Annotated in this window: 90 protein-coding genes and 12 pseudogenes; 40 read left to right on the top strand and 62 right to left on the bottom strand. The window is 69.4% G+C overall.

Annotated features, from left to right (window positions below; translation table 11 throughout):
* Positions 1-180 precede the first annotated feature (180 nt).
* The 3 genes from G3I71_RS50205 to G3I71_RS05125 all read left to right on the top strand — a co-directional run bounded on the left by G3I71_RS50205 (position 181) and on the right by G3I71_RS05125 (position 4,201).
* Positions 181-1,410, top strand: coding sequence for a GNAT family N-acetyltransferase (locus G3I71_RS50205; RefSeq protein WP_203729432.1), 1,230 nt, complete (start codon positions 181-183; stop codon positions 1,408-1,410).
* Between the two features lie 60 nt (positions 1,411-1,470).
* The gene (gene fxlM / locus G3I71_RS05120; RefSeq protein WP_343242853.1) at positions 1,471-3,813 is read left to right on the top strand and encodes a methyltransferase, FxLD system; all 2,343 of its coding nucleotides are present in this window, start codon (positions 1,471-1,473) and stop codon (positions 3,811-3,813) included.
* A gap of 106 nt (positions 3,814-3,919) precedes the next feature.
* Entirely contained in the window at positions 3,920-4,201 is a 282-nt protein-coding gene (locus G3I71_RS05125; protein WP_164312728.1) for a MazG-like family protein, read from the top strand.
* A 25-nt stretch (positions 4,202-4,226) separates the two neighbouring features.
* Here G3I71_RS05125 and G3I71_RS52590 read toward each other — a convergent pair whose 3' ends face one another.
* From G3I71_RS52590 to G3I71_RS05140, 4 genes are all read right to left on the bottom strand, one after another.
* Complete coding sequence (locus tag G3I71_RS52590) at positions 4,227-4,388, bottom strand: hypothetical protein (RefSeq protein ID WP_343242854.1); 162 nt, start codon at positions 4,386-4,388, stop codon at positions 4,227-4,229.
* A gap of 330 nt (positions 4,389-4,718) precedes the next feature.
* The gene (locus tag G3I71_RS52595) at positions 4,719-4,925 is read right to left on the bottom strand and encodes a hypothetical protein (RefSeq protein ID WP_343242855.1); all 207 of its coding nucleotides are present in this window, start codon (positions 4,923-4,925) and stop codon (positions 4,719-4,721) included.
* Between the two features lie 29 nt (positions 4,926-4,954).
* Positions 4,955-5,344, bottom strand: coding sequence for a nuclear transport factor 2 family protein (locus G3I71_RS05135; protein WP_164312729.1), 390 nt, complete (start codon positions 5,342-5,344; stop codon positions 4,955-4,957).
* A 44-nt stretch (positions 5,345-5,388) separates the two neighbouring features.
* A complete protein-coding gene (locus G3I71_RS05140) occupies positions 5,389-5,994 on the bottom strand; it encodes a flavodoxin family protein (protein WP_164312730.1) in 606 nt (201 codons plus the stop codon).
* A 149-nt stretch (positions 5,995-6,143) separates the two neighbouring features.
* Here G3I71_RS05140 and G3I71_RS05145 point away from each other — a divergent pair, with 149 nt between their 5' ends.
* From G3I71_RS05145 to G3I71_RS05155, 3 genes are all read left to right on the top strand, one after another.
* Positions 6,144-6,317 carry a hypothetical protein gene (locus G3I71_RS05145; RefSeq protein WP_164312731.1) on the top strand — a complete coding sequence of 58 codons (174 nt, stop codon included), beginning with the start codon at positions 6,144-6,146 and terminating at the stop codon, positions 6,315-6,317.
* A 266-nt stretch (positions 6,318-6,583) separates the two neighbouring features.
* Positions 6,584-7,363: a DUF429 domain-containing protein gene (locus tag G3I71_RS05150; protein WP_164312732.1), complete on the top strand. Its 780-nt coding sequence runs from the start codon at positions 6,584-6,586 to the stop codon at positions 7,361-7,363.
* A 263-nt stretch (positions 7,364-7,626) separates the two neighbouring features.
* Entirely contained in the window at positions 7,627-8,379 is a 753-nt protein-coding gene (locus G3I71_RS05155) for a sulfite exporter TauE/SafE family protein (RefSeq protein ID WP_164312976.1), read from the top strand.
* Between the two features lie 22 nt (positions 8,380-8,401).
* Here the strand turns inward: G3I71_RS05155 and G3I71_RS05160 are convergent, their stop codons facing one another.
* Positions 8,402-11,614, bottom strand: a complete 3,213-nt coding sequence (locus tag G3I71_RS05160; RefSeq protein ID WP_164312733.1) for an alpha-L-rhamnosidase — start codon at positions 11,612-11,614, stop codon at positions 8,402-8,404.
* A gap of 658 nt (positions 11,615-12,272) precedes the next feature.
* On the opposite strand from G3I71_RS05160, the gene G3I71_RS05165 reads away from it, so the two are divergent.
* On the top strand, positions 12,273-13,430 hold the full coding sequence (locus G3I71_RS05165; protein ID WP_164312734.1) for a S1 family peptidase: 1,158 nt from the start codon (positions 12,273-12,275) through the stop codon (positions 13,428-13,430).
* A 309-nt stretch (positions 13,431-13,739) separates the two neighbouring features.
* On the opposite strand, the gene G3I71_RS05170 is transcribed toward G3I71_RS05165, so the two are convergent.
* From G3I71_RS05170 to G3I71_RS05235, 14 genes are all read right to left on the bottom strand, one after another.
* Positions 13,740-14,366, bottom strand: coding sequence for a bifunctional 2-polyprenyl-6-hydroxyphenol methylase/3-demethylubiquinol 3-O-methyltransferase UbiG (locus G3I71_RS05170; RefSeq protein ID WP_164312735.1), 627 nt, complete (start codon positions 14,364-14,366; stop codon positions 13,740-13,742).
* Between the two features lie 162 nt (positions 14,367-14,528).
* Positions 14,529-14,699: a hypothetical protein gene (locus G3I71_RS05175; RefSeq protein WP_164312736.1), complete on the bottom strand. Its 171-nt coding sequence runs from the start codon at positions 14,697-14,699 to the stop codon at positions 14,529-14,531.
* Between the two features lie 428 nt (positions 14,700-15,127).
* On the bottom strand, positions 15,128-15,928 hold the full coding sequence (locus G3I71_RS05180; protein WP_164312737.1) for an ABC transporter ATP-binding protein: 801 nt from the start codon (positions 15,926-15,928) through the stop codon (positions 15,128-15,130).
* Positions 15,925-16,899, bottom strand: coding sequence for an iron ABC transporter permease (locus G3I71_RS05185; RefSeq protein WP_164312977.1), 975 nt, complete (start codon positions 16,897-16,899; stop codon positions 15,925-15,927). Before G3I71_RS05185 ends, G3I71_RS05180 begins: the two co-directional genes overlap by 4 nt.
* A 56-nt stretch (positions 16,900-16,955) precedes the next feature.
* The gene (locus G3I71_RS05190; protein ID WP_164312738.1) at positions 16,956-17,999 is read right to left on the bottom strand and encodes an ABC transporter substrate-binding protein; all 1,044 of its coding nucleotides are present in this window, start codon (positions 17,997-17,999) and stop codon (positions 16,956-16,958) included.
* Between the two features lie 90 nt (positions 18,000-18,089).
* Positions 18,090-22,346: a non-ribosomal peptide synthetase gene (locus G3I71_RS05195; protein ID WP_164312739.1), complete on the bottom strand. Its 4,257-nt coding sequence runs from the start codon at positions 22,344-22,346 to the stop codon at positions 18,090-18,092.
* Positions 22,343-22,588: a phosphopantetheine-binding protein gene (locus G3I71_RS05200; RefSeq protein ID WP_164312740.1), complete on the bottom strand. Its 246-nt coding sequence runs from the start codon at positions 22,586-22,588 to the stop codon at positions 22,343-22,345. The genes G3I71_RS05195 and G3I71_RS05200 overlap by 4 nt, the downstream gene beginning before the upstream one ends.
* A 23-nt stretch (positions 22,589-22,611) precedes the next feature.
* Complete coding sequence (locus G3I71_RS05205) at positions 22,612-24,174, bottom strand: long-chain-fatty-acid--CoA ligase (RefSeq protein ID WP_164312741.1); 1,563 nt, start codon at positions 24,172-24,174, stop codon at positions 22,612-22,614.
* A 35-nt stretch (positions 24,175-24,209) separates the two neighbouring features.
* Positions 24,210-24,707 (bottom strand): FcoT family thioesterase, encoded by a 498-nt coding sequence (locus tag G3I71_RS05210; RefSeq protein WP_164312742.1) that lies wholly within the window; start codon positions 24,705-24,707, stop codon positions 24,210-24,212.
* Complete coding sequence (locus G3I71_RS05215; RefSeq protein WP_164312743.1) at positions 24,704-25,594, bottom strand: TauD/TfdA family dioxygenase; 891 nt, start codon at positions 25,592-25,594, stop codon at positions 24,704-24,706. Before G3I71_RS05215 ends, G3I71_RS05210 begins: the two co-directional genes overlap by 4 nt.
* Positions 25,595-25,602: 8 nt before the next feature.
* Positions 25,603-25,857: an acyl carrier protein gene (locus G3I71_RS05220; RefSeq protein WP_164312744.1), complete on the bottom strand. Its 255-nt coding sequence runs from the start codon at positions 25,855-25,857 to the stop codon at positions 25,603-25,605.
* Positions 25,854-26,897 carry a beta-ketoacyl-ACP synthase III gene (locus G3I71_RS05225; RefSeq protein ID WP_164312745.1) on the bottom strand — a complete coding sequence of 348 codons (1,044 nt, stop codon included), beginning with the start codon at positions 26,895-26,897 and terminating at the stop codon, positions 25,854-25,856. Before G3I71_RS05225 ends, G3I71_RS05220 begins: the two co-directional genes overlap by 4 nt.
* 70 nt (positions 26,898-26,967) lie before the next feature.
* Positions 26,968-28,326, bottom strand: coding sequence for an MFS transporter (locus tag G3I71_RS05230; RefSeq protein WP_164312746.1), 1,359 nt, complete (start codon positions 28,324-28,326; stop codon positions 26,968-26,970).
* A 274-nt stretch (positions 28,327-28,600) separates the two neighbouring features.
* On the bottom strand, positions 28,601-29,356 hold the full coding sequence (locus G3I71_RS05235; protein ID WP_164312747.1) for an aspartyl/asparaginyl beta-hydroxylase domain-containing protein: 756 nt from the start codon (positions 29,354-29,356) through the stop codon (positions 28,601-28,603).
* An 829-nt stretch (positions 29,357-30,185) separates the two neighbouring features.
* Between G3I71_RS05235 and G3I71_RS05240 the strand changes: the two genes are divergently transcribed.
* Together G3I71_RS05240 and G3I71_RS05245 are read left to right on the top strand one after the other, a co-directional pair.
* On the top strand, positions 30,186-30,572 hold the full coding sequence (locus tag G3I71_RS05240; RefSeq protein ID WP_239148928.1) for a copper chaperone PCu(A)C: 387 nt from the start codon (positions 30,186-30,188) through the stop codon (positions 30,570-30,572).
* Positions 30,573-30,603: 31 nt separating this feature from the next.
* A complete protein-coding gene (locus tag G3I71_RS05245; RefSeq protein ID WP_203729434.1) occupies positions 30,604-31,398 on the top strand; it encodes a hypothetical protein in 795 nt (264 codons plus the stop codon).
* Between the two features lie 498 nt (positions 31,399-31,896).
* Here G3I71_RS05245 and G3I71_RS05250 read toward each other — a convergent pair whose 3' ends face one another.
* The 6 genes from G3I71_RS05250 to G3I71_RS05275 form a co-directional block, all read right to left on the bottom strand.
* A complete protein-coding gene (locus G3I71_RS05250; protein WP_164312748.1) occupies positions 31,897-32,550 on the bottom strand; it encodes a sigma-70 family RNA polymerase sigma factor in 654 nt (217 codons plus the stop codon).
* 219 nt (positions 32,551-32,769) lie between these two features.
* A complete protein-coding gene (locus G3I71_RS05255) occupies positions 32,770-33,459 on the bottom strand; it encodes a hypothetical protein (protein WP_164312749.1) in 690 nt (229 codons plus the stop codon).
* A gap of 150 nt (positions 33,460-33,609) precedes the next feature.
* On the bottom strand, positions 33,610-34,134 hold the full coding sequence (locus G3I71_RS05260; RefSeq protein WP_164312750.1) for a copper chaperone PCu(A)C: 525 nt from the start codon (positions 34,132-34,134) through the stop codon (positions 33,610-33,612).
* Entirely contained in the window at positions 34,131-36,410 is a 2,280-nt protein-coding gene (locus G3I71_RS05265; protein WP_164312751.1) for a cation-translocating P-type ATPase, read from the bottom strand. Before G3I71_RS05265 ends, G3I71_RS05260 begins: the two co-directional genes overlap by 4 nt.
* Entirely contained in the window at positions 36,410-36,694 is a 285-nt protein-coding gene (locus G3I71_RS05270) for a hypothetical protein (protein WP_164312979.1), read from the bottom strand. The genes G3I71_RS05265 and G3I71_RS05270 overlap by 1 nt, the downstream gene beginning before the upstream one ends.
* A gap of 446 nt (positions 36,695-37,140) precedes the next feature.
* Entirely contained in the window at positions 37,141-37,932 is a 792-nt protein-coding gene (locus tag G3I71_RS05275; protein WP_239148930.1) for an NlpC/P60 family protein, read from the bottom strand.
* A 350-nt stretch (positions 37,933-38,282) separates the two neighbouring features.
* Here G3I71_RS05275 and G3I71_RS05280 point away from each other — a divergent pair, with 350 nt between their 5' ends.
* Positions 38,283-39,296, top strand: coding sequence for a carbon-nitrogen hydrolase family protein (locus G3I71_RS05280; protein ID WP_164312753.1), 1,014 nt, complete (start codon positions 38,283-38,285; stop codon positions 39,294-39,296).
* Between the two features lie 338 nt (positions 39,297-39,634).
* Here G3I71_RS05280 and G3I71_RS05285 read toward each other — a convergent pair whose 3' ends face one another.
* The 3 genes and pseudogenes from G3I71_RS05285 to G3I71_RS05295 all read right to left on the bottom strand — a co-directional run bounded on the left by G3I71_RS05285 (position 39,635) and on the right by G3I71_RS05295 (position 43,111).
* Complete coding sequence (locus tag G3I71_RS05285; protein ID WP_164312754.1) at positions 39,635-40,864, bottom strand: GNAT family N-acetyltransferase; 1,230 nt, start codon at positions 40,862-40,864, stop codon at positions 39,635-39,637.
* Positions 40,865-41,052: 188 nt separating this feature from the next.
* Positions 41,053-41,377 (bottom strand): annotated as a pseudogene (locus G3I71_RS52600) (hypothetical protein); the annotation flags it as partial.
* 150 nt (positions 41,378-41,527) lie between these two features.
* The gene (locus G3I71_RS05295; RefSeq protein ID WP_164312755.1) at positions 41,528-43,111 is read right to left on the bottom strand and encodes a hypothetical protein; all 1,584 of its coding nucleotides are present in this window, start codon (positions 43,109-43,111) and stop codon (positions 41,528-41,530) included.
* 274 nt (positions 43,112-43,385) lie between these two features.
* Between G3I71_RS05295 and G3I71_RS05300 the strand changes: the two genes are divergently transcribed.
* Both G3I71_RS05300 and G3I71_RS05305 read left to right on the top strand, forming a co-directional pair.
* A complete protein-coding gene (locus G3I71_RS05300; protein ID WP_037696304.1) occupies positions 43,386-43,760 on the top strand; it encodes a PadR family transcriptional regulator in 375 nt (124 codons plus the stop codon).
* A complete protein-coding gene (locus G3I71_RS05305; protein ID WP_164312756.1) occupies positions 43,757-44,353 on the top strand; it encodes a hypothetical protein in 597 nt (198 codons plus the stop codon). Before G3I71_RS05300 ends, G3I71_RS05305 begins: the two co-directional genes overlap by 4 nt.
* Before the next feature lie 228 nt (positions 44,354-44,581).
* Here G3I71_RS05305 and G3I71_RS05310 read toward each other — a convergent pair whose 3' ends face one another.
* A complete protein-coding gene (locus tag G3I71_RS05310) occupies positions 44,582-44,839 on the bottom strand; it encodes a hypothetical protein (protein WP_203729436.1) in 258 nt (85 codons plus the stop codon).
* Positions 44,840-44,860: 21 nt separating this feature from the next.
* Here G3I71_RS05310 and G3I71_RS05315 point away from each other — a divergent pair, with 21 nt between their 5' ends.
* Positions 44,861-46,585: a DapH/DapD/GlmU-related protein gene (locus G3I71_RS05315; RefSeq protein ID WP_164312757.1), complete on the top strand. Its 1,725-nt coding sequence runs from the start codon at positions 44,861-44,863 to the stop codon at positions 46,583-46,585.
* Positions 46,586-46,913: 328 nt separating this feature from the next.
* Here G3I71_RS05315 and G3I71_RS05320 read toward each other — a convergent pair.
* Positions 46,914-47,273 (bottom strand): annotated as a pseudogene (locus G3I71_RS05320) (metallophosphoesterase); the annotation flags it as partial.
* 121 nt (positions 47,274-47,394) lie between these two features.
* Between G3I71_RS05320 and G3I71_RS50865 the strand changes: the two are divergent.
* Positions 47,395-47,613 (top strand): hypothetical protein, encoded by a 219-nt coding sequence (locus G3I71_RS50865; RefSeq protein ID WP_239148931.1) that lies wholly within the window; start codon positions 47,395-47,397, stop codon positions 47,611-47,613.
* A gap of 151 nt (positions 47,614-47,764) precedes the next feature.
* Positions 47,765-49,024, top strand: coding sequence for a GNAT family N-acetyltransferase (locus tag G3I71_RS05330; RefSeq protein ID WP_164312758.1), 1,260 nt, complete (start codon positions 47,765-47,767; stop codon positions 49,022-49,024).
* Positions 49,025-49,663: 639 nt separating this feature from the next.
* On the opposite strand, the pseudogene G3I71_RS50870 reads toward G3I71_RS05330, so the two are convergent.
* Positions 49,664-49,771 (bottom strand): annotated as a pseudogene (locus G3I71_RS50870) (M56 family peptidase); the annotation flags it as partial.
* Positions 49,772-49,777: 6 nt separating this feature from the next.
* Positions 49,778-50,179, bottom strand: coding sequence for a BlaI/MecI/CopY family transcriptional regulator (locus tag G3I71_RS05340; RefSeq protein ID WP_164312759.1), 402 nt, complete (start codon positions 50,177-50,179; stop codon positions 49,778-49,780).
* 167 nt (positions 50,180-50,346) lie between these two features.
* On the opposite strand from G3I71_RS05340, the gene G3I71_RS05345 reads away from it, so the two are divergent.
* Positions 50,347-50,922: a TerD family protein gene (locus G3I71_RS05345; protein ID WP_164312760.1), complete on the top strand. Its 576-nt coding sequence runs from the start codon at positions 50,347-50,349 to the stop codon at positions 50,920-50,922.
* 610 nt (positions 50,923-51,532) lie between these two features.
* Here the strand turns inward: G3I71_RS05345 and G3I71_RS05350 are convergent.
* On the bottom strand, positions 51,533-51,811 hold the full coding sequence (locus G3I71_RS05350; protein ID WP_164312761.1) for a GlsB/YeaQ/YmgE family stress response membrane protein: 279 nt from the start codon (positions 51,809-51,811) through the stop codon (positions 51,533-51,535).
* A 917-nt stretch (positions 51,812-52,728) separates the two neighbouring features.
* On the opposite strand from G3I71_RS05350, the gene G3I71_RS05355 reads away from it, so the two are divergent.
* On the top strand, positions 52,729-53,145 hold the full coding sequence (locus G3I71_RS05355; protein WP_164312762.1) for a DUF6003 family protein: 417 nt from the start codon (positions 52,729-52,731) through the stop codon (positions 53,143-53,145).
* Positions 53,146-53,669: 524 nt separating this feature from the next.
* Here G3I71_RS05355 and G3I71_RS05360 read toward each other — a convergent pair.
* From G3I71_RS05360 to G3I71_RS05370, 3 genes are all read right to left on the bottom strand, one after another.
* Positions 53,670-54,689, bottom strand: a complete 1,020-nt coding sequence (locus G3I71_RS05360) for a pectinesterase family protein (protein WP_164312763.1) — start codon at positions 54,687-54,689, stop codon at positions 53,670-53,672.
* Between the two features lie 67 nt (positions 54,690-54,756).
* Entirely contained in the window at positions 54,757-55,524 is a 768-nt protein-coding gene (locus tag G3I71_RS05365) for a rhamnogalacturonan acetylesterase (RefSeq protein WP_239148934.1), read from the bottom strand.
* Between the two features lie 825 nt (positions 55,525-56,349).
* Entirely contained in the window at positions 56,350-57,183 is an 834-nt protein-coding gene (locus tag G3I71_RS05370) for a DUF1206 domain-containing protein (RefSeq protein WP_164312765.1), read from the bottom strand.
* 328 nt (positions 57,184-57,511) lie between these two features.
* On the opposite strand from G3I71_RS05370, the gene G3I71_RS05375 reads away from it, so the two are divergent.
* The 9 genes and pseudogenes from G3I71_RS05375 (at position 57,512) to G3I71_RS52605 (ending at position 74,144) form a co-directional block, all read left to right on the top strand.
* Complete coding sequence (locus G3I71_RS05375) at positions 57,512-58,300, top strand: DeoR/GlpR family DNA-binding transcription regulator (RefSeq protein ID WP_164312766.1); 789 nt, start codon at positions 57,512-57,514, stop codon at positions 58,298-58,300.
* Positions 58,301-59,388: 1,088 nt separating this feature from the next.
* Entirely contained in the window at positions 59,389-62,361 is a 2,973-nt protein-coding gene (locus tag G3I71_RS05380; RefSeq protein ID WP_164312980.1) for a TIM-barrel domain-containing protein, read from the top strand.
* A gap of 47 nt (positions 62,362-62,408) precedes the next feature.
* A complete protein-coding gene (locus G3I71_RS05385) occupies positions 62,409-64,277 on the top strand; it encodes a DUF4091 domain-containing protein (protein ID WP_164312767.1) in 1,869 nt (622 codons plus the stop codon).
* A gap of 135 nt (positions 64,278-64,412) precedes the next feature.
* Positions 64,413-66,617, top strand: a complete 2,205-nt coding sequence (locus tag G3I71_RS50875; RefSeq protein ID WP_343242856.1) for a beta-galactosidase — start codon at positions 64,413-64,415, stop codon at positions 66,615-66,617.
* Between the two features lie 96 nt (positions 66,618-66,713).
* Entirely contained in the window at positions 66,714-67,928 is a 1,215-nt protein-coding gene (locus tag G3I71_RS50880; protein ID WP_239148962.1) for an NPCBM/NEW2 domain-containing protein, read from the top strand.
* Positions 67,928-70,057 carry a GDSL-type esterase/lipase family protein gene (locus G3I71_RS05395; RefSeq protein WP_164312768.1) on the top strand — a complete coding sequence of 710 codons (2,130 nt, stop codon included), beginning with the start codon at positions 67,928-67,930 and terminating at the stop codon, positions 70,055-70,057. The genes G3I71_RS50880 and G3I71_RS05395 overlap by 1 nt, the downstream gene beginning before the upstream one ends.
* Positions 70,054-71,004: a beta-glucosidase gene (locus G3I71_RS05400; protein ID WP_164312769.1), complete on the top strand. Its 951-nt coding sequence runs from the start codon at positions 70,054-70,056 to the stop codon at positions 71,002-71,004. The genes G3I71_RS05395 and G3I71_RS05400 overlap by 4 nt, the downstream gene beginning before the upstream one ends.
* Before the next feature lie 20 nt (positions 71,005-71,024).
* Positions 71,025-73,223: pseudogene (locus tag G3I71_RS05405) on the top strand (alpha-N-acetylglucosaminidase); the annotation flags it as partial.
* A gap of 18 nt (positions 73,224-73,241) precedes the next feature.
* Positions 73,242-74,144: an NEW3 domain-containing protein gene (locus G3I71_RS52605; RefSeq protein ID WP_343242869.1), complete on the top strand. Its 903-nt coding sequence runs from the start codon at positions 73,242-73,244 to the stop codon at positions 74,142-74,144.
* Here G3I71_RS52605 and G3I71_RS52225 read toward each other — a convergent pair.
* Positions 74,131-74,265, bottom strand: a complete 135-nt coding sequence (locus G3I71_RS52225; RefSeq protein WP_275409167.1) for a hypothetical protein — start codon at positions 74,263-74,265, stop codon at positions 74,131-74,133. The two genes, G3I71_RS52605 and G3I71_RS52225, sit on opposite strands and share 14 nt — an antisense overlap.
* Positions 74,266-74,629: 364 nt before the next feature.
* On the opposite strand from G3I71_RS52225, the gene G3I71_RS05410 reads away from it, so the two are divergent.
* Positions 74,630-76,024 carry an MFS transporter gene (locus tag G3I71_RS05410; RefSeq protein ID WP_343242857.1) on the top strand — a complete coding sequence of 465 codons (1,395 nt, stop codon included), beginning with the start codon at positions 74,630-74,632 and terminating at the stop codon, positions 76,022-76,024.
* Positions 76,025-76,741: 717 nt separating this feature from the next.
* Here the strand turns inward: G3I71_RS05410 and G3I71_RS05415 are convergent.
* Genes G3I71_RS05415 through G3I71_RS05425 form a run of 3 tightly spaced genes read right to left on the bottom strand, consistent with a single transcriptional unit; the run spans position 76,742 to position 79,909 of the window.
* Complete coding sequence (locus G3I71_RS05415; RefSeq protein WP_164312981.1) at positions 76,742-77,566, bottom strand: carbohydrate ABC transporter permease; 825 nt, start codon at positions 77,564-77,566, stop codon at positions 76,742-76,744.
* 5 nt (positions 77,567-77,571) lie between these two features.
* On the bottom strand, positions 77,572-78,630 hold the full coding sequence (locus G3I71_RS05420) for a carbohydrate ABC transporter permease (RefSeq protein ID WP_164312771.1): 1,059 nt from the start codon (positions 78,628-78,630) through the stop codon (positions 77,572-77,574).
* A 1-nt stretch (position 78,631) separates the two neighbouring features.
* Positions 78,632-79,909: an extracellular solute-binding protein gene (locus G3I71_RS05425; RefSeq protein WP_164312772.1), complete on the bottom strand. Its 1,278-nt coding sequence runs from the start codon at positions 79,907-79,909 to the stop codon at positions 78,632-78,634.
* Positions 79,910-80,269: 360 nt separating this feature from the next.
* On the opposite strand from G3I71_RS05425, the gene G3I71_RS05430 reads away from it, so the two are divergent.
* On the top strand, positions 80,270-81,022 hold the full coding sequence (locus G3I71_RS05430) for a DeoR/GlpR family DNA-binding transcription regulator (protein ID WP_164312773.1): 753 nt from the start codon (positions 80,270-80,272) through the stop codon (positions 81,020-81,022).
* 344 nt (positions 81,023-81,366) lie between these two features.
* Complete coding sequence (pepN, locus tag G3I71_RS05435) at positions 81,367-83,805, top strand: aminopeptidase N (protein WP_164312774.1); 2,439 nt, start codon at positions 81,367-81,369, stop codon at positions 83,803-83,805.
* Between the two features lie 25 nt (positions 83,806-83,830).
* Here pepN and G3I71_RS05440 read toward each other — a convergent pair whose 3' ends face one another.
* From G3I71_RS05440 to G3I71_RS05455, 4 genes are all read right to left on the bottom strand, one after another.
* Positions 83,831-84,025: a hypothetical protein gene (locus G3I71_RS05440; RefSeq protein ID WP_164312775.1), complete on the bottom strand. Its 195-nt coding sequence runs from the start codon at positions 84,023-84,025 to the stop codon at positions 83,831-83,833.
* A 17-nt stretch (positions 84,026-84,042) separates the two neighbouring features.
* Positions 84,043-84,459, bottom strand: coding sequence for an ATP-binding protein (locus G3I71_RS05445; protein ID WP_343242858.1), 417 nt, complete (start codon positions 84,457-84,459; stop codon positions 84,043-84,045).
* Positions 84,460-84,708: 249 nt separating this feature from the next.
* On the bottom strand, positions 84,709-87,105 hold the full coding sequence (locus tag G3I71_RS05450; RefSeq protein ID WP_203729494.1) for a SpoIIE family protein phosphatase: 2,397 nt from the start codon (positions 87,103-87,105) through the stop codon (positions 84,709-84,711).
* A gap of 166 nt (positions 87,106-87,271) precedes the next feature.
* Positions 87,272-91,534, bottom strand: a complete 4,263-nt coding sequence (locus G3I71_RS05455) for a HAMP domain-containing protein (protein WP_164312777.1) — start codon at positions 91,532-91,534, stop codon at positions 87,272-87,274.
* Between the two features lie 734 nt (positions 91,535-92,268).
* Between G3I71_RS05455 and G3I71_RS05460 the strand changes: the two genes are divergently transcribed.
* The 3 genes from G3I71_RS05460 to G3I71_RS05470 all read left to right on the top strand — a co-directional run bounded on the left by G3I71_RS05460 (position 92,269) and on the right by G3I71_RS05470 (position 94,176).
* A complete protein-coding gene (locus G3I71_RS05460; RefSeq protein ID WP_164312778.1) occupies positions 92,269-92,931 on the top strand; it encodes a DUF4328 domain-containing protein in 663 nt (220 codons plus the stop codon).
* 5 nt (positions 92,932-92,936) lie between these two features.
* Positions 92,937-93,410 carry a hypothetical protein gene (locus G3I71_RS05465; RefSeq protein WP_239148935.1) on the top strand — a complete coding sequence of 158 codons (474 nt, stop codon included), beginning with the start codon at positions 92,937-92,939 and terminating at the stop codon, positions 93,408-93,410.
* Positions 93,411-93,708: 298 nt separating this feature from the next.
* Entirely contained in the window at positions 93,709-94,176 is a 468-nt protein-coding gene (locus G3I71_RS05470) for a hypothetical protein (protein WP_164312780.1), read from the top strand.
* Between the two features lie 172 nt (positions 94,177-94,348).
* On the opposite strand, the gene G3I71_RS05475 is transcribed toward G3I71_RS05470, so the two are convergent.
* Entirely contained in the window at positions 94,349-94,498 is a 150-nt protein-coding gene (locus G3I71_RS05475; protein WP_164312781.1) for a hypothetical protein, read from the bottom strand.
* A 27-nt stretch (positions 94,499-94,525) separates the two neighbouring features.
* Here G3I71_RS05475 and G3I71_RS05480 point away from each other — a divergent pair, with 27 nt between their 5' ends.
* The gene (locus G3I71_RS05480; RefSeq protein WP_164312782.1) at positions 94,526-94,858 is read left to right on the top strand and encodes a hypothetical protein; all 333 of its coding nucleotides are present in this window, start codon (positions 94,526-94,528) and stop codon (positions 94,856-94,858) included.
* Between the two features lie 294 nt (positions 94,859-95,152).
* On the opposite strand, the gene G3I71_RS05485 is transcribed toward G3I71_RS05480, so the two are convergent.
* Together G3I71_RS05485 and G3I71_RS05490 are read right to left on the bottom strand one after the other, a co-directional pair.
* Entirely contained in the window at positions 95,153-95,398 is a 246-nt protein-coding gene (locus tag G3I71_RS05485) for a hypothetical protein (protein WP_164312783.1), read from the bottom strand.
* Positions 95,399-95,482: 84 nt separating this feature from the next.
* Complete coding sequence (locus tag G3I71_RS05490) at positions 95,483-95,902, bottom strand: ATP-binding protein (RefSeq protein WP_203729438.1); 420 nt, start codon at positions 95,900-95,902, stop codon at positions 95,483-95,485.
* Positions 95,903-96,126: 224 nt separating this feature from the next.
* Here G3I71_RS05490 and G3I71_RS05495 point away from each other — a divergent pair, with 224 nt between their 5' ends.
* The gene (locus G3I71_RS05495; RefSeq protein ID WP_164312785.1) at positions 96,127-96,495 is read left to right on the top strand and encodes an STAS domain-containing protein; all 369 of its coding nucleotides are present in this window, start codon (positions 96,127-96,129) and stop codon (positions 96,493-96,495) included.
* Positions 96,496-96,716: 221 nt separating this feature from the next.
* Positions 96,717-96,890, top strand: a complete 174-nt coding sequence (locus tag G3I71_RS05500; RefSeq protein WP_164312786.1) for a hypothetical protein — start codon at positions 96,717-96,719, stop codon at positions 96,888-96,890.
* A gap of 250 nt (positions 96,891-97,140) precedes the next feature.
* Here G3I71_RS05500 and G3I71_RS05505 read toward each other — a convergent pair.
* From G3I71_RS05505 to G3I71_RS05530, 5 genes and pseudogenes are all read right to left on the bottom strand, one after another.
* A pseudogene (locus G3I71_RS05505) lies at positions 97,141-98,111 on the bottom strand (hypothetical protein).
* Positions 98,112-98,239: 128 nt separating this feature from the next.
* Positions 98,240-99,139, bottom strand: a pseudogene (locus G3I71_RS05510) (helix-turn-helix domain-containing protein).
* A gap of 462 nt (positions 99,140-99,601) precedes the next feature.
* Complete coding sequence (locus G3I71_RS05515; RefSeq protein ID WP_164312787.1) at positions 99,602-100,246, bottom strand: dihydrofolate reductase family protein; 645 nt, start codon at positions 100,244-100,246, stop codon at positions 99,602-99,604.
* A gap of 394 nt (positions 100,247-100,640) precedes the next feature.
* Complete coding sequence (locus G3I71_RS05525; RefSeq protein WP_164312788.1) at positions 100,641-101,843, bottom strand: cytochrome P450; 1,203 nt, start codon at positions 101,841-101,843, stop codon at positions 100,641-100,643.
* Positions 101,844-102,081: 238 nt separating this feature from the next.
* Positions 102,082-102,897 (bottom strand): acyl carrier protein, encoded by an 816-nt coding sequence (locus G3I71_RS05530; protein ID WP_164312789.1) that lies wholly within the window; start codon positions 102,895-102,897, stop codon positions 102,082-102,084.
* Positions 102,898-103,298: 401 nt separating this feature from the next.
* Between G3I71_RS05530 and G3I71_RS05535 the strand changes: the two genes are divergently transcribed.
* Complete coding sequence (locus tag G3I71_RS05535; RefSeq protein ID WP_164312790.1) at positions 103,299-103,799, top strand: type II toxin-antitoxin system Phd/YefM family antitoxin; 501 nt, start codon at positions 103,299-103,301, stop codon at positions 103,797-103,799.
* A 202-nt stretch (positions 103,800-104,001) separates the two neighbouring features.
* Here the strand turns inward: G3I71_RS05535 and G3I71_RS05540 are convergent, their stop codons facing one another.
* From G3I71_RS05540 to G3I71_RS05555, 4 genes and pseudogenes are all read right to left on the bottom strand, one after another.
* On the bottom strand, positions 104,002-105,192 hold the full coding sequence (locus G3I71_RS05540) for a PP2C family protein-serine/threonine phosphatase (RefSeq protein ID WP_164312791.1): 1,191 nt from the start codon (positions 105,190-105,192) through the stop codon (positions 104,002-104,004).
* A 316-nt stretch (positions 105,193-105,508) separates the two neighbouring features.
* Positions 105,509-105,745: pseudogene (locus G3I71_RS50885) on the bottom strand ((2Fe-2S) ferredoxin domain-containing protein); the annotation flags it as partial.
* Positions 105,742-106,122, bottom strand: a pseudogene (locus G3I71_RS05550) (ABC transporter ATP-binding protein); the annotation flags it as partial. The pseudogenes G3I71_RS05550 and G3I71_RS50885, both read right to left, overlap by 4 nt.
* Positions 106,119-106,312, bottom strand: a pseudogene (locus G3I71_RS05555) (hypothetical protein); the annotation flags it as partial. The pseudogenes G3I71_RS05555 and G3I71_RS05550, both read right to left, overlap by 4 nt.
* A 126-nt stretch (positions 106,313-106,438) precedes the next feature.
* On the opposite strand from G3I71_RS05555, the pseudogene G3I71_RS50215 reads away from it, so the two are divergent.
* A pseudogene (locus G3I71_RS50215) lies at positions 106,439-106,842 on the top strand (ABC transporter ATP-binding protein); the annotation flags it as partial.
* A gap of 6 nt (positions 106,843-106,848) precedes the next feature.
* A pseudogene (locus G3I71_RS05570) lies at positions 106,849-107,814 on the top strand (hypothetical protein); the annotation flags it as partial.
* A 103-nt stretch (positions 107,815-107,917) separates the two neighbouring features.
* On the opposite strand, the gene G3I71_RS50220 reads toward G3I71_RS05570, so the two are convergent.
* Positions 107,918-108,088 (bottom strand): hypothetical protein, encoded by a 171-nt coding sequence (locus G3I71_RS50220; RefSeq protein ID WP_203689731.1) that lies wholly within the window; start codon positions 108,086-108,088, stop codon positions 107,918-107,920.
* 298 nt (positions 108,089-108,386) lie between these two features.
* Here G3I71_RS50220 and G3I71_RS05575 point away from each other — a divergent pair, with 298 nt between their 5' ends.
* Positions 108,387-108,761, top strand: a complete 375-nt coding sequence (locus G3I71_RS05575; RefSeq protein ID WP_164312983.1) for a hypothetical protein — start codon at positions 108,387-108,389, stop codon at positions 108,759-108,761.
* A 199-nt stretch (positions 108,762-108,960) separates the two neighbouring features.
* On the top strand, positions 108,961-109,332 hold the full coding sequence (locus tag G3I71_RS05580) for a helix-turn-helix transcriptional regulator (RefSeq protein ID WP_164312792.1): 372 nt from the start codon (positions 108,961-108,963) through the stop codon (positions 109,330-109,332).
* 88 nt (positions 109,333-109,420) lie between these two features.
* On the opposite strand, the gene G3I71_RS05585 is transcribed toward G3I71_RS05580, so the two are convergent.
* The 5 genes and pseudogenes from G3I71_RS05585 to G3I71_RS05605 all read right to left on the bottom strand — a co-directional run bounded on the left by G3I71_RS05585 (position 109,421) and on the right by G3I71_RS05605 (position 115,225).
* Positions 109,421-111,055 carry an alpha/beta hydrolase gene (locus G3I71_RS05585; RefSeq protein ID WP_164312793.1) on the bottom strand — a complete coding sequence of 545 codons (1,635 nt, stop codon included), beginning with the start codon at positions 111,053-111,055 and terminating at the stop codon, positions 109,421-109,423.
* A 651-nt stretch (positions 111,056-111,706) separates the two neighbouring features.
* Entirely contained in the window at positions 111,707-112,663 is a 957-nt protein-coding gene (gene ppk2, locus G3I71_RS05590; protein ID WP_164312794.1) for a polyphosphate kinase 2, read from the bottom strand.
* Positions 112,664-112,799: 136 nt separating this feature from the next.
* Positions 112,800-113,042, bottom strand: a complete 243-nt coding sequence (locus G3I71_RS05595; RefSeq protein WP_164312795.1) for a DUF6411 family protein — start codon at positions 113,040-113,042, stop codon at positions 112,800-112,802.
* A 677-nt stretch (positions 113,043-113,719) separates the two neighbouring features.
* A pseudogene (locus G3I71_RS05600) lies at positions 113,720-114,029 on the bottom strand (DNA-binding response regulator); the annotation flags it as partial.
* Positions 114,030-114,244: 215 nt separating this feature from the next.
* Positions 114,245-115,225: a threonine/serine dehydratase gene (locus G3I71_RS05605; protein ID WP_164312796.1), complete on the bottom strand. Its 981-nt coding sequence runs from the start codon at positions 115,223-115,225 to the stop codon at positions 114,245-114,247.
* Between the last annotated feature and the right edge of the window lie 118 nt (positions 115,226-115,343).

A 115,343-nucleotide genomic window follows, 5' to 3' on the forward strand; every position in this document is an offset into this window, starting at 1 on the left:
CTTGGCGATCTGACCGACCGAACGGTCACCGCGCCGGCACAGCTCGACGATCTCAGCCTTGAACTCCGGCGTGAACGAACGGCGAGGCCGAGGCTTCTTCTTCCCCATGCTCTCCATGATGGACATCTTCCCGGGGCAGAACCCCTGATCTCGAATGTCCGTCAAAGCGGATCAAGCCCAGTGCCGATCGACATCGACCATCACGACATCGACGCCCGCCCGGACAAGGGGGAGCCGGCACACCGGCACTACGACCTCAGGTTCGCGTTCTACCTGGCCGAGGAGCATCCCGATCTCGTCCTGCAGGAAGAGAAGGTCGCTGGAGCCGAGTGGCGCTCCTTCGACGAGGTCAGCTTCCCGGCACTGCGCGCCAAACTGCTCGGGTCGGGGCTCGACGGGCGGCCGGAGCCGGTGAACGCCTCGGCGCTGATCTGCGACGACGCGGGCCGGTATCTGCTGCACCTGCGTGACAACTACGCGCATATTTGGGAGCCCGGGTCATTTGCCTTGCCTGGCGGCGGCAGCGAGCCGGAGGACGAGACGCTCGAGGACACGCTGCGGCGCGAACTCGGCGAGGAGGTACCCGATCTCCTCGTCCCGGTCCTGAAGTCCTTCGCCGTGGAGAAGGCCACCGGCACCGACGGACTGAGCGTACTGATCGAGGTCTTCGCGGGCCGCTGGAACGGCGACCCCGACCGCCTGCGCCTCACCGAAGGCGTCCTTCTGCGCTGGTTTCCGCCCGAGATGCTGCACCGACTGCGGCTGAGCCCGTCAACCCGCGACCTGGTGCTCCGGCACGCGGCGCAACGCACCGCCTTCTTCGGCGACAAGCACCCGGATGAGCAACGGGACGCCGTGGCGCAGGGCGTTCGTCCGGCCGCCGATCACGCCCGGACCGGGACCATGGTGCCGGGGCCCTGTGCGGGAGGGGTGCCGCGTCTCGCGGTTCCCGGCGATGCGAGCGAGATCGCCCGTCTGAGGTCCGAACTCATTCTGTCCGAGCCGCTGAACGAGGACTGGCTGGCCGTCTGCCGCGACCACCTCGCCGCGCGCCTCGTTACGGGCGGGGACGCCCGGGCCTACGTGGTCGACGCGCCGGAGGGCGGGCTGGCGGCCTGTGCTCTCGCCCTGGTCGACGCCGTGCTCCCCGCCCCCAGGTACCCCAAGGGTCTGGCCGCACGGATCCAGGCCGTCGCCACCGATCCCGCCTACCGCCGGCGCGGCTATGCCAAGGCCGCCATGACCGCGCTGCTCGCGCACCTGGAAGGGGACGGCGTGACGCTCTACGAGTTGCACGCGTCCGACGACTCCGTCCCGTTGTACGCCGCGCTCGGTTTCCAGAGCGATCCCGCTCTCATGCGGTTGACCCGGATCCCGTCCCAGGTTCACTCAACCGCGCCCGAGAGGTGACCGGCTCCGAACCCGAGCAGTACAGCCGAGGCGAAACACCACACGATGAGGAGCAGCTACGTGGCTTACGTCCGTCGGGTTGAGTGGGACCGGCACTATGCGGACGGCCGGGGCTTCCGCCTGGTCGGCCGGAGCGAGAAGTCTCTGCTTGCCGAGCACGTTCCCGCCCCGGCCAATGGGCGGGCGTTGGACGTGGGTTGCGGCACGGGAGAGCTGGCCGCCTACCTGGGTGAACTCGGCTATCTGGTCGATGCCGTCGACTACGCGGACAGCGCTCTCGCCCGTGCTCGGGCCGAACAGGCGGACGCGGTGGGCGTTCGCTGGTTGTGCCTGGACATCGCCCAGGACGAACACGCCGAGCTGAGCGACGACGGGTACGACCTGATCAGCTTGCGCCTGGTGTATCCCTTCCTCGGCGACCGGCAGCGGGTCCTGTACACGCTCGCAGGGCGGTTGCGCCCGGGCGGCGCGATCGTGGTGATCACTCCTCCGGCCGCCGGCACCCCGGCCGAACGGCGCGACATCGCTCTGGACGAGGACGAGATCCGGCTGCTGACCGAGGGGTGGAGGACCGCTCAGCGGTTCGACGCCGACGGCCTGGCGGTCCTCGTCCTGCGTGACGCGCTCCAGGAGTTCACCGCGGCAGAGAAGGAGGGGCTGCCGCCCGCCCGAGCGGTTGCCGGCGCGTGCATGGTGGTCACCGACGCCTTCGGGCGGGTGCTGCTCGGGCGTTCCCGGGACGCCATGTGGGAATTGCCCGGAGGCGGCGTCGAGCCGGGCGAGGACTTCCCGAAGGCGGCCGTGCGTGAACTGGCCGAAGAAACCGGCTTGACCTGCCGTGCCGAGGACGCCCATCTGGTGACGATCCTTCATGACGACCGCGGTCCGCTGCGGCGCCTGTCCGGTGTAGTGCGCGCCGTCGCCTGGTCCGGTGAACTCGCTCCACCTGAGCAAGGGTTCGAGCGGTGGGAGTGGCACGATCTGTACTCGTTGGCCGCCCTTGGCCGGATCTTCGCGCCGTCCGCTGCCGCCCTGGACGCCGTGTGGCCGGGAGTTCTGCCCGGCTTGCCACCCGTGCACGACTACCTGGTGGCCGGTCAGCGACCACCGGTCGGTGGTGAACCGCCGCAAGCAGCGCGGCTGCGGCGGCAGATGACCGAGAACATCCTCCGGCGCGGGTACGCCCTGTCGTCGCCGGTACGCGAAGCTCTGCAGCACGTGGCCCGCCACCGGTATGTCCCCGAGGTCACGCTGGAGACGGCGTACGACGACGACCTCGCCGTCGTCACCTCCAAGGACGCGGCGGGGCGGGCGGTCAGCAGCGTCTCCGCCTCGTGGTTGCAGGGCGTCATGATCGACAGCCTGCGCCCGGAGCAGGGAATGACGGTGCTCGAGGTGGGGTCGGGCGGTTTCAACGCTGAGCTCGTCGCATACGTGGTCGGCTCGCGCGGCCGGGTCGTCACGGTCGACCTCGACCCGTACGTCGTACGCCGCACCCAGCGGTTGACGGCAGAGGCTGGCAGCGGCCGTGTCACCGCGATCCTGGGCGACGGTGCCCTCGGCGCACCGGACCACGTGCCTGCCGGCGGCTTCGACGGAATCGTGATCACCCACAACGTCTGGGACATCGCCCCGGCCTGGCGCACCCAGCTCGCCGAGGACCGTCACCTCGTCCTGCCGCTGGAGTTGCACGGCTGCACCCGGGCGATCGTCCTGCACAAGCGCGGGAACGTACTCGAGGCCGGACCGGGCGACTGGACGTTCTGCGGCTTCGTCCGCGACCGGGGATCCGCAGCCCGCACCACCCCCACCGTTGACCTGCCCGGCGGGCTCCACCTCCGCTTCGAGGACGGGATCCCCACGGACACCGCGGGTCTGGAGCAGGCGCTGCGAGGGCCTCGCTACGAGCTCGCCACGGGCGTGTGTGTGGCCGCCGACGAGTCCTTCGAGACCCTGCAACTGCTGCTGGCCACCACCTTGGACGGCTTCTGCCGCCTCGCGCTGGACCACGAGCGGGACGGCGGCCTGGCGGCCGTGCCGCGTGGGACGGCTACGGCCGCCATGCTGGGTGAGGGATCTCTGGCGTACCTGACCCATGTCAGGGTCAAGGACGGGGACACCCCTGCCGAGCAGCGCAGGGAGTTCACGGTCCATGCCGTCGGCCCGGCCCGCGAAAGCCTCGCCCAGCAGATGGCCACTCGGGTCCGCGCCTGGGACAACACGGTCCGCGCCACGGGCTACCCCCGCCTGAGCGTGCACCCCACAGACACGGCGGACCGTGACCTGCCTGATGGCCATGTGCTGGAGAAGACACATTCCCGGTTGGTCTTCCACTGGCCCGCCCTGGACGGGGACGGGGGAACCAGGGCGCCGGACCTGACGACCGCGGGAGACACTAGATGACCGTGCGGATCAACGGGCCGTTCGGCATCGGCACGACGACGCTCACCACCGGTTTCCGTCTTGACCTCCCGCCCCGCACCAGCACCGCTGAAGGAGACACCACGCCGTGCACGGCAACACCTGGGACACCATCCATCAGCTCGCCCGCCGCTTCGACGCGCACGACGCCGAACTCGGTTTGGATCCAGAGGAGCGGTGGACCCTGCAGGTCCTCAAGATCTCCGAAGAAACCGGGGAAGCAGCCCAGGCGGTCATCGGGGCCCGCGGGACCAACCCCCGCAAAGAGTCCTCGACATGGGCGAACGTGCATGCGGAAGTAGCGGACGTCGTTATCACGGCTATGGTCGCCCTGGCCCGCATGCGCACTACCTCTTTCTGCTTTCTGTGACGTTCTTCTGTGACAGCGCTGGGCGTCAGCTCAGCGCCTTGACGACCTCCTGGGCGCGCGGGACCGCCGAGGCGTGGTTCTGGCCGATGATGAGGTCGCGGTCCACCTCCAGGTAGGGCGCGAAGTTCTCCTCGCCCTTGCAGTAGTCCGCGCCCGTTCCGAGACGAGACGGTCCTGGAACAGCCACTTCGCCCGGTCGGCGAGACCGTTGTGTATCTCCTCGGAGTTGGACGGTCCGGTCAGGCGGTAACCGGCGAACGGCGACTTGCCGACGGCGTCCACGGTGAACAGCAGCGCGGCCGGGCCATGGCACACCAGCGACACCATCTCGCCGGAGGCGAGCCAGCGCCCAGCAGCTTGACGGCCGTGGGATCGTCGGAGAGATCCTCCCGTCGGACCCCGGCAACCGGGCGCGAAGACGGCGTCGCAGTCGTCGATCCGGGCGTCCTCGATGCGGATGGGGTTCGCCAGCTCGGTCGCGTCGCGCAGGGCGGTCTTCATCCGCTCGGCGCCCTCCTCACCGCCGTTGAAGTCGGGGCAGGCTGAGCGCGTCGGCGGTGGGCGGTACGCCGCCCGGGGTGGCCGCGCCGATCTCGTACCCGGCCGCCTCGAAGACGCCGTACGGAGCGATGGCCTCCTCGGCCCAGAAGCCGGACGGCTGCCCGGCCCCGTCGGCCCGGGTCCAGTGGTCGGCGGCGGTGACGAGGAAGAGGTCCTTCGCCATCGGAGCGCTCCCTGGGATGGGTGCGGGCGTCAGTTGTTCGCGGCCTGCTGGACGACGTGGCTGTCGGCGGCCTGGATCAGGCGGGTGAGCTTGCCGTCGGTGACCGTCCACAGGTGGATGAACCGCGCGTCCGACTCCTGGCCGGACTTGGACACGGCGTGGTAGTGGCCGTGCACGAAGACGTGCTCACCGGCGCCGTAGAAGTCCTCGGCCACCGCGCCGAAAGAGGTGAAGCGGGGCGTGAGCCGGCCGAAGAAGTCGCCGCCGACGCTCGCCCAGGTCTTGTAGACCCCGCCGTAGGGGAAGCCGGGGGTGATGTCCCAGACGATGCCGGGGTCGATGACCTCGGCGACCACATCCGGAGCCATGCCGGAGTCGTACAGACGGCGGACGAGAGTGAGGTTCGGGGAATCGGGCATGGGGGTGCTCCTCGATGATCTGACGATGCGGGAGAAGGGCTTTGTCAGGCGGCCGCGAGGGCGGCACGGCCGGCGCTGAAGAACGCGGTCTGCTGCGCGACGCGGGCACCGAGACCCTCGGCGGTGGCGATGTCCGACTTGTGGACCGCCTCCGGGCCGGCATCGACCGGGGTCTGCGCGCCCGCACCGACGAAGTAGCCCAGACGGTTGACGTCGTCCTCGCTGCCCTCCGTGGAGGCCCAGCCCGGCTGCACGCCAAGGCTGACCCAGTGCATGCCGTGCTGGGCGGCCATGGTGAAGAAGTAGCCCAGAGTCGAGGACTTGTCGCCGTTCTTGGCACCGGAGTTGGTGAACCCGGCGGCGATCTTGTCCGCCCAGGCCTGGGTGTACCAGCGCTTGCTGCTGGCCTCGGCGAAGGTGTGGAAGGCGGCGGACGCAGTACCCATGTAGGTGGGGGCACCGAAGATGATCGCGTCCGCGGCGTCCAGCTGTGCCCACTGCTCCTCGGTGATCGCGTCCACGGAGATGGAGATCACCTCGGCCCCGACTGCCGCAGCACCGCGCGCCACCGCCTCGGCGATGACAGCGGTGTGACCGTATCCGGAGTGGAACGCGACGGCGACCGTGGGGCGGGTGGAAGTGGAAGGCATGGCGGGAATTTCTCCTCAAAAAGAATTGGGTGAATCGTGCTCCGGAAGCGTGGCACGGAATTCAGCGGCGAAGGTAGGAAGGATTTGTCCCTGGTCGGGATTGGTTCCTGGCTGAGGAAAGCGCAGGAGGGCATGCCGGAAATCACGAGGTGGAAATCTCACCGGGCGGGCCGGGCGGGCCGGGCGACAAGGTCGCGACGTACATCGACACCGGCGGCGATCTGCAGTGCACCGGGCGCAGCAAGCTCGTCTCCGCCGACGCCGACACACTGGTCGTCGGCAGGGGCCAGGTGACTGCGGAGGTGCCGCGTCCTGCTCGATGATGTCGTCGATGAAGTGGTCCTCGAACTCGTCCAGGAGGCCGTTGAGGGCGGCGCCCAGGGACCCTCCGTGGCCGGTGGGGCCGGCCATCCGTCGCCACCTTCGGAGATCATCTGCCCGCGCTCGATGGCTGGGCTTTGACCTCGCCGAAGCCGGTCCCGATCCGGTAAGTGTCCGGGGGCGTGCTGGGCGGCGTCCAGAAGACGGTCGCCTCGACATTGTTTTCGCCGCGGCGTGTGCGCACGCTGGACCTGTCACCATGGGCGGCATGCGCACGGTGGGGATCGATCTGTCAGCCGACCGTTCGAAGACGGCGATGTCGGTGTTGGAGTGGACGGACGGGATGGCAGCGGTCGGGCTCCCCGCGCTCAAGTGCACTGACGAGGTGCTGATCAACGAACTCTCGGGTCTGCGTCCCGGTGACCAGGCCGGTGTCGACACACCGTTCGGGTGGCCGGCCGAGTTCGTGCGTGCGGTGGGAGCGCACCACGCCGAGGACCCGTGGCCGGGCCGCGGCCAGGACAGTGAGCGCTACCGGAAGGACTACCTTCGGTACCGGCTGACGGACCGGATCGTGCGCGACCAGATCTACCCGCTCAAGCCCCCGCTTCCGGCTCCTTTCGACCGGATCGGCGCCATGGTCGCGCGGTGGGCTCATCTGGAGGACGAGCTCAACCGTCGTGGTGTTCGCGTCGACCGGACGGGACGTGGGCCGATCGCCGAGGTGTACCCGAAGGCGTCCCGGCACCGCTGGGAGCTTCTCGGCGGACCCCGGGACATGGATGCCCTTCTTGCCGCCGCGCCCTGGCTGCGGTGCGATGCGCCGACGGCGCGCACCTACGACGCGAGTGAGCATGCCTTCGACGCGCTGGTGTGCGCGTTGACGGCGCGTGCGGTGGCATGTGGCCTGACCGCGTGCCCGGAGGCGGCGGAGCTCGACGACGCCCGAATCGAAGGCTGGATCCACCTGCCCGTGCCGGGGTCGTTGGCGCTGTTGCCGCACCACGAAGACCTGACTCCCATGAGGCCTTCGACCTACGCCGGATGATACGAGGGCGGGGAACGGTGCCCGCCGTACAGGCGTTCCGGCGGCTGCTCAAGGAGCAAGCCGCGCGCCTACGATCGGGTGGCGGCCTCCTCCCTGCGCACCAGCCTGCGGCCGCCGTCCTGGACGCCTCCCGGCACCTCTCGGATCGCAGTGACAGGTAGCGTCGGCCTGATGAACATCTTGTGGGACACCGGCTGGCGGACGGCTCGGTCGGCGCCGGTCCTGGCAGCCTCGACGGAGTTCGCCACGTGACGCCGGAGGGCATGGCCGCCGTGTTCGCGGCCGGTGTGAGTGCGGGTGTGGTCAACGCCGTTGTCGGCTCCGGAACACTCATCACCTTCCCCGTTCTGCTCGCCACCGGCCTGACGCCTGTCACCGCCACGGTCTCCAACGCGCTCGGACTGATCCCCGGCTCCATCAGCGGAGCCATCGGCTACCGGAAGGAGCTCAAGGGGCAGGGCCGGCGCCTCCTGAAACTGAGCGTCGGCGCCCTGCTGGGCGGCCTCACGGGCGCCACGCTCCTGCTCGCCCTGCCTGCCTCCGCGTTCGAGATGATCGTGCCGGCCCTGGTGGGCCTGGCCCTCGTCCTGGTCGCGCTGCAGCCCCTGATCAGCAGGAGCGTACGGCGCCGCCGCAGCCGCACCGGCCACTCCGGCCGCCGCGACGGTGGCCCGCTGCTGTTCACGGGCCTGACCCTCGCGAGCGTCTACGGCGGCTACTTCGCCGCCGCTCAGGGAATCATCTACATGTCCCTGATGGGCATGCTCCTCGACGAGACGCTGCAACGCCTCAACGCCGCGAAGAACGTCCTCGCCGCCGTGGTCAACACCGTCGCCGCGGTCTTCTTCCTCTTCGTGGCGGACTTCGACTGGACGGCCGTGTCGCTGATCGCGGTGAGTTCCGCGATCGGCGGCCAGATCGGAGCCACCGTGGGCCGCCGCTTCAGCCCCGCGGTGCTGCGGACCCTCATCGTGACGATCGGTACCGTGGCCATCGTTCAATTGGTGCTGAAGTGAGCGGTTGGACCAGGCGTGCGAGTCACGTGGTGAAGCGGTGGCTGCCGGACCCGACCCGGTACACCACGCAGCCGTCCTCCTGCCGCAGCAACGTCGCGCGGGTGTGGGTGACCTCCCCCGGAGCAGCCGCCGGGATCCATACCTCGGCGGTCGTGTTGGGCGGCACGGCGCACGTCAGGGCGAAGCCGTCGGCCCGCTGTTGCCAGCGTGTGGAGACCGGGCCGTAGACCGAGGCGAACGTGGCACGGGCGGTGGTGACTTCGCCGCCCGGACGTGGACGGACGACGATCTCGCGGTAGCCGGGACGGCCCGCCGAGATCCCGGCGATGTTCGTGTACATCCACTCCCCCACCGATCCGTAGGCGTAGTGGTTGAAGGAGTTCATGCCCGCGTCCTGGAAGCTGCCGTCGGGCCGGATGGAGTCCCAGCGTTCCCACATGGTGGTGGCGCCCTTGTCGATCTGATAGCCCCAGCTGGGGAAGGAGCGTTGCTGGAGAAGCCGGTAGGCGACGTCGGTGTGGCCGGTGTCGGTGAGGACGGGCAGCAGTCGGGGCGTGCCGAGGAATCCCGTCGACAGGTGCCAGTCCTTGGCCTCGATGAGCGCGACGAGCCGGGCGGCTGCCGCACTTCGCAGCGCGTCCGGCAGCAGGTTCATCGACAGGGCGAGGACATAGGCCGTCTGCGTGTCGCCCCTCACTCTGCCGTCGGCGGTGACATAGGCGTTCTGGAACGCTGCCCGTATGCGCGTGAAGAGGTCGAGGTAGGGGGTGGCGTCCTTGCCCAGCTCGTGGGCCATCCGGGCCGCGAGGTCGGCGCTGTGGGCGAAGTAGGCGGTGGCGACGACGTCCTTGGGCGTCTCGTCGGAGACGTTCAGCCAGTCGCCGTATCCCGCGTCCGGCCGCAGCAGGCCTGTGCTGTTTCTCTCCAGGTACGCCAGCCATGCCTGGATGGACGGCCAGGCATCCTCCAGGACCTGCCGGTCCCCGTACGCCTGGTACAGGGACCAGGGAACCGTGACGCCCGCGTCGCCCCATCCGGCGACGCCGTTGCCGACTGTGCCCACCATCGGCGCCACGTCGGTGAAGGCGCCCTGCGCGGTCTGGGCGTCGCGCAGGTCCACGAGCCACTTGGTGAGGAAGCGCGCCGATTCCATGGTGTAGGCGGCCGTGGGTGCGAAGACGTTGATGTCACCCGTCCACCCGAGGCGCTCGTCGCGCGCGGGGGTGTCCGTCGGTACGGAGAGGAAGTTGCCGCGCTGCCCCCAAGTGATGTTGCTGTGCAGCTTGTTGAGCATCGGGACGTCGGTCTCGAACTCGAAGGTGAAGGGTGCGGAGGTGTGCATGACGCGACCGGTCACGGCAGTCGCCGAGGGGGCGCTGGACAACCCGGTCACCTCGACATAGCGGAAGCCGTGGAAGGTGAAGCGCGGCTCGTACGTCTCCTCGCCACCGCCCTTGAGGGTGTACGTGTCGGTGGCCGTGGCGGTGCGCAGGTTCGCGGTGTAGAGGGTGCCGTCCGGGTTGAGGACCTCGGCGTGCCTCAGCCGTACGGTCACTCCCGCGTCACCCGAGACGCGCAGCCGTACCGACCCGACCATGTTCTGGCCGAGATCGAAGACGAAGACGCCCGGCCTGGGTTCGGTCACCGTCTTGGCCGGGAGTTCCTTTGCCACCCGCACCGGCCCGTCCACCTGCGCGACGATCAGGTCGGGAGCCGCGTCGCCGGCCGTACGGACGTCGAGCCAGGTCCGGTCGTCGAAGCCGGGTGAGGTCCAGCCGGAGGTCTCCTTGCGTGCGTCGTACGTCTCGCCGCTCAGCAGGTCGGCGGAGACGATCGGCCCGGAGGTGGCCCGCCAGTCCGTGCCCGAGGTGATGCGCTCGCTCGTTCCGTCGGCGTACTCGACCTCCAACTGCGCGAGCAGTGCCGGGCGTTCGCCGTACTGGTGAGGTCCGAACATGCCGACGTTGCCCGCGTACCAGCCCGGCGCCACCCATGCGCCGATGGCGTTGGCGCCGGACCGCAGGAGCTTGGTGACGTCGTACGTCTGGTACTGAACGCGCTCGCGGTAGTCGGTCCAGCCCGGAGCGAGCTGGTCGCGGCTCACGCGGCGGCCGTTGAGATGGGCTTCGTACAGGCCGAGAGCCGTGGCGTACAGGCGGGCGCGCGCCACCTTCTTGCGAGGGAGCCTGAACTCGTGCCGCAACTGGTTGGCGGCGAACGACGCCGCGACGACCCTCCCCCAGGGCCCTGCTCCCCAGGCGGCCGCCACCTTCGCCGCGGGCCAGCCGCTGTCGTCGAAGTCCGCCCCACGCCAGTCGGCGGCGGGTTCCTGGTTCGTCGATTTCCAGGAGGCGTCGGTGACGATCCGCTGCTCGCCTGAGGCCGTGTGGACCGTGAGGACGGCGATCAGCCCAGCGGGTCCCACGCTCGCGTTGGCCGCTGAGACCGCGAGGACGTTCTTCCCCGAACGCAGTTGGGCGAGGACGTCGAGGACGGTCGGCCGGCGCCAGTTCTCGAACTCCGTCGCCAGGTCGGTGCGGGCCACCTCGGCACCGTTCACGGAGATGGAGAAAACGTTGTCAGCGCTTATAGCGAGCGTCGCGGCCGTGATCCCGTCCGGGAGATCGACGGTGCGACGGAACCAACGGGTGCCCGCGGGCGCGCTGTTGGCCGGCTCACCCTCGGGGAACCAGATCCACGCGGAGCCTGCCAGCGAGGGCGCGTCGGTGAGGGCCGCAGGAGCGGAGACCCATTGGGCGGACCACTGCGCGGCGTCCATGAGGCCGGTCTCCCACCACGCCGGCGCGCTCCAGCCGGAGGCGCCGCCGTCGGCGTCCCATACCTGCACGGACCAGAAGTAGCGCGTACGCGGCTTGAGTTGGGGCCCCGCGTACGGGACGAGGACGGACTCGCCGGAGGTGATCCTTCCGCTGTCCCAGACATCCGGGTGGGACAGGCGCGACGCGCTGGAGGCGACGCGGATCCGGTAGGCGCTCTGGCTCACGCCCGGCTTGTCCGAGGCCAACGGCCAGCTCAGTCGAGGGCGTTGGGCGTCGAGTCCCAGGGGGTGCGGGACGTACTCGACGGTGGGCGTGGTGACGCGCAGGGTGCCACGGTGCGCGCCCCCCTGGGCCGGCGTGGACGCCTGTGCGGCCCCCGCTGATCCGGCGTCGATGGCCGCGGCGGCGGCCACTGTGGCGGTCGCGGCCGCCAGGATGTTCCTCCTGCTGATCATTACGGCCCCTCACATAGAAACGATGAATCGATTCATGGCGGTGAACGTAGGGGCGCATGAGGCAGGGGTCAATGGAACGCACAGGAATTTCCTGACGAGCCGTCGGGCGAACACAATTGGCCGACGGCGCCCCACGCGTCCCCGGCATCGACGATTGAACGGTTTCAATCGCAACAGTCGGAGGCCGACGCACCCGAGGGTCGGAGCCTTGGCGATGACGGGGCGAGTGGCGAAGTACCTACCGGCGATCAACCAGACGGCCACCAGGGCAAGGAAGTCGATCGCATAGACGGTTCTTCCACCCGCGCCGGTAGTGGCGAGGACAGGAACGTGCGCGTCTATGCCGTCACCGCCGTGACGAACGCGACGGCGGCGACCTCCCCCGAGGCTGGGGCCGCCTCGGCGGGTTTCAGCATCGTGGGCGGCATCGCCGTTGCCGTGGTTGCGCCATGTCTGTCAGGCAGCCCGCGGCACGCCTGTTGCGTCCGGACGTGACGGGCGCTGCCTGCCATCACCTATCGGGTAACACTCGGACAACGCATTGGTATGGACCTGCCCATGATCAGGCGCTACGCTCTGCCGAGCCATACGTGTGAGAGCGCTCTCATTGCACCTCCGTTCCATCCCCACCTTGCTGGAACAACGAAGGGCAACTCCCTTGAGACGCACGACGATTCCGCGCGCCAGTCTGGCCGCACTGCTCATGTTCGGCACGTTCGCGACGGCAGGCTCACTGCCCGCCTCCGCCAGCGACTCCCCCTCCACCACGGAAGCACCCGCCTCCGCAGGGCTCCTCTCCGCCATGCAGCGCGACCTGGGCCTGTCAGAAACCCAGGCCGTGGCGCGCATCGCCGCGGAGAAGGCGGCGACGGCCGCCGAACCGAAGGCCCGCCGGGCCGCTGGAGCCTCGTACGGCGGCTCCTGGTTCGACGCCCCGAGCGGAAAACTGACCGTCGGTGTCACACGTGACGCCTCCCCCACAACCCTCCACGCCGTACGGGCCACCGGCGCGACCGTCCGTACCGTCACACACAGTGCACGACAACTCGCCGCGACCCAGGCGCGCTTGGAGAAGCTGTCCGCTCCCGCAGGAGTCAGCAGTTGGCACGCCGATCCGAGAGCCGGCTCGGTCGTCGTGAGTGTTGTCACTGGTCAGCGCGACGACAACGATGTCGAGCGATTCCTCGCCCGTGCTCATGAAGCCGGGCCCGTCACCGTAGAGGAGACGTCGAGCGCACCCACGACCTTCGCCGCCGGAACCGTCGGCGGCGACCCGTACTACACGGGCAACGTCCGCTGTTCCATAGGGTTTTCGGTGTACGGCGGATTCGTGACCGCCGGACACTGCGGACAGGCGGGTGCCGGAGTCAGCGGCTGGGACCGCTCCTACATCGGCAACTTCCAGGGCTCCTCGTTCCCCGACAACGACTACGCCTGGGTCAACGTGGGCAGCGGCTGGTGGACCGTACCGGTCGTGCTCGGCTGGGGCACCGTCTCCGACCAGTTGGTGCGCGGCTCGGCCGTGGCGCCCGTCGGCGCGTCCATCTGCCGTTCGGGGTCGACCACTCACTGGCACTGCGGGACGGTCCAGGCCCACAACGAGACCGTCAACTACAGCCAGGGCTCGGTGTATCAGATGGCCAAGACCAGCGTCTGCGCCGAACCCGGCGACTCCGGTGGCTCGTTCATCAGCGGTGACCAGGCACAGGGCGTGACCTCCGGTGGCTGGGGCAACTGCGGCACCGGCGGCCAGACCTGGTTCCAGCCCGTCAACGAGATCCTCAGCCGGTACGGGCTGACGCTGCACACGGCCTGACGAACCATCCGTACGAGGGCGGGCTTCGCTGGTTGCCAGGCGGAGCCCGCCTGGCATTTCGGCAGCCCCTCCCGATCCCTGGCCCACGTGGTGTCCGGCTGCTCGCCCAGCACGCGGGACACCACGGGCACGTGCCGGGGCGTACACCATCGCGCGCCGACGTGGTCGGCGATCGCCGACCGCCCGACATCGTCGCGGAGGGTGCCTGACACACTGACGTCAGGCTCTTCGTCCGAAGCTTTCGGCTCCGCCGGTGGCCCACGCGTTGGTCTTCCACGTGAGGAGGACGGTCTCAGACGGGGCGCGGACTCATGTGGTGGGGCGGGAGTGCACGCTGACGGCATAGCCGCAGCCTTGGTAGTAGCGCTCGCCGCTCCAGGTGGCGTAGCGCTGCCGCAGGGTCAGTCCGGCCTGGGTACACCAGTGGTCGAACTCCGTAAGGGTCACCGGCGGTTCCGGCAGCGGCAGGTGTGCCGCGTCCAGCCCCATCCCCGTGACCAGCAGCCCGCCAGGACGCAGCGCGGTGGCCAGCTGCCGGACGACCGATGCTTCGGTACCGGGGGCCAGCAGCGGAATGACATTTCCGGCGGCGAGCGCCAGGTCGAAGCCCGGATTCAGGCCGAGTGTGTCCAGACGGGCCAGGTCACCGAGAAGCCACTCTTGTGTGGGGGCGTCGCGGCGGGCGACGGCGAGCATCGATGGGTCGACGTCCACGCCGGTGCAGTGATGGCCCAGTTCGGCGAGCCGGATCGCGATCCGGCCGGTGCCGCAGCCGGCGTCGAGTACCCGGGCGGCGGGCTTCAGCAGCGCGGCGCAGAAGGTGGCCTCGCCATGGATGTCTTGGCCGGACTCGGCGAGCCGCGCGAAACGCCGAGCGTACTCCTCTCCGGCCTGTCCACCGGTCAGTTCCGTCCAACGGTCGCCTTGCCCGGTCATGTTCAGCGTGCCTTCCGGTCAGCCTCGCCCAGCAGGGGCGCGGACGGTGCCATCGCACTTCTACGCTCGTAGGTGTGGACCTCGCGGCCTGCTACGAAGGTACACAGGGCGAGGCTCGAACAGCAGCCGGCCGTGCACTACCTCAGCACCCGTACCTGGCCATCAGCCTGCCGCGGTCGTCGTGCCCCCTGCGGTGTGAAGACCCGGGGACGGGCGAAACCGGCCCTCGATCGCGTTGGCCACGAGCGGACGGCCGTGCCGGGTCGTGGACGAGACGGCGCCGAGCGTGATGGTGATGCTGTCTGTGCCGAGCAGGATCGAAGTGATCCCCACGGGGTGCGTGAAGTAGTCGACATCGCCCTTGAGGTGCTGGAAGACACGCCCCTCAAGGAACTGTCGGGCGCCAACGGCTGGGGCAATCGGCCGGCCTCCGGGCGCCCGGTCCCTGGGCAGGGAACTGCGCTGACGACCGTATGCACGGGCTCACTGGTCCTCGCGGCCGCCGGCCCGCTCACCGGACGGACGGCCGGCCACCACGCACCGGTGCCATCTCGACAAGCTCGCGGACATCGACGGCACGATCGGTGTGCGTGCCGGGGCACGGTACGTCGACGACGGTGACGTCGCCACCTCTGCCGGTGTGGCGGCCGGGATCGACATGGCACTGCATCTGGTCCGCCGTCTCGACGGAGCGGAGGCCGGCGAGCTGACCCGGACCGGAATCATGTACGAGCCCGCACAACTGCGACTGACAGCGGTCGTCACAGTTGTGCGGGCTCGGGCTCCCTGTCGCGGGCGAGAGGCTGGGCCGCGTAGGTGATGCGGACGACGCCGTCGGCGTGGCGTTCCGTGTCACCCCGTACGCCGAAGACGTCGCGGAGGAGGTCCGGTGTCAGGACCTCCAGTACCGGTCCGGCTGCCACCACCTCACCCTCGTGGAGCACGACGAGGTGGTCGCAGAGCCGGGCGGCGAGGTCGAGGTCGTGCAGCACTGCCAGGGTGGTGATCCCGGTGCTGCGGATCAGGTCCAGGAGTTCGAACCGGGCGCGGATGTCCAGGTGGTTGGTGAGTTCGTCCAGGACCAGGAGCTGGGGGTGCTGGGCGAGAGCCCTGGCCAGCAGGACTCGTTGGCGTTCGCCGCCCGAGAGGGTGGCGTAGTCGCGGTGTGCGAACGGGGTGACACCGCAGCGGGCGACCGCTTCGGCGACGGCCTCGTGGTCCTCGGCGCGGTCCCTGCCCATCAGGCCGTGGTGGGGCGTACGGCCGAGGGCGACGATCTCGGTCACCGTCAGGCCGGTGGTGGTGCCGGCGTCCTGGAGGACCGCCGCCGTACGGCGTGCAGCCGTGCGGGAGGAGAGTTCCCATACGTCGTCGCCGCCCACCCTGACCACTCCACCCGCGGGGCGCAGTGAGCGGTAGACGGTGCGCAGCAGGGTGGACTTGCCGCTGCCGTTGGGGCCCACCAGGCCGACGATGTCGCCCTTGGCCGCCTCCAGGTTCACCTCGCGGAGGATCGGCCTGCGGTCCAGGGTGATGTGGAGCTGGTCGACGGTCAGTTTCATATGGTGTCCAGGCCCTTGTTGCGGCGCAGCAGCCACAGGAAGAAGGGGGCCCCGAGCAGGGCGGTGAGGATGCCCAGCGGGAGTTCGTTGGGGCGGGTGAGGGTGCGGGAGAGCAGGTCGACGAGGACCAGGTAGACGGCACCGAGGAGTGCGGTCAGCGGAATGAGTCTGCGGTGGTCGGCGCCGGTGCTGAGGCGGACCAGGTGGGGGATCATCAGGCCGACGAAGCCGACACCGCCCGCGACAGCGATGACGGTGCCGGTGAGCAGCGCGCTGACGACCAGCAGGCCGGCGCGCAGCCGGTTGACGTCCACGCCGAGCGCGGTCGCCGACTCGTCGCCGGCGAGGAGCGCGTTGAGGCGTCGGCCCAGCAGGGTCAACAGGACTGTGCTTGTCAGGACGACGACCGTGACGGTGGGCAGCTGGCTCCACTGGGCGCCTGCCACGCTGCCCAGCATCCAGAACATCACCGTGCGCAGCTCGGTGGGCGTCGCCAGCAGCTGGACGAAGCTGGTCATCGACAGCAGGACGTAGCCGACCGCGACCCCCGCCAGTACCACCCGGGTGGGGGCGAGCCGGCCCTGCCGCTGACCGAGGACGAAGACCAGGGCACCGGCGGCCAGGGCACCGACGAACGCCGCTCCGGAGACGCCAAGTGCGCCCAGGCCGCCGAGCGCGACACCCCCGAGGGTGATGACGAGGACCGCGCCGAACGAGGCGCCGTAGGAGAAGCCCAGGACGACCGGGTCGGCGAGCGGGTTGGTGACCAGTGTCTGCAGCACCGCCCCCGCCACCGCCAGGCCCGCGCCGACCAGGGCGGCCAGGGCGACTCGCGGGGCGCGGAAGGTCCACACGATCTGGTCCAGTGCGGGGTCCGCGGTGGCGCCCTGGCCGGTGACGTGGTGCAGGAGGATCCCCCACACGTCGCCGACCGGGATGTTGACCGCGCCGATGCTCACCGCCACCACCATGACGACGACGAGCACGGCGAGCAGGACGCCGACGGCGAGGGACAGCCTCAGTCCGTTCAGACCTTGTCGGGGTGCAGGGCCTTGGCGATCTTCTCGACGGCCAGGTCGTTGCTGGGGCCGAGGTACATCGAGTCCGACAGTGCCACGTACGTGTTGTTCTTCGCGGCCGGCCACTGGGGGAACTCCTTCAGCAGTTTCTTGGCGTAGGCCGCCGGGTTCGGGTCGTTGTAGCCGATGACGACGAGCGCGTCGACGTCGGTGGCGGCCACCTTCTCCTTGCTCAGGTCGGCGAAGGAGCTCTTCGAGGCGTTCTCGAAGGCGTTGCTGCCGCCGGCCTTGGCGAGGATGTCGTTGTAGATGCCCTTGGCGACGACCGAGCTGAAGTCGTTGCCGCCCATGGCCATGTTGGAGAACAGGACCATGACCTTGGGCTGCTTCTCGCCCTTCACCTTGGCGGCGACCTCGGCGATGTTCTTCTCCGACGCGGCGATGATCTTCTCGGCCTCGTCGCTCTTGTCGAAGACCTTGCCCATGTCACGCAGCAGCGTGTAGCTGTCGGCGATCGTCATCTTGGAGGTGTCCTGGTCGCAGCCCTGCGGGGACACGTAGGTGTTGGCTCCCACCGCCTTGAGCTGATCTCGGGTGGCGAAGCCGTTCCTCTCGTCGAAGCCGTACGAGGTGGTGGACAGGACCAGGTCGGGGCGCAGCCCGATCATCGCCTCGCGCGGGATGTCGTAGGCGTCGTTGAGCTTGACGTCACCGGTGGACAGCGCCTTGATGGCGGCGGCACGTCCGGTGACCTCGGACATGCCGTAGGTCTGCTGGTTGGCGACGATCCTGTCCTGTACGCCGAGGGCGAGGAGTGTGGAGACCTCGGCGACCGAGGCACCGTTCATGACGACGACCCGGCTGGGCTCCTTGGTGATCTTTTCCGACACTCCGCAGTTCTCGAGGGTGACCGGGTAGCCGGTGTTCGCGGCGGCGGCTGTCGCTCTGCCGTCGGCGGCGCTGTCCGTGTCGGTCGAGGAGTCGGCGCAGGCCGCGGTGACCAGACACAGGGCGCCGGCCAGGGCGATGGCGACGGGCCGTTTCTTCGACATGCGTGCTCCTAGCAGCGGGGTGCCCATGGGGCGAAGGACTCTGTTGCAGTAGTCGGGAAGAAGTGCCGGTGAGTTCCCGGGATCTCCCAACTACTTTGTGGTTGTTGCCGGATGGCTCTTCCGTCCCGCCGGGGCGGGCAGGCTGCCGGTGGTGACGCAGTGGTCGAGGTAGCGGAAGACGAGGTCCCGGTCGGCGGGCGGGCACGTGATGCCGCTGCCGTGCAGGCCGTTCACGACGTTGTCGGCGCGCACCCGTCCCAGGCGCAGGTCGGGGCCGGCAGCGTCTTCGGGGGCCGCGTCCCAGGAGTCGAAGAAGGCGAGTGTGGTCGCCGCGACGCCGGAGTAAGCGGGGAGTTCGGCTCTCCACCGGGCCAGCGGCATGCGCCGTAGCGAATAGCCGTAGTCCTCCAGCCAGTCGTAGATGTCACTCAGCCGCACCGGGATGGTGGCGGCATGGTTGAAGACGGTCGCCGGACTCGTCGGTTCGAGGCAGAGGTGGACGAGGGCTTCGGCGACGTGGTCGACGGGTGTCCAGGTCTCCTCCTCGAACAGCTCGGGGACGATGCCTGCGGGGATCCCGGCGCGCAGCACGCTCCACAGGAAGTCCCGCTCGTTCACGTAGCCGGTCGCGGCCGGGCCGACGATCCGGCCGAGCCGGTGCACGGTGACCGGCAGGCCCCGCTCGGCGGCCTGCTCCAGCAGGCGCTCGGCCGCCCACTTCGACTGCTGGTAGCCGTAGCGCAGTCCGGAGTGGGGCGGGAAGAACGCCTCCGGTACCTCGGCGGCGAGGCCGGGCGGCGGGGCCACGGAGAGGGTCGACACGAAGTGCAGGGGCACCGAGCGTACGGCCGCCAGGCGCAGCAGTTCTCTGGTCGACTCGGTGTTGGCGGCGCGCAGGGTGGCGTAGTCACGCATGATGCTCACGGTCGCCGCGTTGTGGAAGATCGCCCCGCAGGTACGGGCCAGTTCGGCGAACGTCCCCTCGGCCAGGCCGAGTCGGGGGCGGGCAAGGTCTGCGGGAAGTGCCGTGACTCGTTCCCGCGCCGCGTCCGGAAGGCGGAGCCGGTGGGTTTCCAGGGCCTGGTGGATGCGGGCGGTGGCCTCGGCGGGACTCGGGGCCCGGACGGTGCAGACGATCTCCGCCTCCGTGTCCGTCAGAAGCTGGGCCAGCAGGTGTACGCCGACGAATCCGGTCGCGCCGGTCAGCAGGATCCGGTCCGGTGTTCCGCCCGCTCGGTGCTCGTCGCCGGGGCGGATGGCCGGGTCGAGGACGGTGTCGGCGAGCAGTGTCTGCGGCAGGCCCGGGGTTGCCGGCCCTGCCTGCTGTCGCAGGAAGCGCGCGAGGTCGGCGACGCGGGGGTGCTGGAAGAGCCAGGCGACCTTCACCTCGCGGCCCAGTTCGACGCCGAGGCGGTTGGCGACCTGGATGGCCTGGAGCGACTGGGCTCCGAGGTCGAACACGTCGTCCTGCGCGGCGACCGAGGCCAGGCCGAGCACCCGCTGCCAGACGGAGGCGATGGTGCGCTCCAGTGCGCTGTCGGGCGCACCCGCGTGCGGGCCGTGGTCAGGGGCCGGTGTGGCGAGTGCCTTCCTGTCGATCTTCCCTGAGCCGGTCCGGGGCAGGTCGGCCAGGAACTCGATCGCCGAAGGGATCATCGCCGGGGGCAGGACCGTACGGAGGTGGTCCCTGATCCCGGCCGCGGACGGGTCCGGCCCGTCCGGGACGACGTACGCCGCCGGCCGACGCGTCCCGTCCTCCGATACCCGGCCCACGACGGCGGCGTCCCGGACCCCTGCGCAGGCCAGGAGCGCGCTCTCGACCTCGGCGGGGTGCACGCGATGCCCGCTGATCTTGAACTCGGTGTCTGTTCGGCCCAGGTAGCGCAGTTGACCGTCGTCGCCGATCCGTACCCGGTCGCCGGTGCGGTAGGCGCGTGGTGCTCCAGGGAGCACGCCCAGGGGTGCGAAGCGGGCGGTGTCCGGAAGCGGGCCTCCCCGGTAGCCGGTGGCCAGGTTGTCGCCGAGGAGGTGGAGTTCGCCGTCGACGACCGCGGCCCGGGTGCCCGGCAGCGGAAGCCCGATGGGCACGTCTCCCGGTGCGAGGGCGGGGTCGTGGAGGTCGGCGACGGTCGCGACCACGGTGGCCTCGGTCGGCCCGTAGGTGTTCAGCAGCCGTACCGAGGTGCCGACGGTCCTGCGCCAGCGGTCGACGCGCTCGGGCAGGGCCGCCTCGCCGCCGATGACGACGGTCCGCACGCCGGCGGGCAGGGCTGCGGCACCCGTGGAGAGGGCGTAGGCCACCTCGTGCCAGTAGGCCGTGGGCAGGTCGAGGAAGCTGATCCGCAGTCGTGCGCAGGTGTCCAGGAACGCGGGGAGCGAGTCGGTCATGTCGTCGGTGCGGACGACGAGGGTCGCGCCGGCGCACAGGGTGAGGAAGATTTCCTCCACGCTCGTGTCGAAGTGCAGCGGGGCGAACTGCAGTACGCGGTCGTGGCGTTGGATGCCGTAGCGGTGGGTGGCGCCGGTGACGAAGTGCGCGAGGGCCCGGTGACCGATCTCGACGCCCTTGGGGCGGCCGGTGGTGCCGGAGGTGTGCAGGACGTAGGCGAGATCGTCCGGCGTCGGAGCGGTCGGCTGGACGGTGCCGGGTGCTGGTGGGGCATCCGTCATGACGTCGGCGTAGGCGCTGGTCGTGAGGGTCAGTGCGGGCCGGGCGTCCTCCAGCAGTTCGGCTCTGCGGGCCGGAGGTGCCGTCGGGTCGAGCGGGCAGTAGGCGGCGCCGCAGAGCAGGACACCGAGGGCGGCGGTGATCGCGTCGATGCCGCGCGGCAGGGCCACGGCCACCAGGTCCCCGGGACCCACCCCACGGGCGGCCAGTCGGCGGGCGAGGTCACGCGCCGAACCGAAGAGCTCCGCGTACGTGATGCTGCGTCCGTCGTGTTCGAGGGCGACGGAGCCGCCGCGCCGGGCGGCATGGTCGGCGATCAGGCCGACAACCGGGCGTGCCGGGCCGGGCAGCGGGCCGCCGTCCAGGACGGGGACGGACTCACGCGCCCGCAGGTCCGCGAGAGGCCGGTCGGGGTCGGCGACGGCCTCATCCAGCAGGGTGAGCAGCCCCTGCTGGAGTGCGGCGACGTCTGCCTCGTCGTACAGGTCGGGGTTGGCGTCCACGGCGATGCGCAGGCCCGCGCCCTCGGAGCGGTCGTAGACGTTGACGGACAGGTCGTCGACGGGACCGGCGGAGACGTTGTGGACCGTGCTGCGGTGTCCGGCGAAACGCAGGTCGTACTCGAAGGGCATGATGTTGACGCCGGGACCGGACAACCGGCGCTGTCCGCCGACCAGTTTGAGGTCTCGGCGCAGTTGTTCGTAGCGGTAGCGCTGGTGAGGGAGGCCGGCGCGGAGTTCGCGGGAGATCCGGGCGGCGAGGTCGCGCAGGGTGTCCGCCTCGGTGACCGTCACGCGCAGGGGCAGGATGTTGCGGACCATGCACGGCACACGCAGGGAGACCGAACCGAGTCGGCCCATCGCGGGGAGGCTGAGGACGATCTCCGGTGCGCCGGTGGCATGGTGCAGTCGGGCCGCCGTGACCGCCAGCACAACCTCGGACCAGGTGACCTTGAGGTCGCGGGCCACGGCACGCAGGGTCTGCGTCTGTGCCGCGTCGAGGTCGGCGACCCGGCGGTGGAAGGTGTGCGCGGGCATGGCCGAGCGGCCGGCCGGGGTCGCCACCGGCGGCCGGTCCGCATACCGGTCCGTCCAGTGGGCGCGATCCTTGGCGAAGCGGGGCGATTCCCGGTACGCGCGCTCCTCGTCCCCTACGGAGGACAGGGTGCCGAAGCCGCTCTCCCCCACCGGCTCCCCCGTCGTCAGGGCGGTGTAGACGTCGGCTACGCGGCGGGCGACCAGTGACAGGCCGAAGCCGTCGAGGGCGATGTGGTGGACACGGTGGTACCAGAGGTACTCGTCCGGCGCGATCCGCAGCAGGGCATGGCCGAAGACCCGGTCGCGCGCGAGGTCGACGGGGCGGGCCATGTCCTCGTCCATCCAGGCCAGGGCCGCGGCGTGCGGATCCGGGTCGGCGGTGTGGTCCGCCGTGTGCAGGCGCCAGTCGCCAGCCGGAACGTCCGTCTCCCAGGGCCGGCCCTGGGAGTCGGCGACGTAGGCGACGTTCAGGGCCTCCGTCTCCGCGACCACCTGGTGCAGGGCCGCCGCGAAGACGGCCGGGTCCACGGGGCCGTGGATGTGCACGTATTCGGCCGTGTTGTAGGCGGGGCTGTCCGGGTCGAGCCGCTGGCCCGTCCAGACGCCTTCCTGAGCGGCCAGCAAGGGATGACGGGCCGTCACCTCGCGGCCTCCTGCCGGGTGGAGAGCAGCTGCCACCACTGGGCGAACGAGGTGCGCTCGGCGAGTTCGACGAAGGTGACGTCCACACCGGTCTCACGCCACCGTTCGATGAGGGTGACGATGCGCAGGGAGTCCAGCCCCGCATAGAGCGGGTTCTCGTCGAGGTCGACTTCGTCGGGCCGCAGGTAGAGGTACTCCGCCAGGTCCGCGCGGAAGCCTTCCAGCGTGAGGGGAGCAGGCATGTCGTTCTCTCCAGGGGAGGCGGTCAGTTGACCTTGCGGGCGGAGTCGCCCCAGAAGCGGTCGCGCAGTTCCCGGCGCAGGATCTTGCCGCTGGGGTTGCGCGGGACGCTGTCGATGAACTCGTAGCGGGCGGGCAGCTTGAAGCTCGCGAGCTGGGGGACGAGGAAGGTGTGCAGGTCCCGGGGGGTGGGCTGCTGTTCGGGGTCCGCGACGATGAAGGCGTGCACGTACTCGCCCCAGCGTTCGTCGGGGGCGCCGACGACGACGGCCTCGGCCACACCGGGGTGACCTTCGAGCACGTTCTCGATCTCGGCCGGGTAGACGTTCTCACCGGCGACGAGGATGGCGTCCTTGATGCGGTCGCGGATGAAGACGTAGCCGTCCTCGTCGATGTATCCGGCGTCACCGGTGTGGATCCAGCCGTCGACGAGGGTCTCGGCGGTCTTCTCGGGCAGTCCCCAGTACTCGACCATGTGCGCGGGCGTGGCCAGGCAGACCTCGCCGACCGCACCCGGCGGGAGTTCGCGGCCCTCGCCGTCGATCACCTTGCTGCGTACGCCCGGATAGGGGTGCCCGGCCGCCTGCATGAGGGGGCCGCCGGGGACGTGGGCCGCGGGCGGCAGGCAGACGGCGGTGTTGCCGGTCTCGGTGAGGCCGTAGATCTGGGCGAACTCGCACTCCAGGACCGCCAGGCTCTCCTCCAGCAGGGCCTCGGAGATCGGGGAGCCGCCGTAGACCGTCTTGCGCAGGGTGGTGAAGTCCTTGGCGCCGACGCCCGGTTCGGTCAGCATCATGCGGAGCATGGCCGGAACGACGCAGGCGGTGGTGATGCCGAGGTCGCGGATGAGGTCGACGGCTTGGCGGGCGGCGAAGGCACGCATCGCGACGACGGTCGTACCCGCGTTGAAGTTCTGCGTGGCCCACCACAGGCCGCCGATGTGGAAGCCGGGGATGCCGATCAGCGCGATGTCGCCGGCCCGCCAGTCGATCCAGTCGAGGCCCTCGCTCGCCAGGGCGTCCCGGATCGCGAAGAAGCTGCGGTGGGCGAGCACGACGCCTTTGGGCAGTCCGGTGGTGCCGCTGGTGTAGAGCTGGGCGACCGGGGTGTCCGGGGTGGCGCTGTCCGGGAGTTCGGTGTCGGGGTGGGGTGCCTTCCAGGCGGTGAAGCCCGCGCCGAGGGCGACGACCGTCTCCGGGGGCGCGGTCGGCATCTTCTCCACGATCGCCGCGAACTCGTCCTCCAGGAACAGCAGTCGAGTGCCGGAGTCCTGGAGGATGTGGCTGACCTCGGGCGCGGTGAGCCGCCAGTTGACGGGGACCAGGACAGTGCCGCTCTTGGCGCAGGCGAAGAGAATCGCGTAGTAGTCCTCGGACTCCTTTCCGAGGTACGCGACCCGGTCGCCAGATGCCAGTCCGGCGGCCTGGAGCGCGTGGGCGATGCGGTTGCTCTCGCGGTGCAGTTGCTCGTACGTCAGGGTGCGGCCCTCGCAGAGGACCGCGGGGGCGGTGGGCTGGTGCCGGGCGTGGAAGCTCGTGGTCCGGACGAGCGTTTGGAGCTCCGGGTGGTGGAGCCTGTCCATGGTCATGGCTTTCTCTCGCCTCGTGTCGGGGGACGTTCGGGTCAGAGGATGTTGACGAACGCGAGGGTCGCCTCGCCGTCACAGCGGCCCGAGCCCGCGTCCCAGTAGCGGAAGGCGGTGTCGGCGTGCAGGAACGGGCTGCCGCCGGCCGGGGCCCGCCGGGTGACGGACCGGAACTCCAGCTCGCCGGAGAAACCGCGGGGATCGACGGGCCGCCGGAAACTGGCGGTGAACCGGGCGATGAGAATGTCCGGGAGCTGGTGCTTCCAGAAGTCGTCCAGCGTCCATGATTCGAATCCCCCGCCTATCCGTTCCTGCACGGACTTGGCGACGAGGTAATACATCATCTGGTTGTAGCAGATGTTCACCTCGACGGAATTCAGATGGCCGGTGTCGTCGATGTAGCACGACTCTGGGATCGCGAACTCGCAGCGGGCGGATGCGTGGCCGTCCGTTTCTGTCACGACAGCCGTACGCAGGTATTTACAGTGGTCCTTGTAGGGCGTCAGCACCTGTGCCAACAGGGCATTGTCCGTCATGCCGCCCTGATCCCGTCGTGGAGCCTGCGTTCGTCGTGAACGGTGACGCGGTAGGAGACGGTCGGCTCCGGCGCGGTGGTGTGCCGGGCGCGGTGGACGAGGCTGCGGTTGTCCCAGACCAGCAGGTCGCCCTTCTCGAAGCTCTGCAGGTGGATGTTCTCGTGCTCGAAGCTCTCGTCGAGCTGGCCGGTGGCGTCGAAGAGCCGCTTGAGCAGTTCCTCGTCGAGCGGGTTGCCGTCCTGGTCCTCGATGCCGACGGTGAATCCCTCACTGACGTAGAGGACCGTCTCGCCGGTCATGGGGTGGGTGAAGGTGGTCGGCTGACGGACGGCCGGGGTCTTCCGCTCGACCTCGTCGATGATCTCGGAGAGGGGCCGGTAGACGTCGTGGGGCCGGATCTTGAAGTACTTGCGCACGGAGTGCCTGCACCGCGTTCCGGATATCTCCTTCCTCAGCTCATCGGACAGCTTCTCGTACGCCCGGCCCATGTCGATGAAATAGGTTCCGCGGTTCTTCTCCGGGATGACCTGGGGGTAGATCAGAGTGATTCCGAAGGGGTCCGGCATGAACTGGTAGTCGGCGTGCCAGAACTTTCCCGTCTTCGGTACGCCGATCTGCTTGCCGTCCTTCGGCACATTGGAGGAGACGAATATCTCCGGTATCTCGGGGTGCTTGTACATCGGCTCGTAATAGGTCTCGGGGCGCCCCAGCAGCTTGCCGAGTTCGAGGAACTCCTGCGGGGACAGGTCCTGGCCCTTCAGGACGGCGATCTTCTTCGTGTAGACGGTGTTCTTGAGCGCGGCGATGTCGGCGGCGGAGGCGGTGGTGTGGTCGAAGTCCTCGACCGTCGCGCCGATCGCGCTGCCGGGCTGGTCCTTGATCTGCATGGCTGCCTCTACCTTCGGTGGGGTTGGACGGATGCCTGCCGGGTGTCGACGAGACGGGCGATCTCGCCGAGGGTGAGGTCGGGCTCGAGTTCGTCGTCGCCGACCTGCACCCCGAGGTCCCGCTCGATGCGGATACTGATCTCGACCGTCGTCAGCGAGTCGACGTCCAGCTCACCGAGGGTCGCGCCGGGGCGGATCCGGTCGGCCGGAGCGTCGTGAAGTCTCGTGAGGATGTCGACGAGTTGCTCGTAGGTGGTGCTCATGACGTCGTCCGTTCCTGTTGAGGGAGTGATGGCCAGGTCAGAAGGCAGGAACCCCAGGTGAGGCCGCCTCCGAAGGCGGTGAGCAGCAGCCGGTCTCCCGGGTTGACCGCCCGCCGGGCAGCCGCGTCGGCGAGGGCGAGCGGGATGGAGGCGGCACCCGTGTTGCCGACGGACTCGACATGGGTCGCACAGCGCTCGCGCGGGAGACCCAGGTCGTCGGCCACCGAGTGCAGGATCCGCAGGTTGGCCTGGTGGGGTACGAAGTGGTCGACGTCGTCGATCTTCCAGCCGGCCCGGAACAGCGTGGCCCGCGCGGACTCGGCCATGCGCGTGACCGCGTGACGGTAGACCTCCTTGCCGCGCATCGCGAAGTGCCGTTCCTCGCGGCTCGGCTCGCCCGGCTGGGAGCGTTGCCGGGAGCCGCCGGCCGCTACCGCGATCAGATCCTGGTGGGCGCCGTCGCTGCCGAGGTCGAAGTGGCCGACCGCGCCCGGCTCGTCGGGGTGTCCGGCGCGCAGAACGACGGCTCCGGCGCCGTCGCCGAAGATGATCGCGTTGGCCCGGTCCAGCGGGTCCACGATCGTGGAGTAGGTGTCCGCGCCGATGAGCAGGACCCGTTCGGCGACTCCGGCCGCGATGAGCCCGGCGGCCGAGGCGAGTCCGTACACGAACCCGGTGCACACCGCGCCGATGTCGAAGGCGGCGACCCCGGTCAGCCCGAGGCGGGCGGCGACCGCCGGCGCGGTGGCCGGGCAGGTGTGGTCCGGGGTCGTCGTGGCGACGACGACCGCGTCGACAGTGTCCGTTCCCGCGGCGCCGAGCGCCCGGCGGCCGGCTTCGACAGCCAGGTCGGAGGTCGCCTGGCCGGCTTCGGCGACGTGCCGTTGCCGGATTCCGGTTCGGGTGCGGATCCATGCGTCGTCGGTGTCGAGGCGTCGCGCGAGGCGCTCGTTCGTCACCACACGGGACGGCACCCATCCGGCCAGGCCGCACAGAACGGCGGCCCGAGGAGCTGAGGAACCGGTGGCAGTAGGAAACATGGAGGCACTCCAGGCATGACGGAGGACGGACCGGACGTGAGAGGTGGTGACGCGGAGAAGGAAAGGGGGCCTATGCGCCGGCGATCCTGGGGCGGCGTACGAGGAGCGCGAGCGCACCGACGCCGATGCCGAGCGCTACGGCGAACACGGCCGTGCGGATGCCGTCGAGCAGCCCGGGGCCGGACGCGCTCTGCCCCACTCCCCCGGCCAGCGCGACCAGTACGGCGAGACCCACCGCTCCGCCGACCTGCAGCGTGGTCGACGCCATCCCCGAGGCGACGCCCTGGTCACCGGGGGCCACTCCGGCGGACGCGGCGATCCACATCCCCGTCCAGGCCGCGCCCTGGCCGAGACCCAGCAGCACGATCCCCGGCAGGAGTTTCGGATAGGAGCCGTCCGAGGTGAGCGCCAGACCGAGGGCCGCCGCCCCGGCGGCACCCAGGACCATGCCACCCACCAGCATGCGGCGCATTCCGAAGACGGACACCGCCCGTTCCCCGACCTGTGTGCCCACGGCCACCACCACGGCCGGCACGAGGAACGCGAGCCCGGTCCCGACCGCGCTGTAGCCGTGAACCGTCTGGAAGTAGAGGGTGAGGAAGTACGGCACCGAGCTGAACGTGGCGCTGAACAGCGCGGTCACCCCCATCGCCACCAACAGTCCCCGGTGCGCGAACATCCGTGCCGGTACGAGCGGTTCAGGGGACCGCCGCTCCACGACGGCGAACAGTGTCAGCAGACCGGCCGAGAGCCCCGCGCTGACGAGGGCCGTGGGCGTGGTCCAGCCCTCCGCCGGTGCCTGCACCAGCAGGAACACCAGAAGCGTGATCCCGCCCGTGGCGGCGAGCGCTCCCGCCACGTCGAAGCGCCGGGTACGGTCCCACGGACCGTCCGCCGGGAAGAGCAGCCACCCGGCCACCGCGAGCACTCCGGCGATCGGCACGTTGACGAAGAACACCGACGGCCAGCCGAACGCCTCCACCAGCACCCCGCCCAGCAGGGACCCGAAACAGAGCCCGCCGGCTCCGGCAGCACCCCACACCGCCAACGCCCGGTTCCGGGTGGGTCCTTCCTCGTACAGAGTGGTGATCAGCGACAGCGTCGCCGGGAACAGCAACGATCCGCCGATGCCCTGGATCCCCCTGACGGCGACCAGCACACCGGGTGACTCGGACAGACCGCCCACGAGCGAGGACCCTCCGTACAGCAGCGCCGCCAGGACGAACATCCGGCGCCGGCCCAGCAGGTCGGCGGCCCGGCCGCCCAGCAGCAGAAAGCCTCCCGTGGCCACGACGTAGGCGCTGACCACCCACTGCAGGTCGTGGTCGGAGAAGCCGAGCCCGGCACCTATGTCGGGCAGCGCGACATACACGATGTTGTAGTCGAGCGAGATGACTAGCTGCCCCAACGCCAGAACCAAAAGAGACATAATCGGTCACCCCCTCGTCATCACAGTCATCGGAATTCCACATGAATGCGAATTCCGGAAGTCCGTTCGTTTTGCGTAACCGTAGCAGCAGGAATCCTGCTTGTGAATGCCTGATTTAGTGTTCGGAATTACCGGCGAGCAGAATACTTGGGCAGCACTTGAAACCCGGCAACCACGGACCGCCGGGAATGAAACGCCAGCAACATCTGACAAAGCCGGAACCGATCTCAGACCTTGTCGGTCACCATTTCTTTCCTGAATTCTTGCCTTCGGGTCAGTCGTCCCCCATGAGCCGACGGATCTCGGCGATGAGGGCGACCAGCGCCCGGCGCTCCGGAATGGTCGTCTCCGGATGCCAGAGGTCGATGAGCAGGCAGGTCCGCGGGCGAGTGCCCTCGTTACGTGCCTCGTGCTCGAAGGAGTAGTCGAAGAGCAGGCACCTGCCTTCATCCCAGGAGCGGGTCTCGCCGGCGACCGTGATGCTGCACCCGTCGGGGATGTCCACGGCGAGATGAAGGTTGATGCTGAAGTTCCACAGGTCGCAGTGCGGGTCGATGGCGGCGCCCGCCAGCAACGTGGAGAAATGGCATTCGAGGAGCGGACAGATCTTTTCCGTGTCGACTGCGACATCTCTCAGCAACTGATATGCGGTCGGAACCGTGGTGGCCGACTCCGCGACAAGACCTCCCTCACGGAAGAGGTAAAGAGCCTGCCAGTTCTCCTGTCGCGTCAGATAGTGCTCATAGTCCGAGAACGCCTCCCGGCGGGCCGCCCAGGCGACGTTCAGTTCTTCCTTGATCGCCTGATGGGCGGCCTCCAGCGCGTGGACGACCGGGGCTATCTCGTCGTAGGCGTAGGGATCGTGCCAGGGAGTCGTGGAGAGCCCCGGCATGATCCATTTTGCCGCCTTCTGCAGCGGATGCCGGTCACCCCCGCCGCCCGGCTCCAGCATCCGCTCGACCCGAGTGATCGATTCCGCACCGAACTCGGCCCTGATCGCGGCGAAGGCGTTCTCTATCTCCGGCGTCACGCGGTTCTCGGCTCGGAGCAGCCGACGGCCTCGCTGCGTCGCTCGTGTTCCAACAGCCACAGGGTGTTGACCGCCGCCTCGGAGGACTGAGACAGACTTCTGCGTTTCACGTGCGCCGAACCACCTTCGCCCGAAGTTCCTCGTTCGTCACCGTTCGGCTGCCACGCGTGGCGGTCAGCCGGGGGACGAGCCGTGCTGTCGGACTACTAGTCGGCCGCGGGTGGTCTCGAGTTCCCGGCTTCTTCGAATCAATTTCCTTTGGTGTGGCAACAGTTGCAGACGCCTCGGCCAACCGCAGGCACATGAGGCCGCGCCGGCCGGCCGACGGGTCCCGTGTCCGCACACCGACGTCACCCCCACCAGTGACGGCGCCGCAGCGCCATTCCCACACCGCGTCCTCCGTAGTGCGCCGGACGCGGCCCCGGAAACCGCCGACTCCACCTCCAGGAAGGGCAACCCGCTCAGCGTCAGTCCGCCACGCGGCCCACCAGCGCTCCAGGCAGACCGTCCACGACGGAGCCCAGCCATACCCGACCCGCCGCCGACAGGACCGGCGTAACGATGCCCGGAGGCCATACCCCGCCGACCCGCATCCGCCCGGGTACGGCTCGGCCGCCCTCCTGCCCCAACGGCCGGCAAGGCACTGTGCAGTTCCTCGGCTCCCGCACGAGACGCACCATGTGGCACCTCTCCCCCGCCACGGATCCGCGCAACTCCGCACCGCATCCGCGCCGGATCCGCACGGGACTCTCCCCGCCACCACCGTGCGGATCCGGCCAGGACGGCAGGCACCGGGAACCAGAGGGGACCGCGCCCCGACCACTGACACATGGAGCAGAGAAACCTGATGCGTGTGGTGCGCCGGATACGGAACACCCGGTTCGCCAACCCTCTGTGGGCCATCGCGCCCCCGTTGGTTGCCTCCGCCGGTGCGCCGGCCCTGCTGGTGGGCTACACCGCGGCCGGAGCGGCAGGCCATCCGCCGCCCCGGATCGCGGTTGTCGACGCGCGCATCCTCGCGGTGCCCGCGGGCGCCGGCGCCACCCGCGCCTACTTCGAGATCCGCAACACCGGTTCGTCGAAGGACACTCTGCTGTACGCCGACTCACCGGAACTGGGCATCAGCATGCTCCGCCGTACGGCGAACCCCTCGGCCTGGATCTGCCCTGCGGGCGGTCCGGGAGGAGACGGTCAGGGACACCCTGGGGCACGCTAGGCTGCGGTGCTTCGGCGGATGGGGGCATGACATGTGGCAGCGGGGGACACGGGTGGTCGTGCTCGGCGCGGCCCTGGTGGTCCTCGCCGGCTGCGGTTCCAAGATCGCCGAGACCGATGAGGCGGCGACAGGCGCGGCCACGGCCGCCCCCTGGACGCTCGCCGCTCCGATTCGTATCGACGGCGTCCGTACCTCCGGCAGCAGCGGCCGGTCCCTGGTGGTCGATGCCGAAGTGCCCGACGGGGCACGCGACTGCGTGCGCAGCCTGCGCGGTGAGCTCGACACCGTCGAGCACGGCACGGTATACGTGAAGGTCACGTACGAGACCCGTTCCCTGGACCAGGATTCCGGCTGTACCGGAACGCGGCGGGTCAAAGCGACGGTGAAGCTGGGCGAGCCCCTGGGCTCCCGCAGGGTCATGGTGAACAGCATGGACGTGTACACCCCTGTCGGTGCCACGCCACCCGCCCTGCGGCGGTGCGGTGAGAACGGCTGCGACCCCACACCGCCGCGTTGCACCTCGTCCTCGTACGGGCAGGCGGTCAACGACACGGACATCCCCAAGCACACGAGCTGGGAGGAACGCGGCTGCGACGACACGTGGCTGGTGCTGGACCTGTCGACCCGGATGGGGCCCGCGTGCGGTGACGCCGACGACGGTTGCTCCTCCTCCGGTGTCTCCCAGCGCTGGTTCTACCGGGCCGAGTCATCGGGCTGGCGGCCGGTCGCCACGAACGGCGATGCGGGGTGCGCCGGGATCCACAAAGTCCTGCCGGAATTGCCCGAGCACCTCTGTGCGTCGCTGCCGCGGCTCGACCGCGGCTGATCCCCCGAGCCTGCGGCTGCTTGTGGCTACTGGAGCAGGATCATTTTGCGGACTGGTTCGAATCCGGCCCGCCCGTAGACCTGCCTTTTGATCTTTTTCGTCCGATTCACGGCACCCTCGACGCCCCCCGAGCTCCGGTGGAGACTCAGCCCGGCGACCATGGCTTCCAGATCATGGGTCAACCCGCAGGCGAAGCCGGTGATGCCTGGCAGTTCTGCGCCGCGGAACGGAGCGTTCGGACGAGGCGATTCTCAACCTGAGGGAGCGTCACCTCTCATCCGTGCGCGCCCCTGTACCGAGTAGCACCCCCGGCTCTCGGTTCGAACGACCAGTGACCCGCCATGACGGCTCCCCAAGATCTGTGCCAGATCCCCGAACTCATCGGCAAACGACACTCCTCGAGAATTACATGGTCAAGCCCCTGTGGCCCGAGCCACTCGGACGCAAGGGAGGGCGCCGGTGCCCACCGGCTCCGGTGCTCACCGGCGCCCCCTCTCATCACGCAGCGACGGCAGTCGCAACCCCGGCTCCCTCCGCTTCGTCCAGAAGCTCGACGAGAGTCGCGCGGGCCCGTGCCACCCGGGAGCGGATCGTCCCGACGGGGCAGCCTCCGGCCGCGGCGGCCTCCTCGTAGGGCAGCCCGGCCAACTGGGTGAGGACGAACGCCTCGCGGCGCTCGACGGGCAGCGCGTCCAGCAGGTCGAGCAGGGCCACACCGTCGTCGAATCCGGGCAGACCGCCGGGCTGGGCACGCTCAGCCAATATCGTCCAGTCGTCCACGTGGGCCGACCGCGGCCGGGCGACGGCGTACCGCAGGCTGTCGACGACCGTGCGGCGCGCGATGGACAGCAGCCAGGTCCGCGCCGACGAGCGCCCCTCGAACCGGTGCAGGCTGGCGAGCGCCCGCAGGAACGTGTCCTGCGCCAGGTCGTCGGCCAGTTGGCGGTCGGCGGAGAGGTAGGTGACGTAGCGGACGACGTCCGGATGCAGAGCCCGCACGAAGTGGTCGACGGCGTCGGGGTCGCCGGTCCGGGCGGCGAGGGCCCAGACGGTGGCCGGGTCTTCCGGTGTCGCCGACGCGACGGGCCGATCCGCCGCTACAGGGCCTGCGTCGCGTTTCTTGGACGACAGGGGGAGGACAGGAGTGATCACCTGATGTCCTTCTCGGGTGGTACGGGACCGATCCGGCACGACGGCACGCGCGTGCGCGTGTTGGACACGCCAGCGGTGAAGTGCGCTGCTGCGTGTGCGTGCTGCGGAAGGTCCCGGGACGGGAGTGGGATGGGGGCGTACTACGAGCACGCCCCGTACCCGAAGCCTCGGAACCGACAGATTCGGCGCCGACACGACGGCCTCGGGAAGCCGGCTGTCTCAGATGACAGCGGTCCCGGCCGGAGGCCCCCGAGAGATGATCGTGTGAGTGAGTGTCAGCCTCGGGATCCGCTCGGCCCGTTCGCGCGTCGGCCGCAGGCTGGGCCGACGCGGTGGAACGGGCAGGGCGGCGAGGGGCAGCCGGAGCGGAGCGGCCAGCCATCCGGCGACGGCCCGCAGGAGCCGGAACGCGGCCCGCTCGCCGTACGCCAGCCACAGGCCGGTCAGCACGGCGGCCAGGGTGTGGGCGGCGAGCATGCCCAGTGACGACATACCGCCGGCATCGTGGGCCATGTGGCCGAGGTGTTCGGCGTGCGCTGCGTGGCCCATCGACATGGACCCCGTGGTGCCCATGTCCATCGCGTCCACGGAGATCGAGCCCATGGGCATACCGCTCATGTCCTGAGCCACGGAACCCGTGCCGGATCCCGGCGCCACCGACTGGCCCCAGGAGAAGACCGAGTGGAGCGCCGCCTGGGCGACGACCACGACGGACACCACCAGCGGGAACCCGCGCTCACGGCCCGCCAGGGTCCAGCCGACACCGCTCGTCGCGGCGAAGCCGGCGGACATCGTCCACCAGGGCACGGTGGAGCCGGACATCAGGACGTGGCCCAGGGCAGCGAGCAGCACACAGACGGCCGCGAACACCGCGGCCCGTATCGTGCGCACATCCCACCCAGCAGTCATGACGGCCTCATACTCGCATCCGGGCTCCGCTCGTCGCAGGTGGGTACGCACAGGACCCGGGTCCGTCACTCACTCCGGAAGGAGTGATACAGGACACAGTGCCCTGTCGGATCCGGACGGAGGGTCCGGCCGGCCCTCGTGGCTGAGGCGTCAGGTGCTGTCCTGGCCCGGACCGACCACCACAGCCAGGGTCTTCACAACTCCGGTGTGCTCGAAGTGCAGGGTGAACGCGACGAGGTCACCGGGCTGCCAGCCCTTCTTGACCGGCACTATCACGTCGAGACCGTCCGGGGACATGTCGAGGCTGTCTCCGGGCGGGACGGCGACCGAGGCCACCGTCTCGTCGGTGGCCGTGTTGGAGCTGGTCATGACGTGCCGGTTGAGGGTGAGCACACCTGGGCCGGCCTCGGTGGTCGTCACTTTCACCAGCCGGTCCACCGCGCCCCCGCTGTTGGTGATCCGGAAGAAGGCCGCCGTGACCGGGGTTGCGCCGGAGGGCGCGAAGACCTTGCCCTCGGTGACCTTGATCCGGGCCGGACCGCCGGCGTTGCCATAGGCGGTCCAGGTACTCAGCCCACCGAGCGCGAGACCGCACACGGCGACGGGCGCGAGCGCGGCGAGCAAGGTGTCGGTGAGCCGGCGGCGGGTCGGGCGCCACGGACGTTGGTCGGTCATCGGGTACGTCTCCGGGAGGCGGCGGGCGAGGTCGAGGGCTGCCAGGCGCGCAGGCGCAGGCTGTTGACGACGACCAGCACCGAGCTGGCCGACATGGCCGCCGCGGCGACCATCGGGTTGAGCAGGCCGACCATGGCCAACGGGACGGTCACGACGTTGTAGCCGAAGGCCCAGACGAGGTTCGTACGAATAGTGCCCAGCGTGCGCCGGGCCAGCAGAACCGCGTCCGCGAGGGCCTCGATGTCACCGCGCACAAGGGTCACGTCGGCGGCGCCGATAGCCACGTCCGTGCCGCTGCCCATGGCGATCCCGAGGTCGGCACCCGCCAGTGCGGCGGCGTCGTTCACACCGTCGCCGACGACCGCGACCCGGTACCCCTGCTCCTTCAACTGCCGTACGAGGTCGGCCTTTCCCTCGGGTGTGCAGCGGGCGTGCACCTCCTCGATGCCGAGCGCCTCGGCGACGGCCCGCGCGGGCGCCTCCCGGTCGCCGGTGGCGAGCACCGGCCGTATGCCGAGCCGCCGCAGCCGGTCCACCGCGCGGTGGCTTCCGGGCCGTACGACGTCCCCGATCTCGATCAACGCTTCGGCCGTGCCGTCCACCCGGACCAGTACGGGTGTACGGGCGGCGGACTCGGCTCCCGCCAGAGCCTCCGCGAGCGTGGCAGGCAGGTCGTCGTCGGGCGCGAGGACTTCGACCAGCCGTCCCTCGACGCGTCCCCGTACGCCGCGCCCTGGCAACGCGCTGAACTCGCTGACGTCCGGCAGCCGTTGCCCGCCGGACTCCCGCCGGGCGCAGGCGGACACGGCCCTGCCGAGCGGATGCTCCGAGCCCTGTTCGACGGCCCCCGCCAACCGCAGAACGGCATCCCTCCCGAGTCCGTCCGGTACGGCCGTGACCTTGGCGACGGTCATGTGGCCGGTGGTGAGCGTGCCGGTCTTGTCGAGGACCACGGCGTCGAGATGCTGAAGCCCCTCCAGCGCCTGCGGCCCGGTGACAAGGACACCCAACTGGGCACCCCGGCCGGTGGCGGCCATCAGCGCGGTCGGGGTTGCCAGGCCCAAGGCGCACGGGCAGGCCACGACCAGGACGGCCACACACGCGGTGAGTGCCGCCTGCGGATCGGCCCCGGCACCCAGCCAGAACCCCAGAACGGTCACGGCCAACGCCAGGATCACCGGCACGAACACCCCGGCGACAGAGTCGGCCAGCCGCTGCGCCCGCGCCTTCCCGGCCTGCGCCTCGGTCACCAGCCGGGCGATCCGGGCGAGCTGCGTATCCGCGCCGACCGCCGCCGCCCGCACGAGCAGCAGTCCGCCGGCGTTGACGGCCCCGCCGACCACCGCGGACCCCGGCCCGACCTCCATCGGCTCACTCTCCCCGGTGACCAGGGACAGATCGACGGCTGAACTTCCGTCCGTCACCTGCCCGTCGGTGGCCACCCGCTCCCCCGGCCGCACGACGAAGATCTGCCCGACCGCCAACTCCTCGATGGGCACGAGCCGTTCGGAGCCGTCGTCCGCCCGGACGGAGACCTCCTTGGCCGCGAGCCGGGCCAGCGAACGAAGCGCCTCCCCCGTCCCGTGCCGCGCCCGCGCCTCCAGGAACCGCCCGGCCAGCACGAACAGCGGTACGCCCACGGCTGCTTCGAGGTAGATGTGCGCGACGCCGTCCGAGGCGGTGGGCACGAGGGTGAACGGCATCCGCATCCCGGGGTCGCCGGCACCACCGAGGAAGAGCGCGTACGACGACCAGGCGAAGGACGCCACCACGCCCAGCGACACCAGTGTGTCCATGGTGGCGGCCGAGTGCCGCAGCCCCCGGACAGCCCGCGCGTGGAAGGGCCAGGCACTCCACACGGCGACGGGCGCGGTGAGCGCGAAGCACAGCCACTGCCAGTTACGGAACTGCAGTCCGGGCGCCATCGACAGGACCAGCACGGGCAGGGCGAGCACAGCGGTGACGACCAGACGGTGCCGTTCCTGCCGGGGGCCCTCGGACTCGTCGCCGTCGTCGGTGGCGGACTCCTCCTTCCTCCTGGGTGGTTCGGGCAGGGCGGCCGTGTATCCGGCCTTCTCGACGGTGGCGACGAGTTCGGCCGGGCCGATGTCCGCCGGATGACTCACGCGGGCCATTCCGGTGGCCAGGTTGACGGTTGCGGTGACCCCGTCCAGTTTGCCGAGCTTCTTCTCGACCCGGGTCACGCAGGCCGCGCAGGTCATGCCGCCTACGGTCAGGTCGGTGGTCACCAGGACGGTCCCCGGTTCGGCGCTCATCAGCCGTGCCCTCCCTGCATGTCGCCCATGTCTCCCATGTCGTCCGCACCTCCGCCGCTGCCGCTGTCGCCGCCGGTGCCAGCACTGGTGCCGGTATTGGTGCTGGTGCTGGTGCTGGTGCCGTGCATGCCGGGTGCGACAGGGCCGACGCCGGCGCCCACGCCGTAGGACACCGAGAAGATCAGGACCAGCAGCAGGAGGAAGCCGCAGAGCGCGGGCGGGGGCGCCGCCTTCCGCACAGACGCGGCCACGCCGCTCAACGAAGATTGCCGGGACTCGTCCATCAACCGCGTCTCCAGGTCACGTCGTACAGCGTCGTTCGGATCGCGCCGTACCAGTGCAGTAGTCGGACGAGCCACCAGCCGGGTTCCGGAGCAAGAGCGTGGCGCGCGTCACACGGAGAACGCTTGTCTCGCGGCCTCGGCGGAACCGGTCCGGCTCAGGCCCCGTACCGATACCGCAGACGGGCGTACGCCCCTGGACGTCGGCGCCCTGATCGGGCCGTCCGGCCGGCGCTCGTACGCAGTGGCGCTCACCGTGCCGGACACGGCAGGCGAGGGTCCAGCCGTCGGTAGCGCCCTCGCTCCACGGCTCGTACATCAGAGCGCCGGTCGACAGCCTCATGGCGGGCTGCGGCAGCAGGCGGCCGCGTCCCGGTGGCGTTCGCACCCGCCGCGGGCCGGGTCGCCGGAGACCAGCCTCCGGCGACCCTGGTCGGGATGTCTGCGCGTCAGCAGGTCGGCACGCCGGACAGCCAGGCCGCTCCCTTGATGTAGATGTTCGTCAGCCAGGAACCGTCGGCCAGCTTGGACCAGATGTCGTTGGTGTAGCCATCGGCGGTGACGCTCTCCGCGTGCTGCTGGCACTGGACCGACACCTGGGTCGGTCCGACGAAGGTGTCCACCACGGAACCCCGCACACTCGGCGTGGAGTGGATACGCACCCCCGTGCCCCAGGTCTCGAACGTCGTACCGCCGTTCGCGGGCGGCGGAGCGGGCGTGCCCGACCCGTTGATCCGGATCGCGCCCGCGTAGTCGCCGCCGGTGCGCACGGGTGCGACCCGGATGTGGGTGCCCGACTCGTAGGCCTCGACCATCTGCCCGCCGCCCAGGTACATGGCAACGTGATGGGCATGCCCGCTGCCCCAGAACATCAGGTCGCCCGGCAACAGCGGGGCGCTGCCCTGCGAGGCGGAGAAGCGGGCCGAGGCCTGCGAGCTGTGGAACTGGTCGTTCGCGGTGCTGTTGAGCAGGTCCTTGCCGGTGGCCTGGGCGTACGCGTAGCGCATCAGGCCGGAGCAGTCGAAGCCCTTGCGCTCGTTGTCGTGGAGGCTGTCGGGGTCCGAGCCGTCGTAGTAGCCGTAGCCGGCGCCCGGCGTCGCTCCGTGGCCGCCGCCCCAGCTGTACCAGACGCCGATCTGCGAACAGGCGGCGTTCACGGCTGCCTGCGCGGTGGCCGAGGCACCCGGCGCGAGCCGAGAGCCCTCTGCGTTGAGTACTGCTGGAGCGGAGGCCACGGACATGGCCGGCATCCTGCCCGAAGCTCGCAGGGCCAAGGGCCGCGAACCCACGGCCCGTCCTGATCCACCTCTCGTGATCGGCCCGTCTGCATGCCGCTGCCGCCGCCCGCCCAGTTTTTCTCTCCGTCGGCCGGAAGATTCGAAGGTGCGCTGGACGTGTTGAAGGATGTTGACGGACCCTGCGAGCGACGGCATGATGACCGATTGCGTGGCCTACGCCGAACCTCCCGCGACCGTCCCCAGCACGGTCTCCCATCGGAGGCAAAGGGACCAGCGTCTCAGGTCGTTGTCGCAGCCCGATCGCCTCGGGCGAGGTCGCTGGGGAGCCGTCGCTCAAGGCGTGGAAGGCCGCGATGACAGCCCGTAGGAACTTCAAGCGCCAGGTGCGTGCCCGCGCCGCCAAGACCGGCGAGTCCTACACGTCCGCCCTCCGGCACTTCCGCCCGACTCCCTCAGGAGACGTCATGCCGGAAGCAAGGAATCCCAAGAGTGTGCGGCTCGCCGTAGCACAGACCCCCGTACGTGATGACCCCAGAGACGTTGAAGCGCTGCGCGAAAGCGGCCGTGAGGTACGCGCCCTGATGCGCGAGGCCAGTGCTCACGGAGCGAGGATCGTGCACTTCCCCGAAGGCGCGATCTGCTTTCCCAGCAAGCACGTCATGTCCATCGACGGCCCGGACGCGGTCGGCCCGGCGGACTGGGATCGGTGCCAGTGGCCGGTGCTCCAATCGGAGTTGGCTGCGATCGCCGGGCTGGCCCGCGAGTTGCGGTTGTGGACGGTGATCGCATCGGTGCACCGCCTGACCCGGCCCAACCGCCCGCACAACAGCCTCTACGTCATCTCCGATCGCGGCGAGGTCGTCACGCGTTACGACGAGCGCCTGCTGTCGAAGACGAAGGTCTCGTACATGTACTCGCCGGGCGTCTCCCCGGTGACCTTCGAGGTCGACGGTGTGCGCTTCGGCTGCCTGCTCGGCATGGAGATCCACTACCCGGAGCTGTTCGCGGAATACGAGAAACTGGATGTCGACTGCGTCCTGTTCTCCACAAGCGGCACCCCGGGCAATACCGCCGCCCAAGCCCAAGGCCACGCCACGGTCAACAGCTACTGGGTCAGCCTGTCGGTGCCGGCACAGCACAGCGCCACCGCACCGTCCGGAATCGCCGCCCCCAACGGCGACTGGCTTGCGCGGTGCCCGGCGGACGACTCGCCATCGGTGGCCGTCGTGAACCTCGACAACAGTTCCGAGGCCGCCGCCGGAGCAGTGACCTACGGGCGTCCCTGGCGACGTGAGGCGCGCGCAGGCGTCTACACCGAGCACCAGGTGACCGACCCGCGCAGCGAAGACCGGACAGCGGCCTTCTAGCTCAGAAGCAGACTCCGAGGGGTTCGCGCATACGGGATGGCTCCCGGCGCCGCGAACACCTCAGGTTCACCGGCATGGCGTGGCAGCGTGCCCAGTAGGCAATCCGTTCTCACCACCGCCCGCCCGTGGACGGGCCAGGGGTGGTGGGTCAGTTCCGCACCGGCCGCCGCAGGGAGGCGAGGTTGTCCGGTCGTTCGTGCTGGCGTGCCCGCTCCAGCCCGGCCGACCTCGCCCCTCGCTCCTGGCTGGCCCCATTCACCTCTTCGCCAGTCGGAAGCATCCGCCCCGACGGGTGCCTATGGGCTGACGAGAGTCTTGGAGGGCCGGCGAGCGCGCGGTCAGAACCAGTGCAGGCAGTGCGGGGGCCGGTCGGCGCGGAAGAGGGAGTCAGCGAGGGTGGCCGCGCCTGGGCGGTGGGCCTGTATGTGTCCGGCACGTACGAGCGTGCTCGGGGCGGTGCCGCCGAGGTAGACGGAGCCCAGGTCGCGCACGTCCAGGGACAGGTCGGGCTCCCGGTCCGTGGAGACGCAGTCGGCCTTGCCGTCCCGGACGGTCAGCAGGTAGCGGCCGTGCTCGCCGAGGAACGGGTCGTCGATATCGAGGACGAGCTCGCCGTCGGTGAACCAGCCGCGCGCGGTCAGCGCACGCGGGACGTCCAGCAGCCGCACCCAGAGCCAGTCCATGTCGCCGCTCACCTCGCCGGCGCGGAAGTCCGCGAACTGCCACCGCAGCGGGTGCTCGGGCGGGACCTGCTTGAACACGACCTGAGAGACCAGGTCGTGTCCGAGTACGAACCGGGCCAGGGCCGTGAAGACGGCGCCGTCGGTGACAATGGTCTCGTCGACCGTCAGGGTGCCGGAATCGACCGAGTAGCTGGCGTACCCGTCCGGGACGCCGTCGGCGTTCCGGTGGAGGGCGACGTAGCGCGGCGCCGGCGAGATCGGGGGCTGCCCCGCGCGCAAGGCCCACCAGCGGTGGGGCCGGGACAGTGCGCCGGGCTGGGCGCGACGGTACCGGTCGTAGACCTCTTCCAGGATCTCGGCGCATTCGGCACTACGCAGTACCTCGACCGAGCCGTTGTCCGAGCCGTCCGCTGGTGCACCGGCCAGTCCTCGCGCCCGGGGAACGGCGAGGGCGGCCCGGTGACGCGGCACCGTCAGCCGCGCCGTGTAGGTCGCCGGTCCGTAGCCGAACCTGCCGTAGATCGAGGCCTCAGAGGCCAGCAGCACGGAAAGGAACTCCCCGCGGGCCCGCAACTCGGTGAGCTGATGCCCCATCATCGCGCTGAGCACGCCCTGGCGCCGGTGTGAGGGCAGGACCCCAACAGCGGTCACCCCGGAGACCGGGACCAGCGTCTCACCGGGCAGAGTGAGCTCGAAGGAGTGCGCGGCGGCGGTGCCGACCGGCCGCCCGTCCGCAGTCAGCGCGAGCAGGCAGCGGTCCGTTTCGAGCGCCGACCACCAGAGCCCGCCGCCCTCTACCGGGGGTTCCGGGAAGAGCCCGAACGCGGCATGGACCGTGTCGACGAAGACGTCAAGATCCTCATCGGTCGTGGAACGAATCTCCATTGCTGCCGCTGCCTCCTCGAACTACCGGCACCACGACTGATGGTGTCTGGCCACAGTGCAGCGTTGACCCGCCGCCAGGGCAAGCGAATTATGGCCGGGCCTGCATCCGGACACAGCACAGCCCGGTCCGGGTTCGGCCCCGGAGTGAGTCGCGGTGATGGGACCCAGCGGCGGTCGTGAGCCAGGCGTCAGGCCGTGACGGACAGTGGGCGTCCGCCCCAGCGGATGCCCTTCTCACTGCGGACGCGGGCGCGTTCGCGTCGCTGGACGGCCAGGAGGGTGCCGAGCGTTCTGCTTACGCCACCGCAGACAGCGGTGCAACTCGCGGGCCTGGACTGTGTGGTTGGTGCGCAGGTAACGGCAGAACTCCAGGAACTGCGTCCGCCTCTTGACCGGCTTGATGTGGTCGTAGAGCTTGCCCTTGGCCAGGTCGAGGGCGGCAGACAGGTGCCGGACCCCGCCGTAACGGTTGTAGGTGGCCCGGCGCCTGCGGCGCGGTTCGCGCTCGTCCGGGCTGGTCTCGACCCGACTGGCGCTGGTTGCGGAAGACCTGACGGACCGCCCGTCCGCCAGGCTGCGTGAGCCAGGAATCCCGCTGCTGCGGCTGGGGAGGATGTCAGAACTCGTTCTTCGCAGAGCGCAGGGGACGACCGGCAACTACCTCTACGTCGGCGGCCCTACCCGTCGGCCGTCCGTCTTCACCAGTCGGCGGATCGTGTCCGGCTTCAGCGCTGGATTCGCAGCCGCAGCGTGGGCCAGCTCCTCGTCGCCGAGGAGTACTGCCAGCCGGGACTGAGGAAGGTTCGGGTGACGCGTCGCCGCAGCCCTGACCTCGTATTCCGGGTCCTGGGTAAGCCGCTCCACGACTACGGGCTCAGTTTCGGGGTCGCGTGCCGCCAAGGCCCGGACCTCAGGGTCTTCGTGGTCGGCGAAGGCGGCCAGTCCGTTGGTCGGGAAGTCCGGCCGGGTGGTGAGGTGGCTGCGCTCGGGACCGGTGTACTCGAGGAAGCTGCGCAGCAGAAGTGGCGCGGGGGCGTCTGGATGGTTCTGGGCCAGCAGGACGCGTACGCCGAGGTCGCCGTCGTCGGCCAGGCGTGCGACGAGGTCCGGTGGCAGCAGGTGGTCCCTGGCCGCCCGCCGGCGCAGCAGTGGATGGTTGGAGAGTGCGTTTCGGCGAACGGTCATGGGATCCCGGGGAACCTCGGGCGCGGGGTGGAAGACGAAGAAATCGTCCATGGGGACCTGGTAGTCGATCTGGTCCCGTTCCTCCTCGCTCAGCGCGGAGTGGAGGGACACCGCCAGCCGGACGTCGGGGTGGGGGTCCGTCGTGAGCGCGCGGCGTTCGGCCGGTCCCAGGTCCGCGCGGTACGCAACGTTCGTACGCACGTCCGGGTCCGGATCGGCGACAAGTGCGCGGCGCTCGGCGGGTCCGAGGTCTTCGCGGTGTGCGATCAGGCCGCGTATCTCCGCAACCGGGTCGGCGGCCAGGAGAACCACGACGTCGGGAGGGAGGCTGGGGTTGACGGCGATCATCGCCTTGTCTCCCTTGCCGACGGGCCTGGCGAGGACGCCGTCCACTACAGCTCTGCTGAGGGCGTGGTGGAGCAGCACGTCGGCGCGGCCGTGGCACGGTCGGTCAGGGAGCACACTCTCCACCCACGCCGGATCCTGATGGCGTGCATGCCTCTGCGCCGTCTCCCGGACCCCGTCGTCGGGGTCTGTGAGCAGTGCCGCCCGCAGGTCTGCGGACAGTGATGCCCAGCTGCCGACCCCCCAGCGGCGGACCTTGGCGACCGGATGTGTGGGCATGGATCGGCGCAGCCCGGTGGAGATCTGCTGGTAGAAGGGACCGCCCAGGAGTTCGTCGTCATACGTGCTGATCATGTGGACGACGGCCTCGTCGGGCAGAGGCCTGGGCTGGGCCGGGGCGGCCACCCGTGGTCCCTCGGCCAGGTGGGCGCGGACGAACCACTCGGGATCATCCAGCAGTCGAACTCGCTGGGCCGGATCGACATGGGGGTTACGGGCGAAGAAGCTGCGGGTGTAGGTGTCGGGATGCTCGATCACCGCGTCGACGACGGCGTCGGGCAGGATCCGGTCCCGGCACAGCACCATCCGTACGGCAAGCGGAGCGTCGGAGAGCAGCCGCAGGAGGATGCCCTCCGGCACGGACGGGTTGAGAGCCAGTCCGGCGAGCCGACGGGTGGGGAGGTCGGCGTCCTCCCAGATCTGCTCAGGCGTAGGCATGCTTCGTAACCCCAAGGTGTCAGCGGCCCCGTGAAGACCTGGTCCACGACCTTATCCGCCTTGTACAGCGACGGGACGAGCGTCGGGTAGCGCGGTCCAGGGCTCGTCCGGACGGTCACGCGCTGGAGAGGCGGGCTGCCCTGGTCCAACGCGGGTGGACGGCCTGGCAGCGACCCACAAGGCCGTCAGCCCCAGCACCACCGGACCGATGAGTTGAATGGGAGGATCCACCCCCCATATCCACCGGCTTGCGGAACCAGGTATCTTGCATCGCATGGAACCAGGTGATTCGACCAAGCAGGCCCGGGCAGCCGCCCAGCTGCGCAAGGGGGTCCTGGAGTACTGCGTACTCGCACTGATGCGCGACCGCCCCCGCTACGGAGTGGAACTCCTCCATGCCCTGGAGGACTCCGGTGCGCTGGCGACCAGCCAGGGCACGGTCTACCCGCTGCTCTCCCGGCTCCGCCGCGACGACCTGGTCACCACCACCTGGCAGGAGTCCGCCTCCGGACCACCCCGCCGCTACTACGCGCTCACCGACAGCGGCCGGGCCGCACTCGACGAGTTCACCCGCGTCTGGCCCGGTTTCCGCAACGCCGTCGACGCCTTCCTGACCACCCCGCACCCCTCCACCGGAGACCTCGCATGAAGACCTCTGCCGACCCTGTACGCGACTATCTCTCCGCCGTCGAGCGCGAAGCCTCCGCGCTCCCCGCCGACCGTCGACAGGAACTCCTCGGCGACCTCGCCGAACACATAGAGGTGACGCGAGCCGAACACCCTGATGCCGCGATCGGCGAGGTCCTGGCGAAGCTGGGAGACCCCCGCACGATCGCGGCGACGGCACTGGCCGAGGCAGGCGACGGGACCGTCGGAACCGCAGCCCGGAGCGGTGCCGGTGCACCCGCCCGACGGGGCAAGGTGCACCCCTTGATCCCGCTCCTGATGGTCACCCTCTCGATGCCCTTCATGATGGTCTTCCCCGACCACCCCGGGCAGCTGCTCGGCGTCCTGTTCCGCATCACCGGCGCGGTACTTCTCTGCACGTCAGTGCACTGGACCGCCGTCCAGAAAACCACCGGCGTACTGCTCGCCGCCGTCCTGCCGAGTGTCATCATCGGCACCTGGAACCTGTCCAGCGGCGGCCCGGAGGCCGGCACCCCGGCCCTCCTGTCCAACCTGGCGATGCTCGCCCTGATGGCCGGCACGGCAGCATGGCTCTGGCGGGTCCGACGCGCCTGAGGCGTCGTCTGCAGGTATGCGGGTCTGCGGGTTTGTCCAGAGCCGTCGGCCGGCTGGGGCGGTGACGGAGGGGTGCCGGTAAGTGGGTGCGGCGACTGGTCATGAGGGTGAGGGCGGCCCATGTGATGCGGGTTTCGGAGTCAATGGTGCCCCTTGTCCATGCCAACTCCAGGTTGGAGAAGGGTATCCAGGGCGAACGGCCCGAGGCCGACTCCACCCCCCATCCGCTTACAGCCCGCGCTGGTCGTACGGCGTGGAGGCGTTGCGGGCGAGGGATTCCTCTGCCACGGACTGACGGAGGACGTCGTAACCCACGAACTCGAACAGGCGGGTGCCGCGGCATAGCGGTCGGGGTACTCCGGCGAACCGGTGCACACCGACCCCGAAGCCGGCGTCCGGTGCCGGCAACCACCGCAGTTCGAAGCCGTGCGCTTCGAACCAATCGCAGATCACCGGTACCCGGCCGCCCTCTTCCTCGCGCGCCACGCGTCCGCCTAGCGTGCTCACATGGATCACCGACAGCAGCCGTCCGTACACTCGTCCGACCGCTTCGACCACTGTCCCTGGCTGTACGAGAAAGAGGCCACGGAGGAGCAGCGAGCCGCGCAGCGAGAGCGGCAACAGTCTCTCGGCGGGGACAGCGAAGTGGGCGAGCGCTGCTACGTGGCCGGGTCGGCGGCGGTCTTCCCCGACCTCCTGCGACTGGGAGACGACTCGTACATCGCCGCCCACGCCTACGTCACCGGCACCCTGACCACGGGCACGGACTGCACGCTGAACCCGTTCACCGTGGCCCGCGGCACCGTCTCCCTGGGTACCGGCGTACGCATCGGCGCCCACACCTCGCTCCTGGGCTTCAACCACTCGATGGCCCCCGACCAGCCGGTCTTCCGGCAACCCCAGACCAGCCGGGGCATCACCGTGGGCGACGACGTCTGGATCGGCTCCCATGTGGTTGTCGTCGACGGCGTCACGATCGGCGACCACTGCGTGATCGGCGCCGGGGCGGTGGTGACGAAGGACCTACCGGCGTGGACGGTGGCGGCGGGGAATCCGGCGCGGCGGATTCGGGACCGGCGTGAGACGGGGGGCCGCCAGCGGCCAAGCACTCCGGGCGTCGATGACGGTGGCGGCGATGCTCTGGCCCGGTTCGCCGACACCGCCCGTACCCAGGCCGCCGGCATCCTGGCCTGCTGCTGGAACGGCGACACGTACACCGACCGCCCCGGCGCCGCACCCACCGTGCGGGCGCACTGCGATGCCGTGGAGATCGCCGACCTGTTGCTGTCGTCCGCCCCCGAGCAACTGGACAGGACGCAACACATCGAGCGCCTGACGTCCCTCCAGGACCGGGCGACCGGCCTGATACCCGAACTCGGCGAACAGCCACCCGCCATGGACGCCGACGGCTTCATCGGCGAGGGCCCGGCCCTGTACCACGTACTGTCGGTGGGCTATGCGCTGGATCTCCTGGGCGCTTCTTTCCCTCAACCGATCCGCGGGGTAAGCGACATGACGGCCAGTCAACTCGTGACCCGCCTAAAGGAGTTGCCCTGGCAGGACAGCGCATGGGGCGCGGGCGCCTGGATCGACTCCTGGGCCACAGCCGCCCACTGGAACCTACGGCACTCCGCCACCGCCCGTCTTACTCCGGGCGCGCTCGAAGCCCTCTTCGGGTGGCTCCTCACCCGGGCCGACCCCTGGACCGGCATGTGGGGCAGCCCTTCGGCCACCGCCGGCCGCCTCCAGGTGGTGAACGGCTACTACCGGCTCACACGGGGTTCCTTCGCGCAGTTCGGGATGCCCGTCCCACATCCGGAGCAGGTCGTGGACGCGGTACTGGACCACAGTCGCGACGCCCGCTACTTCGGCGCGGGCCGCGAGAACGCCTGCAACGTCCTGGACGTCGCACACCCGTTGTGGCTGTGCACAAGGCAGTTGGGCGGCAGGGGCGGAGGCGACGACACCTACCGGGCGGCCGAGATCCGGGCCTGGGCCGAACGCCGGCTCACCGCCGCCCTGGCGACCTGGCAGGACGGGAAAGGCTTCGGATTCGGGCCGGGTACGGCGGGGCCGGGCCCGGAACCGGGCCTGCAGGGGACGGAGATGTGGCTGGCCATCATCTGGCTGCTGGCAGATCTGGTGGGGCGGTCGGACCGCCTCGGGTACCGGCCACGCGGGGTGCATCGACCCGAACCGGGCGAAGGGCAACAGCCGTTGCGCACCCCTTGAGGGCCCCTCCGGTTCACGGGCGTACGGCTCACCCGGTCGTCCCCTCGCCCGGAGACTTCAGACTGACGCACCGTCAACACAAACGGCCACGGTCATCAGACTGCCCTTCCTGGACACCCCTGAGTGGGCCAGCCATATGAAGGGCTCACCCGATCCCCAGGAAGAACCTAGGGAAGCTGAGCGATGTCCGCGAAGTCTGAGCGACCTGGGTAACGTCTGGCGGTCGAGTGGGGGCGATTCGGGGTCGGGTGGGCCCTTGGGATTGGCAGGCACCGTTGATCGTGCAGTCGGTGTTCGACTGTCCGTCGTCGTGGGTGGGGAGCGGGTGTCACGGGCTGTGGTCGCGTCCGTCCCGTGGGGCGAAGGCTGCGAGGGCGTCGGCGTCGGTCGCGCGAGCGTGCAGGAAATAGTCGGCCCATCCACCGATGCCGGGGTAGGACGAGTTTTGGCTGAGCTGCGTGACTGCGGCCTCGATGTCGAAGTGGGTGGTGCGGAGTTCGAGGCCCGGACCCGGGAAGGCCCGGTGTGCTCCGGTTCGTCCGTAGGGCATGCCGATGCTGCCGGGGTTGATCACAAGTCGGCCGTGGGCGAGGCGGACGTACGGCATACGGGTGTGGCCGCAGACCACCGTGCGGATGTCGGTGTCGAGTCCGCTGAAGACTTCCGCCCAGCGGTCGAGGCGGGAGTCAGCGTCCTGATCGCCACCGCGCGTGGCCCCTGTCAGGTATCACCGAACGGAAACGCTCAGTTGAGGCATCAGCCGACGGCTGCTGACCCTGGACCCGCGCAGACTTGAACACGACGGCCTGTTGACGAGGACTGTTCATCCCAGCATGCCGCCGAAGGCCGAGTACAGCCTCACTGCCATGGTGCGAGAGCTGCACCCCTCCCGCACCGCCTCGTGGAATGGGCGGAGCGGCACCGCCCTGCCATGCCCCAGACCCGGGCTGCCTACGACTCCATGGGTCTGGCGACGCGGACACGTCAGCCTCACCCGTGGCCGGAGGGCGCTGATTGTGCTGGCCTGATTACGTCCGCAGCCAGGAGTGGTAGCGGTACACCCGTGGTCAGTGGTCGGTTTGGTAGCTCGGCGAGCAATTAATCGGTTGTGTACAGGGGATGGCGGTGGGTGCAATATCCGGCATGGTTATTCAGGTCCGGCCGCCGAGGCGCGATGAGATGAACGCGTACTACCTGGCTCTGCCTTACGCGAACGGACTGCCGAGCTGGGAGCCGGCCGATGCCGCTTGGCATTGCGGTCCGGAGCCGTGGCCTCCGCAGCGCACTCCGGCAACCGCCGAGCAGCTTGAGAAGTGGGCAGAAGCCGACGCCAAGGACGAGTCCTTCCATCCGATTGCGGCATTCGCCGACGATGCGTGCGTCGGCGCATCGGCAACGATCTCCTTCGATGTGACAGTCCCCGGCGGAGGTACGGTCAAGATGGCCGGCGTCACTGCTACCGCGGTGATCGCCACACACCGCCGACGTGGTCACCTGCGGCGGATGATGCAGGCCATGTTCGAGGCGGCCTTGGACCGGGGCGAGCCGTTGGCAATGCTCAGCGCGAGCGAAGGCGGCATCTACGGCCGATTCGGTTTCTCGCCGGCGACCTATCGGGTGCGGTGGGAGCTGGACCGCCACGAGGCGGCCCTCCTTCCGGCAGCGCCCGACCCTGGTTCGCTGGAGCTGGTCGACGCCACGCAGGCGAGGAAGTTCTGGCCCATGGTGCACGCGGAGGTGCGTGCATACCGTGTCGGTGAGCTCGCCCCCTTGCCCGGGCGCTGGGACGGGCTGTCCGATGACGCCGACGGCACGAACGGGCCGCTGCGGTATCTCGTCCACCGTGACCTGCACGGCGATGTGGACGGCATAGCCAACTTTCGCCTGCCGTGGTCCTCGGCAGTGGGCAACGCGGGAACGCTCGTCGTTGAGGCGTTGGAGGCGACGAACCCGGTGGCCTATCGCGCCCTGTGGAGTCTGCTGGTCGACTTCGACCTCACGAGGACCATCGTGGCGCCCGGCCGTCCGCGCGACGAACCACTGCGGTGGATGCTCGCGAGCCCACGGGCGATGCGCATCACCCGCCAGTCGGACAACCTGTGGGCACGCCTGCTCGACGTCCCCCGCGCCCTGACACAACGTTCGTACGACACGGCCGGCGAGTTGGCGTTCACCATCGACGACGACCGAATGTGCCCGGCGAACAACCGGACATGGTTTCTCCGCACAGGCGGTGCCACGGCGACCTGCGTCGCCACCGACCAGGAGGCGGACCTGACCATCACGGTGCCGGCGCTCAGTTCGCTCTACTTCGGAGGCATGTCGGCGCACGACCTGACGTACGCGGGCCACATCACTCCGCACTCCGACGGCGCGATCGGACAGCTGGCCCGGCTGTTCCGCACCGACCCCGAACCGCACAACTCCTTCGGCTTCTAGGCCAGGCCTCGATGCCTGGCCGTGTCACGCCGCCGACGGCAGGGGCTCCGAGTGCCCCCATACCGGATCGTTCGTGTCCATGAAGCTTCCCCGACCCACTCTGGATCCGACGCGCCCTGGCCTCGCAGCAGGTGAGCTGGCGTCGGGAGTCCTCGGTGTTCCCTGTGCCGACGAACCAGCCATCCGTCCGCGCGCACATCCCACCGGCTGGGAGGGCTGAGTCGTCCCACAAGGGGTAGCCGAGCCGAGGAAGGCACTCGCCAGTACCAAGGGATGGAACCGCATGTCACGCATGATGGAACGTATCAAGCAGTTCGCAAGGAGCCCCCAAGGGCGTCGTACGGCCGAGCAGGCGCGGCGGGCCGCAGCCGACCCCCGTCGCCGGAGCCAGGCCAAGAGCCTGCTGAGCAAATTCCGCGGTCGCCGCTGACCACGTCCGCCGCGCGGTCCGGCAGTCGCAGAAACGGCCCGGAAGCATGATGCCAACGCGAACGGCTCCCGGACGGCATCGTGATGCAGCAGACCCATTTCCCACGGCCTTCGTCCTGGTCAGGTGCCTCTTTGGTCGGAGCACAGGATCAGACGGAAGCCGTGTTCGCATCCCCTGAACCCTCGTATGAGCGAGTGCGGTCGTTTTGAAGTTGGCAACCGAGTCGCGGTACGTGGATGGAGATGCTGCTCGGCAAGGCGGGCGACCGGCCACGCCGTCAACGGCCGTACCAGTGGCAGAAAGGCGAAGACCCCCATGGGGTGTCAGTCTTCCCCTCCGTCGCGGGATCCGTCGCGGGATCGGCCCAGAAGTTCGCGCAGCAGCCGCTCGTCGTCCGGACCGAGGCTGGTGACGAAACTCGCCAGTACGGCCTGCCGGTCCCCCTCGTTGTCGAGCACCCGGCGCATCTTGTGGGCGGCCAGCCCGGCCTGGTCCGCCACGGGCAGCCATGCGAAGGACCGGCCGACCCGTTCGCGGGTGACCACACCCTTGGCCAGCAGCCGGGTCAGGATCGTGATGACGGTCGTATAGGCGAGATCGCTCCCCAGGTGCTCCTGCACCCAGCCTCCCGTCGCAGGCCCGTCCGCCTCCCGCAGTGCGGACAGCACCAGCGCCTCCAGCTCGCCCTGCCCCCGTCGCCCGGGACACTGCCGGTGATCCGTCACGCCCTGTCTCCCCTCCGCTGCCGCGCACTTCACGGGCGCTCCATCGTAAGGACACCCGGGATCTCGCGCCCGCATCACACCCCATCACCACTCCACCCTATTTCTACAGTGCTGTAGATTATCTTCGGGTGCAACCGCACCGCAGGATCTCAACCAGGAGGAATACAGTGGGAGTTTCCCTGTCCAAGGGCGGCAACGTCTCGCTCAGCAAAGAGGCCCCGGGCTTGACCGCCGTCCTGGTCGGCCTCGGCTGGGACGTCCGGACGACCACCGGCACCGACTTCGACCTCGACGCCTCCGCCCTCCTTCTGGACGCCTCGGGCAAGGTTCTCTCGGACGGGCACTTCGTCTTCTACAACAACCTCACCAGCCCGGACGGATCCGTCGAGCACACCGGGGACAACCTCACCGGCGAGGGCGAGGGCGACGACGAGTCGATCAAGGTGAACCTGGCAGGCGTACCCGCCGAGGTCGACCGGATCGTCTTCCCGGTCTCCATCCACGACGCCGACAACCGCGGCCAGAGCTTCGGCCAGGTCCGGGGCGCCTTCATTCGCATCGTCAACCAGGCGGGCGGGCAGGAGATCGCGCGTTACGACCTGTCCGAGGACGCCTCCTCCGAGACCGCGATGGTCTTCGGCGAGCTGTACCGGAGCGGCGCCGAGTGGAAGTTCCGCGCGGTCGGCCAGGGATACGCCTCCGGGCTGGCCGGGATCGCCTCCGACTTCGGCGTCAGCATCTGACCCAGGCCGACTCGCCCCACCGGGCCCTGCCCTCTCAAAGGGTGGGCCCGGTGGCCGACGCGCCACCATGTGGCCGACCCGACTCGCCCCCCACCCGGAGGACCGGCCGGACTTCGAAGCGATACTTCGGCTGGCGATGAGCGGCTGCGGCTCCGACATCGGGAAGCCCCGCTCGCCGACTCCACCGGGCAGACCGCGGTCCCGATGCGCATACTCTTGTTCGCTCTCGGCCGCCGGGGCCGAGCAGTGACCTGTCGGGTTGTCGCTGTCCAGGAGGTCGTGGGTGCCGTGGGTGCCGTGGGTGCAATGCGTCGGTGGGCTGTTGGAACCGACCACACCACCGAGATGATCTCGGCCTACGGAATTCCTGCCGGCGCCACGTCTGTCTGCACTTCGTCGCGCACATCTCAAAGTACGCCGACACCAGCAGTCCGTAACCCAACCGGACAGTCATCTGCTCGACGAGTAACTGGTTTTGCAGACGCCTCACGAGACAACACGGCATCACCAAGCCCGTATGGCCTGTTGCTCCTCCGGCAGACCGACGGCTCCCGTCCTGCGAACAGGAGGGAGCCGTCCAGCGCGTCGCACGCGTATTGCCGTCAGCAGGTCATGCGTGACGGCTCGAATGCCGGTTACCGGTGACGACGCGGTAGAGGGCGAGCAGGATGAAGGAGCCGACGATCGCGGCGATCCAGGTCGAGATGTCGAAGAACCCGTCGATGGAGTCGACGCCGAAGATCACCTTGCCGAGCCAGCCGCCGAGCAGACCGCCGGCGATGCCGATGAGCATGGTGATGATGATGCCGCCAGGATCCTTGCCCGGCATCAGGGCCTTGGCGATGACGCCGGCGAGCAGGCCGATGATGATCCACGCGATGATGCCCATGGTTTTCTCCGCTTCCAGATAAAGGCTGTGTCAGCTCATCGTCTGTACCGATTCCGCTCGGACAAACGTCTTTTCCGTATCTCAGCCCCGTCAGACCTTGATCGAAATGAGCTGTCCGGCAACACATGGGCCCAACGACCCAGCGCACTGGGCCAGGAGTTGACGTTGTGGTGGCGGCGTACTCGGCCACGGGCGCCTGGCCGCCCCGGGAGCGTTCGCGCTCGATGATGGCGCCGACTGTTCATCTGTATGTGGCTGCGGAGGGGACAGTGTCCCCGGGCCTCACCTACAGCCCATGGGGAAGATCGTTCGGCTGAAGCCCCATGGAGCCTTTCGCCGCGAGGCGACCGCCCTCCGCACGTCACCACCGCAGCGCCCTGGCTGGTCTCCCCCGTCCAGCCGGGGCTTTCGCGTTCCCCGGGAGGGCGCCACAGTCGTGAGCACAGGGAGTTCAGGTTCTCCTACCAGCGGGCCCGCTCGGATCTGAACGGGCGGTGCTGCGAGGTCTGTTCGGGCCGCCAACGGCCCCCGGCGCAATACGGATCGCCACTCACGGTCACCGGGTGGGTAGGTACACCGGTCCGCGTCCAGATAGGCCCGCCACCTCTCGGACGACGGCCGCCGTCGTCGTCCACTTTCAGGATCCCGGTGGACGGTGACCTGCTCGCGGGCGCGGCCGGTGGCGAGCATCGTGCGGCGTCGCCTGCTGGTGCGCACGCCAACCGTCGTCGCTCTCCATCACACGGCACCTGGAGCAGTGATTGGTGACGGCGCCAACGTCGTTTCCCGCTCAGTGAGTTGACGGGCCTGGCCATCCACCCGGGTGAGTTGGCGATTCACTTGGGGTCGGAGCGCCTTCCGAGGGTATTGGCATCACGTTCGTGTTCAATTTTCTGCGAGAGAGTGGTGCCACAATCATGGCCGACGATGCCTTGTTGTTCGTTCTCCCCGAGCGTCATCCGCGTCTGGGCGCAGCCCTGGCCACCGTCGGGGAGTTGGAGTGTGCCGAGACCCCTGCGGTGCTGGGATGGCTGAGCGCGCATGGCGTCCCCGCCTCCTCGGAGTGCGTCAGGATCGTCCCCTCTGGGGCCGAGGTGCTCATCCCCGACGATGCGGAGCGTCTGCCAGTCCCCCTGAGCGAGGAGGAGACGGTGCGGGTGGAGCAGGCCTGCGCGCCCCGCTCCGTGACGGACATGGAGTCCGAACTGCTCAGCTTCCGGGACACCACCCAGGACTGGCGGTCCCTGGTCCACCGGGCGCTCACCTCCGGGATTCCCGCACAGCGCATCGCGCAGCTCACCGGCCTGGACCCGCAGGACATCATCCAGGGTTGACTGCAGCTGTTGGTTTTGCCTGTGTTTCCTGGGTTCGGCTGTATATCAGGGTCTGTCGGCGGCCGGGCCGGTACGCGTTGTTCTCACATGGTTGAGCGACAGGTGAACTGATCTGTGGATAGCTCGTGTTGGGCCTCTGTAGCGTCCCGGAAATGGAACTCCTTCGTCTGTCGGTAGCCGCGCGTCGGGTGGGTCTGCATCCCGACACCCTGCGGGTATGGGCGGATGCGGGCAGGGTTCCCGTGGTGTGGGTGGGGCGGGAGCGCCGGTTTTCGACGCAGGCGCTCGCGGAGTTGATCGAGGGTGAAAGTCCTGAGGTGCCGACCCGGCGCGAGGCGATGTACGTACGGGCGTCGGGCCGGACGGGTCAGGAGTCGTCCATGGCCGCGCAGGAGGCGGAGTTGCGGACCCGGGACACGGTCCGCTTCGCCGTTCCCCTGAAGAACCGTCAAGGCCCGTGCATGAAGATCGTCGTCCGCCACGCGGCGAGTCGGTCCGTGACCGACTCGCCGCAGCCGGTTCCCCTACTGCACCGGGTTCCAACTGTCATTGCCGGCCAGGTAGTTCTGGGCGGTGTAGCTCGCGGCCGTCGAGGCGCTGATCTGTGGCCGGTCGCTGGTTCCCTGAGTGACGCCGGAGCCGGTGTTGTTGTACTCCGAGAACCGGCAGGTCTTCCAGGAGAAGCCGCCCATGTCCTGCCAGGCACCGGCCTGCCGGATGTGGCCGCCGAGCGTGGAGTCCCGGACGAGCACCTGGCCTGTCGCGTCCGCGGCGCCGCCGGCGTGCCAGCAGCGGCCCAGCGCCACCGTCTGCGAGGCGGCGGTGCTCAGCAGGGTCGACCGGGTGATCAGGATGCCGTACTTGTTGCTGGTGTTGGTGGCCGCGGCGGTGATGTAGCCGTTGTTGGTACTGGCGCGGTCGAGCGAGCGGATCGTCGAACTGTCGATCACCAGCGCCCCGTTGCCGTAGATGAAGTCGACGGCACCCTCGATGTAGCTCTTGTAGACGTACTGGCGGACCTGCGAACTGCCGGTGCCGCCCCAGGACAGGAAGGTGTCCTGGTAGCCGAGCAACCGGACGTTACGGTAGAACTGCCGGTCGCCGCCCGCATACAGAGCCAGGGCCTGACTGTCGTGGGCAGCGTAGGTGTTGGCGATCGTGAGGCCCTTGATCGTGGTGTTCGCGGCCATGTTCAGCACGGTGGCACTGCCGGCCGTCCCGGCGGTGGAGGCCGGGGCGCTACCGGTGATCACGATGTCGGTCGCGGTGCCCGTGGCACCCTGCAGGGTGATGCCGGACTTGCCCGACGGAATGGACACCTGACCCTGGTAGGTGCCGGCCTTGATCGTGATGACGGTTCCCGTGGAGGCGGCCGCGACGGCTGCCTGGACGGTGGTGTAGTTGCCCGAACCATCGGCGGCGACCGTGATCGCGGTGGCGGCCGAGGCATTGTCGGTGCCGACGGTGACGGCTGCGGCCACGATGACTAAAGCGGCGACGGTCGCGCGGGCGCTCGTGAATCGGCGTCTGGCAAGGAGGGGCATGTGGGGCTGCTTTCTCTTGGCCGCGGCGGGGCGCGGCGGACGGATCACACGGAGGGGTTACGGGTGCTCAGTAGGGTGCGGTGGCGGGCCAGACGATCGCGCTGGTGGGGATCGCGTCGTCGAGTTTCTGGAAGTCGGCCGCGGGGATGACGGCTCCGCTGCTGAGCGAACGGGCGATCAGCCGGGCAACCTGGATCGCGCCGTACGCCTGGAAGTGGGTGTTGTCCTCTATGCCGTCCGGGTAGTTGGGGTACACCCCGGCCGGCAGGATCATGAAGTAGTTCTTGGTGCCCACGACTCCCTGCGCGTTCCACAGCCGCGTGCTGGAGGCGGTCAGGTCGATCAGCGGCACACCTTTGGCCGTGGCGAGTTCGATCATGGCGGCCGGGTACGCGCCATGACTGGCCGTGATGACGCCGGCGCTGTTGAAGCGGCGGCGCTCGACCGGCGTGATGAGGACCGGGTTCGCTCCCTTGGCCCGCGCCTTGTCGATGTACTGCGACAGGTACGACTTGTACGTCGTCGCCGGGATCGTGTAGCGGGTGGGGTCGTCGGACTTCTCGTCGTTGTGCCCGAACGAGATGAGCAGGTAGTCGCCCTTGGTGATGAGGCCGAGGATGTGGTCGAGCCGGCCGAGGTCGATGAAACTCTTGGAGCTGGCGCCCGACTTGGCGACGTTCACGACCACCGCGTTGGAGTTGAAGAAGACGGGGATGGCCTGTCCCCAGCCGGTCCGGGGCGCCTGGCCGGTGGTATAGGTCGACGCGGTCGAGTCGCCGGCGACGTACACGTGCACGGGGGTCGCGGCAGACGCGGCGGTCGTGCCGCGGCTCAACAGGATGAGCGGCAGCGCACCCAAGCACACTGCCAGGGCCAACAGCGCGCGCCAGGGTCGCGGAAGAGCATGCCAACGAGGTCTACAGCTCACGGTCGCACTCCTTTCGACACACCGCCGTACGGCGGAGTCGGGCATCGTTTCGTTCGGTCAATGGGCAGCCCGTCGCGCGAGATTGGCACCACCCGGGTATGGAGATCTTCCGCTTCAGGCTCAACCTGACCTCGCGAGCCCGCGCCCCATTCCCTTACCGACCAACACGTAGCCGAGCGCCACGGGGTTCGATACCCGGCACATCGTCAACCTGGTGGGCCGGCCCCGCTCGGTGCGCACGACGGGCCGGAGGCCGGACATTCTCCGCGCTGCCTCCTGGAGGCGGCCATGGGCACCGGTCCGGGACGACTCGGGGGCCGAGGAGGGCTTCAGCGACTACGGGCGGCCGGCACGGCTGCTCGGCGCCGCTCGCACCCTGTGGTGGAAGACCGGCTCCGCCCTCCTCAGCGGATTCGGGGCCGTCCAGGCCCTGCTCCTGAGGGACCACACCGTCGGCGCAGTGAAACCTCTTCCGCGTCGCCCCGGCTCCTTCGGCCCGCCCGCCACACTCGTCGCTCAGGCGATGGCCGACGTCGTCACCGTCAGCCCTTCCTCCACGGCAACGGTCCGCCTACCCCCGTATCGGCCTCAACGAATGGCTGCAGACCGCGCCGAACAGCCGCGTACTGAGCTAACGGGTTACGGGACTTGCCGCCCGAACAATCTTGGCGCGGGCTGTCTCGCCTCCGCTGCCGCCGCCGGAGCGGCTCTGGCAGTGGCTCGGGGCAGCGTTCACAGTCGGCGCCAGCGGGCCGAGGCGAAGGAGAAGACGCCGAAGAGGATCAGGCCGATCGCGACGGCGACCAGGAGCCACGGTCCCGCCGGTGTCTGTGCGAAGCTCCGGAGCGTCGCGTCCACGCCCTTGGCCTCGTCCGGGTCGAAGCGGACGGCTGCCACCAGGATGAAGACTCCGGCCGCGGCGAACACGACGCCACGCGCCACGCCTCCGCCCACGCCCAGAGCGGTGACGACCTGCTTCGTACGACGGCTCATGGTGGCGGTGTCCAGCTGCCGCAGGAAGCTTCGCATGGCCGCCCGGACGGCGAGTACCGCGCCGACGCCGATCAGGAGACAGCCCGCGGCCCCCACCAGCACCTGGCCGTACGACAGTTCGAGCGCCGACGCCGTCCAGTCCTGCGACTGCTCGTTGCTGCTGGAGCCCTGGCCGCCGCCGGCGGCGTACACCGCCGTGGCCCAGCAGACTGAGGCGTAGAAGACCGCCCGGCCACCGTCGAGGAGTCGCGCACCCACCTTCCGACGGGGCCCCCTGGTCAGCACGGCACGGGATCCCCGCCAGAGCGCCATGGATCCGAAGCCGACCGCCAGGGCCCACAGCATCGCTTTCCCGAAGGGCTGTGTCGCGATCTCGTGCAGCGCGCCCTGCCGGTCCGCCTGGCCGCCGCCGCTCCCGACGGCGATCCGGATGGACAACAGTCCGATCAGTACGTACACGATGCCGCGCGCGACGAAGCCCGCCCGCCCTGCGGCGGTCAGCGTCTCGCGCTCCGTGGAACGGACCGCGGACTTCGCGGCCCGGCCGCGCCCTTGCGTGTTGGACGACGTCACGATGCCCTCCCCATGGTGCGGGCGCTCGAGATGCGCCCACAGCCCCAAGTGCCCCGGGCCGGGAGGTTGATGCGCACACCCGGTGGAAGGGCGTTCGGTGGCTGGAGCCGCTGTTCGTGGAAGAGCGGAGCTTCAGCTGTTCGGGATGCGGCGGGCCGGCGGTCACGAGTTCCGCAGTCGAGCCGGTCACCCGTGCCAGGTAGGCCGCAAGGCCTGTGAGACGTGCAGGGTTTTGCTTGTTTCGGGACTATAAAAATTCAATCAAGCGCTGTGGTTTCATGGAAGTGCGCACGTCGTGGCGCACACCGTCGACAGAGAGTTGTGAGACATGGCGGCACCGCAGGTCCGGTGGAGCGCGCTGCTGGAGATGCTGACGCGCGACGGGCGGATCGAAGTGGAGGGGGCCGCCGCGGAGTTGAGGGTCTCGGCCGCGACGATCAGGCGCGACCTCGACGAGCTGGCCCGCCAGCAGATGGTCACCCGCACGCACGGCGGAGCCGCGCTCAACGCGATCGCCTACGACCTGCCCCTGCGCTACAAGGCCGCGCGCAACGCTCCGGAGAAGGAGCGGATCGCGCACGCTGCCGCAGGGCTGGTGAAGGCCGGTGCCGTGGTGGGGCTGAACGGCGGCACCACCACCACCGAGGTGGCACGGGCCCTGGCGACCCGCGCCGACCTGGGTTCCGGTGGCTCGGAGACGGCGCTCACCGTGGTGACCAACGCGCTGAACATCGCCAACGAGTTGGTCGTGCGGCGGCACGTCAAGCTCGTGGTGACCGGTGGAGTTGCCCGGCCGGCGTCCTACGAGCTGATCGGGCCGCTGGCCACCGAACTGCTCGCGGAGATCGCACTGGACCAGGTCTTCATAGGGGTCGATGCCATCGACGTGGCCCACGGGGCCACCGCCCACCACGAGGGCGAGGCGAGCATCAACCGGGCGCTGGCCCGCCGCGCGCAGCAGGTCGTCGCGGTCGCCGACTCCACCAAGCTGAACCGGCGGGCCTTCGCCCGTATCTGCCCGGTGGAGGACATCGACGTCCTGGTGACCGACAAGGCCGCCTCGGACGAGCTGGCCAAGTCGTTCGCGGCAGCCGGCGTGGAGGTCATCCGCGCCTGACTTCGCAGCCCGCTCCCGACCGGGCATCGCGAGCGGGAGCACGACCCTGGTGAGGGGGCCGATCGGGCCGGTGCCGTCGAGCCGGGCCGCCCGCTCCAGTTCCTTGGGAATGCTCGCGAGGTACGCGTTGAGGATCCACGCACAGAGCTGGCCGTCTCCCGATGGATGCCGACCAGCAGCGCGGGTCGGCGTGAACATCTGCGTGACAAGTGCGAGCAACAGGAAAACGCCGGCCCGCGGAAGGATGCCGGGCGGTGCAGTACTCGGCGGGCAGTCCGACGGCCGGGGCGAGCAGCGTCGACGCTCCGGCGACGTACAGCAAGCCGGTTCGAGCGCTGTCACCAGCATCTGCGCGTAGGACGCGCGCGAAAGGTCGGCGCCACCAGCCATCCGACGGGGCGAGCCCTCGGCCGACTCCCGCAGCAGGGGCACTCGGCACTGGCCGAACCCCTGTCGGCCAAAGTGATCGAGGCCGAGCAGTTCACCTTCCTGGGGCAGGGCCGGGGGTTCGGGGTCACCCAGGAGGCGGCACTGAAGATGCGTGGGGCGAGACCCGGCAGCCTGGCCGTCCGGCCGGTCTCACCGACGAAATCGCTCGCACCGGTGGGCAGTTGGTGGCGCCCAGCCGGCGCTCCCTGGCCGACCTCATCGTGGTGCGCCGGCCGGCTGCCACCGTCGCCTCGGCACATGGCCCCGACCCGGACAATCCGAGCCATCTGACCCGTTCCGTGATCCTCGCCCGAGGAAATTTACCCGTCCGTTACGAACGGTTTCCGGGCTCGTCGACGCCTCTCGGGGGGACCCGGGACCGACCGCCACCAGGTACAAGAGCTGCTCCACGAGTACCCCCTTGCCCCTTGAGGGACCACATGTCCCGCCTGTTGACAGGTGGCGGCTGCCGCAAGAACATGAGCGAAATCGCTTGAATCTTGCATCTGCACGCAGAATCAAGCAGACCGCATGCCATCGGCACCCAGCTTCACAGCTCCTGAGTCACCGTCACCGTCCTGTCCGACAGGAGGACACGAGTGCACGCCCGACTGAGCAGTCCCGGCGGTCTGTTACTCACTGCCGCACTGACCGGCGCCATGCTGATGGCGCCCGTCACCGGCTCTGCCGCGGCAACGACCGCCGCCCGCCCCACCACCACCGCCAAGGGCGGGCCGAAGGTGGCCCGCACCGCTCACGCCGTCACGGTCTCCGTACCTGCCTCCACCGGCGCCCCCGGCTACACCCTCGACGTGGCCACCGACGAACTCGCCCTCACCACACGCCGTGCCGGGAAGACCGTGCTCGCCACCGCCTCCGGCGACACCGGCGCCCTGCGCTTCACCTCGGCCGACGGCACGTGGCAGCACGCGACCGGCGTCACCGGCTGGACGTGGAAGGACGGCGTCCTGACCGTCACCGCCGACAGCACCCTCGACGACGCCACGGTGGCGGCCCGGATCACCCCGGGGGCCGACCGTTACCAGCTCGACTGGGACGTCCACGGCGGCGCACCGAAGCAGCTGGGCCTCGCCTACGACCTGTCATCGGCGGGCCACTGGTACGGCCACGGCGAGGCGGAGACCCCGCAGGGCGGTCCCGGCGTCGACCAGCCCTGGCCGCTCGACGCCGGCGAGGTGGACCACGAAACCTTCGGCCCGGCGTCGTACAACATGATCGACCCGTTCTGGTACACCTCCAGCTCGACCGGTCTGCGCGTCGACACCGGGGACGTCATGGACGTGGCGATCAACAAGGGCAAGGACGGCCTCGGCACCTTCACCGTCGAGTCGTCCGACACCTACAAGGCCACCGTGTTCGTCGAGTCGACCCCGCTGGGGGTCTACCGCGACTACATCGGCATCGTCGGCAAACCGGCCAAGTCCGACGCCACCTACGAGCAGTACGCCAAGCCGCTGTGGAATTCCTGGGCGCAGTTCTACACCAGGGTCGACCAGGAAAAGCTGCTCGACTACGCCACCGGCCTCCACGACAACGGTCTGGACGGGCACACCATCCAGCTCGACGACAAGTGGGAGTCGAACTACGGCAATCTGACCTGGGATCCCAAGACCTTCCCCGACCCCAAAGGCCTGTCCGACAAGATCCACGGCATGGGGTTCGACTTCGGCATCTGGGTCACCCTGTGGATCAACCTGGACTCCGACAACCACCGGTACGCGGTCGACCACGGCTATCTGCTCATGGACGCCGGGGACACGACCAAGCCGTGTGAGGTGACCTGGTGGAACGGCCAGGCCGGGATCATCGACCTGGCGAACCCAGAAGCCAAGGCCTGGTACGAGGGCAACCTCAAGAACCTGATGGACACGTACGACATCGACGGTCTGAAGTTCGACACCCGCTTCTTCGACGAGAAGTGCGCCCCGCGTGAGGGCCACCGGGCCACGGACTACCAGAAGCTCGGCACCCAGCTCGCCGACGAGTTCGACCTCCAGGGCGCGGGCATCCGGGTGCACTGGAACCGGACGGCCCACGAAGCCGGCTTCGTCACCCGCCAGGTCGACAAGGGCACCGGCTGGGACTCCCTGCGTGCCTCCGCCACCCAGAACCTGGCCATCTCCACCATCGGCTACCCGTTCGTCGAGTCCGACATGATCGGCGGCTCCGGCGGCCAGCCGGCACCGTCGAAGGACGTGCTGGTGAGGTGGGCGCAGTCCGCCTCACTGATGCCGCTGATGTACGCCTCGACGTCGCCGGTCGGCACCTTCGACACCACCACCGGCCAGAAGGTGGACTACGACCAGGAGACGGTCGACCTCTACCGGCAGGCGATCAAGACGCACGAGAAGCTCGCCCCGTACATCTGGGACCAGGTGCAGGGAACCCTCAAGACCGGCGATCCGATCATGCGGCCGCTGTTCTTCGACTTCCCGAAGGACGAGGCGAGTTACACGGTCACCGACGAGTGGATGCTCGGCCCGGCCGTGCTGGCCGCGCCCAAGCTGAGCAGCGGCGCCACCCGCTCCGTCCATCTCCCGCCGGGCACCTGGTACGACGTCAACCAGGGCACCGTGATCCGCGGCCCGAAGAATCTCAAGGGGTACGCGGCGCCGCTCGGCGTCACCCCGGCCTTCGTGAACCTCAAGGCCAAGGGCGCCGCCAAGGCCGTCAAGGCACTCAAGCGCGACGACGCTCCGGCCGCCTCCGTCCTGATCAGCCCGGACGCCCCGTCCACCGACTCCGGTACGCCGTTCCAGTTGACCACCGAAGTGACCAACTGGGGCGCCAGGACCCTCAGGAACGTCAAGGCGGCACTGGACCTGCCCGTCGGCTGGAGCGCCGAGGCGACCACCGGCCCGACCGCCGCGAAGTCCCTCAGGAACGGCGCCACCCTCACCACCACGTGGACGGTGACCCCGGCCGACGGCGCCCGTTGGGGCAGCCACGACCTCACCGGCAACGCCGCCTACCACGCGTACGACGGGTCGCAGAAGGTGTCCGACACCGTGCAGGCACGGGTAAGAGCCGCCCCGGGCAGTGTGCGGGAGCCCTATCTGACAGCCGACACGACCTCCGGGGGTGCCCAGTACGCACAGAGCGGCGACCAGTTCGCCATCTGGGCGGGCGGCCAGGACCTGTCCGGCTGGAAGGACGAGAAGGGCCTCGTCTATCTCGACGACACGGCAGGCGAAAAGGCCACCGTGCAGGTGCAGTTGGTCTCCCAGAACAGCGCATCACCGGTCGGCAAGGCGGGCATCGTCGTCGCCAACGACCTGACAGCGCCGGAGAAGGGCGGCTACGCGGTGCTGGTCATGACCCAGAGTTACGGCCTGGAGTTCATGACCGACAGCGACGGCGACGGACGGCTCGACACGTGGGCGGGCGGTGGTTCCACCTACCACCCGGCGTATCTCAGGCTGACCCGAAACGGCGCCACCTACACCGCGTACGCCAGTAGGGACGGCGAGACCTGGTCGCAGGTCGGCGCCGCCCAGGTGCCGTCGGCCGCCGGCACCGGCGACGCCGGGATGGTCGCCAGCGCGGCCAACGTGAACTACCCCGGCGAGAACATCGAAGCCGTCTTCAGCGGATTCGCCGTCACGTCCTGACACCACAGCGCAGGCGCCACTGATCCCCAAGAGAGGGACCCAGCCCTATGGCACGTACGTCCTCAGCTGTCGCCGGCTTCGTCGCGGGCGTGGTGGTGGCCGCGAGCACCACCGCGATCGCTGTCAGCGGCACGGCGACCACCGGCACCGACCTCAACTCCAAAGCCACCACCACCTGGCTGACCGTCAAGGTCGCCGACGCCATGGGCACCAGGGACACCGTCACCTGGGTTCCCACCGGTTCCTTCGCCGACTCCGCGGAAGAGCGGGTCCCGCGCTATCCGATGACCGCCATCCAGGGCAAGGACACCCAGGAGCTGCGGCTCTCCGCCGTGCGCAACGAGCAGGTCTCCGCGCAACTGGCGATCGCCTCTGGCCACAGCCTCGACGACGTCAAGGCCGTGGTCGGCGACCTCGCCGGGCCCGGCGGCGCGAAGTTGTCCGGTGCGGACACCCAGGTCAGGTTCGTCAAGTACGTGCCGGTACAGCGCTCCAAGAGCGAGGTCGACTGGTCCGCGACCATCGACCAGGTCAGCTCCGCCAAGGAGGTGTCCGGCGACCGCAATCCCGACGTGGTCGGCGACGCGCTCGAGGAGCGGGACTCCGTGGACGTACCCGCGTACGCCGCGCAGCCGCTGTGGTTCACCTTCCACATTCCCCAGAAGGCCAGGCCGGGCACCTACACAGGCACGGTGAAGGTCAACGCCGACGGCCGTACTCAGGCCAGTTACCCGCTGACCATCGAGGTGGCGGACGCGAGCGTGCCCGACCCGAAGGACTACGACTTCTTCCTCGACGTGTGGGCGCAGCCGGAGACGATCGCCAAGAACCACGGCGTCAAGCTCTGGTCCGACCAGCACTGGAAGCTGATCGAGAAGTACGACCGTGACCTGGCCTCGCGCGGCCAGAAGGTCATCAACACCACCATCGTCGACAACCCGTGGCACCACCAGTGGTCGCTCGGCACCCGGCAGTCGCAGACGGCCACGCCGTACACCAGCATGGTGGGCTGGAAGTGGAACGGAAAGACGTTCGCCTTCGACTTCGGCCGCTGGGACAAGTACGTCCGGACCGCCAGACTCTCCGGTCTAGGGCCCGACATCGGCGCCTTCTCCATGCTGGCGTTCCAGGACCAGGAGCACCTCACCTACACCGACACCAGCACCGGCAGGACCGTCTACGAGAACGTCGATCTGGGCGGCAGCCGCTGGCGGGAGGCCTGGGGAGCGTTCCTGCCCGCCTTCGAGAAGCACCTGAAGGCGAAGGGCTGGCTGGAGGACACCTGGTTGTCCTTCGACGAGCGGCCCATCAACACCATGACGGTCGTCAAGAACTTCGTCCACGAGGTCGCGCCGGTCTTCGACGACCGTATCTCCGTGGCCGGTTCGATCAGCACGGAAGGCGTCGCGTCCAATCTGTCCGTCGACTGGGGCGGCATCGACGCGATGACGAAAGAGAAGGTGGCCGAGCGGCGCAAGGCCGGAAAGATCACGACCTTCTACGTGTACGGGGAACCGGCCCACCCCAACACGCTGGCGTTCTCGCCCGCCGTCGAGTCGCGGATGCTGCCGTGGATCTCCGCCCAGCGGAACCTGGACGGCTTCCTGCGCTGGTCGTACAACAGCTGGACCAGCGACCCCTTCAACCAGCCGGTGCACATCTTCACGCAAGGAGACGAGTACCTGGTCTACCCGGGCAAGGACGGCCCGATGTCCAGCATCCGCTGGGAGCAGCTGAAGGAGGGCGTCGAGGACTACGAACTCATCGCCGAGCTGCGGAAGAAGGACGGCGGCACCGACAGCGCCGCCTTGACCGAGGCCCTCACCACCGCGACGCGCAACCTCGACGGCCGGACGAAGGACATGGGCGACATCGAGACCGCGCGGGCGGCCGTCGTGAAGGGGCTGACGTCATGAGGGTGAAGTGGAAGTCCCTGCTGCTCGCCACAGCCCTGACTGTCATGCCCCTGACCGGTACGCCATGTCGCTGCGGCACCCGTCCAGGCTGAGCCCGAGGCGGCCCCGCACACCGTCACCTACGACCAGTACTCCGTGCAGGTCGACGGCAAGCCCCTGTATCTCTGGGGCGCCGAGTTCCACTACTTCCGGCTGCCCAGCCCCGACGCGTGGCGCGACGTGCTGCAAAAGATCAAGGCGGGCGGATTCAACGCGGTCTCGCTCTACTTCGACTGGGGCTACCACTCCCCCAAGCCCGGCTCGTACGACTTCACCGGCATCCGTGACGTGGAGCGGCTGCTCGACGAGGCCGAGCGCGCGGGGCTGTATGTGATCGCCCGCCCGGGCCCGTACATCAACGCGGAGGTCTCCGGCGGCGGCATGCCCGCCTGGCGGTCGACGCAGGGCGGCGTGAACCGCACCTCCGAGCCGGAGTACATGCAGGCAGCCCGGGAGTGGATGAGCCGGATCAACCCGATCATCGCCCGGCACCAACTCACGCGCGGCAAAGGGTCGGTGATTCTCTATCAGGTCGAGAACGAGTACCAGGGCGGCCGGCACGACGCCGACTACATGCAGACCCTCATCGACTGGGCGAAGGACGACGGCATCGACGTGCCCACCTTCGTCAACGACGGTGGTGCCAACCGGAACTGGGTGAGCGGCAAGGGCGCCCCCGACATCTACGGCTTCGACACCTACCCGCAGGGCTTCGACTGCGAGGACCCCGACAACTGGAAGAACCTGCCCGACTATTCGTACGTCAACGAGTGGAAGCCCGAGTCCCCGCTGATCATCCCCGAGGCGCAGGGCGGCGCCTTCGACCCGTGGGGCGGCACCGGATACAAGGACTGCGCGAAACTCACCGGCACCGACTTCACCCGGGTGTTCAGCAAGATGAACATCGCCGCCGGGGTGAGCGGCCAGTCCTTCTACATGACGTACGGCGGCACCAACTGGGGCTGGCTCGCCGACCCCAACGCCGTCTACACGTCGTACGACTACGGCGCCCCGATCAACGAGTCCCGCCAACTGACCGACAAATACCAGGAGTTCAAGCGCCTCGGGTACATGGTCAACTCGGTGACCTCGCTGGCGCGCACCGACAAGGCCGAGGCGCCGACCCCGTCCGACGACGCCCTGCGCATCGACCGGCGCGTCAACCCCGACGACGGCACCCAGTTCTTCACCGTCCGGCATGCCGACACCCGGGTGAAGGACAGGGACGAGACCACCCTGTCGCTGAAGGGCGCGGACGGCGACTACCCGCGCGTACCGCAGCAGGGAACGATCACGGTCGACGGCCGCGACGCCAAACTCCTCGTCGCCGATTACGACTTGAGCGAGAACCACCGGCTCGTCTACTCCACCTCGGAGATCATGACGCACGCCCGGATCGGCGACCGGGACGTGGCCCTGCTGTACGGGCGTGCGGGCGAGACCGGCGAGACCGTGCTGCGGTACGCCGAGCGGCCCGAGGTCACCGTCCTGGACGATGACGTCACCACCGCCTGGGACGCCGAACGCGGTGACCTGCGCCTGAACTACACACACAAAGGCCTGGCCCGCGTGCTGGTGAACGGCCTGGAGCTGCTGATCGCCGACACCGCCGAGACCGCCCACTGGTGGCGGCAGGACACCACCGCGGGCCCGGTCCTCGTACGCGGCCCGTCCCTCGTCCGTACGGCCGAACTGGCGCACGGCACCCTGAAGTTGACCGGCGACTCCACCAAAGCCGCGCAGATCGAGGTCATCGCGGACGCCGGAGAGGTGACCTGGAACGGCCGCAAGGCCGACGTCACCGCGGCTCCGCGTCCGGTCCGGCTGCCGGCGCTGACGACGTGGAAGTACAAGGAGGAGGCGCCGGAGTCCGCCCCCGGTTTCGACGACTCCGCCTGGACCACCGCCGACCACCTCACCGCCAGCAACCCGGACCTGGCAGGGTCTCTGCCGGTCCTCGCGATGGACGAGTACGGCTACCACCACGGCAACGTCTGGTACCGGGGCCGGTTCAGGACGACCGGCCGCGCGACCGCGCTCGCACTCGACGCCAAGACCGGTTCGGCCGGCCAGTACGCGGTATGGCTCAACGGCCGCTATCTCGGCAGCTCCGGCAACGGCGCGCACACCTTCGACATTCCGGCGGACACGCTGAGGGATGACGGGTCCGGCGGGGACAACGTCCTGTCCGTCCTCGTGGAGAACGCGGGTCACAACGAGGAATGGGGCCACGACTACTCCAAGGAGCCGCGCGGTCTGCTCGGCGCCGAGGTGATCGGCGGGGCCTCCACCCTCACCTGAAAGATCCAGGGCAACCGGGGCGGCGAGAACCCGGTCGACACCGCCCGCGGCCCGTACAACAACGGCGGACTCTACGGGGAGCGGGCCGACTGGTCGCTGCCGGGATACTCCGACGGCAGCTGGAAAGCCACCTCCCTCCCCCAGCAGACCGGGAAGAGCGAGCCGGGCGTGCGCTGGTACCGCACCTCCGCCCGGCTGGACCTGCCGCAGGGGCAGGACAACGCGATCGCGCTCGACCTGGCCGAAGCCGCAGCCGGCAGCACCGGCTACCGTGCCCAGATATTCGTCAACGGCTGGCTGATCGGCCGCTATCTGCCGGACACCGGACCCCAGACACGGTTCGTCGTCCCCAAGGGCATCCTGCGCGAGCAGGGCAGCAACACCGTCGCCCTGGCCGTGTGGTCCACCGAGGCCGGTGCGGGCCCGGGTTCGGTGAAACTGGTCGACGCCGGCGCCTCAGCGGGCGGGATCAAGGTCGGTGCGGTGGCCGCGCCGTCGTACGACGCCACGACGTACGCCATGGCGGCCTCCGGCGCCCGTGTCGAGGTCGACGCCGAACCGTTCCTGAGCACCTCAACCGCCGCCAGGGTCCCCGTCACGCTCAGCGTGCCGAAGGACACGCCGACCGTCCGGGACGTCGAGCTGGCGCTCAAGGTCCCGGACGGCTGGACCGCGACTACCGACGACCGCATCCGTTTCGACCGGGTCCGGCCGGGCGGCAAGGTGACCGCCGTCTACACCGTCACCCCGCCCGGCGACCCGGTTCACTACGCCGTCCTGTCCGCGACCGCCCAGCTCACCCGGTCCGGCCGTCAGGGCACCGTCACCGGGATACGGGCCGTGCAGGTACCGCCGCCGGGACTGTCCGCCGACGCGTTCCTCAGCGACCTGACCCTGGTCAAGGCGGTCAACGGCTGGGGGCCGGTGGAGAGGGACATCTCGAACGGGGAGTCCGCGGCCGGCGACGGGCGCCCCCTGAGCATCAGTGGGGACACGTACGCCAAGGGTCTCGGCGTCCACGCGAACAGCCAGGTCCGGGTCTATCTCGGCGGCGGCTGCACCCGCTTCACCGCGACCGCCGGGCTGGACGACGAGGTCGGCGACAGCGGCAGCGTCACCTTCCAGGTGGTCGCCGACGGCCGCTCCCTCACCACGACCCCGGTGGTGCGCGGCTCCGACGGCGGCACCGACATCTACGTGGACGTGACCGGCGCCCGCTGGCTGAACCTGCTGGTCGACGGGGACGGCGATGTCTCCTCGGACCACGCCGACTGGGCCGGCGCCCGGCTGAGCTGTAAGGACGGTGCCTGATGCCTCGACGGAGGAAATTCACTGCCCTTGCGGCGGTGGCCGTGGCGGCCGTCCTGGCGGCCCTGCTTCCGGCGAGTGCTGCCGAAGCGGGGGCCGAACAGCAAGGCTGGTTGGGGAGTTGGGCGACCGCGCAGCACGCGTCGTACGACCCGGGCACTTCTGAGGTGACCGTTCGGATCCCGGTGCACGTCAGTGCGGGCGGAACGAGTGTCCGGATCCGGCTGACCAATGGGTTCACCGACCAGCCGGTGACGATCGGACACGCGACCGTGGGTCGGCGCGCGAGCGGCTCGTCCGTGTCCGACCCTCGCGATCTGACGTTCGCCGACAAGGGCGAAGTGACCATCCCGGCCGGAGGTCAGGCGGCCAGCGACGGGGTGCGGATTCCCGTGGCCGCCCGCAGCGACCTGGTGGTCAGCCTGTACTTCCCCGGCAGGCTCACCCATGTCAGCCAGCACTGGATGGGCCTCCAGACCGTCTACTGGACGCCCGACGGCGGCGGCGACCACGCCGGGGATGCCGGCGGCGACGCGTTCACCACGACCGACTCCACCTTCCCGTTCCTCACCGGTGTCGACGTGCGAGGCGGGCCGGCGCGAGGCTCGGTGGTCGCGCTCGGCGACTCCATCACCGACGGGGCCTCCTCCGCATCGAGCGCCAACCGGCGCTGGCCCGACTATCTGGCGGCTCGCCTGTCGGCCTGCGCCACCCCCGCCGGAGTGCTGAACGCGGGCATCAGCGGCAACCGCATCACGGCCGGCACCGACGGCAACCCGTCGGCGCCGGAGCGGCTGGAGCGCGATGTGCTGTCCCAGCCGGGCGCCCGGACGGTGGTCCTCTTCGAGGGCGTCAACGACCTCAGTTGGGGCGGCGCCACCGGTGACCAGGTGATCGACGGCATGAAAGGGATCGTGCGGCGGGCCCACGCACGTGGGCTGCGGGTGATCGGCGCGACCGTGGTCCCGTATCGCGGCTGGGGCGACTGGTGGACCGAGGCCAAGGAGGCCGACCGGCAGAAGGTCAACACCTTCGTGCGCGACGGTGGCGTCTTCGACGGCTACGCCGACTTCGACAAGGCTGTCCGGGATCCGGACGACCCCACCCGCTACGGCGCCGCGTTCGACTCCTGTGACCATCTGCACCCCAACGACACCGGGATGAAGGCGTTCGCCGACGCCGTCGACCTCGCCGGCCTCGGGGTGGCCCACGACTGCCCCTCGGCCCGCGTCCGGCTCACCCCGTACCACCCGAGCCTGCCAGCCGGCCGTGCCACGGATGTCATCACGACCGTCACCAACACCGGCCGCAAGGCGGTCACCCGGGTCACCACCGCGCTGCGCCTGCCGGCCGGCTGGACCGTCGAGGCGGAAGGGAACCCGGGCGTCGACTCCCTTGTCCCCGGCGGTAGTCACACCGTCACCTGGCGCGTCACACCGTCCACCGACGCGATATGGGGGCCGTACGACATAGGGGTACGCACCTCCTACCGACAGGCCGGCCGGACGCGCCTCGACACCGACAGCGTGGGCGCCGACGTCACCCCCGTCCCGTCCGCCGTACGGCCCCCCTACCGAACGTTCGCCACTGCGGACGACGCCCAATTCGCGCAGAACGACAAGCAGTTCGCGATCTGGGCCGGCGGTCAGGACCTGGCCGGATGGAAGGACGAGAAGGCCGCCATTCACCTGCCGGACGCCGTACCCGCCTCGGGCAGCCTCACCGCCCGCCTCGTCGGCCAGACCGGCAGCGGACCCTCCGCGAAGGCCGGGATCGCCGTCGCCAACGACCTCACCGCGCCGGAGAAGGGCGGCTACGGCGTCCTGACCATGTCGAAGTCGTACGGCCTGGAGTTCATGACCGACAGCGACGGCGACGGACACCTCGACACCTGGGCCGGCGGCGGCGTCTCCACCCACCCCGCGTGGCTGCGGCTGGTCCGCGCCGGCACCACCTACACCGCCTACAGCAGCACCAACAACGGGCTCGCGTGGAACGAGATCGCGAGCGTGACCGTGCCCTCCGCGACCGGCTTCCTGGACGCCGGCGTGGTGGCGAGTGCCGTGAACCTCAACCACCCCGGTACGACGGTCCGGGCCGTGTTCGACCACTTCACCGTGGAGGTGTCATGAACACCCATCGCCCCGAGAACTCCTACCGCCCCGGGGAGGACTTCCTCCCTCCGCGCGTCTCGCTCACCGTCACCCCGCCCGCACCCGAGCCGGGCAAGGCCGTGACCCTGACCGCCACACTCACCAACACCACCGGGATCGCGCTGCGCGCCGCCGTGCTCTACCTCGCCGTGGACGACACCGGGAAACCGAGCAGCCTGGACACCCTCGCCCCCGGACGGTCGGTGACCCGCACCTGGCGGACCCGGCTCGCCGACGATGCCGAGGGCCGGATCGTGTTCACCGCGCACGCCCTCTTCGACGTGCACCGGCACGGCTCCGACTGCACCCGCGCCAGTTCCTCCGTCACGATGCCGTCCCGCTCACTGCCCGGGGCGTTCGACAACGCGGGGATCGCCTCCGACGACGCCCTCACCGCCGCGAACATCGACGGCTCCAACTCCAGTCTGTCCGCCGAGGCGTTGGCGTCGGCGGGGCTGACCCCGGGTGCCGCGGTCACGTACGACGGGGTGCCCTTCACCTGGCCGGACACCCGGCCCGGGAGCAAGGACAACGTCGTCTCCTCCGGCCAGCGTGTGCTGCTGTCCGGCTCCGGTTCCCGGCTGTCCTTCCTCGGCACCAGCACCTGGGGCGAAGGCAAGGGCGACGGCAAGGTCGTCTACACGGACGGAACCGAACAGGCGTTCTCGGTCGCTGTACCCGACTGGTACGGGGCGAGTTCCTCCGCCGCGGTGGTGCTGCCCTACCGCCACATCGCCACCGGCCGGGACGACAACCCGGTGAGCCTGTTCACCTTCGGCGTCGATCTGGCGGCCGGCAAGGAACTGAGCTCCCTGGTCCTGCCCAAGGTCAGCGACAGCCTCCAGGCGGGCGTCCCCGCCCTGCACCTCTTCGCCATGACGATCACCACGAGTACAACCACCACGTCGACCACGTCGACCAACTGAGCTCTGCCGGAAGGACGTTCATGCACGACGACCGAGGCGATCTCGGCATCATCGGCAGCACAGGTGTCACCCGCAGACGTGTCCTCACGGGTACGGTCGCGCTGGGCGGGGCCGCGCTGCTGGCCCGTCCGCAGGGCGCGTACGCGGCAGGCGACGCCCTGTTCGACACCGCGCCCGCCGCAGCCGCGCTGAAGCGGCTGCTTCCCGACCACCACCGGCAGGTCACCCTCCGGGCCGTCGGCGGCGACACCGACCGGTTCCGGGTCACCGGCCGGGCCGGGCACATCACCGTTGAGGGCACCAGCCCCGCCGTGCTGCTCACCGGCCTCCACACCTACCTGCGGCGGACCGCACACGCCTCCGTCTCCTGGACCGGCGAGCAGTTGAACCTCCCGCGTACTCTCCCCGCGCCCGCCGAGGAGATCGCGGGATCGGCCGACGTTCCGCACCGCTTCGCCTTCAACGACACCAACGAGGGCTACACCGGCGCCTACCGCGACTGGGACGCCTGGCAGCACGAGCTGGACGTACTGGCCGTGCACGGAGTGAACCGGGTCCTCGTCTACATCGGCGGCGACGCCGTCTACTACGACACATTCCGCCGCTTCGGCTACTCCGACGCCGAGATGCGTGCCTAGATCCCGGCCCCGGGCCACCAGCCCTGGTGGCTGCTGCAGAACATGTCGGGCTTCGGCGGGCCGGTCTCCAGGCAGCTCATCGAGCGACGTGCCGCGCTCGCCGAGAAGATCGTCGACCGGATACGCGATCTGGGCATGACGCCGGTTCTGCCGGGCTACTACGGCAGCGTCCCGGACGACTTCCCCGCCAGGCACGGCGGGGACGCGGCGGTGGTGGCGCAGGGCAACTGGGGCGCGTTCAAACGCCCCGACTGGCTGGACCCGCGCACCTCGGCCTTCGACGATGTGGCCGCCGCCTTCTACCGAGCCCAGACGCAGCGGTTCGGCGACAGCACGATGTACAAGATGGACCTGCTCCACGAGGGAGGCAACCCGGGGGACGTGCCGGTGGGTGAGGCCGCGCAGGCCGTCGAGGCGGCCCTGCAGAAGGCCCACCCAGGCGCTGTCTGGGCAATCCTCGGCTGGCAGACCAACCCGTCCAAGGCGCTGCTCGACGGCGTCGACAAGAGCCGCATGCTGATCGTGGACGGCCTGTCGGACCGCTACACCACCGTCACCGACCGGGAGAGCGACTGGGGAGGCACTCCGTATGCCTTCGGCAGCATCTGGAACTTCGGCGGCCACACCCCGATGGGCGCCAACGCCCCGGACTGGGTGGAGCAGTACCCCAAGTGGCGCGACAGGGAGGGCAGTTCGCTCGCCGGTATCGCGGCGATGCCGGAGGCCGCCGACAACAACGCACCGGCGCTCGCCCTCCTCACCGACCTGGCGTGGACGCCCGGCACCATCGACCTGGACGACTGGTTCGCCGCGTACGCCCTCTCCCGCTACGGCGGTCCCGACCGGCATGCCGCCGCGGCCTGGCAGACGATCCGCGACACCGCGTACAACATGTCCCGCGCGGACGCCTGGAGCGAGGCACCCGACGGTCTGTTCGGCGCCCGCCCGAGCCTGACGGCGAACAAGGCCGCCGCCTGGGGCCCCGAGAAGGATCGCTACGACACCACGGTCTTCGACACAGCACTCACCGAACTCCTCTCCGTGCGGGCCGAGTTGAGGAGCAGCTCGGCCTACCGTTACGACGTCGTCGATGTGGCCCGGCAGGTCCTGTCCAACCGCAGTCGTGTCCTGTTGACGCAGATCAGGGCCGCGCACGAGGGCGGCGAGAAGGCCCTGTTCGGCAAGCTGACCCGGACCTGGCTGGACTGGATGGATCTCCTCGACGATCTGCTGGCGTCCTCCGGCCCGCACCTGCTCGGCCGGTGGCTCGCCGACGCGCGTTCCTGGGGCGCCGACCGGGCCGAGAAGGACCGCCTGGAGTACGACGTCCGTTCCCTCGTCACCACCTGGGGCGGACGCGCCAGCAGCGAGGAAGGGCTGCACGACTACGCGAACCGGGAGTGGGCGGGGCTGGTCGGCGGCCTGTACCGGACCCGCTGGAGGACGTACTTCGACGTGCTCGCCACGAGTCTCGCCACGGGGAAGGCCCCGGCGACGATCGACTGGTTCGCCCTGGAGGACCGCTGGGCGCACGCGCACGAGACGCACCCGACCCAGCCCCATGGCTCCCCTCACGCCCTGGCCCGCCGCGTACGCGACCTGCTCGCCTCCACTCCCCATCAGGCGGCCCTCGCCACGGGGGCCGACCGGGGCGCGGTCGCCGAAGGCAGGCCCGCGACGGTGACGGTCACCTTCACCAACAGGAACGGGTTCTCGGCGGCACGCGGCGTGACTCTCTCCGTAACCGCCCCAGAGGGCCTGGCGGTGAAGCCGCTCGACCCGGTGCGCATGGCCTCGGTGGCGTCCGGCGAGACGTTCACCGCCCGCTTCGAGGTCTCGCCGGCGGGTGAGCCGACGCACCTGGTCGGCCAGGTCGTCGCGGTGGCGGCGTACGCGGGCGACGGGAAGGCGGTCGCGCCGGTACGGCTGATGGTCGCGGCCGGGGTCGGGGACCCGTACCGCTCGGTCTCCTACAACGACGCCGTGTTCGGCCAGGCCGGTGACGAGATCGCCGTCGAGGGCGCCGGGGCCGACCTGTGGGGCGCCACCAACGAGTTCGGGGCGGTGTACCGGGCGGGCGCGTACGGCGACGCGGCCGTGGCCGAGGTGACGGTCACGTCTCAGGACGCGACCGGGGGCTGGGCGCGGGCGGGCCTCGTCGCCCGCAACGACCTGGGCGCTCAGGGAAGCGCGGGCTATGTGAACCTGGCGGTCACGCCGTCCAACGGCTGCGCGCTGAGCTGGGACACCGACGGTGACGGCCGTTTCGACTCGATCGCGCTGGCGGGCTCCTTCACCGCGCCGGTGCGGCTGCGGCTGACCCGGGCCGGTGCCTCGTACCTCGGGGAGGTCAGCACGGACGGCGTCACCTGGACGACGGTGGGTACGGCCACACCGGCAGGCGCGGGCGCCACACAGGACATCGGGGTCTTCATGACCGCGGCCAACGGCTGGACCGGCACACGGGGCATCGCCACGTTCGGCGGGTTCACAGTGACTTGATCCAGTTGATCCAGGTGACCCCGGTGACCGGGATGCCCGTGGTCAGCGCACCAAGGCGGAAGTCCGGCGACGAGACGACGACCCGGGCCCCAGCCCTCATGGCCGCCCCGCGCAGATCCATGGGGCCCAGGGAACGACCCAGGTTGGCCAACGCCGGGTCTCGGGCGTGAAGTCCACGCTCTGGTCGTCGAGTTGGTGGCGGATCACGACGTCCCCGGACCAGTGGCATCTCCGGCGCGGGTGTACTGTCACGGCACTGGAAGTAAAAACGTGTGTTCACTGCTGGGCATCGACGCCGGTTGATGGAGCAGGAGCCACGCGCGCATACGCGGCATCGGACGAGCCGCCACTTCTTCACCTCGAAGGAGTGCGCAGTGAATGTCCGCCGTAATGGAACTGTCGAAAATGTCGGCGCCCCGCCCGAATCCTCCCGCTCGCCGCGCTCCCTCCGCGAGGCGGGGGTAGCCCTCGCAGGGCTGTCGGCGGTGTTTCTGTTCGAGATGCTCGACAACTCGATCCTCAACGTCGCATTGCCGACCATCGGCCGCGAACTGTCGGCGTCGTCGACTGTCCTGCAGTGGGTCACGGGCGTGTACGCCGTCGTGTTCGGCGGGTTGATGCTGGCTCTCAGCGCACTGGCCGACCGGGTCGGCCGCCGCAAGGTCATGCTGGTCGGGCTGGTGCTGATGGGTGTGGCAAGTCTGGCGACCGCGTTCGTCACCACGGCGGAGCAGCTCATCGCGATCCGCGCGGCGATGGGCGTCGCTGCCGCGATGACGACGCCGGGTTCCCTCGCCCTGGCGTTCCGCCTGTTCGACGAAGACGGGCTCCGCGTCCGTGCGACGACGTTGATCTCGACGGTGGGCCTGGTCGGACTCGCGATCGGGCCCACGGTAGGTGGCTTCGTGCTCGCGTTCGCTCCGTGGCAGGCGCTGCTGCTGGTGAACGTACCGATCGCCGCACTCGCGTTCATCGGTATTCGGCACGGCATCCCCGCTGACAAGGCGGACGACCTGCACCGCGACCCGATCGATGCCGCGGGTGCCCTGCTCGGCACGGCCACGATCGTGCTCACGCTGGTCGCACCGACGCTGTTCGTCGACGCGGGCGCCGCATCGCCTCTCCCGTGGCTGACCACGGCAGCGGCCATCATGACGGCCGTGCTGTTCGTCGTCCGCGAGCGTACTGCCCGCTATCCGCTGCTCGACCTCGAACTCGTCGCTCGCCCACTCGTGTCGAGCGGCCTGGCGTTCAAGGCCGCCGCAGGCCTTGCGACCGCCGGCCTCGGCTACCTCGTGACCCTGCAGCTCCAGCTCGACTGGGGCTGGACGCCGGCCCAGGCGGCTATGGGGATGCTGCCGCAGGTCGTCGTGCTCATCGCCGGCGGTGCTCTCATCGGTCCGCTGGTCAGGCGCGTCGGTCTCGACAAGGCCGCCTGGCTCAGCGCCGGAGCTGTCGTGTGCGGACTGGCCGTCTACGGGCTGCTGGGCCGCTTCGGGTACGTGTGGATCGCCCTCGCGCTCGTGCTCGTCGCCGCCGGTATGCGCGTCGTAGGTGTCGTCGCCGGGACCAATGTGATGCGCGGCCTCCCGGCCAACCGCACGACCATCGGAGCGGCGCTGGTGGACACCGCCAGCGAAGTCACCACCGGAATCGGCATCGCTGTCAGCGGGACCATCCTCGCGGCGCACTTCACCGGCGGTATCGCCACATCGAGCTGGAGCACTCACCAGGCCACGGAGTTCCGCGAGGCGGTCACCTGGGCCGGCCTCACTCTCACGGTCCTGGCCGCGGCGCTGGTGGGATGGGGCATCATCCGCGCCCGGCACGCCGCGGACAGTGCGACACCATCGCCTGCGGCCGATGCGGACGGCACGTAGGCACGAGGAACGGGCTGCCTGCGTCGCACAGGCGCAGGCCCTCCGTGCCGGGTGCGCAGCAGCTCATCGTGGTTCTCCTGGCGTGGGCGGTCAGGCCGCTGGGCCGAAGCCGTCCACGTCGTGGAGAACTCGCCGAAACGGCGGATGTGCTCGGTCGGCTGCGGGAGGATGTGAGCCGGGCCCTCGGTGTCGATGACGACGCTCGTCCACCCGGTGCCACCGACCAACAAGCCGGCCACATGCCTGCGGCGCTGCGCATGCACCTGTGCCTGCGTCAAGAATGCTCGTATCCCGGCTGCCGAAGCCGGGGTGGTGTCGGCCACCAGGGATCCGGACGACCCGCTGGGCAGCTTCGTGCAGGGAGCGCCGTATGCGGGACGGGCCCGGTGCGAACAGATTGCACTCCCGCACATCTACGGCAGGTTGGCGGAGGGCGGCGCCGGACAGGACCAGTGATCGGAAGGACCGCGGTCGATCGCCACGGCATTCACCTCAGTCAGCCGGCCGGTCAGGGTCGAGATCATGCGCCGACTCGGGCACCGGATCCTCACCGGCCGGCTCAAGGGCGCCCGGCAAGGTCACCGACCTGGCGATGGACATCTTGGGCCCGCACAGTCAGGTACCGGTGGGCCGGCCGGCCCTGCGCACCTGTCGCACCGTCGACCCGGGCGCCGCGAGCTCCTCGGCGTCCTGGTCGACGACGTACCTCGTCGGCTGTCAGCGCAGGGCCCCCTTGGTGGCGTCGGCGATGAACCCGCGGGCGAAGAAGGTGAACACCAGCACCAGAGGGATGACCGACAGCAGCACCCCGGACATCACCATGCTGTAGTCGGTGGAGTGACCGGCGTACAGCTGGGCCAGCGCCACCTGGAGGGTGAGGCGGTCCGGGTTGACCAGCATCACCAACGGCAGGATGTAGTCGTTCCAGGCCGCGATGAAGGTGTAGATGCCGAGGAACGCCAGGGCCGGGCGGACGCACGGCAGCACCACGTGCCAGTACAGCCGGAAGAAGCCGGCACCCTCGATGCGGGCGGCGTCCAGCAGTTCGTCGGGGACGCTGGTGGTGGTGTACTGGCGCATCCAGAAGATGCCGAAGGCGTTGGCCGCGGCGGGCACGACGAGCGCCTTGAGGGTGCCCAGCCAGCCCAGCTGCACCATGATCTCGTACTGCGGAATGATCGCCAGCTGCGTCGGCAGAAGGTACATCGACAACAGCACGCCGAAGAAGAACTTCTTGCCGGGGAAGTCGTACTTGGCGAAGGCGAACGCGGCCAGCGAGTCGAAGAACAGCACCAGCACTGTCGTACAGACCGCGACGATCATCGTGTTGAACAGCGAACCGAAGAAGTCCATCTTGTCGAACAGGTGCTGGATGTTGGTCAGCAGGTTGCCGCCGAACCACAGCTTCGGCGGGTACCTGTAGATGTCCTGCGAGGTGTTCGTCGCCATGACGACGATCCAGTAGAACGGGAACACCGAGATGACCACGCCGAGCATCAGGATCACATGGACGCTCAGCCCCCGGACGCGCTTGCGGTTCATGCCGTTCACGGCCGTCGCTCCTTACGCTGCACCAGACGCCAGTTGACGAGGACGATCAGCAGGATCAGCAGGAAGAAGGCCCAGACGATGGCGGCGCCGTAGCCGAAGTCGTTGTTGTCGAAGGCCTGGTGGTAGAAGTACAGCAAGGTGGTCAGGCCTGCCTGGCCCGGTCCGCCGGAGTTGGGGTTGGTGGCCGCGTCGCTGCCGAACAGCACCTGGGGTTCGGTGAAGCTCTGCAGGCCGGTGACGGTGGAGACCACGACGGTGAACAGGATGATGGGCCGCAGCAGCGGGACCGTGATGGAGAAGAAGATCCGGGCCGGGCCGGCCCCGTCCATCCGGGCCGCCTCGTAGACCTCAGAGGGGATCGCCTGGAGGCCGGCCAGATAGATGATGGCGTTGTAGCCGGTCCACTGCCAGGTCATCAGCGCCGCGATCACCAGCTTGATCGTCCACTCGTTGCTCATCCAGGGCACCGCCGACACGTGCAGCGACTTCAGGATGGCGTTGATCAGGCCGAAGTTGTTGCTGAAGATCGCGCCGAAGAGGATCGCGATGGCGACCAGCGAGGTGATGCTGGGGATGAACAGGGCGACCCGGTAGAAGGCCGTGAAACGCTTGGTGGAGTTCACCAGCACCGCGAGCACCAGTGCCATGAAGAGCATCGGCACGGTCGACAGCACCCAGATGACGAGGGTGTTGCGCACGGACAGCCAGAAGACCGGGTCGTCCCAGAGGTAGCGGAACTGCTGGAACCCGACGAAGTGCATGTCCCCGATGCCGTCCCACTTCTGGAACGCCAGGTACACGGTGTAGAGCACCGGGAAGAGCATGAAGACCGAGAAGATCAGGTAGTACGGCGAGATGGCCAGGTACTGCGGCCAGTGCCTGACGACCCGCCGTCGCGGCCCGGGCCGGGTCCCGGCCGACACTGGCCGGATCCGGCGGCCGGGCCGGCCCGGACCGCCGCGCGGGCGGTCCGGAGCCGGTCGGCCGACGAGGCCGACGTCGGGTCCGGAGGTCGGTCCGGTGGGCGCCGGGCCGGCTACCGGGGTTGACGACATGTCACTTCACTCCCTGACGCTCGGCGATCTGCTTGGCCTGGCTCACCGCGTCCTTCCAGGCCTCGTCGGGGTCCTTGCCCTTGGCCTCGATGCTGGTCAGCTCGCTGTAGAAGGGCGCGGAGACCGCCGAGTCGGCCGGTGCCTGGTAGGCCGTGGGGATCTTCTCGGCCGCCGGGCCGAAGATCTCGATGGTCTTCTGGCCTCCGAAGAAGGCGTCGCCGCCGGTGAGTGCCGGCAGTTTGTACGCGGCCGGGGCCGTCGGGAACAGGGCGGCGTCGGTGAAGCCGCGGGCCTGGTTCTCCGGGCTGAGGATCCAGCTGATGATTTTGAAGGCCTCTTCGGGGTTGCCGCTGGTCGCAGGGATCGCCAGGAAGGACCCGCCGAGGTTGGACGGCCCTCCCGGCAGGCTCGCCACCCGCCAGTTGCCCTTGGTGCCCGGGGCCGCGTTGCTGATGTCCAGCGCGTGCCAGGCGGCCCCGATCTCGGCACCCAGGGCGCCGTTGCTGATCGCGGCGTTCCAGGTGTTGTCGTTGATCTTGGCGTCGATGCCGAGGGTGTAGGGCTTCACGGCGGTGGTCCAGGCGGTGCGGATGTGGTCCTGGTCCCCGATGAACTTGTTGTCCTCGTCGATGAACCGCTGGGTGCCTTGGCCGATGATCATCGTGAACACCGAGCCGATGTTGTTGATCAGGAAGGTCTTCGGTATCGCCTTGTGCAGTTCGACGCCGGCCTTGAAGTAGTCGTCCCAGGTGGACAGTTCGGCGGAGACCTTGGCCGGGTCGGTGGGCAGCCCCGCCTGCGCGAAGAGGTCCTCGCGGTAGAACGTGGCGCACGGGCCGATGTCGATCGGGAAGCCGATCAGCTTGCCGTCCTGCGTGGTGGCCTGCTTCAGCTTCCACGACAGGTACTGCGGGACCAGCTTGTCCGCACCGACGGTCTTCAGGTCGACGAAGCGGTCGGCGTTGGGCAGGAAGGACGCGATGTCCTCGCCCTTGATGCCCGTGATGTCCGGGGCGGACTGGGCGGCCCTCAACCCGGTCAGCAGCTTGGTCTTGAAGTCACCACCGACCTCTGAGGTCTTGAGGCTGATGTCGGAGAAGTGTGTCTTGGCGTCCGCGACGACCTTGTCGCTCAGGCCGCCCGCCCAGTACCAGAGGGCCAGGTTCTTGCTGTCCTTGCTGCCGCTCGATCCGGAGCCGCCGCCGCACGCTGCGGTGGCTCCGCCCGCGGCGGCCGTCAGTACGGCGGCCTGAAGGAATCGTCTGCGGGAAAGGTCCACGTTCTTCTCCTGGATTTCAGTGGGTTCGGCGTGTCCGGCATGTCCGGCGGGACCTGTGAGGCGTGGTCCGCGGAGGGGCGCGGCAGGAGGCCGGGTGGCTGAAGAGCATCGGCGTAGGTGGGAACCCTTCAGCCACCCGGGGTTATGCGACCCGGTCCTCTCAGACGGTGCCGACGCGTCCGTGACGGCGGAATACGCCGTTCATCCGCTTCGGTCGACCGGAGTGGGGTCCGGACCTGGGCTCTGAATTACGCAAGAGAGTGCACCCGGTGCGCGAGTTTGACAAGGGTCAAGCGAGTATCGAGACATTCATGCGCGACTTTGCTTGAGTTTGGAGAGTTCGCGAGTATGGTCTGCCGCATGCTCCCTGACCGAAGACATCAGCTGATCCTGCGCGTCCTGCGCACGGACGGGCCCACGTCGGTGGTCGCCCTGGCCGAGAAGGTCGGGGCGAGTGAGGCCACGATCCGGCGCGACCTCGCGCAACTTGAGGACGAGGGACTGCTCAAGAGGGTCTACGGAGGTGCCGCCCCCGTCGTGGGCGAGGACGACCCGTTCGCCGACGTGGCCGGCGAACGGGTCGAGGCGAAGGACGCCCTGGCCGCCTGGTGCGCAAACCTCGTCAGGGACGGCGAGGCCGTGCTGCTCGACATTGGCACCACCGCCCACCGGGTGGCCCGCCAGCTGCACGGCCGGTCCCTGACCGTGATCACCAGCAACCTGGCCGTCTACGAGGAGCTCCAGGACGACAAGGACGTCCAGTTGATCCTGCTGGGCGGCGTGGTGCGGCGGGACTACCGTTCGCTGGTCGGATTCCTCACCGAGGACAATCTGCGGCAGGTCCACGCCGACCGGCTGTTCCTCGGCACCAGCGGAATCCGTCCCGACGGTCAGGTACTGGACACCACCGCCGTCGAGGTGCCCGTCAAGCGGGCGATGATCGCGGCCAGTGCCCAGGTCGTCCTGGTCGCGGACGCGGGCAAGTTCCCCGGCACCGGAATGGCCCGGGTGTGCGGCCCGGAGGAGCTCGACGTCGTGGTGACCAACGCCCCGGGGGACGAGAGGACCTGCGATCGACTGCGCGAGGCGGGAGTTGAGGTGATCGAAGTATGAACTCACGGTCCTGGGCGGCGAGGGCTTCCGGGTTCCGCTGATCCACCGAACAGCGCTTCCACGACTCTGGACGCCGTAGGCGCTTCCCCACCGACGACGACTCCCATCCTCAACGTCCGCGCGGTGATCCGGGCAGCCACCACCGGTGATCGTGCGCACACCGTCAGGACCCTGCCCATCCACCCCTCATCGACTCGCTCGAGTGCGTCGAGCGGCAGGACCGCAAGTGGCCCGCTTCCCGGGCGTCGGCCCGCGTCGGGGTCGCGCAGGCCCACCCCGTCCGGCGTTCATCGGCAATCTCCGTCGTACGCTGACGTCCGATGTCTGCCGAGGAAGGACAACACATGGGGATCCGAAGCCTGACCCGTACCGAAGCCGAGCGCCGGGCCGGGCTGTTGGCGGTCGAGCGGTACGACGTGGACATCGACCTCACGGGCCTGCCCGAAGGCCCGGAGGTCCGGTGCGTGTCCACGGTGACGTTCACATGTCGTGAGCCGGGCGCGGAGACCTTCGTGGACTGCGCGGCCCGAATACTGAGCGCCACACTGAACGGCGTCGCCCTCGCCCCCGCCGGAGAGGGCGGCCGTCTCCCCCTCCCCGGCCTGGCCGAGCACAACGTGCTGCGCGTGGAGAGCGTCCAGGCCGACACGGCCACGGGCGAGGGCGTGCACAAGGCGATCGACCCCGCGGACGGCGAGGTCTACGTGTGGATGAGCTTCGAACCGGACGAGGCCCGGTTCGTGTGGGCATGCTTCGACCAACCCGACCTGAAGGCCCCGCACGCCTTCACCGTCACGGCCCCGACCGCGTGGACCGTCACCAGCAACTCCGGCGACGCGCACATCGAGGAGCTGGACTCGGCCCGCCGCTGGACCTTCCCGGACACCCCGCCCCTGTCGGTGTACAACACCGTCGTCAACGCGGGCCCCTTCCACGAGATCCGCCGGGAGGCCGACGGGCACGACCTCGGCCTGTACACCCGCCGCTCGCTCGCCGAGGTCCTCGACCGCGACGCCGACGAGATCTTCACCCTCACCCGCCAGGGCCTCGCCTTCTACGGCGAGGTCTTCGCGATGCCGTTCCCCCAGCGCAGGTACGACCAGGTGTTCATGCCCGAGTTCGGCGGGGCGATGGAGAACTACGGCTGTGTGACCTGGTCCGACGTGTTTCTGCGGCGGACCACTCCGACGCCCGCCGAGCGCGAGCTGTTCGCCAAGGTGCTGCTGCACGAGATGGCGCACATGTGGTTCGGCAACATCGTCACCATGCGCTGGTGGGACGACCTCTGGCTCAACGAGGCGTTCGCGGAGTTCGCCTGCCACTGGGCCGCCGAGCGGGCCACCCGGTACACCGACGCCTGGGCGAGCCATCTCGTGGGCGACAAACTCACGGCGTACCTGTCCGACCAGGGCCCCGTGTCCCACCCGATCCACCAGCCCATTCACGATGTCGCCCAGGCCGCGTCGATCTTCGACAACATCACGTACCCCAAGGGCGCCTCCGTCCTCCAGCAGCTCATGACGTACGTCGGCGAGGAGCGTTTCAGGGCGGGCATGGCCGCCTACTTCGCCCGCCACGCATGGGGCAACACCACGCTCCAGGACCTGATCGTCGCCCTCTCCGAGGCCAGTGGGCGCGACCTGGACGCCTGGCGGACGGCCTGGCTGGAGACTGCGGGCACCGACCGCTTCCTGCTGGAGCGTGACGGCGGGACCGTCACACTGGTGGGCGTCGGCACGCCGCGTCCGCAGGTTCTGGCGGTGGGCGCCTATGACAGGAACGGTGAGTCGCTGGAACGCAGCGCGCTGGTGCGGGTCGAGGTGACACGGACCCGCACCCCGGTCAGCGGTCTCCCGGCGGCGGCGGACGTTCTGCTGGTCAACGACGAGGACCTGACCTTCGCCACGACCCGACCGGACCCCACGACCAGGGAAGCGCTGCTGCGTGCGGCCGCGGAGCTGCCCACGGCCATCTCGCGGGGCGTGGCCGCGGCCACCGTGTGGGACATGCTGACGACCGGCGAGGCAACGGCTGTCGAAGCCGGGCGGTGCATGATCGCGGTGCTGGCGACCGAGACGTCCGACGCCGTCATCGAGCCGTATCTGAACCTCGCCGGGAACATCGCCGAACTGTGGGCGCCGCCCGCCGAACGCGCCGGTCTGACGGCCGAGTTGGCGGCGGCCTGTCGGCGTCTCGCCGCGGACCCCGGCCGGCGTCAGGTCGCGCTGCGCGGTCTGGCCCGCACCTCCACGGACCCTGACGACCTGGCCTGGCTCCGCGAACAGGCGGGCGACGACGTGGACTTGCGCTGGCGTGTGCTGATCCGTGAGGCGGAGCTGGGCGTGGACGTCGCGTCCGAGGCCGCCGGCCTGCTCGAAAGCGACCCGGACCCGGACGCCTGGGTCCGGGTCCTCACCGTACGAGCCGCCCTGCCCGACCCCGAGGCGAAAGCGGAGGTCTGGCAGCGGCTGGCCGTGGACCGCGCCGTCCCCGTCAGCTCGGTCGGCAAGGTGGCCGCGGCCTTCTGGCGGCCCGGCCAGGACGCCTTGTTGGCACCCTACGCACAGGAATACCTGGGGTCGATCGCCCAACTGCACCGGGGTGGAATGATCCAGGCGATGGTGAACACCAGCCATCTCTTCCCGCCACACGCCATCGACCACTCGTACATCGAAACGGCCCAGAAGGCGTCCCAGGAGGCGGCCCCGGTGGTCCGCACCACACTGCTGGAACGCTCGGACGCGGTCAGCCGTATGCTCCGCGCCCGCACCCTGAGCTCCTGACAGGCAGCCGCGGGCCAAGGCCGGTTCAGCCGAGCAGGTCCAGGACTGTGGTCATGGACCTGCTCGGCAGCAGGCGGTCCTCGGCCTCCCGGATCTGCAGGCGCCGCAGTTCCCTGGCGGCCCTGGCCGGGCGCGCGGCCACCTTGTCGACGAGCACGCCGTGGGCGCGAAGCCCCGGGCCCTCGACGACGTCATCCGGCGCGGCGCAGACGTGGACCACCCGTCCGCGGTGACCGCTCAGCTGTCGCCCGGCCGGGCAGCACCGGCCGGGCGGAAGCACGCCGACACTGTCTTGCCGTGCCGCTGGCACTTCACCTGCAACCCGTCAGCGAGCATCCGCACGATCCCCACACCACGACCGGAGGTCTCGCCCGCCTGCGGGTCACGCTGGCGTGGCAGTGTCGGGTCCTCGTCATGGACGCTCACATGAAGGCAGTCGCCGTCCCAGGTAAGGATCAGATGCGCGTCACTGTTCGCGTGGACATGTGCGTTGGTGAGCAGCTCTGACACTGTCAGGACGACAGCGTCCACTGTCTCGGGCTCGGCAGCGGTCCAAGGAAGCGACTCCAACTGCTCTCGCGTCCACCGCCGGCCGGCGCGCACGCCTCCTGACACGGGAAACGGGTGCGCCCAGCCCATCGCCTTGATCGCCACGACTTCCCCTTCGTGTCGTCCCAAACCAACTCGTACCCATCGTGTGCCCGCCGGCCGCGATCGCAGACGTCCGGGCGACCCGTTCCTCGCCTTACGGTGAGGTCGCGCCGCACACCGTCCGGCGCGGACCATGCGCACTGCCTGAGCAGCCCGGCCGAAAGGGACCATCGCGATGCTGGTGCGGGATCGCGTCGGCCGGCAGACCGAGGACGACTCCCGAAGACCACCAGCGGCGGCACGGCCTTGTGCCTAGGTCACCCGGACGCCCACGATGCAGGTGTCGTCGTCCGTGTCCGACTTGCTGTAGGTGAGCAGGCGGTCCAACTGCTGGTCGAGCGTGGGCGGTACCGTGCGCGCCGCCAGCAGCAGTTGGGCCAGCGATTCCTCCACGGACCGGTCACGGCGTTCGATCAGGCCGTCCGTGTACATCAACAAGGTGTCGTCGACAGCCAGTTGGACCTCGTGTTCCTCGTACGCCACCTCGGGCAGGGCACCGAGCAGCAGGCCCGCGATCAAGGGCAGTGCCGTCGCTTCACTCCCGCGCACCAGGACGGGCGGCAGGTGGCCCGCTCTGGCCCAGCGCAGGGTGTGACGGTCGGGGTCGTACAGGCCGCAGACCGCCGTGGCGGTGACGACTCCGGTCAGATGGTGGGCGACCATGTTGAGCCAGGACAGCAACTGGCCCGGTCCGGCGCCCGTCACGGCGAGACCGCGCAGCGCGTTGCGCAGGACGACCATGCTGGTGGCCGCCTCCATGCCGTGTCCGGCGACGTCTCCCACGCACAGCAGGACCAGCCCGGACGGCAGCACCACGGCGTCGTACCAGTCGCCGCCGACCAGGTGCTGGGTCTCCGCGGGCCGGTAGCGGACAGCGACGCGCAGTCCGGGGGCCTCCAGCGGTGCCTGCGACGGAGGCATGATCGCGTGCTGGAGCTGGAGGGTGAGCCGGTCGCGTTCGCTCGCCTGCTGCTCGGAATGGGCGAGTTGGTCGCGGGTGGCGGCGAGAGCGACCTCCGTCCAGTGGTGGGCGGAGATGTCCTGGTAGGCGCCCCGGACGACGAACAGCCGGCCGTCGGAGTCGAGGACCGGCTCGGCCACCACGCGGATGTGCCGGGTCACGCCGTCGGGCCGCTGGAGCCGGAAGGCCGCGGACGCGGGACGACGGTGGTGCAGCAGGGTGCGCAGGAACCTGCCGATGGCGACGGCGTCGTCGGGGTGGGCGTGGGCGGCCAGATCCTCCAGCGGGACCGGGCCGCTGGAGGAGGGCTTGCCGTAGAGGCTGAAGAGCTGGCCGTTCCAGGTGATCTCGCCGGTGAGGAGGTTCTCCTCGAAACCGCCGATGCGGCCGAGGCGCTGGGCGTGCTGCAGGAGATTCGCCAGCCGTGCGGTCTCGTCCTCCATGCGCCAGACGAGGAGGACGCTGCCGCCGTTCCGGCTGACGCTGACGTCAGCGACCGCGGCCAGCGGGACGTCGTCCACCAGGGCCGTGAGCCGCATGCGGCGGGCACGGAACGGCTCACCCGTGGCATAGACACGTTCGATCTGCTCGAACAGCTCGCTCTCGCCGGCGGCCATCGGATACGTCTCCAGGAGCAGGCCTCCGTTGACGGCGCCTCGCGGTCGCCCGGCCGGGTCGACGAAGCGGGTGTTGACGTGGTGGATGCGGAAGTCGACCAGCTCCCCGGTGTCGTCCAGGTGCGGAACGAGCACCAGCGCGGGGTCGTGGAGGCCGTCGGCCAGGTCCATCAGTTCGGCGACGTCCGGCAGGATCCCAGGCCCCGGGTTGCCGTCGGGGTGGTGCGGGGCGTAGGTCTCCAGCGTGTGCGCGCACAGCTCGGCCAGGGCCTCGACCTGACGGACGATCTGCGGCGGCTGGGCTCCCAGCGGCGTGGGCCAGACGATTTCCAGCACTCCGTGGATCCGGCCGCCGGTGCCCGCGGGTACGGCGACCCGGCCGCCGTCGGGGTGGTGGTGTCCGCCGATGGAGGGCAGGCCGGTCTCCGACAGGCAGCCGATCCACTGGCCCGCTCGCTCGCCGAGCCCGCGACGGGCCACGGTCGCCACGCCCGGCGGCACGTACCGCCAACGTGCTGCCTCGGTGGCCGGGAATCCGGCGCTGCCCGCCAGGGTGAGGGAGCCGTCGGCGCCCAGCACCCAGATGGCCACGGCTTCCGCGCCGATCGGCGTCAGAGCGTGTTCCAGCAGGGAGTCGGCCACGGCCTGGGTGTCGGTGGCGGCCAGCGCACCGCTCTCGGCGGTCCGCAGCCTTACGGCGAACGAGCCCTTCTCCGGCGGGTCGGTGGTGTCGCTCTGGTCCGCCGTGGACGCGAGGAAGGCGGCCGTCACGTCGGAGAGCCGGTCGCGCGCGGCCTGGTTGATGACCTCGACGGCGAATTCGAGGGGTGTCGCGCCCGCCTGCTCGGTCAGCTCGGCGAGCTGGCGTGCCGCCTGTGACGGCCCGCACCCGAGCCGCTCGACGAGGATCCCCTTGGCCAGCTCGATCAGGGCACGTCCGTCCGCTTGCACCTGGGCCATCTGCACCTCACGGCGCAGTCGCTCCACGGTCGCCGCGAGTCTGCCGACGGGGGAAGGCTGCCCCTGCCCGTCTTCCTCGGAATCCTGGTCCGGTGGGATGTCGGACAGCAGGCCGATGTCCGCCGTCGGATCCTCGGCGGGCGACTCACCCGTCGGGGCCCCGGCGTCCTGTGGCTCGGCCGGCGGATGGATGTTGCTCACGGTTGGCCTGTTCCTCGGCTCGGGCGTCCGGGGACACCAGGCGGTCGGCTGGTACGCACGGCGGCGTGACTGCCCGTCATACGGAGAGCCAGCGTCGGACGCGGCCGATGAGGTCGTTGGTGTCGACCGGCTTGGTGACGTAGTCGTTCGCGCCCGACGCGAGGCTCTTCTCCTGGTCGCCGGGCATGGCCTTCGCGGTGACGGCGATGATGGGCAGATCGGCGTACTGGGGCATCGACCGGATCTCCGCGGTGGCGCTGTAGCCGTCCATCTCCGGCATCATCACGTCCATCAGGACCACCGAGATGTCCGGATGGGCGAGCAGCATCTCGATGCCCTTGCGGCCGTTGTCGGCGTGCAGGACGTGGAAGCCGTGGAGCTCCAGCATCCCGCTCAGCGCGAAGAGGTTGCGCGCGTCGTCGTCGACCACGAGCACCGTACGCCCGAGGAAGGTGTCGTCGACGACCTGCGCGGCCGGACGCTGGGACTCGTCGGCACGGACCAGTGACAGCACGTCCCCCGGCTCCTCGGCGGACAGGTGCAGGGTGATCCGTTCGCGCAGTTCATCGAGGCTGGAGAGGAAGTCCAGTGGGCGGCCGTCCGCACGGGAGCGCAGCGTCTGCTCCTGCGCCAGATCCACGCGGTGACCGGTGTGCACCAGTACGGGCACGCTGGCCAGCGCCGAGTCACCCTCCATGGCCTCCAGCAGACGCGCGCCCTCACCGTCGGGCATGCCGAGTTCCAGGACGACGCAGTGGCAGGGCTCGGCGGCCAGCGTGCTCGCCGCCTCCTGCGCCCCGATCGCCGTGATGATGTCGATCGCGCCGAGCCGGTCGTCGGGCGCGAGGTCCGCGACCGCGCGTTCGGCGACAAGGGTCAGCAGTCCGCGCGGGCGGTCCTCGACGACGAGCAGGCGGCGTCGGCGCAGTTCGGGTGCCGCGGGGGAAGCGTCCGGCCGGGAGGTCGGCGGGAGCTCCCTGCCCGTGGCCCGAGGGTGCTCCGCCAGCGAGCCGCCGCCGTCGAGCACCTCCTCGAAGTCGGCGCGCGCCACGGGGAGATAGAGGGTGAAGGTGCTGCCCTGACCGGGCGTGCTGTCCACCGTGACGGCGCCGCCCAGCAGATGGGCGATCTCCCGGGTGATCGACAGGCCGAGACCGGTGCCGCCGTACTTGCGGCTGGTGGTGCCGTCCGCCTGCTGGAAGGCCCCGAAGATCGTCTCCAGCTGCTGCTGGGGGATGCCGATACCGGAGTCCTTCACCCTGAAGGCCACGACGGGACCGCCACGGAGAACGCCCGTGGGCACCTCCCGGTCCGCCGCGGGTTCGATACGCAGCGCGACGCCGCCCTGTTCGGTGAACTTCACCGCGTTCGACAGGAGGTTGCGCAGGATCTGGCGCAGCCGGGAGTCGTCGGTGAGCAGGTCGGCGGGCGTGCCCGGGGCGGTGGCCACCGTGAAGTCCAGACTCTTCTGCGTCGTCATCGGACGGAACGTCGCCTCGACGTACTCCAGCAGCTTACGCAGCGGGACCCGCTCGGGAGTGACGTCCATCTTGCCCGCCTCGACCTTGGACAGGTCGAGGATGTCGTTGATCAGCTGCAGCAGGTCCGAGCCCGCCGAGTGGATGATGCCCGCGTACTCGACCTGCTTGGGCGTGAGGTTGCGCGAGGGGTTCTGTGCCAGCAACTGGGCCAGGATCAGCAGGCTGTTGAGCGGAGTGCGCAGTTCGTGGCTCATGTTCGCCAGGAACTCCGACTTGTACTTCGACGCCAGGGCCAGCTGCTGCGCGCGCGTCTCCAGCTCCTGTCGCGCCTGCTCGATCTCCAGGTTCTTGGCCTCGATGTCGCTGTTCTGCGAGGCCAGCAGGGAGGCCTTCTCCTCCAGTTCGGCGTTGGAGCGCTGGAGTTCGTCCTGCTGCACCTGCAACTCCTCCGACCGCGCCTGGAGTTCGGCGGTCAGGCGCTGGGACTCCCCCAGCAGTTCGTCGGTACGCGCGTTTGCCACGATGGTGTTGAGGTTGACGCCGATGCTCGGCATCAACTGGGCGAGGAAGTCCTGGTGGATCTGGGTGAAGGCGGTGACGGAGCCCAGCTCGATGACACCGAGGACCTGGTCCTCGACCACGATGGGCAGCACCACCAGAGCGCTGGGCACGGCCTGCCCGAGACCCGAGGAGATGGTCACGTAGCCCGGCGGCAGCTCCTCCACGCTGATGGGGCGGCGGTTGCGCGCGGCCTGCCCGACCAGCGAGCGCCCGACAGGGATGCGGCGGGGCCGGTCGGTGTCGTCGGGATAGCCGTACGAGCCCACCAGCCGCAGTTCGTGGCCACTGGGGGTGTCCTCGGCGAGGTAGAAGGCGCCGTACTGCGCGGAGGCCAGCGGCGCGAGCTCGTCCATGATGAGTTCGGCGACGACGGGCAGGTCGCGGTGGCCCTGCATCAGGCCGGAGATCCGGGCGAGGTTGGTCTTGAGCCAGTCCTGCTCCTGGTTGGCCCGCGTGGTCTCCCGCAGGGACTCCACCATGGAGTTGATGTTGTCCTTGAGGTCGGCGACCTCGCCCGACGCCTCCACCGTGATCGAGCGGGTCAGGTCCCCCTCGGCGACGGCGCTGGTCACCTCGGCGATCGCGCGGACCTGGCGGGTGAGGTTCCCGGCGAGTCCGTTCACGTTCTCCGTCAGCCGCTTCCAGGTACCCTCGACGCCCTCGACCTCCGCCTGTCCGCCGAGCCGGCCCTCGCTGCCGACCTCGCGGGCGACGCGGGTGACCTCGGCGGCGAACGACGACAGCTGGTCGACCATCGTGTTGATGGTGGTCTTCAGCTCCAGGATCTCGCCACGGGCGTCGACGTCGATCTTCTTCGACAGGTCGCCGTTGGCCACCGCCGTCGTCACCAGGGCGATGTTGCGGACCTGGCCGGTGAGGTTGTTGGCCATCGAGTTGACGTTGTCGGTCAGGTCCTTCCACGTGCCCGCGACGTTCGGCACGTGGGCCTGGCCCCCGAGGCGTCCCTCGGTGCCGACCTCGCGGGCGACGCGGGTGACCTCGTCGGCGAACGCGGAGAGCGTGTCGACCATGGTGTTGATGACGTCCGCCAGGGCCGCGACCTCGCCCTTGGCCTCGACCGTGATCTTCTGGGACAGGTCGCCGCGCGCGACGGCCGTGGCGACCTGGGCGATCGAGCGGACCTGGCCGGTCAGGTTCGACGCCATCACGTTGACGTTGTCCGTCAGGTCCTTCCAGGTCCCCGACGCACCCCGCACGATCGCCTGTCCGCCCAGATTGCCCTCGGTGCCGACCTCGCGCGCGACGCGGGTGACCTCGTCCGCGAAACCGGACAACTGATCCACCATCGTATTGATGGTGTTCTTCAGCTCCAGGATCTCACCACGCGCATCCACCGTGATCTTCTGGGAGAGATCACCCTGAGCCACCGCCGTGGCCACCTGCGCGACATTGCGGACCTGCGCGGTGAGGTTGCCTCCCATGAAGTTCACGGAGTCCGTGAGGTCGCGCCAGGTGCCCTTCACGCCCTTGACGTCCGCCTGTCCGCCCAGCCGTCCCTCGGTGCCGACCTCCCGGGCGACGCGGGTGACCTCGTCCGCGAAACCGGACAACTGATCCACCATCGTATTGATGGTGTTCTTCAGCTCCAGGATCTCACCACGCGCATCCACCGTGATCTTCTGGGAGAGATCACCCTGAGCCACCGCCGTGGTCACCTGTGCGACATTGCGGACCTGGGAGGTGAGGTTGCCCGCCATGAAGTTGACCGAGTCGGTCAGGTCACGCCAGACGCCGCCGACGCCGGGCACCTGGGCCTGCCCGCCGAGCCGTCCTTCGCTGCCGACCTCGCGGGCGACGCGGGTGACCTCGTCGGCGAACGCGGAGAGCTGGTCGACCATCGTGTTGACGGTCTCCTTCAGCTGCAGGATCTCACCACGCGCGGGTACGTCGATCTTCTGCGACAGATCACCCTTGGCGACCGCGGTCGCCACCTGCGCGATGTCGCGCACCTGCGTGGTCAGATTGCCCGCCATGGCGTTGACCGAGTCGGTCAGGTCGGCCCAGGTGCCCGAGACGCCCGGCACCTCGGCCTGGCCGCCGAGCGTGCCCTCGGTGCCCACCTCGCGCGCCACCCGCGTCACTTCGGAGGTGAACACGGACAGTTGGTCGACCATGCCGTTGAAAACCGTCGCGATGTCGCCGAGCAGGCCCTCGCCGTCGGACGGCAGCCGGGTGCCGAAGTCACCGTCCCGTACTGCGGTCAGTCCGGCCAGGAGCTGCCGTAGCTCCTGCTCGCCCGGGGCCCGGTCGACGGCCTCGATCGTCTTGCTGCTCATGCGCACCCTCGTTCCGCTCCCAAGAGCCCTCACCCCGAGGACTCGGAACCCGCGCCGGGCCCGTGAAAGGCCCGCTCACCGACCGCGTTTCCGCAGTTCACTGATCGGCCGGATGAGAAAATCCGGTGAAGGTTAACGCAGTTGCCGTCGGACAGCCAAAGCCTTGCGGGAAGATCTCGGCCGCCCCGAAAGGACCCGCACCCGGGTGGAATACATGGCCGGACACGGGGCACTCGGAACAGTTGGGCTCAACTGCTCCGCGCTGCCCGGAGGACGCCCTCGGCACCTTGTCGGAGCATCGAGGGCCCGTTCCCGAATGTCCCCACAGGGACCGCGCGAGAACCGCTGCAGAACGACGTGCGGCTGCGACTCCCAGTAGCAAGTAGCCAGTTCCTCAGGGCTGCCGGTCGGCCCTCACGGCGAGCTGACGTGGCGCGAGTATCACGGCCGGTCGGTTCCTCAGCCGCTACGGTCCCGGAACGTTCGTCCCGGTCGATCGACTCATCGACCCACGGCCGGACTCGGCTTCCCCCACTACTCCACCCGCCTGCATCCGGCGCCCGGTAGCTGTCGCCCAGGAACGCGGTTCTGGCTGCCGGTCATCCGCCGTCGGGAACACTCATCGCGCGCCTGAGGACCTGAAAGTCGTACACGCGTGCGGCGAGCAGACCCTATGATCACTCCGCCCCGGCGTCCGCTGCGGCTGCGTACGCCTCCGAGACAGGCCGAGGACGATGACGAGTACCGCCCGCAGAACTCCCTGGATCCTTGCCCGCTCCGCGCAGGCGGCCATAGCGGCGGCAGCCGTGGTGGACGCGTTCCGCGCGGTCGCAGTCCGGGATCAGTACCTGCACAAATCGGATGCGTCCCTGCACAGGTCGGGTTTCGTCTCCATGGTCTTCCTCTACCTGATGACGCTCACCATCGTGCTGTTCCTCGTGTGGCTCGTCCGGTCCCGGCACAACGCCCAGGAGCTGTCCCCCCAGGCCTCGATCCCGAGTCGGGGTTGGACGATCGGCGCATGGTTCATACCGGTGGTCAACTTCTTCGTCCCTCGCCGGTTCGTCCTCGACATCGGGCGCGCGAGCTCCGCGTCGTGGGGGCAGAAGGGAGGCACGACACTGGTGAACGCCTGGTGGGGCGCCTGGATCACGCACTCGCTCGTGCTCGTGGTGGCGGAAGTGGCGGCCCCGGGGTCGATGGCTCTGCTCATCGTGGCGGAGACCCTCATGGTCGCGGCGGCCGTGCTGCTGGGGCTCGTCATCGAACGCATCACGGCGTTGCAGAACGCCGCGCTCGGCGCCACGCTTGAAGGGGCGATACAGCATGCGAAGGCGCTGTCAGTGGCTCATGAGACAGTCGAACCGATGCCGGGCACCGTGGGAGGGGAAGCATGAAAGAGATGCCTGAAATTGTCGGACGTGATGAGTTCGACGCTCTGGTCGTCAGGACCGACTACGCCGACGAAGCCGCATGGCAGGCGGTGGCGGCGGAACTGGCACAGGCATGGGGAGACGACGGTGAGTTCGAAGCCTACGTTCACCTCGTCGACGATCCTGCCTGGGCCGGCCTCAGGCCCGATGAGGTTCTCAACCAGGTGAGGCGGGACGAAAACCTGAGCGTGGTCTTCGTCGCCGACCGGGTGACGATGCACTCTCCCCATCGTGCGCTGTTGGCCCTCGACATCGCCGAGCATGAGGACCTCGACCCGCTGTACTACGGAGTGATCATCGACTCTCCGCCACCTCGCGAATTCCGGACCGTCCCGGCCGGTGTCCACGACGTGCACGCAAATCTGTCGATCGCCAACATGGACTTCGCGGAGTTCGCGGAGGCGGCGTCCGCCGATCCCGACCGGACCTACCGGTCCTTCTGAGCGTGCTGCTCCTGGATCCCCTCACGGATCATCTGTCGCAGGCCAACTTCCCTGCGAGAGGTGAGCTCTCCTGCGTCGGCGCTGCCGGTTGATTCGGCAGTTCAGTGACCATATGTCAGAACCAGGTGGAGGTATGGGGCTTGTGGATACTACTGACTCCTTCCCGTCGGCTGCCGATCAACCTGCCGAGATCGCGTTCACACGCGGGTGCCAGGCCCTGAAATCGTGGGACTGGGATCACGCACGCAGTTTGTTCGAGGAGGCGGTTCGCGGTTCCGGCCCTCAAATGCTGTGGCGCGTGGCCGAGGCATGCCTGGAAACCGACGAGAGTGCGTTCTGGATGAGTCGGGCCGTGGTCTCGGAGAGCGAGCCGGACGGCATCACGGTAGACCCGGGCGTACTGCCCATCCATGGGGGTGGCGAAGGCGGCGACATGTTTCAGCAGCACTGGGAGATAGCCGTCGAGTCGACCGACCCGGCCCGCGCCGTCGCGGCACTCAGCGCTGCGGAACACCGCCTGGGGTGCGTACTCGAGGACGGCCGCGAACTCCCGCAGGAGGAGGCCCTCGATCTCATGGCCGACACCGACCTCTACAGCCCCAACTACGTCGCCGTAGACGACACTGTCCCCCGCGTGTTCATGGACTGCAAGGGCGGAATGTATCCGCACATGGCCCGCACCGCGCTGCGCATCGTGGCAGAAGAACTACGCAAGGCAGGGATACGGCAAGCACACCTGTACACCCGTTCCGCATCGCACACCTAGGACAGCCGACGACGACCGATGACGGAGCGGGGCACCGCTGGACGATCATCGCCGTTGGGTGCGCCTCTCCTGAAGCGAGCTGTTGACCTGGATAGTCGTAGGGATCCGCACACCGCATGTATCACCCCGAGGCACATGCGGCAGCGGACGAACAGGCGCAGTGCCCCGGGTGTCACCAGCTGACGTGCCAGGGGACCCGGGTCATTCCGTCCGCCAGCAGCCGCTGGAGTACGGGCGTGAACGGCCGCTCGTGTCCGTAGTCCTGCGTCAGTTGCAGCTCCCGCAGCCGGGGCACCTCCAGCAGGGGAGTCCAGTCCTCCACCCAATCGCAGCCCAAGACCCGTATCCCGTGGCCGGGCTGACCTTCGACAGCGACAGGCAGGAAGGCCCACAGACCCGCGCGTTCCTGGACGGCGACGGAGACGAAGACGCACTGGACAGTTTCGAGGAAGCCGTCCTCGACATGGCCTCCGGCGGCCATCGCCCCGGCGTCTGCGTGCAGATCGGCGGATTCTCCGACCCGTGGGACATGCCACCGGACGAGGGCGACCTCGTGCTCTTGGCGCAAATGGCCGGACAGGCGATCGACTACAACGTATTCACCATGAACTTGATCGTTGGCACCCGGGAGGACATCGCCGCCGGACGGTATGCCGGCCTCCGGTACGAGCAGCAGTACTGAGCCTGTTCCTCAGCCTTACGACCGGTGCAAGGCGATTCTGCGGGGGCTGTGGTGCTCTTCCCGTACGCCCGTGTCCGGCCGTGCGGAGCAGGCGTTCCGTCACACTGCCCGGCGCAGTTGCGTGTTCAGGGCGAGTCGGTTGTCGGTGAGGTGGTTGCCTTCAGGGCTGAAGGGCGGCACGGAGGCGGGGATGCAGTCTGCAATCAGCAGGCAGTCCTCCTGGCGGTCCTCAGGGGTCGCGGCGATGAGAGGTTCACTTCGGGTCCCGAGATGCCCCGAGTTGCCTCGGTACTGTCAGGCGCCTGCCGGGACCTGTTCCCAGCCGAGGCGGTTGGCACAGTCGATGAACAGGCGCCAGATGCCGGCCATGGCGGGGATGATGTGCCGGGTGGCGTCCTGGTAGGGGACCTGGGTCATGCGGCCGTCGGCGAGCGGGAAGTGGAAGTCTGCGGCCGTCGGTCCGAGTACGACCTTCGCGCCTTGTTCGGCGGGGTACTGGTACAGCGGTGGGAACCCGCACTCGTAGCAGTTCAGGACCACCAGCGTCGTGCCGGCGAACTGTGTGCGGCGGTGCCAGGCGGCTGTCCGCGTCGACCGGAGTGCTGTGCCGCAGGGCTGTCCGGCTCAGCGGCGGGCGGTGTCGCTGCTGGGCGGGTCGGACAGGGCGATGCGCGCCGTGATGCGTTTGCCGACCGGTTCCCGCTCGGTGAAGAGGTCCTCGGTGACGGCCTTGACGATCTCCAGTCCGTGCTGGCCGATCCTGCCGGGATCGGCGTCCCGGGCCGCGGGCGCGGTGGGCTCGCTGTCCCACACGACGACGTCCACGGCATGGGCGTTGATGCGCAGTTCCATCAGGACGGGGCCGGGGGCGTACTTGAGGGCGTTGGTGACCAGCTCGCTGACCACCAGCTGGGTGAGGTCCCTCGCGCGCCCGGACACCGGCAGGTCATGATCGGTGCGGGCCTGGTCGAGGAAGGCCATGGCATGGTGGCGGGCATCGGAGATGCAACCGCTCTCTCCGTCCAGGGCGTAACCGGCACGCATCAGGTGCTCGTTCCTCGGCCCGGTACAACCGTCAACGTCGGCATGGGATCCCACGTGTCGCCCTCACTCCCCCCTTCACTCACGCAACTACCCGCGACAGCTTCATGCATGCCACGGGGAGTTTCGTCCGGCACCGCCAACCAGTGTGCATCTCACCACGGCTCTGGGGCAGAATCATCCACGTACGCCCTGCCCGGGCAAGCCTTAGTGCAGTTGAGGAGACGGTGGCTGACAACCAGAAGGCCCACCAGCCCGACCGGCTCTCCGTAGAGTGCGAAGTGGTCGACGGCGTCCGTGTCGTAACCGTGCGGGGCGAGATCGACCACGACGTCAAGGACATCCTCGGCGAGGCTCTGCTGTTCGCGGACGGCTCCTTGGCGCCGCAGCGGATCGTGGTGGACGTCAGCGGTGTGACCTTCATGGACTCCAGCGGCATCAACGTCTTCGTCGCGGCCTACCAGCAGGTGAGCGATGTGCAGGGATGGCTGCGCATCGCCGGCGCCCAGGAATCCGTCCTGCGTGTGCTGACGCTGGTCGGCGTCGATGCCTTCATCCCGTGCCACCCCACCGTCGAGCATGCCCTGAACGCCTGACCGCTTCACTCGAGGCCGTCCGGGACCTCCGTCCCGATGCGAGCCCCGCAGCACGGCAGCGTCCAGCGCCCGGTGGGCCTCACCGAGGGATCCCGCGCCTGCCGGACACTCTCCGAACCGCCCCAGGGCCGGTGAAAACCGTGGGGTCCGGGTGACCGGATGCCGTCTCGCCCGGACCCGTGGGGCTCCGTCATCGTCGTGGGGCACGGCCCGCCCACCCGATGACCGATCACCATCGGAGACTCCGCACGCCGCAGGTGCACTTCACCGCCGAAGCCCTCGTACGCGTCCCCGTCGACGCGAGCGCCCTCGCGTACGGGGAGTGGCGACGGCTCGTCCGGCCGGGGCGGGGCCCGGCCGACGTGCTGCTCGCCGGGCTGATGCCGTCACGGTGACGGTGTGGTCTTCTTCCACTCCTGCAACAGGTACTGCCTCTCTCCAGCTGGGACGGCTCTGGCTACTACGACGACGCCCAGAGCGGCAACGTACTGAAGTCGTTCACCTCGGACTCCATCAACCACAGCTACGACTGGACTCCCGTCCGGGAAGGACAAGGCGGCACCACCGGCTCGTCACACGGTGGTGCCGTCGTCCGTACTGTCGCGGTACCGGCGCCGGACGGACCGGATCCGCATCGGCCGGGTCCTACCGGTGGCCACGCAGGCGTGCGCGCAGGAGATTGGGGTCGGTGGCCGTGGTGTAGGCGGCGCTGAGTACGTACACGTCGTGACCGCGCAGCGCGACGGAGGTCGGGTTCTGAAGTCCGTCGCCGGCGTCCAGAACGGTCGTGGCCGTGCCGTCGGGCCGGATGCGTACGACTGTGTTGGGGGCATTCAGGGTGGCGAGGATCTCTCTCCCCTGCCGGTGAAGGCGAAGTCGTCGATACCGGCCATGCCCGATGCCTTGATCCGCGGTGCTCCCGCGCGGTTTCCCGCACGGATCGGAATGCGCAGGACGGTGCCCCGGTCCAGGTTGGTCACCCACAGCGCGCCGCCGTGCACTTTCGCGCCGTTGGCTCCGAGGAAGCCGGTCGAGGCGAGTTCGGGGGCGGTGGACCATGCGCGGGGTGTGCCGCCGGTGACGGGGACGTTCCATACGGTACCGAGCACCGAGTCGGTGATGTAGAGCTGTTCGCCGCGCTCGTCCAGTGCGAGCCCGTTGGGCAGGCCGGCAGCGGGCAGTGCGGCGATGCGCTGCGGCGCCTGTCCGGAACGCAGCCTCCACAACCCCGTCAGGTCGGCCGTGCCGGTCGCGTACAGCACGTACACGGTGCCGTCCGAGGTGTGGACGATGCCGGTGGCCAGGGGGAAGCCGAGGACCGGTGTGTTTATGCCGCCGTCGGCGGGTGCGGGCAGCGTCGCCAGGACGCGGGTGGTGCCTCGGGGGGTGACCTGAGCCACTTGTCGGCCGGCGGCGAAGGTGACGGCGGCCGTGCCGTCGGGCAGCAGGGTGATGTTCTCCGGCATCTGGCCGGCGGACAGGTCGAAGTGGGTGGCGACCCGTACATCCGTCAGTGGTCCTCCGGTGGAGGTCGCGTTGGCGGGCACAGCCGCTGTGAGGGTGGCCGCGGCCACCACAACTGCCGACATGATCAGTTCAATGCTTCGCTTGGACATGGTTCCTTCGCTGATTTCGGGCATGCGGCAGCCGCGGTGCGGTGCCGTGGGCGAGAGGCGCTTCGGGGATGGCCGTGATCGTGCTGCCGACCGGCGGGAGCCGGAGCGTCAGGTGAGAAGGGCTCAGGTCATGAGGTGCGGGTTACGGCGCCGGGGCGCGGCTGGATCGGTTCCTGCGGTGCGGTGGTGTGGGCGAGCAGGGTCAGGGCTGACGCGGACGGGGAGCCAGGTGCGGCGGTAACCACCACCAGGGACGGTCCCGATCCGTGTGGGCTCTGCAGCGTCTGCTGGGTGACAGCCAGTGTCCCGACCAGCGGGTGGCGCATTTCGTAGTCGGCGACATCGCAGGCCAGGATCCGGTGATCGGCCCACATCGCGGCGAACTACCGGCTGCGCATGGTCAGTTCACCGATCAGTCCGGCCAGCAGTGGATCGTCCGGGAAGCGCCCGGCCGTCAGGCGCAGATTGCCCACCACGGCCCGGGCCTTGGCGGGCCAGTCGGTGTACAGGTCACGGGTGTGCGCGTCGAGGAACACCAGCCTGGCCATGTTCGGCCGTCGGCCGGGGTCGTCGGGACCGTCCGGATCGAGATGACCCGCGAACAGTCCGTGCCCCGGCCGGTTCCAGGCCAGAACATCGCCGCGACTGCCGACGACGACAGCGGGTGTGCCTTCAACGGCCGCCAGCAAGGCGCTCGTTGCCGGGGTGACGCGTTCGACAGGCGGCCGGCCGCCAGCCCTGGACCTTCTTGGCGTAAGGGCCAGAGTGTGCAGATGGGCACGCTCGGACTCGTCCAGTCGCAGGGCGCTCGCCACGGCGTCGAGCACCTCGCGCGAGGCGTTGCGTGACTGGCCCTGCTCCAGGCGGGTGTAGTAGGGCGCGCTGATGCCGGCGAGCATCGCGAGCTCCTCCCGCCGCAGCCCGGGTACCCGGCGCCGTTCGCCGTAAGTCTCCAACCCGACGTCTTCGGGCCGCAGTTGGCTACGGCGTGCCTGGAGGAAGTCGGCGAGGTGCCCCTGCTTGTTCATGGAACCGAGTATGCGTACCGCCGACCGCCCGCGCCTCACCCCGCTGGGGTAGGGATCGGCGGCGGCGAAGAACACGGTAGGCGGGGGTGTGCCATGGCGAAGAGTGCCGGCCTGCCCAGGCCCACCTCAGGGGTTCCGGAAAACCGAGGTGAACACCCGGTCGAAGCGCCGCACGGCCAGGTCCTCGCGTCGGATCACTTCGTCGCTCGCGCCGAACAAGAAGACCGTGGCGGTGGCCGCGACAGACAGCCGTAGACGCACTGCGGTGGCGGGCCGCGTTCGAGACGGAGTTCGAGCAGGTCGAGGAGGTTCGCGCGGCGGGACGTCGCGGCCGGCGCGCGGGACCTGTCGGCGGGGAAGAACTGCCGGACGATCGCCGAGCACGTCGGCCACCGCTCCCCCGCACCGGTTGCCGTACCTGCTCGGCCGGGCGGTGTGGGGCGCGGACTGCGCGGGGCGGCTTCAGTCTTCGCGCCCGACACCGCGATCGGGTGCGCTCATGTCCCCCGTCCCGGGCGTGCCGTCGGCGAGCCCGTAGCGCAGGTACACGGTGCCCTTCGGACCGGCTGCCGGCGGTTCGAGGAGTGTGACGTTCGAGGGCACCGCGCCGCCGTCGAACACCTTCTTCCCGACGCCGAGCACGACCGGATGCACCCAGAGGTCGAGACGGTCGAAGAGCTTCTCGCGCAGGAGGGTCTGCACCAGGTTCAGGCTCCCGACGACCTTCACGTGCTCGTGCCGGTCGCGGATCTCGCGCACCGCGCCCGCCAGATCCGGACCGAGCTGTATGGACCCGGCCCACGAGAGGTCGGGCCTGCCCCGAGAGGCCACATATTTCGGGACGCTGTTGAAGAGCGTGGCGATCTTGTTGTCCTCGCCGGCCTCCTGGTGCGGCCAGTAGGCGGCGAAGATGTCGTACGTCCGCCGCCCGAGCAGAAGAGCGTCCGTGCCCTCGTACGCGGCAGCGACCTGCGCCCCGGTGGCCTCGTCCAGCAAGGGCGCCTGCCAGCCGCCGAACGGGAACCCCACCGGGTCCTCTTCGGGGCCGCCGGGCGCCTGCCCGACGAGGTCGAGGGTTGCGAACAGCTCGATGTGGATGAGGCCCATGGCGTACTCCCGATGAGTTGGTTGTCCCGGTCGGTAGGTAGACCTGCGGAGGCCGGCGGACTCATCGCTTCGACGGCACCCGGTTTCGTGCTCGTCGACCGCCTCGCCCGGTGCGTCGGTCACCACCCTGTCCCGCGGTCGGCGTCCTCGCGACTCCAGGGGCAGAATCGGCAGGCAGGCGCACGCGCTTCGCCGTGCCCTGCCTCTCGCCCCGGCGCCGCCTCTCGCCGCCGGCCTCGCCGCCAAGGCGCACCGCATCCTGGGATGGCAGCCGCGCCCGGCACGCGAGACCGTTGCCGACTGCGCCCACAGCCTGGTGGCCCACGGCGCCGTACAACGAAGGATGCGGGGCCGCGGCGGCTCCTGGCCCGGCTGACGTCTCCGCGTATCTCGGTCAGAAGCGCACCGGGAGACTCAACAGGCCGCGGGCTCGCATCGAGGGCCGCCGACGCACTTCGTCCGGCGGAACGTCGAGGGCCAGGTCGGGGAAACGGTCGAGGAGGGCGGCGAGGGCGATTTCGGATTCCATCCGGGCCAGGGGCGCGCCGAGGCAGTAGTGGATGCCGTGGCCGAGGGCGAGGTGACCGGTCGCGTCGCGGCCGATGTCGAGCCGGTCGGGGTCGGTGAAACGGTGCGGGTCGCGGTGGGCGGCGGCCAGGGACAGCAGAACGGTCTCGCCGACCGGAATGGTGACCCCGCCGATGGTGACGTCCTCGGTGGGGAAGCGGCGGATGGCCAGGGGTACGGGGCCGTCATAGCGGGCCAACTCCTCGACCGCGGCGCCCAGTCGACTGGGATCGGTGCGGAGGGCGGCCAGTTGATCGGGGTGGCTGAGCAGCGCCAGGGTGGCGTTGCCGATGAGGTGGACGGTGTTCTCGTAGCCGGCGAAGAGGACGAGGAAGGCCAGGGACATGAGTTCGTCCTCGGTCAGCCGGTCTTCGTCGTCGCGTACGGCGATCAGGGCGGAGAGCAGGTCGTCGGCGGGGGCGGTTCGCTTGCCGGCGAGGAGCCCGGTGAAGAAGCCGAGCATGGCCCGGACGGCTTCCTTCGTCTTTTCGGGCCGGGCCGGGTCCGGGGCCACCAGGGCGTCGGTCCAGGACCGGAAGTCCTGCCGGTCGTGCGGGGCCACGCCCAGCAGGTCGCAGATCACGGTGATCGGCAGCGGCGCGGCGTACGAGGTGATCAGGTCGGCGCGGCCGTGCGGTGCGATGGCGTCGAGCAGTGACTCGGCGGTTTTCCTGATGGGTTCGCGCAGGAGGGCGACCCTGCGCGGGGTGAACGCCTTGGACACCAGGCGCCGGATGCGGGTGTGATCCGGCGGATCCATGTTCAGCAGGTTCGCGTCCAGCGCCGGTGGCAGCGCGAGCCCGTGATACCCGCCCGGCTTCGCGTTGCGCTTGTCGAGGGAGAGCCGTGGATCGGCGAGGGCCTGGCGTACGTCGTCGTAGCGGGTGACCAGCCATGCCGGCAGCCCGTCCGTTCCGGCGATGCGGTGGACGGGCCCGGCCTCGCGAAGCCGCGCGTACACCGCGTACAGGTCCGCGACCAGATCTGCGGGGTCAACAAGGGGGGATTCACCGGGCGTTGAGGTCGACATGGCCTCCACCCTAGACAGACCGAGCCTTCCGCCATGGCAGAGCCCGAGGCCGAACACCGCAGTCCCCGGTACACGGAACAAGTGCCCCGCCCGGAATGCCGAAGGCGCCGCGTCACCGGTGAACCAGTCACGGTCAGGGTCACCTCCGCTCGTGCGAGGTGACCCGTCGGCGGGGCCCACGGACCCCTTCTGCCGGGGGCTACGGCCCGCTCGGGCCGAAGTCCCGCCGTCCGGAGGGCTACTTGCGAGGGAGCGAGAGGTTGACGATCGGGAGTCGCTTGGTCGTGCCCGCCACGTAGAGGTCCGTCGGAGCCGTGCGCAGCACGAACCTGTCGTCGTAACCCCGCACGCGCAAGGACATCACGAAGAAGCCGTCGTCCTCGGTGGTCGTCTTTACGCGGTACTGGTTCTCCCAGTCCGCCTGCAGGAAGACCTCGTTGCCCGCGATCTCGACGCCCCTGGGGACAGTGACCTTGCCCTGGACGGTGAGGATGGTGCCCTTCTTCACCTTCTTCTTGTTGACCGTGTAACTGAGTGAGCTGGTCTTGGCCTTGGTGGTCACGGCGGTCTGCGTGAAGTAGCCGTCCTGCGGAGTGTTGGGGTTGCCGTCCTCGTCGTAGTAGGCCGTGATGGCCACCTTGCGCTGGACGTTGAGCAGGCTGCTGCCGCCCACGTGGTCGATGGCGACGTCAGGGATGGTGAACTTCCCCTTGGCGTCGGTGACCGGCTTGCCCAGCTCGCGCGGCTCGTACTCGGTGGGGTCGATCGGGTCACCCCACGGATTCCAGGTGGTGAAGCGGACGACCTCCTGGATGGTGACGGGGATGTTGGGCGCCGGGGTGCCGTCGGCCTTGGTGAGGGTGCCGCTGACGTCGACGTGGCGGTTGTTGTAGTCGGTGCTGGTCGGGTTGGTGCTCACCTTCAGCACGTAGGCACGGACGGGAGCAGCGGCGGCGGGCTTCGCCGAGGCGGCGGCGGGTACGGACAGGGCACCTGCGGCGAGCAGGAGCACGGTGGTGGTGGCGAGACGCTTCGACAGGGACTTCTTGGGCACGGTCAACTCCAAGTTCGTTCGGGACCAGCGGAGTTGCGCCGAGCGGCACCGGTTCCGCCGCGACGCAGGTGTGCGACACACCGGGTTCGACCGGCGGGGCGGGATGAGAGTTGTACCTGTGCGTCCGCTGTTACACGGCTGTAGCAAGAGGCCGATCCGTGCGGGTTGCGCGCGCTGCCGGTGAGCGGTGGTGAGCCCCGAGCCGATCGTGGCGCCGACGCCCATGGGGACGACGCCGGGGACCCGGTGGCCGCCTGGCTGGTCCTGACCACGGTCGCGCGATGACTCCGGCCAATGTGCCGTCGGCCGCAATCCCCTGCGCCGATCAGTCACGAACACCGGTTCGGATGGCGGTACTTGGACACATCGAGCGCCGTGGTCGGCCGGTAGCGTCAGGCTCCATGGATGACGTGAAGATCGTCGTTGAGCGTCGGTTCGCTCCGGCCCCGATCGACTACGAGCGCCTGGTGTCGCTGGTCGAGTCCACCGGCGAGCGCGTCGTGCTCACTGATGCCGACGTGCCGGTGAGCGTGCTGTTCCCGGCGGGGACGGTGGCCGAGCTGGAGCACTGGGCGCGCGCCGACTACCCCGTACCCGCACCGATACCGCATGAAGAGGAAGAGGACGACGCGGACGACATGGCGGTGGACGTCGGCCGGCTCGGAGCCGAGTCATCGGCCCGCCCTCAGGAGTACGGAACGTACACCCGGTACGTGCGCGCGGATGGCAGGCGTGCGAGTTTCACCCGGGGCGGGATGGTGGTGGCGGTGCAGCTGACCGCCGACGAGGCGGCGTGGCTCAAGGAGACGGCCATGTACGTGCGCCAGGGATACATGGATCCCAACCAGTCAGCGGCATTCGTGGAGTTCCTGGCCCGACAGCCTCCGGCCGGCGACCGGTGAACCGTTCCGGGATCGGCCCAACAGCCTCGGAACGGATCAGGGCGCCGCGCGTGAGAGGGCGTCATGAGTGCCCTGCATACGGCGCGAGGTCTCCGGTGCGCCGGACCCCGACCGCAAGCAGGTGGGCTCGCTGTGGCGTGAAGACCGCACAACCCTCTCCCGTCGAGTCGCCCTCACCTCAACAGGAGTCAGGAGTCAGGAGTCAGGAGTGGGCTTGATGCGTTTCATCGGGTCTGTCGCGATTGCCGTGCCAGTCGAGAATCAGGACCGTGGCGTCGTCCTTGAGGCTGCCGCGGCAGGCGTCGAGCACCGCGGCGGTCAGGCTCCGGACGGCTTCGCGCGGGTGCAGCGCGCGGGTGTCGTGAACGACCGCGGCCAGGTCGACGGCCGCGGCACCGCGCTCCTGCATTCCGTCGGTGAGCAGAACCAGGCGGTCTCCCGGACGCAGCTGCAGTTCCTGTAGGTGATAGGAGCTGGGTGCCGCCACGCCGAAGGGCAGGTTGACGGCGAGTTCCAGCTCTTCGACGGCGTCGCCGCGCAGCCGCAGTGGCCGGGGATGGCCGGCGTTGACCAGTTCGCACAGGCCTGTGTCGAGGTCGACGCAGAGCAACTGTCCGGTGGCCAGGCCACGGCTGTGGCGCAACAGGGCCTCGTGGGCGTGCCGGGCCTGCTTGAGGGCGTCGCAGCCGCTGCGGCGGGCCCGCCGCAGTGCGCCGACCAGCAAGGTGGCCAACAGGGCGGAGTCCGTGTCGTGGCCCATGGCATCAGTGATCGACAGGTGCAGGGTGTCACGGTCGAGCGTGTAGTCGTAGGTGTCGCCACCGATGTCGTCGGCCGGGACCAGCCCGGCGGCCAGAGTGAACTGTTCCGCCTCGCAGCAGGGGGCCGAGGGAAGCAACTGGTGCTGGATCTCCGCGGCCAGGCTCGGCTTCGTGGTGCGCCGGCCCAGGTGGTACAGATCGGTGAAGCGGCGGTCGGTGACGATGATGTAGGCCAACGCGTGTGCGGCGTTGTGAACTTGGCGCAGTACGGTGTCGTCGGCCGACTGGAGACTCACTTCCAGAACACCGATGCAGTCACCGCGGTTGGTGACCGGCGTGATGACGTTTCGTCCGCCCTGGCCGTCCGGCTCCACATGCTGGCGCTGGCTGCGCAGAACACCGTCGTAGACGCTGCCCTGCAGTGCGATCGGCCCGGCATCGTCGAGGGCCTCGTCGCCTGCCGCGGCAAGCCGAATCAGCCGCTGGCCGATCAGGTCGACAAACAGGAAAGACACACGTTCGGCACCGAATCGCTTCTGCAGGTCGTGTGCCACCACATCGACGGACTCACCGGGCGGGGCCGCTTCCGCAGCGGCCAGCAACGCGCCCAGTTCCAGATCTTCACCCTTCACGACAACCTCCTGTCTGCTGCCGGACCTTCTTCCCCGAGTCCGCGCAACATCACCTGCTCTGTTGATTTTGCCTGGTCAGAGCATTGTCCAGATCGGTTCGAGCTGGTCCCGGGTCCGTCTGGCGGCGCCTGTGGGCAGCCGGGCGGAGCGCCCGCCCACAAGGCAGGCGTGCCGGCGCGGGGTGCCGATCGCGTTCAGCAGCGGCTCGCGGTGGCGGCCGGACGCGCGCCGACGCGTTGTCACGGGTTCCCGTGACCGAGAACGCTCGGGACCGGCCCGACCCCTGTCGAGCGGCGAGTTGCTGGGACTTTCGGGCCGGTTGGGCGCCGGCGGCCCGTGCGGCGGCGGAGGGCCGGACGACGATCACGTTGGCCTGGTCGCACACGTCGAGGCAGGCCGAGATCCGCACGGGAGCGTTCTCGACCAGGCGCGCGGTCTGCTGGGCGTGATCGACTCCGGTCACTTTCGGGCTTCCGCAGCAGCAGTCCCGGCAGACCACGGTGCGGCACGGTGCCGGTCGGGCAGGGGTGTGGTTCTGTGCGGCCTTCCTCAGGTCGCTGCCGAGACGTCGCTCGTCGTACTCCTCTCCCGGGAAGATCCGTTCCGGGTGTCCGGCCGCAGGAAGCGGATCACGGGGTGACCGGGGTCATGGGTGACTTCGGCGCGGACGCCGTAGACCTGCTCGATGAGTGCGGGAGTGAGGACCTCGGCCGGGGTGCCTTCCGCGACGGCGCGCCCTGCACGCAGGACGAGCAGGCGGTCGCAGTACATCGCGGCGAGGTTGAGGTCGTGCAGGGCGACCACGGTGGTGACCGGCAGGCTCGCGACGAGGTCCAGCAGGTCGAGCTGGTGCTGGATGTCGAGGTGGTTGGTGGGTTCGTCGAGGAGGAGTTCGCGGGGTTGCTGGGCGCGGGCGCGGGCGATCTGAGCAGGGTGGCGAGAGTGGCGAGAGACTTCGCCAGGTCGTTGGCCCAGATGTTGCGGCCGTTTGACCACGCCCGCGACCAGGCGCTTGCCCGGGCAGGCCGCCCACGGCGGCCAGGGCTTCGAGGTTGGCGGCGGCCGACTCCGTGAAGTCCAACGCCATTCCCTCGACGGGTGCCTTGGCCAGCACGGGCAGAGTCGCCGGTCGGGACCTCGTCGATGCCGGCTTCGTCGAGCTGTCGCCAGTTGGCGGCGCGCAGTTCGGCGGTGGTGGCGTGGAGGGCGTCCGCGGTGAGGTGGCCCTTCCAGTAGCCCTCGGCGCATCGCCCACAAGGCGGTCGTCGACGGCATCACCCTCACCCTGGGTCCCGGCGAGACCGTCGGCCTGTTCGGCCCCAACGGCTCAGGAAAATCAACACTGTTGAGACTTCTCGCCGGGACCCTCACCCCACTGCCGGGGTCGTCACCCTGGACGGGTGTCCACTGCCCGAGGACGGCCGCCGGGCCACGGCCCGGCGCGTCGCCACCGTCGAGCAGCACGCCCACACCCAGACCGAACTGACCGTCCGCGACGTCGTCGCCCTGGACCGCATCCCGCACCGCCGAGCCTGGACACCGGCCACGGCCGCCGACACCGAGGCCGTCACCGAAGCCCTGGCACGCACCGGACTCACCGAACTCGCCGGTCAGTCCTGGCACACCCTGTCCGGCGGCGAACGCCAGCGCACCCACGGTCTGGCCGACCGGGTCGACGTGGCCGCCTCGTGCTCCCTCCTCCACGTGCCTCTCGACTCCGCACCGGAGCGGGACATCGACCCGCAGCTCCTGCGCTGGCTCGCCTTCGCCCGCCAGAAGACCACCGAGACCGTCACCCTGGCCAAGGGCCTGACCCTCGGCACCGACGCGATCACCGGCGAACTGGCCGCCAACCGCGCAGACCTCGGCGCCCGCGCGAACTCCCCCCGTCACCCATGACCCGGCGGCACCCGATACGTCCGCCCGCCGATCCTGGCCGGCGACATCTCCCGCCCCGAACCGATGACGGTGCGCTGGACGACGTACGCCCAGTCCCTCACTTCGCGTCCGGTCAAGGGCATGCTCACCGGACCGGTCACCATGCTCGCCTGGTCCTTCGTCCGCGACGACCAGCCGCTCGCCGACACCGCCCGCCAGGTCGCCCTCGCCCTGCGCGACGAGGTCAACGACCTTGAAGCGGCCGGGACTTCGGTGATCCAGGTGGACGAGCCGGCGCTGCGCGAGACACTGCCGCTGCGGGCCGGCGCTCATCCGGCCTACCTGACCTGGTCGACGGAGGCGTTCCGGCTCAGCACCGGCGGTGTCCGTTCGGGCACACAGATCCACACCCACATGTGCTACGCCGAGTTCGGTGACATCGTCCAGGCCATCGACGACCTCGACGCCGACGTCATCAGCCTCGAAGTCGCCCGCGAACTCGCCGCCCACGGCTACCCCCGCGAGGCCGGACCCGGCGTGTACGACATCCACTCCCCGCGCGTTCCCAGCACCGAGGAAGCCGCTGAACTGCTGCGTACCGGTCTCAAGGCCATTCCCGCCGAGCGCCTCTGGGCCAACCCCGACTGCGGCCTGAAGACTCGCGGCTGGCCCGAAACCCGCGTCTCGCCGGCGAACCTGGTCGCGGCCGCCCGAACGGTCCGTGAGGAACTCTCCGCGTCCTGACGGCGAGCCCATTCGGCCGGGAGCACCGGACACCCGGCCGAGTGAACACAGGGGTGGGGTGAGGCGTCGTCATGGCCTCACCCCACCCCGGGTTCTGACTCTGTCAGCGCCTGCGGCCGGACCAGCCGTTCCCGATTCCCGCGACGTGCAGGGCGAGAAGCATCAGGCCGAGAAGCATGACGTTCGTGGAAGCGAAGACATCGTTCGTCGCGATGTCGGCAGCGTTGATCAGAAACGCGATGAAAAACAGTACTGCCGCAGCTATACCAAGCATGGAGCGGTTCCTCTCGAAAGGGTGAGATCCGTGTGCCCCTGTATCGCCTTCGTAGGCATCCGGAGATGGTGTCCCTCCGAGCGGTGCACTCACACTCCCCCTGCCACCGGCCAATGCGGTACCAGCGGTCATTCGCCAAGCATGAGCGGTCGCAGATATAGCATCATCCGACTTTTCGGAGGCTCACTCGGCCAGTACAGGAACAACAAGGTTGCCGACCGCCGGCCCTACGTAAGGTCCGGGGCATTGACGAGGAAGGCGCCGCCGAGCCTCGCAGTGACCAGAAGGAGATGCCGGTATCAGCAATGTGGAGATTTGCCTCAAGGAGATCATGGCCTCGATCGAGGGCTCGTTGGGAACCGCTCTGGTCGACTACACCAGCGGTATGGCGCTGGGCACTCTCGGGGGTAGCAAGGACCTCGACCTGACGGTTGCGGCGGCGGGCAACACGGACGTGATCCGGGCCAAGACCCGCACCATGGAACACCTCGGACTCAAGGGCGAGATCGAGGACATCCTGATCACGCTCGCCGGCCAGTACCACATCCTCCGGCCGCTCAAGGGCCGCGGCGGCAACGGTCTGTTCCTCTACCTCGTGCTCGACGCGAAGAAGTCGAACCTCGCGATGGCCCGCCACCAGCTCAAGAGTGTCGAAGCCCAACTGGACGTGTAGAACGCCGCGTTCTCCATGGCCTCGCATGCCCACGACTTGAAGATTTCTTCAACTGGGCACATCCGGATCAGCTCAATCCCATGGGCGTGCGAGGCCGGATGCACGAGGATCGGTCCGCAGGACCGCCTGCGGTGGCACGTACAGGGTCACCGAGCCCGGATGCAGCCCGTCGAACGCGGCAGGGAGCGAGCGATTCACCATGCAGGTCCCCCTCTACCAGGCCAAGGCCGAGTTCTTCCGGATGCTCGGCCACCCGGTACGCATCCGGGTCCTGGAACTCCTACAGAACGGCCCCGTCCCGGTACGCGACCTGCTCAGCGAGATCGAGATCGAGCCGTCCAACCTCTCCCAGCAACTGGCCGTACTGCGCCGCTCGGGGATCGTGGTGTCCATCCGGGAGGGCTCCACCGTCAGCTACGCCCTGGCCGGCGGCGACGTGGCCGAACTCCTGCGCGCGGCTCGCCGTATCCTGACCGAACTGATCACTGGCCAGGGTGAGTTGCTCGCCGAACTCCAGCAGGCAGACCCGTTGCCGGCCCTCACCCCGGGCGGATCCGGCCGACGCTCCTGACACCCTGGGCCCTGTCGCCGCGGCCGACCGGGAAAGCCCGAGGCGCCGGTCGTGAAAGGCCGGCGCCTCGGGGTCGGAACAGGGAACGTCAGCCCACTGAGCCGATGCGCTCGACGCGCTCGTCGACGCCGTTACGGAGTTCGCTGAGCGTCGTACCGGGCGGGGCCGTCTTCGGTGTGGAGGAAGGCGGCTGCGTCTCGTCCGCGCAGGTCGTGCCGGAGACCGGGACCTTGAGATCCACCAGGTAGCCGATGACCGCGTCCGTCGCGCAGGCACTGCGGCCGAACGCGGTGTGTCCCTCGGCCTGGAAGGTGAGCAGCGAGGCGTTGTCGAGCTGCCGGGACAGCGCCACCGCGTCCTGGTACGGGGTGTCCGGGTCGCCGGTGGTGCCGAGGACGAGAATCGGCGCCGAGCCCTTCGCCCGGTAGGAGCCGTCGTAGCGGCTGACGTGCTCGCCGGGCCACTGGACGCAGGCGGTGGCGTGCTGATGGTCGTACGTGGGAGGGCCGTACGCCATCGCCGGGCCGAGCAGCGGCGCCGTCTTCGCGTAGGCCGTGACGTTCCGCTTCAGCAGGCGCAGGTCGCGCGGGTAGTCCCGGTCGACGCACTCGACAGCCACGTTCGGGCCCAGGAAGTCGAAGCTGGCCGGGGACGGCGGCCGCAGCAGGAAGGACGTGTTGTCCCGGAGCTGGGCCTTGCGCAGTGCCGCGCCGAACTCGGGCCAGATGACCTTACCCTCGTTGATGTTGAACATCAGCCGGTAGACCAGTGTGTAGCCGTTGGCCCGGCCGCCGTTCGCGGTCGGCACGGGGTTGGCGTCCAGGTCGGCCTTCAGCTGCTCGAACGCCGCACGCGGGTTGCCGTCGCCGAACCCGCAGATGGCCTGATCGGCGGCGCACCAGTCGAGGAAACGGCCCATCGCGCCGTCCAGCGCCAGGTACTGGGGCCGGTCGTAGGCGTAGGGGCGGTTGGCGTAGTGCACCGGGTCGTACGCGCCGTCGAGGGCCAGGGCCCGCACCCGCTTCGGGAACATGGCTGCGTAGACAGTGCCGATGTACGACCCGAACGACCGCCCGTAGTAGGTGAGTTGCTTCTCCCCGAGCGCCTCCCGCAGCAGGTCGATGTCCCGGGCGACGTATTCGGTGCCGATGTAGGGAAGCAGCTCGCCCGTGTTGTCCACGCAGGCCTGGTCGAATTCGGCGGCCTGGCGCAGCGCCGGCCCGAAGGCGTCCGGGCCGGGCACGCCCTTCGCCTCCGTGACGGCCCGCGTGTACCTCGCGTCGTCGAAACAGGTCAGCGCCGAACTGCGGCCGACGCCGCGGACGTCGTAGCCGAAGACGTCGAAGGAGTCGCGCAGTGCGGTGGGCAGGTCCTCGTAGTTGTTCCGCACGAAGTCCACACCGGAGTTGCCGGGCCCTCCCGGCTGCATGAACAGTGTGCCCTTGCGCTTCGTCGGGTCCGCGGCCTTCTTCCGGACCACCGCGAGGGTGATGGTCTTGCCGTGCGGCTTGCGGTAGTCGAGCGGAACGTCGGCGTTCGCACACTCGAAGCCGCCCTGGCAGTCGGTCCAGGCGAGCGACGGCACGGGCGGCTTCTCAGACGGCTTCGACGAAGCCGCCACCTGGGTCGCCGTGCTCGTCACGGCGGCCATGAGCGCTGTCAGCGCGACCCCGACGGCTGCGAGCCGTCCGGAGCGTCTCGGTTTGCGACGTGGAGTGGTCATGGTTTCCTTCCCCCTGGGTCAATATCTGGCCAAGCGCTCACTGTGCACCGTGAGTTCGGCTACCTGAACAGACGGAAAAGATGGGCGAACGGTGCCACGCCGATCAACTTTTTCTTCACCTTCCACCCCGCTGGGGTCAACACATCGCATCAGGCGACGCACAGCCCCGGGGCGAACCACTGCCGGTCGGGAAGTGGACCCCGAGGGTCCGTGCCGTCTGGACGGCGGACAGCCTGAAAAGCAGGGAAGGCCGGCTGCCCACTCACCTGACGCACATGCCTGACACGCGCTCAACCTCACATGGACCCTCGCCCACCATCCCGACCTGGCTGTCGCCCTCCACCCGTTGTCCACCCTGGTCAACGGCGGCCTGCTGTCACCTACGCCTCCGTGACACCGCCGGGGCCGCGCTGGACGGGTGGCGGCCCGAGCCCCCTCCGACCGTGACCGTCACAGGGGGACCGCGCACGGCGCGATGAACAAGGCCCACGGCAAGGGCTCATGCCGCCCGCACCTGCGGTGTCTGGGCATCCGGCGCATGATCCCGGAGAAGACGTCTCCCGCCTGCGTTCGTACGGCCGGATCCGGATGGAGAACACCTTCCTGCCGACGGCAGAACCGTAGAGCCGGTCGACTGCGCCGGCCGGAGCGTCAGGTGGACTCGGGGTGACTGCCAGGCCCGCTGGTGCGGGCGGCCAGAGGAGTGGGCGAAAGAGTGGTGTCCTCCTCGCCGGGCTCCAGGAGGGTGTTGGCGGCGCCGACGATGAGCGGGTCGGGGGTACCGACCGCCTCAAGATCCTTGCTGAGGTAGTCGATGCGCGACAACAGGCTGCGCATGGCTTCCAGCCTGGCACGGCGTTTGTCGTTGCTCTTGACGACGGTCCAGGGAGCGCGTTCGGTGTCGGTGGCGCGGAACATGTCGACCTTGGCCCCGGTGTAGTCGTCCCACTGGTCGAGCGAGGCCAGGTCGGTGGGCGACAGTTTCCACTGCCTCACCGGGTCGACCTGTCGGATCGCGAAACGGGTGCGCTGCTCGGCGCGGGACACGGAGAACCAGAACTTGACCAGCAGGATGCCGTCGTCGACGAGCATCCGCTCGAAGGCCGGGCACTGCTCGAGGAACAGCTCGTACTGGTCCTTCGAGCAGTAGCCCATCACACGCTCCACACCGGCCCGGTTGTACCAGGATCGGTCGAAGAAGACGATCTCTCCCTCTGTCGGCAGGTGTTGGACGTACCGCTGGAAGTACCACTGCCCCGCCTCCTGCTCGGTGGGCTTGTCCAGAGCCACCACGCGTGCGCCGCGGGGGTTGAGCCGCTCCGTGAGACGTTGGATGGTGCCGCCCTTCCCCGCAGCGTCGCGCCCCTCACATACGACGATCACGCGTGCGCCGGTGTCCTTGACCCAGCGCTGGAGCTTGAGCAGTTCGATCTGCAGGACACGCTTGAGCCGCTCGTACTCGACGCGGCCGACCTTGCGGTCATACGGATGGTTCTCGCGCCAGGTCTCGAGGGGGCCGCCGGTCCCGTCCAGCAGGATCGGCCGCTCTTCTCGGCTGGTGTCCACGGTCAGCCCGTCCAGCAGCCTGTCGGCCTGTTCACCGTTCATGACACCACTCCCCCATAAGCCTGTGTAATGAGTACTCGTGTACGCGCCCTGCGGCTGTCCGGACAGGATCCGGCACCGATCATGGAGACCTCACCTGCCCCGGACAGCCGCGCCGATCGGCATGGCCTCGGCGAGGTCAGAAGGGCATACGGCGGCGGGTGCGACGGCCCGCCGAGCCGCTACGGCCCACGGCGCGGGAACTCGATTGGAACGGCTTGCTGAAAATCCGGCCCAGGATGCCGGGCGCCTTGCCGCCGGCCCGCGCGCCGGCACCGAGCGTGCGCCGCGTGCCGCGTTCGGGGTGACGGGAGAGGCGCGGGACGAAGAAAGCCAGCACGGCCAGGACCACACATACTCCGACAACTGCGGCAATGATCATGAGTCAGCTCCTCGTTCGGGTCGGGAGAACACGAGTGCCCCGTCACGATCCCTCTATGTATCCGACGCCCTGACCGCGCCGTTCGTCGACCACGGACAAAGAACTGGAAGGACAGTGGAACGGGGGCGGCCGTCGTAGGTGGGTCGACCGCCGCCCGGCCCGTGCGCAACAGGGCGGCTCCCAGCGAAGTCAGTGTGTGCTGGGGTGCCTGCCAGGCAGGTGTCCAACATGACCACGCCGGTGGCGGCACGAGGGTGGCGGTGACACGGCCGAGGTCCGGCGCGGTCGGCAGCGGAACGAACCCCTACGGCCGGCGCGTCCTCGGTGGACTGTCCCTCGGCCGGACCGGGATCGCCCTTCTACTCGAACTCCCCTTCCGCCAGGACCTGTTCGAGGATCACGCGAGCGTTGGTGCCACTCACGCCGAACGACGAGTCAGCGAACCTGCGGGGCCTGCCGAGATCTGACTTCAGTCGCGGAGTACCTTCTCGGCGAGCCCGACCGTTCTTCCCTTGAGGGCAACACAACAGGCCCGTCCGATGTACGGACGGGCCTGTTGACCGAGCGCCGGGCAGGCCTTGCACCTGCATTTCCCCGCAGGAAGCGAGGCGTCTTTCCTTGGACCACCGACGCACAACCAGCCACCCGGAGTTGCGGCGACCAGCTCAAGATCAACCCTAGCGCATCTGTCCACCCGGGGTCACCAGCCCTGATGCGTAGGCCACGACCATGGCTTGTGCCCGGCTGTCGAAGTCCAGCTCTGTCATGGTCCGCGATCTTCTGGTTGGACAGGCCGCCTGCGATCAGTTTCAGAACCTCCAACTCGCGGGCGCTCAAGGCCTGTAGAGCGGTAACGGCGGCGAACAGCCGTTCCGGTCCGGAGTCCTTGAGCAGGAATCCGCAGGTTCCGGCGCACAGTACCCCGTACACGTACTCGTCGAGGTCGAAGATCGTCAACATCAGGATCCGGGGCAGGGGGCGCCGGCTTCGGAGTAGTGGCACGCCCGGCTCGCAGGAACCCAGCTCGACGGCCGGACTTCGGACGCCAATCCCAGGGCACCCCGGTCGACGAGAACGGCGACGGCCAGATCACCTTCTACCAGTGCTCGTCACATGAGCTGCCGACGCCCGACGCCCGCACCCCGAGCGGAACCACCCGCCTGCCGCCGGACGGGCAGGCAGGCAGGACCGCCGAGGAATCGTCACGACCTGCTGCTGGGCGCCGCGCCGACCCAGCGGTGATAGGAGTCCAGGTCGACGTTGCTGCCGCACACGATGGTCACTACGTGTCGACCGGCGAAGCGGTCACGGTCTTCGAGGATCGCCGCGATGCCAAGTGCGGCCGAAGGTTCGACGACGAGGCCTGCGTGGTCGAGGAGCATTCGCATACCGGTGATGATCGACGCCTCCTGGACCAGAACGGCATCGTCGGCGACCAGGAGGAGATCGTCCAGGACGGCCGGGATCGGACGTCGGCCGGCGACACCGTCGGCGATGGTGTCGGTCGAGTCGGTGGTGACGACACGTCGTCTGCGCCACGAGCGTGTCATCGCCGGTGCGCCCAGCGGCTGAACGCAGATCACCTCGACTTCGGGCGCCAATGCCTTCAGTACATGTCCCACCCCCGTGGCCAGCGCCCCGCCGCCGAGAGCGATCAGGACGGCGTCGAACGACGGTACCGAGTCCACCAGTTCCAGGCCGATGGTCGCCGCGCCCTCACAGGTCTCGATGTCCAGGCTGTCCTCGACCAGCCGAATGCCTTCGTACCGCGCGATGGCCGATGCCCGCTCACGCGCCAGCTCGTGGTCGCCGTCCACCAGCTCCAACCTGGCGTCCAACGCCCGGATGCGATCGAGCTTGGCCACAGTCGCACACCGGGATGCCACGACGGTCACGTCGAGCCCCCGGCCACGACCGGACCAGGCGAGGGCTTGGCCAAGATTGCCCGCGCTGGCGCACACCGCGGCTCGTGCGCCGTTGTCGGCGAGCAGACTCGCGACCACCTCGGTGCCGCGGGCCTTGAAGCTGCGGACCGGGTTCGCCGTTTCGAGCTTGATGCTCACCGTGCACCCGAGGTCGGGCTCCAAGGCCTCGCAGCGGTACAGCGGAGTGTCGAGAAAAACCGGATCGACCACCCGGCGGGCCGCCCGGATCCGAGCGGTGTCGAGGCGCGTCTCCTGCATGACACCGCAGCGTAGCCGCACCGGCGTTGTTCCCCTTCCGCACCGACTACAGCCCGGTATGCGTTCCTTCTCTGCGAAACTTCGGTGTCCGGGGCCGAAGGAGGGGTCATGGGGATCT

It is taken from the genome of Streptomyces sp. SID12501 (assembly GCF_010550245.1).
GTDB lineage: Bacteria > Actinomycetota > Actinomycetes > Streptomycetales > Streptomycetaceae > Streptomyces.

Bases quoted from the DNA above. Each gene is read 5' to 3' on its own strand.
- G3I71_RS52595 (WP_343242855.1), bottom strand. From the start codon at position 4,925: ATGGCGAAGGACCTCTTCCTCGTCACCGCCGCCGACCACTGGACCCGG.
- G3I71_RS05135 (WP_164312729.1), bottom strand. From the start codon at position 5,344: ATGCCCGATTCCCCGAACCTCACTCTCGTCCGCCGTCTGTACGACTCC.
- G3I71_RS05140 (WP_164312730.1), bottom strand. From the start codon at position 5,994: ATGCCTTCCACTTCCACCCGCCCCACGGTCGCCGTCGCGTTCCACTCC.
- G3I71_RS05150 (WP_164312732.1), top strand. From the start codon at position 6,584: ATGCGCACGGTGGGGATCGATCTGTCAGCCGACCGTTCGAAGACGGCG.
- G3I71_RS05155 (WP_164312976.1), top strand. From the start codon at position 7,627: ATGGCCGCCGTGTTCGCGGCCGGTGTGAGTGCGGGTGTGGTCAACGCC.
- G3I71_RS05160 (WP_164312733.1), bottom strand. From the start codon at position 11,614: ATGATCAGCAGGAGGAACATCCTGGCGGCCGCGACCGCCACAGTGGCC.
- G3I71_RS05170 (WP_164312735.1), bottom strand. From the start codon at position 14,366: ATGACCGGGCAAGGCGACCGTTGGACGGAACTGACCGGTGGACAGGCC.
- G3I71_RS05180 (WP_164312737.1), bottom strand. From the start codon at position 15,928: ATGAAACTGACCGTCGACCAGCTCCACATCACCCTGGACCGCAGGCCG.
- G3I71_RS05185 (WP_164312977.1), bottom strand. From the start codon at position 16,899: ATGGTGGTGGCGGTGAGCATCGGCGCGGTCAACATCCCGGTCGGCGAC.
- G3I71_RS05190 (WP_164312738.1), bottom strand. From the start codon at position 17,999: ATGTCGAAGAAACGGCCCGTCGCCATCGCCCTGGCCGGCGCCCTGTGT.
- G3I71_RS05200 (WP_164312740.1), bottom strand. From the start codon at position 22,588: ATGCCTGCTCCCCTCACGCTGGAAGGCTTCCGCGCGGACCTGGCGGAG.
- G3I71_RS05205 (WP_164312741.1), bottom strand. From the start codon at position 24,174: ATGACCATGGACAGGCTCCACCACCCGGAGCTCCAAACGCTCGTCCGG.
- G3I71_RS05210 (WP_164312742.1), bottom strand. From the start codon at position 24,707: ATGACGGACAATGCCCTGTTGGCACAGGTGCTGACGCCCTACAAGGAC.
- G3I71_RS05215 (WP_164312743.1), bottom strand. From the start codon at position 25,594: ATGCAGATCAAGGACCAGCCCGGCAGCGCGATCGGCGCGACGGTCGAG.
- G3I71_RS05220 (WP_164312744.1), bottom strand. From the start codon at position 25,857: ATGAGCACCACCTACGAGCAACTCGTCGACATCCTCACGAGACTTCAC.
- G3I71_RS05225 (WP_164312745.1), bottom strand. From the start codon at position 26,897: ATGTTTCCTACTGCCACCGGTTCCTCAGCTCCTCGGGCCGCCGTTCTG.
- G3I71_RS05230 (WP_164312746.1), bottom strand. From the start codon at position 28,326: ATGTCTCTTTTGGTTCTGGCGTTGGGGCAGCTAGTCATCTCGCTCGAC.
- G3I71_RS05240 (WP_239148928.1), top strand. From the start codon at position 30,186: ATGGAGCAGAGAAACCTGATGCGTGTGGTGCGCCGGATACGGAACACC.
- G3I71_RS05245 (WP_203729434.1), top strand. From the start codon at position 30,604: ATGTGGCAGCGGGGGACACGGGTGGTCGTGCTCGGCGCGGCCCTGGTG.
- G3I71_RS05255 (WP_164312749.1), bottom strand. From the start codon at position 33,459: ATGACTGCTGGGTGGGATGTGCGCACGATACGGGCCGCGGTGTTCGCG.
- G3I71_RS05260 (WP_164312750.1), bottom strand. From the start codon at position 34,134: ATGACCGACCAACGTCCGTGGCGCCCGACCCGCCGCCGGCTCACCGAC.
- G3I71_RS05265 (WP_164312751.1), bottom strand. From the start codon at position 36,410: ATGAGCGCCGAACCGGGGACCGTCCTGGTGACCACCGACCTGACCGTA.
- G3I71_RS05270 (WP_164312979.1), bottom strand. From the start codon at position 36,694: ATGGACGAGTCCCGGCAATCTTCGTTGAGCGGCGTGGCCGCGTCTGTG.
- G3I71_RS05275 (WP_239148930.1), bottom strand. From the start codon at position 37,932: ATGTCCGTGGCCTCCGCTCCAGCAGTACTCAACGCAGAGGGCTCTCGG.
- G3I71_RS05280 (WP_164312753.1), top strand. From the start codon at position 38,283: ATGACAGCCCGTAGGAACTTCAAGCGCCAGGTGCGTGCCCGCGCCGCC.
- G3I71_RS05285 (WP_164312754.1), bottom strand. From the start codon at position 40,864: ATGGAGATTCGTTCCACGACCGATGAGGATCTTGACGTCTTCGTCGAC.
- G3I71_RS05295 (WP_164312755.1), bottom strand. From the start codon at position 43,111: ATGCCTACGCCTGAGCAGATCTGGGAGGACGCCGACCTCCCCACCCGT.
- G3I71_RS05300 (WP_037696304.1), top strand. From the start codon at position 43,386: ATGGAACCAGGTGATTCGACCAAGCAGGCCCGGGCAGCCGCCCAGCTG.
- G3I71_RS05305 (WP_164312756.1), top strand. From the start codon at position 43,757: ATGAAGACCTCTGCCGACCCTGTACGCGACTATCTCTCCGCCGTCGAG.
- G3I71_RS05315 (WP_164312757.1), top strand. From the start codon at position 44,861: ATGGATCACCGACAGCAGCCGTCCGTACACTCGTCCGACCGCTTCGAC.
- G3I71_RS05330 (WP_164312758.1), top strand. From the start codon at position 47,765: ATGAACGCGTACTACCTGGCTCTGCCTTACGCGAACGGACTGCCGAGC.
- G3I71_RS05350 (WP_164312761.1), bottom strand. From the start codon at position 51,811: ATGGGCATCATCGCGTGGATCATCATCGGCCTGCTCGCCGGCGTCATC.
- G3I71_RS05355 (WP_164312762.1), top strand. From the start codon at position 52,729: ATGGCCGACGATGCCTTGTTGTTCGTTCTCCCCGAGCGTCATCCGCGT.
- G3I71_RS05360 (WP_164312763.1), bottom strand. From the start codon at position 54,689: ATGCCCCTCCTTGCCAGACGCCGATTCACGAGCGCCCGCGCGACCGTC.
- G3I71_RS05375 (WP_164312766.1), top strand. From the start codon at position 57,512: ATGGCGGCACCGCAGGTCCGGTGGAGCGCGCTGCTGGAGATGCTGACG.
- G3I71_RS05380 (WP_164312980.1), top strand. From the start codon at position 59,389: ATGCTGATGGCGCCCGTCACCGGCTCTGCCGCGGCAACGACCGCCGCC.
- G3I71_RS05385 (WP_164312767.1), top strand. From the start codon at position 62,409: ATGGCACGTACGTCCTCAGCTGTCGCCGGCTTCGTCGCGGGCGTGGTG.
- G3I71_RS05395 (WP_164312768.1), top strand. From the start codon at position 67,928: ATGCCTCGACGGAGGAAATTCACTGCCCTTGCGGCGGTGGCCGTGGCG.
- G3I71_RS05400 (WP_164312769.1), top strand. From the start codon at position 70,054: ATGAACACCCATCGCCCCGAGAACTCCTACCGCCCCGGGGAGGACTTC.
- G3I71_RS52225 (WP_275409167.1), bottom strand. From the start codon at position 74,265: ATGGATCTGCGCGGGGCGGCCATGAGGGCTGGGGCCCGGGTCGTCGTC.
- G3I71_RS05415 (WP_164312981.1), bottom strand. From the start codon at position 77,566: ATGAACCGCAAGCGCGTCCGGGGGCTGAGCGTCCATGTGATCCTGATG.
- G3I71_RS05420 (WP_164312771.1), bottom strand. From the start codon at position 78,630: ATGTCGTCAACCCCGGTAGCCGGCCCGGCGCCCACCGGACCGACCTCC.
- G3I71_RS05430 (WP_164312773.1), top strand. From the start codon at position 80,270: ATGCTCCCTGACCGAAGACATCAGCTGATCCTGCGCGTCCTGCGCACG.
- pepN (WP_164312774.1), top strand. From the start codon at position 81,367: ATGGGGATCCGAAGCCTGACCCGTACCGAAGCCGAGCGCCGGGCCGGG.
- G3I71_RS05455 (WP_164312777.1), bottom strand. From the start codon at position 91,534: ATGAGCAGCAAGACGATCGAGGCCGTCGACCGGGCCCCGGGCGAGCAG.
- G3I71_RS05460 (WP_164312778.1), top strand. From the start codon at position 92,269: ATGACGAGTACCGCCCGCAGAACTCCCTGGATCCTTGCCCGCTCCGCG.
- G3I71_RS05465 (WP_239148935.1), top strand. From the start codon at position 92,937: ATGCCTGAAATTGTCGGACGTGATGAGTTCGACGCTCTGGTCGTCAGG.
- G3I71_RS05490 (WP_203729438.1), bottom strand. From the start codon at position 95,902: ATGCGTGCCGGTTACGCCCTGGACGGAGAGAGCGGTTGCATCTCCGAT.
- G3I71_RS05500 (WP_164312786.1), top strand. From the start codon at position 96,717: ATGACCGATCACCATCGGAGACTCCGCACGCCGCAGGTGCACTTCACC.
- G3I71_RS05515 (WP_164312787.1), bottom strand. From the start codon at position 100,246: ATGGGCCTCATCCACATCGAGCTGTTCGCAACCCTCGACCTCGTCGGG.
- G3I71_RS05525 (WP_164312788.1), bottom strand. From the start codon at position 101,843: ATGTCGACCTCAACGCCCGGTGAATCCCCCCTTGTTGACCCCGCAGAT.
- G3I71_RS05535 (WP_164312790.1), top strand. From the start codon at position 103,299: ATGGATGACGTGAAGATCGTCGTTGAGCGTCGGTTCGCTCCGGCCCCG.
- G3I71_RS50220 (WP_203689731.1), bottom strand. From the start codon at position 108,088: ATGCTTGGTATAGCTGCGGCAGTACTGTTTTTCATCGCGTTTCTGATC.
- G3I71_RS05580 (WP_164312792.1), top strand. From the start codon at position 108,961: ATGCAGGTCCCCCTCTACCAGGCCAAGGCCGAGTTCTTCCGGATGCTC.
- G3I71_RS05585 (WP_164312793.1), bottom strand. From the start codon at position 111,055: ATGACCACTCCACGTCGCAAACCGAGACGCTCCGGACGGCTCGCAGCC.
- ppk2 (WP_164312794.1), bottom strand. From the start codon at position 112,663: ATGAACGGTGAACAGGCCGACAGGCTGCTGGACGGGCTGACCGTGGAC.
- G3I71_RS05595 (WP_164312795.1), bottom strand. From the start codon at position 113,042: ATGATCATTGCCGCAGTTGTCGGAGTATGTGTGGTCCTGGCCGTGCTG.
- G3I71_RS05605 (WP_164312796.1), bottom strand. From the start codon at position 115,225: ATGCAGGAGACGCGCCTCGACACCGCTCGGATCCGGGCGGCCCGCCGG.